88 protein-coding genes, 1 tRNA gene and 1 riboswitch are annotated in these 100,543 nt (G+C 35.1%); of the genes, 63 read left to right on the top strand and 26 right to left on the bottom strand.

The genetic code is table 11. The features are described from left to right. The first annotated feature begins 780 nt into the window (after nucleotides 1-780). The 6 genes from alaS to DRF65_RS19890 all read left to right on the top strand — a co-directional run bounded on the left by alaS (nucleotide 781) and on the right by DRF65_RS19890 (nucleotide 11,292). The gene (gene alaS / locus DRF65_RS19915; protein WP_115972498.1) at nucleotides 781-3,384 is read left to right on the top strand and encodes an alanine--tRNA ligase; all 2,604 of its coding nucleotides are present in this window, start codon (nucleotides 781-783) and stop codon (nucleotides 3,382-3,384) included. 189 nt (nucleotides 3,385-3,573) lie between these two features. Then, nucleotides 3,574-5,052, top strand: coding sequence for an alkaline phosphatase PhoX (locus DRF65_RS19910; protein ID WP_115972497.1), 1,479 nt, complete (start codon nucleotides 3,574-3,576; stop codon nucleotides 5,050-5,052). Nucleotides 5,053-5,115: 63 nt separating this feature from the next. After that, nucleotides 5,116-6,930, top strand: coding sequence for a cytochrome-c peroxidase (locus DRF65_RS19905; RefSeq protein ID WP_115972496.1), 1,815 nt, complete (start codon nucleotides 5,116-5,118; stop codon nucleotides 6,928-6,930). 224 nt (nucleotides 6,931-7,154) lie between these two features. Continuing rightward, nucleotides 7,155-9,551 carry a hypothetical protein gene (locus tag DRF65_RS19900; RefSeq protein ID WP_115972495.1) on the top strand — a complete coding sequence of 799 codons (2,397 nt, stop codon included), beginning with the start codon at nucleotides 7,155-7,157 and terminating at the stop codon, nucleotides 9,549-9,551. 28 nt (nucleotides 9,552-9,579) lie between these two features. Beyond that, complete coding sequence (locus DRF65_RS19895) at nucleotides 9,580-9,816, top strand: hypothetical protein (RefSeq protein WP_115972494.1); 237 nt, start codon at nucleotides 9,580-9,582, stop codon at nucleotides 9,814-9,816. 6 nt (nucleotides 9,817-9,822) lie between these two features. Next, nucleotides 9,823-11,292: a M20/M25/M40 family metallo-hydrolase gene (locus DRF65_RS19890; RefSeq protein ID WP_115972493.1), complete on the top strand. Its 1,470-nt coding sequence runs from the start codon at nucleotides 9,823-9,825 to the stop codon at nucleotides 11,290-11,292. Nucleotides 11,293-11,416: 124 nt separating this feature from the next. Here the strand turns inward: DRF65_RS19890 and ilvA are convergent, their stop codons facing one another. The 7 genes from ilvA to folP all read right to left on the bottom strand — a co-directional run bounded on the left by ilvA (nucleotide 11,417) and on the right by folP (nucleotide 19,778). Next, nucleotides 11,417-12,679 (bottom strand): threonine ammonia-lyase IlvA, encoded by a 1,263-nt coding sequence (ilvA, locus tag DRF65_RS19885; RefSeq protein ID WP_115972492.1) that lies wholly within the window; start codon nucleotides 12,677-12,679, stop codon nucleotides 11,417-11,419. A gap of 13 nt (nucleotides 12,680-12,692) precedes the next feature. Beyond that, nucleotides 12,693-13,739, bottom strand: a complete 1,047-nt coding sequence (ilvC, locus tag DRF65_RS19880) for a ketol-acid reductoisomerase (RefSeq protein ID WP_115972491.1) — start codon at nucleotides 13,737-13,739, stop codon at nucleotides 12,693-12,695. Nucleotides 13,740-13,782: 43 nt separating this feature from the next. Beyond that, complete coding sequence (locus tag DRF65_RS19875) at nucleotides 13,783-14,064, bottom strand: ACT domain-containing protein (protein WP_115972490.1); 282 nt, start codon at nucleotides 14,062-14,064, stop codon at nucleotides 13,783-13,785. 15 nt (nucleotides 14,065-14,079) lie between these two features. After that, nucleotides 14,080-15,804 carry a biosynthetic-type acetolactate synthase large subunit gene (gene ilvB / locus DRF65_RS19870; RefSeq protein WP_115972489.1) on the bottom strand — a complete coding sequence of 575 codons (1,725 nt, stop codon included), beginning with the start codon at nucleotides 15,802-15,804 and terminating at the stop codon, nucleotides 14,080-14,082. 11 nt (nucleotides 15,805-15,815) lie between these two features. After that, entirely contained in the window at nucleotides 15,816-17,492 is a 1,677-nt protein-coding gene (gene ilvD / locus DRF65_RS19865; RefSeq protein ID WP_185148476.1) for a dihydroxy-acid dehydratase, read from the bottom strand. A 179-nt stretch (nucleotides 17,493-17,671) separates the two neighbouring features. Next, nucleotides 17,672-18,544: a branched-chain-amino-acid transaminase gene (gene ilvE, locus DRF65_RS19860; protein ID WP_115972487.1), complete on the bottom strand. Its 873-nt coding sequence runs from the start codon at nucleotides 18,542-18,544 to the stop codon at nucleotides 17,672-17,674. Between the two features lie 367 nt (nucleotides 18,545-18,911). Next, entirely contained in the window at nucleotides 18,912-19,778 is an 867-nt protein-coding gene (gene folP / locus DRF65_RS19855; RefSeq protein ID WP_165852275.1) for a dihydropteroate synthase, read from the bottom strand. 226 nt (nucleotides 19,779-20,004) lie between these two features. Between folP and DRF65_RS19850 the strand changes: the two genes are divergently transcribed. The 8 genes from DRF65_RS19850 to DRF65_RS19815 all read left to right on the top strand — a co-directional run bounded on the left by DRF65_RS19850 (nucleotide 20,005) and on the right by DRF65_RS19815 (nucleotide 27,441). Continuing rightward, a complete protein-coding gene (locus tag DRF65_RS19850) occupies nucleotides 20,005-20,571 on the top strand; it encodes a DUF1599 domain-containing protein (RefSeq protein ID WP_115972486.1) in 567 nt (188 codons plus the stop codon). A gap of 1 nt (nucleotide 20,572) precedes the next feature. After that, entirely contained in the window at nucleotides 20,573-21,682 is a 1,110-nt protein-coding gene (locus DRF65_RS19845) for a BT_3928 family protein (RefSeq protein ID WP_115972485.1), read from the top strand. Nucleotides 21,683-21,794: 112 nt separating this feature from the next. Beyond that, entirely contained in the window at nucleotides 21,795-22,142 is a 348-nt protein-coding gene (locus DRF65_RS19840) for a TerB family tellurite resistance protein (protein ID WP_115972484.1), read from the top strand. 140 nt (nucleotides 22,143-22,282) lie between these two features. Further along, on the top strand, nucleotides 22,283-23,659 hold the full coding sequence (locus tag DRF65_RS19835; protein ID WP_115972483.1) for an AAA family ATPase: 1,377 nt from the start codon (nucleotides 22,283-22,285) through the stop codon (nucleotides 23,657-23,659). Beyond that, nucleotides 23,656-24,348 carry a DUF4276 family protein gene (locus DRF65_RS19830; protein WP_115972482.1) on the top strand — a complete coding sequence of 231 codons (693 nt, stop codon included), beginning with the start codon at nucleotides 23,656-23,658 and terminating at the stop codon, nucleotides 24,346-24,348. Before DRF65_RS19835 ends, DRF65_RS19830 begins: the two co-directional genes overlap by 4 nt. Then, a complete protein-coding gene (tpiA, locus tag DRF65_RS19825; protein ID WP_115972481.1) occupies nucleotides 24,345-25,103 on the top strand; it encodes a triose-phosphate isomerase in 759 nt (252 codons plus the stop codon). The genes DRF65_RS19830 and tpiA overlap by 4 nt, the downstream gene beginning before the upstream one ends. Before the next feature lie 245 nt (nucleotides 25,104-25,348). Further along, complete coding sequence (locus DRF65_RS19820; RefSeq protein ID WP_115972480.1) at nucleotides 25,349-26,506, top strand: helix-turn-helix domain-containing protein; 1,158 nt, start codon at nucleotides 25,349-25,351, stop codon at nucleotides 26,504-26,506. A 119-nt stretch (nucleotides 26,507-26,625) separates the two neighbouring features. Continuing rightward, entirely contained in the window at nucleotides 26,626-27,441 is an 816-nt protein-coding gene (locus DRF65_RS19815; protein WP_115972479.1) for a retropepsin-like aspartic protease, read from the top strand. 116 nt (nucleotides 27,442-27,557) lie between these two features. Here the strand turns inward: DRF65_RS19815 and DRF65_RS19810 are convergent, their stop codons facing one another. Continuing rightward, nucleotides 27,558-28,823 (bottom strand): esterase-like activity of phytase family protein, encoded by a 1,266-nt coding sequence (locus DRF65_RS19810; RefSeq protein WP_115972478.1) that lies wholly within the window; start codon nucleotides 28,821-28,823, stop codon nucleotides 27,558-27,560. Nucleotides 28,824-29,078: 255 nt separating this feature from the next. Continuing rightward, nucleotides 29,079-29,268: riboswitch (cobalamin riboswitch) on the top strand. 71 nt (nucleotides 29,269-29,339) lie between these two features. On the opposite strand from DRF65_RS19810, the gene DRF65_RS19805 reads away from it, so the two are divergent. Continuing rightward, a complete protein-coding gene (locus DRF65_RS19805; protein WP_115972477.1) occupies nucleotides 29,340-30,455 on the top strand; it encodes a T9SS type A sorting domain-containing protein in 1,116 nt (371 codons plus the stop codon). A 204-nt stretch (nucleotides 30,456-30,659) separates the two neighbouring features. On the opposite strand, the gene clpP is transcribed toward DRF65_RS19805, so the two are convergent. The 3 genes from clpP to DRF65_RS19790 all read right to left on the bottom strand — a co-directional run bounded on the left by clpP (nucleotide 30,660) and on the right by DRF65_RS19790 (nucleotide 35,447). Then, nucleotides 30,660-31,346 (bottom strand): ATP-dependent Clp endopeptidase proteolytic subunit ClpP, encoded by a 687-nt coding sequence (clpP, locus tag DRF65_RS19800; RefSeq protein ID WP_115972476.1) that lies wholly within the window; start codon nucleotides 31,344-31,346, stop codon nucleotides 30,660-30,662. A gap of 111 nt (nucleotides 31,347-31,457) precedes the next feature. Further along, nucleotides 31,458-33,446, bottom strand: a complete 1,989-nt coding sequence (dnaG, locus tag DRF65_RS19795) for a DNA primase (RefSeq protein WP_115972475.1) — start codon at nucleotides 33,444-33,446, stop codon at nucleotides 31,458-31,460. A gap of 162 nt (nucleotides 33,447-33,608) precedes the next feature. Beyond that, a complete protein-coding gene (locus tag DRF65_RS19790) occupies nucleotides 33,609-35,447 on the bottom strand; it encodes a PGAP1-like alpha/beta domain-containing protein (protein WP_115972474.1) in 1,839 nt (612 codons plus the stop codon). A 768-nt stretch (nucleotides 35,448-36,215) separates the two neighbouring features. Between DRF65_RS19790 and tsaE the strand changes: the two genes are divergently transcribed. From tsaE to DRF65_RS19730, 12 genes are all read left to right on the top strand, one after another. Beyond that, complete coding sequence (tsaE, locus tag DRF65_RS19785) at nucleotides 36,216-36,623, top strand: tRNA (adenosine(37)-N6)-threonylcarbamoyltransferase complex ATPase subunit type 1 TsaE (protein ID WP_115972473.1); 408 nt, start codon at nucleotides 36,216-36,218, stop codon at nucleotides 36,621-36,623. Between the two features lie 69 nt (nucleotides 36,624-36,692). Beyond that, nucleotides 36,693-37,883, top strand: a complete 1,191-nt coding sequence (locus DRF65_RS19780) for an alanine dehydrogenase (protein WP_115972472.1) — start codon at nucleotides 36,693-36,695, stop codon at nucleotides 37,881-37,883. Further along, a complete protein-coding gene (locus DRF65_RS19775; RefSeq protein ID WP_115972471.1) occupies nucleotides 37,884-38,255 on the top strand; it encodes a hypothetical protein in 372 nt (123 codons plus the stop codon). 16 nt (nucleotides 38,256-38,271) lie between these two features. After that, a complete protein-coding gene (locus DRF65_RS19770; protein ID WP_115972470.1) occupies nucleotides 38,272-39,045 on the top strand; it encodes a histidine kinase in 774 nt (257 codons plus the stop codon). Next, nucleotides 39,020-39,730 carry a LytR/AlgR family response regulator transcription factor gene (locus DRF65_RS19765; protein WP_115972469.1) on the top strand — a complete coding sequence of 237 codons (711 nt, stop codon included), beginning with the start codon at nucleotides 39,020-39,022 and terminating at the stop codon, nucleotides 39,728-39,730. Before DRF65_RS19770 ends, DRF65_RS19765 begins: the two co-directional genes overlap by 26 nt. Before the next feature lie 374 nt (nucleotides 39,731-40,104). After that, on the top strand, nucleotides 40,105-42,390 hold the full coding sequence (locus tag DRF65_RS19760) for a cation:proton antiporter (RefSeq protein ID WP_228438823.1): 2,286 nt from the start codon (nucleotides 40,105-40,107) through the stop codon (nucleotides 42,388-42,390). Between the two features lie 73 nt (nucleotides 42,391-42,463). Further along, the gene (locus tag DRF65_RS19755; RefSeq protein ID WP_228438821.1) at nucleotides 42,464-42,961 is read left to right on the top strand and encodes a hypothetical protein; all 498 of its coding nucleotides are present in this window, start codon (nucleotides 42,464-42,466) and stop codon (nucleotides 42,959-42,961) included. Nucleotides 42,962-43,112: 151 nt separating this feature from the next. Beyond that, complete coding sequence (locus tag DRF65_RS19750) at nucleotides 43,113-43,766, top strand: hypothetical protein (RefSeq protein WP_115972468.1); 654 nt, start codon at nucleotides 43,113-43,115, stop codon at nucleotides 43,764-43,766. A gap of 7 nt (nucleotides 43,767-43,773) precedes the next feature. Then, complete coding sequence (locus DRF65_RS19745) at nucleotides 43,774-43,995, top strand: class I lanthipeptide (RefSeq protein WP_115972467.1); 222 nt, start codon at nucleotides 43,774-43,776, stop codon at nucleotides 43,993-43,995. 43 nt (nucleotides 43,996-44,038) lie between these two features. Beyond that, nucleotides 44,039-47,074 (top strand): lantibiotic dehydratase, encoded by a 3,036-nt coding sequence (locus DRF65_RS19740; protein WP_115972466.1) that lies wholly within the window; start codon nucleotides 44,039-44,041, stop codon nucleotides 47,072-47,074. Further along, nucleotides 47,049-48,176 carry a lanthionine synthetase LanC family protein gene (locus tag DRF65_RS19735; RefSeq protein ID WP_115972465.1) on the top strand — a complete coding sequence of 376 codons (1,128 nt, stop codon included), beginning with the start codon at nucleotides 47,049-47,051 and terminating at the stop codon, nucleotides 48,174-48,176. The genes DRF65_RS19740 and DRF65_RS19735 overlap by 26 nt, the downstream gene beginning before the upstream one ends. Before the next feature lie 121 nt (nucleotides 48,177-48,297). Next, on the top strand, nucleotides 48,298-48,819 hold the full coding sequence (locus DRF65_RS19730; RefSeq protein WP_228438819.1) for a hypothetical protein: 522 nt from the start codon (nucleotides 48,298-48,300) through the stop codon (nucleotides 48,817-48,819). 146 nt (nucleotides 48,820-48,965) lie between these two features. On the opposite strand, the gene DRF65_RS19725 is transcribed toward DRF65_RS19730, so the two are convergent. Further along, the gene (locus DRF65_RS19725; RefSeq protein ID WP_123947399.1) at nucleotides 48,966-49,616 is read right to left on the bottom strand and encodes a hypothetical protein; all 651 of its coding nucleotides are present in this window, start codon (nucleotides 49,614-49,616) and stop codon (nucleotides 48,966-48,968) included. Between the two features lie 148 nt (nucleotides 49,617-49,764). Here DRF65_RS19725 and DRF65_RS19720 point away from each other — a divergent pair, with 148 nt between their 5' ends. The 19 genes from DRF65_RS19720 (at nucleotide 49,765) to DRF65_RS19630 (ending at nucleotide 66,346) form a co-directional block, all read left to right on the top strand. Further along, the gene (locus DRF65_RS19720) at nucleotides 49,765-50,838 is read left to right on the top strand and encodes a LysM peptidoglycan-binding domain-containing protein (RefSeq protein ID WP_123947398.1); all 1,074 of its coding nucleotides are present in this window, start codon (nucleotides 49,765-49,767) and stop codon (nucleotides 50,836-50,838) included. A gap of 1 nt (nucleotide 50,839) precedes the next feature. Then, entirely contained in the window at nucleotides 50,840-51,688 is an 849-nt protein-coding gene (locus DRF65_RS19715; protein WP_115972461.1) for a PAAR-like protein, read from the top strand. Between the two features lie 17 nt (nucleotides 51,689-51,705). Further along, nucleotides 51,706-54,225, top strand: a complete 2,520-nt coding sequence (locus tag DRF65_RS19710) for a peptidoglycan recognition protein family protein (protein ID WP_115972460.1) — start codon at nucleotides 51,706-51,708, stop codon at nucleotides 54,223-54,225. A 14-nt stretch (nucleotides 54,226-54,239) separates the two neighbouring features. Next, nucleotides 54,240-55,022, top strand: coding sequence for a hypothetical protein (locus DRF65_RS19705; RefSeq protein ID WP_115972459.1), 783 nt, complete (start codon nucleotides 54,240-54,242; stop codon nucleotides 55,020-55,022). A gap of 75 nt (nucleotides 55,023-55,097) precedes the next feature. After that, entirely contained in the window at nucleotides 55,098-55,574 is a 477-nt protein-coding gene (locus DRF65_RS19700) for a hypothetical protein (RefSeq protein ID WP_115972458.1), read from the top strand. Nucleotides 55,575-55,627: 53 nt separating this feature from the next. Next, a complete protein-coding gene (locus DRF65_RS19695; RefSeq protein WP_115972457.1) occupies nucleotides 55,628-56,194 on the top strand; it encodes a hypothetical protein in 567 nt (188 codons plus the stop codon). A 110-nt stretch (nucleotides 56,195-56,304) separates the two neighbouring features. After that, a complete protein-coding gene (locus tag DRF65_RS19690; protein ID WP_115972456.1) occupies nucleotides 56,305-56,961 on the top strand; it encodes a hypothetical protein in 657 nt (218 codons plus the stop codon). 6 nt (nucleotides 56,962-56,967) lie between these two features. Beyond that, on the top strand, nucleotides 56,968-57,585 hold the full coding sequence (locus DRF65_RS19685; RefSeq protein WP_115972455.1) for a hypothetical protein: 618 nt from the start codon (nucleotides 56,968-56,970) through the stop codon (nucleotides 57,583-57,585). Between the two features lie 109 nt (nucleotides 57,586-57,694). Continuing rightward, nucleotides 57,695-58,807, top strand: coding sequence for a hypothetical protein (locus DRF65_RS19680; protein WP_115972454.1), 1,113 nt, complete (start codon nucleotides 57,695-57,697; stop codon nucleotides 58,805-58,807). A gap of 15 nt (nucleotides 58,808-58,822) precedes the next feature. Further along, entirely contained in the window at nucleotides 58,823-59,341 is a 519-nt protein-coding gene (locus tag DRF65_RS19675; protein ID WP_115972453.1) for a hypothetical protein, read from the top strand. Nucleotides 59,342-59,518: 177 nt separating this feature from the next. Next, nucleotides 59,519-60,067, top strand: coding sequence for a hypothetical protein (locus DRF65_RS19670; protein WP_123947396.1), 549 nt, complete (start codon nucleotides 59,519-59,521; stop codon nucleotides 60,065-60,067). Nucleotides 60,068-60,167: 100 nt separating this feature from the next. After that, entirely contained in the window at nucleotides 60,168-60,971 is an 804-nt protein-coding gene (locus DRF65_RS19665) for an SH3 domain-containing protein (protein WP_115972451.1), read from the top strand. 23 nt (nucleotides 60,972-60,994) lie between these two features. Further along, the gene (locus DRF65_RS19660) at nucleotides 60,995-61,639 is read left to right on the top strand and encodes a hypothetical protein (RefSeq protein WP_115972450.1); all 645 of its coding nucleotides are present in this window, start codon (nucleotides 60,995-60,997) and stop codon (nucleotides 61,637-61,639) included. A gap of 69 nt (nucleotides 61,640-61,708) precedes the next feature. Then, a complete protein-coding gene (locus DRF65_RS19655; protein WP_228438817.1) occupies nucleotides 61,709-62,176 on the top strand; it encodes a hypothetical protein in 468 nt (155 codons plus the stop codon). A 15-nt stretch (nucleotides 62,177-62,191) separates the two neighbouring features. Then, nucleotides 62,192-62,635 carry a DUF5991 domain-containing protein gene (locus tag DRF65_RS19650; RefSeq protein WP_115972448.1) on the top strand — a complete coding sequence of 148 codons (444 nt, stop codon included), beginning with the start codon at nucleotides 62,192-62,194 and terminating at the stop codon, nucleotides 62,633-62,635. A gap of 167 nt (nucleotides 62,636-62,802) precedes the next feature. Further along, entirely contained in the window at nucleotides 62,803-63,645 is an 843-nt protein-coding gene (locus DRF65_RS19645) for a prephenate dehydrogenase (RefSeq protein ID WP_115972447.1), read from the top strand. A gap of 156 nt (nucleotides 63,646-63,801) precedes the next feature. Continuing rightward, the gene (locus DRF65_RS19640; protein WP_115972446.1) at nucleotides 63,802-64,074 is read left to right on the top strand and encodes a DUF2089 family protein; all 273 of its coding nucleotides are present in this window, start codon (nucleotides 63,802-63,804) and stop codon (nucleotides 64,072-64,074) included. Nucleotides 64,075-64,100: 26 nt separating this feature from the next. Beyond that, on the top strand, nucleotides 64,101-64,685 hold the full coding sequence (locus DRF65_RS19635) for a YIP1 family protein (RefSeq protein ID WP_115972445.1): 585 nt from the start codon (nucleotides 64,101-64,103) through the stop codon (nucleotides 64,683-64,685). A 5-nt stretch (nucleotides 64,686-64,690) separates the two neighbouring features. Beyond that, nucleotides 64,691-66,346, top strand: a complete 1,656-nt coding sequence (locus DRF65_RS19630; protein ID WP_115972444.1) for a serine hydrolase domain-containing protein — start codon at nucleotides 64,691-64,693, stop codon at nucleotides 66,344-66,346. A gap of 193 nt (nucleotides 66,347-66,539) precedes the next feature. Here DRF65_RS19630 and DRF65_RS19625 read toward each other — a convergent pair whose 3' ends face one another. The 7 genes from DRF65_RS19625 to DRF65_RS19595 form a co-directional block, all read right to left on the bottom strand. Next, entirely contained in the window at nucleotides 66,540-67,958 is a 1,419-nt protein-coding gene (locus DRF65_RS19625) for an L-serine ammonia-lyase (RefSeq protein ID WP_115972443.1), read from the bottom strand. A 172-nt stretch (nucleotides 67,959-68,130) separates the two neighbouring features. Beyond that, nucleotides 68,131-69,474, bottom strand: coding sequence for an ammonium transporter (locus DRF65_RS19620; protein WP_115972442.1), 1,344 nt, complete (start codon nucleotides 69,472-69,474; stop codon nucleotides 68,131-68,133). Nucleotides 69,475-69,555: 81 nt separating this feature from the next. Next, entirely contained in the window at nucleotides 69,556-70,224 is a 669-nt protein-coding gene (locus DRF65_RS19615) for an alpha/beta hydrolase (protein WP_115972441.1), read from the bottom strand. Nucleotides 70,225-70,463: 239 nt separating this feature from the next. After that, nucleotides 70,464-71,090: a YceI family protein gene (locus DRF65_RS19610; protein ID WP_115972440.1), complete on the bottom strand. Its 627-nt coding sequence runs from the start codon at nucleotides 71,088-71,090 to the stop codon at nucleotides 70,464-70,466. A gap of 78 nt (nucleotides 71,091-71,168) precedes the next feature. Beyond that, nucleotides 71,169-71,735 (bottom strand): YceI family protein, encoded by a 567-nt coding sequence (locus tag DRF65_RS19605; RefSeq protein ID WP_115972439.1) that lies wholly within the window; start codon nucleotides 71,733-71,735, stop codon nucleotides 71,169-71,171. A gap of 143 nt (nucleotides 71,736-71,878) precedes the next feature. After that, nucleotides 71,879-72,928: a glucokinase gene (locus tag DRF65_RS19600; RefSeq protein WP_115972438.1), complete on the bottom strand. Its 1,050-nt coding sequence runs from the start codon at nucleotides 72,926-72,928 to the stop codon at nucleotides 71,879-71,881. A gap of 116 nt (nucleotides 72,929-73,044) precedes the next feature. Further along, nucleotides 73,045-73,608 (bottom strand): hypothetical protein, encoded by a 564-nt coding sequence (locus DRF65_RS19595; RefSeq protein ID WP_115972437.1) that lies wholly within the window; start codon nucleotides 73,606-73,608, stop codon nucleotides 73,045-73,047. A gap of 648 nt (nucleotides 73,609-74,256) precedes the next feature. Here DRF65_RS19595 and DRF65_RS19590 point away from each other — a divergent pair. Together DRF65_RS19590 and DRF65_RS19585 are read left to right on the top strand one after the other, a co-directional pair. Then, a complete protein-coding gene (locus DRF65_RS19590) occupies nucleotides 74,257-75,636 on the top strand; it encodes a DUF1800 domain-containing protein (RefSeq protein WP_165852274.1) in 1,380 nt (459 codons plus the stop codon). Nucleotides 75,637-75,672: 36 nt separating this feature from the next. After that, nucleotides 75,673-76,857 (top strand): DUF1501 domain-containing protein, encoded by a 1,185-nt coding sequence (locus DRF65_RS19585; RefSeq protein ID WP_115972435.1) that lies wholly within the window; start codon nucleotides 75,673-75,675, stop codon nucleotides 76,855-76,857. A 289-nt stretch (nucleotides 76,858-77,146) separates the two neighbouring features. Here the strand turns inward: DRF65_RS19585 and DRF65_RS28575 are convergent, their stop codons facing one another. From DRF65_RS28575 to DRF65_RS19575, 3 genes are all read right to left on the bottom strand, one after another. Further along, nucleotides 77,147-77,284, bottom strand: a complete 138-nt coding sequence (locus DRF65_RS28575; RefSeq protein ID WP_002980888.1) for a hypothetical protein — start codon at nucleotides 77,282-77,284, stop codon at nucleotides 77,147-77,149. A 126-nt stretch (nucleotides 77,285-77,410) separates the two neighbouring features. Next, nucleotides 77,411-78,430 carry a helix-turn-helix transcriptional regulator gene (locus tag DRF65_RS19580; protein ID WP_115972434.1) on the bottom strand — a complete coding sequence of 340 codons (1,020 nt, stop codon included), beginning with the start codon at nucleotides 78,428-78,430 and terminating at the stop codon, nucleotides 77,411-77,413. A gap of 24 nt (nucleotides 78,431-78,454) precedes the next feature. Beyond that, a complete protein-coding gene (locus DRF65_RS19575) occupies nucleotides 78,455-78,790 on the bottom strand; it encodes a HopJ type III effector protein (RefSeq protein ID WP_165852273.1) in 336 nt (111 codons plus the stop codon). Between the two features lie 744 nt (nucleotides 78,791-79,534). Between DRF65_RS19575 and DRF65_RS29285 the strand changes: the two genes are divergently transcribed. The 3 genes from DRF65_RS29285 (at nucleotide 79,535) to DRF65_RS19565 (ending at nucleotide 82,552) form a co-directional block, all read left to right on the top strand. Beyond that, a complete protein-coding gene (locus DRF65_RS29285; RefSeq protein WP_394337823.1) occupies nucleotides 79,535-80,329 on the top strand; it encodes an RtcB family protein in 795 nt (264 codons plus the stop codon). A 111-nt stretch (nucleotides 80,330-80,440) separates the two neighbouring features. Then, nucleotides 80,441-80,554 (top strand) — tRNA-OTHER (locus DRF65_RS28570). A 243-nt stretch (nucleotides 80,555-80,797) separates the two neighbouring features. Further along, on the top strand, nucleotides 80,798-82,552 hold the full coding sequence (locus DRF65_RS19565) for a lipocalin/fatty acid-binding family protein (protein WP_115972432.1): 1,755 nt from the start codon (nucleotides 80,798-80,800) through the stop codon (nucleotides 82,550-82,552). A 111-nt stretch (nucleotides 82,553-82,663) separates the two neighbouring features. Here DRF65_RS19565 and cobC read toward each other — a convergent pair whose 3' ends face one another. From cobC to cobT, 3 genes are read right to left on the bottom strand one after another with little or no spacing between them, the layout of a single operon-like run. Continuing rightward, nucleotides 82,664-83,218 carry an alpha-ribazole phosphatase family protein gene (gene cobC / locus DRF65_RS19560; RefSeq protein ID WP_115972431.1) on the bottom strand — a complete coding sequence of 185 codons (555 nt, stop codon included), beginning with the start codon at nucleotides 83,216-83,218 and terminating at the stop codon, nucleotides 82,664-82,666. Then, nucleotides 83,203-83,985: an adenosylcobinamide-GDP ribazoletransferase gene (locus DRF65_RS19555; RefSeq protein ID WP_115972430.1), complete on the bottom strand. Its 783-nt coding sequence runs from the start codon at nucleotides 83,983-83,985 to the stop codon at nucleotides 83,203-83,205. The genes cobC and DRF65_RS19555 overlap by 16 nt, the downstream gene beginning before the upstream one ends. After that, entirely contained in the window at nucleotides 83,986-84,990 is a 1,005-nt protein-coding gene (cobT, locus tag DRF65_RS19550; RefSeq protein WP_115972429.1) for a nicotinate-nucleotide--dimethylbenzimidazole phosphoribosyltransferase, read from the bottom strand. A 336-nt stretch (nucleotides 84,991-85,326) separates the two neighbouring features. On the opposite strand from cobT, the gene DRF65_RS19545 reads away from it, so the two are divergent. From DRF65_RS19545 to DRF65_RS19520, 6 genes are all read left to right on the top strand, one after another. After that, entirely contained in the window at nucleotides 85,327-86,076 is a 750-nt protein-coding gene (locus tag DRF65_RS19545; protein WP_115972428.1) for a nucleotidyltransferase domain-containing protein, read from the top strand. A gap of 10 nt (nucleotides 86,077-86,086) precedes the next feature. After that, a complete protein-coding gene (locus tag DRF65_RS19540) occupies nucleotides 86,087-86,722 on the top strand; it encodes a hypothetical protein (RefSeq protein ID WP_115972427.1) in 636 nt (211 codons plus the stop codon). A 19-nt stretch (nucleotides 86,723-86,741) separates the two neighbouring features. Beyond that, the gene (locus DRF65_RS19535) at nucleotides 86,742-87,473 is read left to right on the top strand and encodes an ATP-grasp domain-containing protein (protein ID WP_115972426.1); all 732 of its coding nucleotides are present in this window, start codon (nucleotides 86,742-86,744) and stop codon (nucleotides 87,471-87,473) included. 28 nt (nucleotides 87,474-87,501) lie between these two features. Continuing rightward, the gene (locus tag DRF65_RS19530) at nucleotides 87,502-88,560 is read left to right on the top strand and encodes a nucleotidyltransferase domain-containing protein (RefSeq protein WP_115972425.1); all 1,059 of its coding nucleotides are present in this window, start codon (nucleotides 87,502-87,504) and stop codon (nucleotides 88,558-88,560) included. A 78-nt stretch (nucleotides 88,561-88,638) separates the two neighbouring features. After that, the gene (locus DRF65_RS19525) at nucleotides 88,639-90,306 is read left to right on the top strand and encodes a WG repeat-containing protein (protein WP_115972424.1); all 1,668 of its coding nucleotides are present in this window, start codon (nucleotides 88,639-88,641) and stop codon (nucleotides 90,304-90,306) included. A 3-nt stretch (nucleotides 90,307-90,309) separates the two neighbouring features. Continuing rightward, nucleotides 90,310-91,881, top strand: a complete 1,572-nt coding sequence (locus DRF65_RS19520) for a toxin-antitoxin system YwqK family antitoxin (RefSeq protein ID WP_115972423.1) — start codon at nucleotides 90,310-90,312, stop codon at nucleotides 91,879-91,881. A 47-nt stretch (nucleotides 91,882-91,928) separates the two neighbouring features. Here the strand turns inward: DRF65_RS19520 and DRF65_RS19515 are convergent, their stop codons facing one another. Further along, entirely contained in the window at nucleotides 91,929-92,273 is a 345-nt protein-coding gene (locus DRF65_RS19515) for a TfoX/Sxy family protein (RefSeq protein WP_115972422.1), read from the bottom strand. A gap of 146 nt (nucleotides 92,274-92,419) precedes the next feature. On the opposite strand from DRF65_RS19515, the gene DRF65_RS19510 reads away from it, so the two are divergent. The 6 genes from DRF65_RS19510 (at nucleotide 92,420) to DRF65_RS19480 (ending at nucleotide 100,423) form a co-directional block, all read left to right on the top strand. Beyond that, complete coding sequence (locus DRF65_RS19510; RefSeq protein ID WP_115972421.1) at nucleotides 92,420-92,935, top strand: DUF2975 domain-containing protein; 516 nt, start codon at nucleotides 92,420-92,422, stop codon at nucleotides 92,933-92,935. Nucleotide 92,936: 1 nt separating this feature from the next. Continuing rightward, the gene (locus DRF65_RS19505) at nucleotides 92,937-93,140 is read left to right on the top strand and encodes a helix-turn-helix domain-containing protein (RefSeq protein WP_045494476.1); all 204 of its coding nucleotides are present in this window, start codon (nucleotides 92,937-92,939) and stop codon (nucleotides 93,138-93,140) included. 212 nt (nucleotides 93,141-93,352) lie between these two features. Then, nucleotides 93,353-94,225, top strand: coding sequence for an ABC transporter ATP-binding protein (locus DRF65_RS19495; RefSeq protein ID WP_115972419.1), 873 nt, complete (start codon nucleotides 93,353-93,355; stop codon nucleotides 94,223-94,225). Between the two features lie 2 nt (nucleotides 94,226-94,227). Further along, a complete protein-coding gene (locus tag DRF65_RS19490; RefSeq protein WP_115972418.1) occupies nucleotides 94,228-97,392 on the top strand; it encodes an ABC transporter permease/M1 family aminopeptidase in 3,165 nt (1,054 codons plus the stop codon). Nucleotides 97,393-97,561: 169 nt separating this feature from the next. After that, a complete protein-coding gene (locus DRF65_RS19485; protein WP_115972417.1) occupies nucleotides 97,562-98,002 on the top strand; it encodes a MarR family winged helix-turn-helix transcriptional regulator in 441 nt (146 codons plus the stop codon). A 6-nt stretch (nucleotides 98,003-98,008) separates the two neighbouring features. After that, nucleotides 98,009-100,423, top strand: coding sequence for a TonB-dependent receptor (locus tag DRF65_RS19480; protein ID WP_115972416.1), 2,415 nt, complete (start codon nucleotides 98,009-98,011; stop codon nucleotides 100,421-100,423). Nucleotides 100,424-100,543 lie beyond the last annotated feature (120 nt).

Here is a 100,543-nt window from a genome sequence, read left to right as displayed (position 1 = left end):
CTGATCTATAGAATATTTGCTGTGGTAAAAAGAGAGGAACCTTTTGTAAATTTAACAAGATATAATTTGCATATGTCTTAGAATACACGAATAATTTTAATTATGTATAAATTCTATGTAAAATCTGTGTGATTTAAATAAAAATTTGATTTTTACAATATAGACACAAAAGGTTTTTAGAAATGGTTTTAAAAAGCTAAATATTTTTAAAAATTAATCAACACATTTTTACAGTATTCATCAAATAGAATCCAAAAACAAAAAGGAATGTAGATATTATGGTAAAGAATAATGCCCAGAATCCTACCATTTTTTTTTTAAGTTTTAAACTCCAGATTGACAGAACCCAATTTATGATTAACAGTGGCATTGCACTATACAAACAGAACCCTACCAATATAGAGGTTACAGACTCTTTTATATTATCAAAAAGAAAATAAGTGATAAGAATTAAAACAGGGTATGCAACTGTAATTCCAATCACCCATTCTGCCAATATTTGTGCTTTAGTTTTCAATATAATCAAATTTCTAAAAAATAGAACTTTCCAAATTTAAAGTTTTTTACGATATCCCTTGATATTTAAATTTGATTTCATTACAAAACATGAAAGAATCAAAAAATAAAGAATGTTGAAAGTAAGAAAGAGGTTCTAAAATATTTCAGGTTATTTTAAAACATATCTTTCCAAAAGTATCAAATATTAGATATTAAATCACCTAAAAATCTTAAATTTGCATCTTATCAAAATTTGATATTAAAAAAAGCAAAAGCAATACTATGACATCACAAGAGATACGTCAAAAATTTTTAGACTATTTTAAAAGTAAGGAGCACCTTATCGTTCCTTCAGCTCCTATTGTGCTGAAAGACGACCCTACCCTTATGTTTTCCAACTCAGGAATGACGCAGTTCAAGGATTTTTTCCTTGGCTACAAAACCCCTACGGCCCCAAGAATTGCCGATACACAGAAGTGTTTAAGAGTTTCAGGAAAACACAATGATTTGGATGATGTAGGTAGAGATACTTACCACCACACCATGTTTGAAATGTTGGGGAACTGGTCTTTCGGGGATTACTTCAAAAAGGAGGCTATTGCTTTTGCCTGGGAATTACTGACTGAAGTATACGGAATACCAAAAGAGAATTTATATGTAACGGTTTTTGAAGGAGATGCATCCGAAAGCCTTAACAGAGACCAGGATGCTTATGATTTCTGGAAATCTCACATTGCAGAGGATAGAATCATCAACGGAAATAAGAAAGACAACTTCTGGGAAATGGGTGCAAGCGGACCTTGTGGACCTTGTTCGGAAATCCATATCGATTTAAGAACTCCGGAAGAAAAAGCTAAAGTTTCTGGTTTGGAACTGGTGAACAACGATCACCCTCAAGTGGTGGAAGTCTGGAATCTCGTTTTCATGGAATTTAACAGAAAAGCAGATGGTTCTCTGGAAAAATTACCTGCTCAACATGTAGATACAGGAATGGGCTTTGAGCGTCTTTGTATGGCGCTTCAAGGGAAATCTTCCAACTATGACACTGATGTTTTCACTCCGCTCATTGCGAAGGTTGAAGAACTTTCAGGAAAAAAATATACAGGAATTTTAGAAGATGAAAAGGATATTGCAATTCGTGTAGTTGTTGATCACATCAGAGCTGTCTCTTTTGCGATTGCAGACGGACAATTGCCTTCAAACGGAGGAGCTGGCTATGTTATCAGAAGAATTTTGAGAAGAGGAATTTCTTATTCTTATCGATTCTTAGATATGAAAGAACCTTTCCTTTACAAATTGGTTGCTGTTCTTCAGGAACAAATGGGGGCTTTCTTCCCTGAGCTTGAAAAGCAAGGAACTTTGGTAACAGAAGTTATCAAAAGTGAAGAAGATTCATTCTTAAAAACTATTGAAAATGGTCTGATCAGAGTTGATAAACTAATTCAACAAACGCTTGCTAATAATCTAAAAGTATTACCAAGCGAAGAGGTTTTCGAATTATATGATACTTACGGTTTCCCTGATGACTTAACAAGAATTATTGCTGAAGAAAAAGGATTAACCATTGATGAAAAAGGATTCGAAGCTGAAATGGAGAAACAAAAGCTTCGTTCAAAAGCGGATTCTGCTCAGAAAGTGTATGACTGGGTTACTTTAGAAGAAAGAGATGAAAATTTTGTTGGGTACGACCAGATTGAATCTGAAACATATATAACAAGATACAGAAAGGTAGAAAATAAGGACGGAGAATTTTATCAGGTGGTATTAAGCAGCTCTCCATTCTATCCTGAAGGAGGTGGACAGGTTGGAGATAAAGGTGTTCTAGAGAACGCAACTGAAAGCTTCGAAGTACTGGAAACTAAAAAAGAAAATGGTCTGATCGTTTCTTTAATCAACGGTCTTCCAAAAGATGCAGGTGCTGTTTTCTACGCCAAAGTAAATGCAACAGATAGAAAGAACTCTCAGGGTAACCACTCTGTAACTCACCTTTTACATGAGGCATTAAGAGATGTTCTGGGAACTCATGTAGAGCAAAAAGGTTCTTACGTAGGTCCTGACTATCTTCGTTTCGACTTCTCTCACTTTAATAAAATGACTGAAGAAGAAATCGCTTTAATTGAAGAAAAAGTAAACCACAAAATCAAAGAAAGTATTGCATTACAGGAATTCAGGAGCATCCCGATTAAGGAAGCTTTGGAAAAAGGAGCAATGGCTTTGTTTGGCGAAAAATATGGTGACAGTGTGAGAATGATCCAATTCGGAAGTTCTAAGGAACTTTGCGGTGGGACTCACGTAAAAAATACCAGCGAAATCGGTCACTTCAAAATTACTTCTGAAGGTTCTGCAGCAGCAGGGATCAGAAGAATTGAAGCAATTTCAGGAGACAAATCAGAAGAATATTTCAAAAGTCTCGAAAAACAGATTATTGAGCTTTCTCAATTACTTAAGTCTAAAGATGTTGTAAGATCTATCGAAAAATTAATCGAGGAAAACACTTCATTAAAAGCTGAAGTAGAAGCTTTTAAAAAGGAAAAAGCAAAAGGAGAAATTGGTGATTGGAAAAATGCCTATGAGCAGAAAGGGAACAAGCAGTTATTAGTGAAAAAGACTTCTTTGGATGCCGGTTCTGTTAAAGATATCGTATTCCAGTTGAAAAAAGAGATTCCAAGTTCGGTAACGATCATTCTTTCTGATGCGGATGGTAAACCAATGATCACGGTAGGAGTTTCTGATGATCTGGCAGCAGATTATCAGGCAGGAGCTATTGTAAAAGATCTTGCGAAAGAAATCCAAGGTGGTGGAGGTGGAAATCCTGGCTTCGCAACAGCTGGAGGTAAAAACCTTGATGGATTGGAAAATGCTTATCAGAAAGCTTTGAATATTTAAAAAATATTTCAACATATTGAAAACTCCTGAATTGCTTAATTCAGGAGTTTTTTATTTATAACCGTTCTAATTATTGACCATTCCTTAACAAACTGTCACCTAATCTTAAACTAATTGTTTTCTCCCCGTAAAATCTAATTAACACTATGTACTTAGTTTTGTCATAATCGAAATTCAAAAAAATCAATTATGAAAATTAATAGAACTATTGGAACCCTAGTCTTTGCAGCACTTGTTTTTCAAGGCTGTAATGATGATAACAACGGGGATCAAAACAACCCTGTCAATGACAAGGTCAAGATTGAAAATTTTTCTAAAGAGTCCGCTTTTGTTTATGGGATGACGGGTTTTGAAAACTTAAATATTACTACACTTATTTCCAGTTCTGATGTTCTTTCAGGTTCTCCTGATTTTGTTTTCGGAGGACAGCCTGATGGAATGGGAATCATGAAAGATCCTAACTCAGACGGTTACCTGATGATTACCAACCATGAGATCAAGCAGTCTGTATCAAGAGTATATCTGGATAAAACTTTCAGACCTGTAAAAGGAGAATATATTTTAAATGGATCCGGAGGAATGACAAGATTATGTTCTGCGACCCTAGCGACCCCTGAAATTCATGGCTTCAGTGCATTCCTTACTGCCGGAGAATCTGGTGAAGAAAGTATGGTTCATGCTCTGAATCCATTGGCACCAGCATCTCAGGCATCGGATAAAACCAGAGTAAAACCGGCTTTAGGAAAAGCTTCTATGGAAAATGCCGTTCCACTTCCTAAGGATGTTTCCAATGGAAAATCTTATATTCTGATTGGCGAAGACCAGTCTTATTCTTCTTCTCACCAGTCTGCAGGACAGCTGATCATGTATGTTGCCAATACTCAGGGAGATCTGGATAACGGTAAACTGTATGCTCTTAAAAGAACCAACAATAATTATACTGAAACGGATATGACGAAAGGAAACAACTATGACGTAGAGTTTGTTGAGATTCCTAACGCTAAAAACCTTACCGGAGCTCAGATCAATCAGAAAAACATTGACAATAACGCGATCCGTTTTTCAAGAGTAGAAGATGTGGACTATAGAAAAGGAGCAGGAAAAGGAAGAGAGATCTACTTTACAGCTACCGGAGAATCTTCTGATGGTATAAATCCAAAACCGGGATTAACGATGTGGGGAAGAGTTTATAAGCTTGTTCTTAACTCCAGCAATATGTTGACAGGAAAACTGGAAGTAGTTGCGGAAGGAGATTCTAACCCTGGAAATAACCTGATCAATCCTGATAATTTATGTGTAACTGAAAACTATGTTTACATTCAGGAAGATGGAGATTCCTATTACAAAGCAGCGAACCATGATTCACATATCTGGCAGTTGAATATCGCTACAAAACAATATAAGCCATGGCTGAATATGAAACATGGCAGAGGTAACGAGGCATGGAATAAAGCCTACAACCAATCCGGAGACCTTCAGAAATATGGTTCATGGGAATATGGAGCAATGGTTGATATTTCCGATATCATCGGAGTTCCTAATACATTTGCTGTGAATATCCACTCTCACACATGGCAGTTGGATAAATTTAAAAACCCTGACGGTTCTGGAGTTAACACCAACAAAGAAGGTGGACAGATTGTAATTATCAGAAATGTAGAAAAATAGTTTTAATTACTCCTATTAATCAAAGTATCAACAGAAAATCACTGTTGATACTTTTTCATACTTATGAAGAAACTTTCAAAATATCCGATACTTCTTCTTTTATATTCTGCAACAGCTCTTTTTGTCCTTTCATATTGTAAAAGAGAAAAGCAGCAGCCGGTATATGAAGATCTGGGTTCTGTAAAAAACAGGATCACAACCATCAATACTGATTTTGAAAAACAGATCAATGAACTGAAAAACCTGGTTTCCAAAGACTCTGATGAAAAACTTCTCCAGAAGAAGTTTGAGAGTATCAGAAAGACCTACAAAAAAATGGAATGGGCCATAGAATACCTTCTTCCCCACTCTGCCAGATTTATTAACGGGCCGGCGCTTCCTGAAATAGAAATGGATGAACACACAGAAATAGAACCTGAAGGACTGCAGGTTCTGGAAGAAATGCTGTATCCGTATCAGAAAGAAAATAAAGATGAGATAAACAGGATGCTCAGCAAACTCATCAATAAAAGCAATACCATAAAAACCAATTTCCAGGTTATCACCGTCAGTAAAGATCAGGTTTTTGATGCTTTGAGACAGGAAGCTTTCAGAATTTCCAGTCTGGGAATTTCAGGTTTTGACACCCCCATTTCCGGAATATTTTTAAAGGAAATTCCTTCTTCCCTGGAAGGTATTAAAGAAACGTTGGAGCAGATATCAACTGACAGATCAAAAGACAAAGCTCTAAAAAGTATTATAACGGAAATCAATGCTGCCACCGAAGTCCTGAAAAAAAATACAGACAAGAATACATTCGATTACATAAGTTTTATACCGGATCATCTCAATAAAATCACCGATCTGATGCTTGATTTTAAAAATCAGGAAAAAATCCCTGATGTAGAAGTTACGACTGCCTTAAACAAAAATGCAGCTACGTTTTTCTCTAAAAATGCCTTCAACCCTAATGCTTTCACTCCAGGAAAAGAATATGCTTTTTCCGAAGAAAAAGCAACTCTCGGACATCAGCTTTTTAATGACCCTATTTTATCAAATAACAACAACCGCAGCTGTGCAACCTGTCACATTCCTGAAAAAGCATTTACTGATGGCCTTGCGAAATCCATGTCACTTGAAAATTCAGAACTTGCAAGGAATGCTCCTTCTCTCAACTATGCCGGATTTCAGCATGGTCAGTTTTGGGATATGAGAAAAGATGATCTGGAAGGGCAAAGCTCAGATGTTATCTCTAATAAAGAAGAAATGCACGGTGATTTAAATGTTATTCTTGCCAAAATTAACCAGGATAGAAATTATCAGGCTGCATTTAAAAAGATTTATCATTCACAAAAAACTGAGGTGTGGCAGCTTCAGAATGTATTGGCTAGTTATATACGTTCTTTAGCAAAATTCAATTCCAATTTTGATGAATACATGCGGGGAAATAAATCGGCCATGAGTGAAAACCAGAAACGAGGGTTTAATCTTTTTGTAGGAAAAGCTCAATGTGCAATATGCCATTTCATTCCTTTGTTCAATGGTACCGTTCCCCCTACTTTCAAAAAAACAGAACAGGAAGTGTTGGGAACAGCTACGAATGGAGAAAATAAAACATTTGACAATGACCTGGGAAGAGGAAAATTTCATGAAACGGTGGCTTCACTACAGCATTCTTTCAAAACTCCTACCCTCAGAAACATTAATAAAACAGCACCTTACATGCACAATGGAGGTTATAAAACTTTGAAAGAAGTCATGAACTTTTATAATAAAGGCGGTGGAAAAGGTTTTGGATTTAAAGTAGAAAACCAGACCCTTTCTGATGCTCCGCTGCAACTGACCGAACCTGAAATAAATAATATTATTGAATTTATGAGGGCTTTAGATGATCGGTAAACAATCCAACCTCCAAAAAACGATAAAAACTCCTGAGCAGATAGAATTCGGGAGTTTTTTTATTGGAAATTCTCGAAAAATACAGAAACACCATCTGAAGTCAGAATTTTAATCAGCTGTTTTAGGAAAACATCCATCCTTATATTAGATTAAATCAATGTTATACTGTGTTAAAAACTTTTCTACCACAATAAATATCATTATTTTTGACATAGTTTTTTTACATGAAAAGGGGTTTACAGTTATTATTTTTCCTGATATGCTTTCTGGGGTATTCACAGCTGAAAATTAAAGTTGTTGACGGCTCCACTCAAAAGCCAGTCTCCAATGCCAAGGTTTTCTGTGGTACTACCATTCTTGGCTATACCAATACTCTGGGAGTCTTGGAGTTTAAAACAGCATGCCAGAATATTGAGGTTGAAGCTGAATCTTTCCAAAAAGAAACCACAACTGTAGAAAGCAGTATGGAGGTTTCTCTAAATAAAAAATCTTCAAAGACCACCAATATTGAAATGGTAGTGATTGAAGATAAAAGTGATCCGAGAGCTTTGGAAATCCTGAAAAAGGTCAACAAACTATTCAACGAGAATTCTCCTAAAAGCTTAGGCTCCTATGCTTATAAATCGTACGAAAAGATCTCTCTGGACATTGATGAAGACAGTCTTTCTCAATTTAACCAGTATTTTAACGATTTAAATTTCTTCAAGAAAAAGAGGGAAAAAGACTCACTGAATAACATCAATGCAAGGAAAATATTTGCGAAAAGCAAACTCTTTCTCTGGGAAAGAGCACAGGAGTTTTTATACTCTAAAAAATATGGTGAAAAGATCAATATTCTAGATAACAGGATTTCAGGACTGAAACAGCCGGTCTATGAAATGATTGCCCTTCAGCAAAGCAACAGGGATATTGTCCCTGAACAGGTAAAACCTGAAAACAGGGGGCTTTACAGGTACTTCCTTTCTGATACCATCGAACTTGACGGAAGAAAAAACTTTGTGATCCGCTTCCGTGAGGTCAATTATAAAAATCCTGACAAAAAAAGAAAATATACCGGAGCCATCTACATAGATACTGAAACCTACGGGATCAAAAAAATTGAAAACTTCAGTAAAAACAAGAATGACGGAATTATTACCAGCACCTGGATTTTCTACAACAACAAATGGTTTCTTGCCCATGAAAAGACCAAACTTAAAATGGGTAAAATGGCCATGGACGATAAGGAACATGCAGACAAAAAGGACAAAAAAAGCTTTGGAACTTATGCTTTTCTTACCTCAAAATATTTTGATTTTCAATCTCCCATTGAAGAAAAAGCCAAGGACTTCAAAGGATATACTTTTGATGTAAAAAGCATTGACGGGCATTCTCTTGACCGATACAGAACCGAGCCTCTTACTGAAAGGGAGAATAATACCTATAAAACGGTTGACAGTTTAGGTAAAAAATATAAAATTGACAGCAAAGCGCAGATCATTTCCGGGCTGCTTAACGGGCAGATCAGAGTAGGTGTCGTAGATTTTGCCGTAGATGAAATTGCAAACTTTAACTCGTACGAAGGATTCAGATTGGGATTAAAAGCTAAGATCAATGAAAACTTCAACCCTTATTTCTCTCCGGATTATTATTTTGCATATGGTGTAAAAGACCGAAGATGGAAATACGGAATGGGAATAGATATTAAAACAACTTTGGAAAAGAACTCCTTTTTCAGATTTGATTTTTATGATGATGTCACCGCTTCAGGTGAGTTCTACAGAAGACTCTGGAACTTTAAGATGAGAATGATGAATTTTGGAAATAATCTTAATAATGATAAGTATTTCCACTTCAAAGGAGCATCATTATCTTATCTGAATGACGTAACCAATGGCCTCACCCTTGCCTTAGCCGTAAGAAGAAACATTGAAGAAGCTCAGTTTGATTACCAGTTCAGGGATAGCGGAGCTTCCTTTAAGAATTTCAACACGTTGTTTACCTTAAAATATTCACCTAATTCAACCAATATTATGACCCCTCAGGGAAAATCCCTGATCGATCAGAAATATCCGGAGCTGTATTTTAACTATGAACAAAGCTACAAAATGGCAGGCGGAAGCTTCAATTACTCCCGTTTTGATGCGCTTTTTGTACATAATTTCAAGACCGCCATCGGAACAACAGGTTTCAGACTGTACGGAGGAGTGGTTTTGGGAGAAGCTCCGATCTGGAAGAATTTCACAATGAACGGACTGGCATCACCTGGCAAAGATTTTAATTTTAACCTTACTTCATTCCTTGGATTTGCTACATTGGAGGGGGGGAAATACTATAATGATAAATTTGTCGCGTATTATTTCACGCACAAACTGCCTTTCTATTTCAAGAGTTTCGGACATAATGTTTCCAGTTTTGATTTTGTACTTCGCGGAACGATTGGAGATATGAAACACCCGGAATACCATCAGTTCAGGTTTAAAGAATTAGATCACCTGTATCAGGAAGTAGGATTGGAATGGAATAACTTCCTCTCCAGCTACTTCAACCTGGGATTATTCTACAGAGTAGGTTATTATGCTACTCCACAATTCAAACAGAATTTTGCCATTCAGTTTAAATTAAAATTCCTGGAATTTTAAGCAAAAATAAATTACACATATCATTAACATGCAAAGAATAGAAATAAAAGCGGAAGCCTTTTTTGAATTATTAAAATTAAAAGACACTTCCATGTGGGTTATTTTCTCACAGATGATTGACGGAAATGAAAAAGAAATTATATTTTTAGACAGCGAGGACAAGATTCTTTTCAACTATATTTTACCTACAGATGCAGAGAAACTGGAAGAGGACAGAAAAGAATTCTCAAAACAGTTTGCCGACAAACTTGACAGTTTAAATTAAAAGCTGATGAATAAGAACTATATTTTTTCATTACTGGGGCTTCTTGTCTTCAGTATCGGAAACGCCCAGAGCTACAAAAAGCCACTGGTATCAGCTATTAAAGAAACGGATCTCAGAAAGGATATGTATGAAATGGCCGCCGATCAGTTCTGGGGTCGTGAAGCAGGAACACTGGATGAGTTGAAAGTATCTATGTGGCTGGCTGACAAAGCTAAAGAAACCGGAATGAAACCTGCAGGAGACAACAGTACTTTTTTCCAGTTTTTTGAGATGTACAGACATCAGACGACTCCGCAAAGCACCCTGAAAATCGGAGATACCTCGCTACAATTGTGGAAAGATTACCTTGTTGCAGAACCTGTAAATGCTTCGTTAGATGCAGAAATTGTATACGCCGGGAATACAGAACCCGAAGATCTTTCTAAGCTAAACCTTAAAGGAAAAGTTCTTGCTATCAATGCTTCTGATAAAAACATTGATAAGGAGATGACTCTTTTTGTAAGAAGATATCCCGGATTTGTAAGAACAAAATATTACAATAAAGCGAATGAACTGGGAGCAAAAGCTATCATTTTCATTACGGATGATATTTCTGAAAAAAGCTGGGTGGAAGTACTTCCTCAAATGACCAGAGGCAGCTATGGTGTAGAAGGATTAAGAGAGAAAATCACCAATAACATCCCTGTTCTCTGGATCAAGAGAGAGAATGCCAGCTGGGTAAAAAACAATCCTAAAGTTTCTCTTAACCTGATGACTGAAACGTACAAATATCCTTCAGTAAATATCATTGGGAAAATTGAAGGGACAGACCCTGTCCTTAAAAACGAATATGTTCTGCTGAGCGGGCATCAGGATCACGACGGAATCAGACATCCTGTAAAAAACGATACTATTTATAACGGTGCTGACGATAATGCAAGTACCTGTGTTGCAATGCTGGCCATGGCAAGAGCTTATAAAAAGCAGCCGGGAAAAAGAAGTATTCTGTTTGTCTTCCATGGTGCTGAAGAAAGAGGTTTATTAGGTTCGAGATGGCATGCTGCCCATCCTGTAGTTCCGAAAGAGAAAATTGTAGCCGTACTGAACGGCGATATGATCGGAAGAAATGATAATAATGAGGCTGCTTTATTAGGAGGAAACGCTCCTCACAAAAACTCTGAAGAGCTTGTAAAAATGGCTGAAGATGCCAATAATGAAAGTACAAAGTTCAAGTATTTAAAAGATTGGGACTCTCCGAATCATGCTGAATATTTTTATTTCAGAAGTGATCATCTTCCGTATGCTAAAATTGGGATTCCGGCAGTATTTTTCACCAGTGTACTGCATGACCAATACCACACTCCGCAGGATGAATCTGAAAACATCAACTACAAAAAGCTGTATAAAATGACGGAATGGATGTACAGAACATCCTGGAAAGTAGCTAATGAGGCTGAACGTCCGAAAGTGATTTCGAATTTTACGCTTGAAAGATAAAATGACCAAATCCGGTTCACGAATGTGAACCGGATTTTTCTTGTTTTAATGCCACGAATAAAATCATTAGTGCATTCATGACTAATAAAAATATGGTGAGATTTTAGACTCATCTTTATAACAATTAAATCAGCAGATTCATCAAAGACGGATCGTTATTAAGATAGTTCACAAAAAAATCCTGCTTTTTCATCTTGTCCATGAGTGGAGTGAAATCTTCTTTTTGTTTTAATGCAATTCCTACCACAGCGATCCCCTTTTCTTTTGAATTTTTCTGAGTATATTCAAAAAAAGTAATATCATCATTAGGTCCGAGCACATCCATAACAAAGGCCTTCAAAGCTCCGGGACGCTGAGGAAACCTCACAAGAAAATAATGCTTTAAGTTGGAATACAGCAAAGCTTTTTCCTTAATTTCTTCCATTCTGGTGATATCATTATTGCTTCCACTGATAATACATACTACATTTTTACCCTGTATCTGATCTTTATATTTTTCTAATGCAGCCACAGAAAGGGCACCTGCCGGTTCCGCAACGATAGCATCTTTGTTATATAAGGAAAGGATCGTTTCACACACAAGCCCCTCTTCTACTGTCACCATATCATGCAATGTATTTTTGCACAGTTCAAAAGTGAGATTGCCTACCTGCTGTACTGCGGCACCATCTACAAAACGGCTGATTTTTTCAAGGTGTACAGGTTTTCCGGCTTCAAGGGCTTTTTTCATGCTTGCCGCAGCTGAAGGTTCTACCCCGATAATTTTGGTTTGGGGAGACAGTTCCTTAAATACGGAACAAACACCTGCTGCCAAGCCACCACCACCAATGGGAACAAAAAGATAATCAATAGGGGCTTCTGCCTGATCCAGAATTTCCAGTGCCGTTGTAGCCTGCCCTTCAATGATCGCAGGATCATCAAAGGGATGAATGAATATTCCATCCTGTTCATTACAAAACCTCATCGCAGCTTCTTTTGCTTCATCAAAGGTATCTCCATACAGGATAATTTCAATATCATCATCACCAAACATCCTGACCTGCTCCAATTTTTGTCCGGGAGTGGGTAAAGGCATAAAAATAGTTCCTTTCACTTTCATCATATGACATGCAAAAGCAACCCCCTGAGCGTGATTTCCGGCACTGGCACAAACAATTCCTCTGGAAAGCTCTTCCTGGGACATCGTTGTCATTTTATTGTAAGCACCTCGAATTTTATAAGATCTTACCCGTTGAAGATCTTCTCTTTTAAAGTATATTTTTGCATTATAAGCCCCTGACAAATTATTATTAACAGCCAAAGGGGTTTTGATACACACATTTTTAAGTCTTTCTGCTGCTTTATAAACAGTATCCAACATGGATAAATCAGTTTCTCCCGTCCTCATTTTTCTTTATGTATTAATTATTCTCTGGTCTCAGGCTGCGTACAGTTTTTCCTGCCCTCCACATTTCACTTTCTCTCAGCTCTGTTAATTCAACCTCCAGTTTTTCTCTGTAATCAGGCTTGCTGTTACTGTCGATTGATCTTTGGGCTTCATTTCCCGCGGCAACATTATCATACAATTCCTCAAATAAAGGAGAAGTGGCATCTCTGAAACGCTTCCACCAATCCAAAGCACCTCTTTGTGCGGTTGTACTGCAATTGGCATACATCCAGTCCATTCCGTTTTCTGCTACTAACGGCATAAGGGATTGGGTAAGTTCTTCCACAGTTTCATTAAATGCTTCTGAAGGACTGTGTCCCTTTTTCCTTAATACATCGTATTGTGCCGCAAATATTCCCTGTACTGCTCCCATCAATGTTCCTCTTTCTCCGGCAAGATCGCTGTATACTTCTTTTTTAAAATCTGTTTCAAATAAATATCCGCTTCCTATCGCAATTCCCAGAGCGGTTACTCTCTCTCTGGCTTTTCCTGTGGCGTCCTGATAAACGGCAAAACTACTGTTCAGACCTCTGTCCTGAAGGAACATTCTTCTTAATGAAGTTCCTGATCCCTTGGGAGCTACCAGAAAAACATCTACATCTGCCGGAGGAACAATTCCGGTACGTTCACTAAAGGTAATTCCAAAGCCATGTGAGAAGTACAATGCTTTTCCGGGTGTAAGATGTTGCTTTACTTTGGGCCAATATTCAATTTGTGCAGCATCACTCAGAAGGTAACAGATAATTGTTCCTTTCTCTAAAGCTTCTTCTATTTCAAATAATGTTTCACCCGGTACAAACCCGTCTGCCACTGCTTTATCCCAGGATTTCGAATTCTTTCTCTGCCCTACGATTACATTAACGCCATTATCTTTCTGATTAAGCGCCTGCCCTGGTCCCTGTACTCCGTAACCAATGACAGCTACTACTTCATCTTTTAATACTTCCTGAGCTTTTTTTAATGGAAATTCTTCTCTTGTTACTACATTTTCTTCTACTCCTCCGAAATTTAATTTTGCCATTTTCTATAATTTAATTTTGTTATTTATAATTTTAATTTTCTACTTAACTAGCATGTTCTATTGCTGTGAAATATGGATTCCTGTGATAATGAACCTCCAATATATCTACCTGTTTTTCCATTTGCCTGGTGATCTTCTGAACAGATTCCTCTGTTTCCCTGATGGTGATCACAAACTTTCTTATATTCTCTGTTTCAACAGGGCCCATATTGAAATTCACCATGGAAATCCTTCTTCTTGAGAAAATAGCATTGATCCTGCTGATCAGCCCCAAACAATCCTCTGTATAGGCTGTTATCGTATACTCTTTATGTTCTTTTTTCATATTTTTCTGTTTACTTTACTGTTGATTATTCAATACAATTTCTGAAACACTCTTTCCCTGTGGAATCATCGGAAATACATTATGTTTTTTTCCTGTCATAACCTCCAGCAGGAACGCCCCTTTATGAGTAAGCATTTCTCTAAGTGCTTCTTTAAGATCTTCTCTTTGTGTAATTTTTCTTCCGGAAATATGATATCCGCCTGCCACCTGTACAAACTCCGGACTCTGGATATCTACAGAAGAATAGCGCTCTTCATGGAACAGCTCCTGCCACTGCCTTACCATTCCCAGATAACTGTTATTCAGAATTAAAATTTTAACCTCCGGACGATACTGCATGATGGTTCCCAACTCCTGAATATTCATTTGGGCACCTCCATCTCCCATCACTGCGATCACCGGAAGCTCACGTTCTCCATAAGCAGCTCCTATTGCAGCAGGAAGGCAGAATCCCATCGTTCCCAATCCTCCGCTGGTCACATTAGTTCTTGGAAATTTAAATTCTGAATACCGGCAGGTTACCATCTGGTGTTGTCCCACATCTGTTACAATAACAGCCTTTCCCATCGTCATTTCATTAAGATACCGAATCACCTCTCCCATTGTAATTTCTTCTTCTGTAGGAAACAGTTCATCATTAATCAGATTAATACTTTCCGTCTCAAGACAATCTTTAAATTTTTGATGCCATTCCGGATGTTCTCTTTTTTGAATCACCGTTGTAAGAAGAGGCAAAGTTTCTTTACAGTTTCCAAGAACCGGAACATCCACTTTTACATTTTTATTGATCTCTGCTTTATCAATATCCAGATGAATGATCTTTGCCTGTTTCGCATACTGATCCAGCCTTCCGGTCACTCGATCATCAAAGCGCATTCCTATTGCAATCAGGACATCACATTGGTTGGTAAGGATATTAGGTCCGTAATTCCCATGCATTCCTACCATCCCTACAGCTTGAGGGTGATCTGTAGGAAGAACACCCATTCCTAAAACAGTCCATGCTACCGGAATTCCGGATTTTTCTGCAAATTTCAAAAATTCCTTTTCTGCCTTCCCCAGCGTAATTCCCTGTCCTGCAATAATGAACGGACGTTCTGCCTGGTTAATGAGTTCCCCTGCCTGTTCAATATTTTCCAACGATGGAATCGGGTCAGGTGTATAACTTCTTAAAGAATCGCAGGGAGTATATTCTTTGTATGATACTTTCTGTAACTGAGCATTTTTTGTCACATCAATGAGTACCGGCCCCGGGCGTCCTGATCTGGCGATATAAAATGCTTTAGCCAGAACTTCCGGAAGCTCATTGGCATCAGTCACCTGATAATTCCATTTGGTAACCGGGCTGGTGATATTCATAACATCTATTTCCTGAAAAGCATCTGTTCCTAAAAGATGTTCAAAAACCTGTCCCGTGATACATACAAGCGGAGTATTATCCAGTAAAGCATCTGCTAATCCTGTCACGAGGTTTGTGGCTCCCGGGCCGCTGGTTGCCATTACCACTCCTACTTTTCCGGATACTCTTGCCAATCCCTGTGCTGCATGTACTGCTGCCTGCTCGTGGCGGACAAGAATATGCTCCAGCTGATCTTTATAATCATAAAGCGCATCATAAATGGGAATAATAGCACCTCCGGGATACCCAAAAACAGTCTTTACACCTTCCTCAAGAAATGCCTCAAGAATAATCCGGCTTCCGCTCAGTTCTGTTTCTGTTGATCGATTTAAATTCTTCATGATGTTTGATTTTAAATTTCATCCGTTACACAGCCTTCAGCTGCAGATGATACCGTTAATGCATATTTATAGAGCAATCCTTTTTTAACTTTCAGAGCAGGCTTTTGCCAGCCTTGTTTTCTTTTTTCAATTTCTTCTTCTGAAACTTTAAGCTGTATGGTGTTATGTACAGCATCTATTTCAATAAGGTCATTATCTTCTACAAAGGCAATCAGCCCGCCTTCATGAGCTTCGGGAGTGATATGCCCCACAACAAAACCATGAGTTCCGCCACTGAATCTACCATCTGTAATTAAAGCTACGCTGCTTCCCAACCCTGCACCGATTAAAGCACTGGTAGGTTTCAGCATCTCAGGCATTCCGGGAGCTCCTTTTGGCCCTTCATTACGGATTACAATGACATCACCCTTTTGTACGGTTCCATTTTCTATTCCTTTGATGAGGTTTTTCTCCCCATCAAACACACGGGCTTTCCCTACAAAGCGCTCTCCTTCTTTACCTGTTATTTTGGCAACACTTCCTTTTTCTGCAAGATTTCCGTACAGAATTCTCAAATGTCCGGTAGGCTTTATGGGGTTTGATAATGGTCTTATAATTTTCTGAGTATTAAAATCCAGTGTTGGGACATGTTCTAAGTTTTCGGCTAATGTTTTCCCGGTAACAGTAAGGCAATCTCCATGTAACAAACCTTCTTCCAACAAATATTTCATTACGGCAGGTATTCCGCCATGCTCATGTAAATCCTGCATCAGATATTTCCCACTTGGTTTAAGATCTGCCAGCATTGGCGTGCAGTCACTCATCGTTTGAAAATCATCCTGAGTAAGAGCTACTTCTACACTTTTGGCCATTGCTATAAAATGAAGAACGGCATTGGTACTGCCTCCTAAAACAACGATTACACGAAGTGCATTTTCAAAAGCCTTTCTCGTCATAATGTCTGAAGGTTTAATATCTTTTTCCAAAAGCGTCTTCAGATATTTTCCTGCCTGCATACATTCTTCCTGTTTTTCTTTGCTTAAAGCCGGATTAGAAGATGAATACGGAAGACTCATTCCCAACGCTTCTATTGCAGAAGCCATCGTATTCGCGGTATACATTCCTCCACATGCGCCTGCACCTGGACAGGAATTTCTGACTACCCCATCAAAATCTTCTTCTGAGATTTCACCTGCTATCTTTTTCCCTAAAGCCTCAAAAGCTGAAACAATATTCAATGTTTCTCCTTTATAGCATCCAGGGGCTATGGTTCCACCATATACCATCAGTGAGGGTCTATTTAGCCTTCCCATCGCTATGATTGTTCCCGGCATATTTTTATCACAGCCAGGTAGCGCAATAAGCCCGTCGTAATATTGTGCTCCGCAGATCGCTTCAATACTGTCTGCAATGACATCTCTGCTTACAAGTGAGTAACGCATTCCATCTGTACCATTACTCATCCCGTCACTTACTCCAATTGTATTAAAAATTAATCCCGCTAATCCATGGTCCCAGGTTCCTTTTTTCACTACCCTGGCCAGATCGTTGAGGTGCATATTGCAGGTGTTTCCGTCATATCCCATACTGGCAATTCCGACTTGTGCCTTATGCATATCCTCTTCTGTAAAGCCTATCCCATACAGCATTGCTTTTGCAGCGGGCTGTTCGCTATTCTGCGTGAATGTTTTTGAATATTTATTTAACATATTATCCTGCATTTTCTACTCTTATTATCTCTTAAAATGACATTTATTTACTTAATTCTGATTCAAAACTACAGCTTGTAATATTTTCTTCATTTCTGATTTTCATGAAAACTACAATATCCAACTGTTTACAAAAAAGACTCAACCATCTAAAAATCAATTGTTTATATTTTTAAAATTTACAATGACAGAACTCTTACTAATTTCAAATAAGCCTGCTGTACTTTTTCACTTGCTGTATCTTCCCATCTCCTGGTAAAAGGAATATCATCCATTGAATCCAGGGCTACAATTTCAGCGGCAGTACCGCAGAAAAAAGCTGCATCAGCACCTCTCATTTCTTCAGGTTTAAAAAGGGTTTCTTTAACGGGAATATCCAATTCATTACATATTTCAAAAACTGTCTGACGTGTAATTCCCGGAAGAATACTGCCTTTTGCCGGAGTAAATAATGTTCCCTCTTTTTCATAAAAGACATTGGCTCCCGAGCTTTCTGCTACATTCCCGTTCTCATCCAATACCAAAGCTTCATCATAACCTTTGTCTTTCGCATCCTGACAGGCCAGAATAGAATTCACGTAATGTCCGCCGACTTTGGCTTCTACTTTAAAAGCTTTTGGATTGGGGCGCTGAAACTCTGATGTCATGATCTTCATTTTATCTGCCAGATAACCGTTATTCCACTCCCAGGCTAATAAGGACAGATAGGATTCTTTACCTTTTGAAAGGGACATATTGGGAGAACAGGTCACCAAAGGACGGATATAAGCGTCTGAGAAACCGTTTTTTTCCAGCAGTTCATAAGTAAGATCTGTAAGCTGATCTACTGAATAATTGAAGGGAATATGCATCAGTTCTGCGGATCTTTTCAATCTTTCATAATGTTCTTTTGCTTTAAAAATCTTTGTTCCGTGGGCTGTACTGTAAGATTTGATTCCTTCAAAAACAGAATATCCATAGTGAAGAGATTGCCCGTAAAGATTGGTTCCTGCGTCTTTGGCTTTCATGAAGTTTCCATCAAAATAGATGACCGTGTCGTCGTTGTAATACATGTTATAGTGGGGGTTAAAAATTTAAGAAATGGGAATAAAAAAAGCCCTCTCACAGTGTGAGAGGGCTCAATATATGTACAGTCATACATCTTCCGTCTCACACACGTAAGGGAATAATAATGACGATAATAATTACTGCGAAAAACTGATACATACCTGTACTTTAAAAATTAAAATAAAAAAAGCCGCTTCAAAATGAAACGGCTTATATATAATTTAAATAAAAATCTATTTTAAAATGCCGTTTCCTTACTGTTGTAAATGACAACAGCTGCAATAGAAATGACAATAATATTTTTCTGATTCGTAAAATTCATACTGCAAATGTATAAACTTTTTAAAAACCCACAAGTTTTTTTATCACTTTTTATTTTTTCTGTAAAAAATGACTGATTGTTTCTTTTGCTTCAGCCACATCATGAACTCTTATAATTTTGGCTCCCTGCTCCAGAACTTTCATGTGTAATTTCTGTGTTTCCTCATTGATATCAAGTGGAGATTTCCCAAGCGGTTTATAGATAAATGATTTCCTTGAAATACCGATCAGTAAAGGAAATTTCCCAAACCCAAAATATTCAACCTCGTTGATCATTTTCATCTGATCTTCTACTGTTTTTCCAAAGCCGAAACCGGGGTCTAAAATGATATCTTTTACTCCTTTTTGTAGCAATTCATTCGTTTTTTCAGAAAAATATCTGTTAACCTCCAATGTTATATCTTCAAACTTAACTTTATCATGCATAGTTTTATAAGACGGATTGATATGCATCAAAATGTACGGAAGCTTGGTTTCTGCTGCTGTATCAAACATTTTTTCATCATACTGCCCACCAGAAATATCATTAATCATATCTATACCTTCATTGAAGCCGAACCTTACTGTTTCTGCGTAAAATGTATCCAAAGAAATCAATGCTTCCGGAAATTCTTTTTTGATATTAGAAATCACATTTCCAATCCTGTTAATTTCCTGTTCACTGTTCAGAAATTCAGCGTTTGGGCGGGTGGATTGCGGGCCAATATCAAGAATTTCTGCTCCATCATTTAACAGTTTCTCTGCATGTTTTAATGCCAGTTTTTCATCATTAAACTTTCCTCCATCTGAGAATGAATCCGGAGTCAAATTCAGGATTCCCATGATCTTTGGAGTGTCTAATTGTACTAGCCTGCCATTACAGTTGACAGAGTAAGTTTGAGGGTTTGAGGGTTCGAGCGCTTTGGAGTTTGAAAACATAAGAAGTCTATAAATGATTTTATGTACTGCAAAATTAGTAATTTGCACTTGAAATAGGAGGCTAATAGCCAGAAATCAGATCATCTCAATTACTTATTTTTCACTCGATACTTTCACACTCTCTTACACTCCTACCCTAAAACCCTACAACTCTCAAACATGATTCCCCTCAGACCCGTTTCATAAACAAAACCGAATTCGTATATTTGGAAGATTAAGAAATTTTATGTCAAAAACATCAGTACAGTTCGAGAAAATTATCAGTCAGTGTCGTGATCTTTTCAGTAAAAAGTTACAGGATTACGGACCGGCGTGGAGGGTTTTAAGACCGAGTTCCATTACGGATCAGATTTATATTAAAGTCAACAGAATCCGTACGCTGCAAATGACTGATGTAAAAATGGTGGATGAAAGTGAGGAAGATGAATTTATCGCGATTGTCAATTACTCTATCATTGGGCTTATTCAGCTTGAAAAAGGACTTTCCAATGATTTTAATGAAAATAAGGAAGAAATTTTAAGTCTGTATGACAAATATTCCCAGGAAGCTCAGGCTTTAATGGAAAGAAAAAACCACGATTACGGGGAAGCATGGAGAGATATGAGAATCTCTTCTATTACAGATTTGATTTATCAGAAAGTATTAAGAACTAAACAGATTGAAGACAATCAGGGAAAAACCATCGTATCTGAGGGCCTTGATGCCAACTATTTCGATATGCTGAATTATGCTGTTTTCTGCCTGATTAAATTCTCAGAACAAAAAAACCAATTCGAACCCAAAACTATTTAACATGATCAAAGGTTTATTACGCTTTATTATCGCTGTCATTTTTATCCTTTCCGGCTTTGTAAAAGCTGTGGATCTGGTAGGATTCTCTTTCAAAATGGAGGAATATTTTTCACCTGCAGTCTTCAATATGCCGTTTTTTGAAAAATTTGCCCTGCTGTTTTCAATTATCGTTGTTGTACTGGAGCTTTTCCTCGGATTTATGCTGCTGCTGAAAATGAAGCTTAAATTTACCTTATCAGCTTTAATTGCTCTTTGTGTGTTCTTTGGCTTCCTTACCTTCTATTCCGCTTATTTCAATGTGGTTACAGATTGTGGATGTTTCGGAGATGCTATTAAATTTACGCCTTGGCAGAGTTTCTTTAAAGATGTGGCTCTTCTTATAGGGCTTATCATTCTGTTTGCCCTTTACAAAAAAGATTTCCGTAAAACGGATGAGTACGGAAGCAACAAAAAAGAATCTACAGGAAAGTTCAAATATTATATTTTCGCGGCATTTTCTCTGGTAATGATCTACATTATGGCTCAGGGAATTATGCATGAACCGATGATCGATTTCCGTGATTATAAAATCGGGACAGATATCAAAGGGGAAAAAGAAAAGATCAATAAAAATCCATCCGAATACAAAACTTTTTATTCTCTTAAAAATCAGAAAACAAATGAAGTTTTAAAGGTGAATCAGGATGAGTACATCAAGGAAACAAAATACTGGGCAGAAGGTTCTCCATGGAAAATTGAAGAAGGAAAAAATGAATCTGTACTTGTAAAAGAAGGTTATAAATCTGAGATTGTAAAATTCAAGATTGAAGATCCTACAGGAATGGAACTTACTGACGAGATCATTAAAGCTCCAAAAGCTATTCTTGTATTTTCTTACCATCCGAAAGAGGTTTCTGCAGATCTTCTTCAAAAGGTAGAAGCTAAAGTAAATGCTCAGAAAGGGACACTTATCTATGGTGTTTCAACGGATCAGAATACTTTTAAAACGATTAAAAATGCCATGATGGACGGCACTGCTATTAAAACCATTGCAAGGAGCAACCCGTTTGTACTGGTTCTTCAAAATGGAAAAATTATTGATAAACAGCCTGCAAAGGACTATGTAAAATAAATGGGAATAGTCAGTTTTGCTTCACAAGTGAATGGTCAATTTCAAAAGATAAAGACTAAAACTTATAAAGACCAGACTATACCTTTAAACACTAAACTTAATTTTAAAACTTATGCAAAAATCAAATAAATCTATCGCCGGTTACCACTTATTAATGATCCTTTCTTCTGTAGACGGAGAGTTTGCTCCTGAAGAAGGAATGTTGGTACAGCAATATCTGGCTGATGAATTCCCATTCAGAATGAACCTTGACAATGAGCTTGAAACATTGGCTCTTTTACAGCCTGAAGAATGGAAAGATCACTTTGAATTTCATGGAAGATGTTTCCTGGATGATTCTACAAAAGATGAACGTGTAAAATTTGCTCAGTTTGCCAAGTCTCTGATTAAAGCAGACAACAAGGTCACTGAAGAAGAACACACCTTCTACGTTTTGCTGAAAAACTTATGGGGATTGTAATTCTTCCTCAAAATAAAAAATTTCATCAAAGATCTTTCGTTGGTGTATACTTACAACTTTAAATTAGATAAAATTAATAAGTGACACCTAAAAAAGTTTAAATTTGTTTCTAAACTTTTTAAACAAATAATTATAAATAAATGATTACTAATATTAAAATTAATGGGTTTAAATCTTTTCATAATTTTGAAATGTCATTTACACCTTTTACAGTAATAGCAGGAACAAATGCTTCTGGTAAAAGTAATCTATTTGATGCTTTATCTTTATTATCTAAGCTTGCAGATAGTGACAATATAAAAAGGTCATTAAGTGAACAAAGAGGAGAGTTCATAGAATTATTTACAAAGTACGATCAATTACATCATTCAAATTTAATTGAATTTGAAGTAGAAATGCTAGTAAATAAAACAGTAAGAGATGCATGGGGAAATGAAGCAGATTTAAAGTACACAAGATTACAATATCAATTAAAAATAAGAAGATATACCAATAATTCTGGATTAGAAGATATTGAACTAGTATACGAAAGATTAGTTAATCTGAAACATCAAGATGATAAATGGATTGATAATATTCCTAAAAATTTAAGAGAAGTCTGGAGGCCTAAAGTACCAACTGGAAAAAGAGGTGTCCCTTATATTGATACAGAATTAAAAGATGGGATAAATACGGTAATTGTTCCACAAGATTTGAAAGGTGGCAATAAAAGAAGATTTCCTTTAAATAGTGCAAATAGAACAGTATTAAGTAGCTTTGATAGTATTGATTTCCCTCATGTTTTAGCAGCAAAAGAGGAAATGAAATCTTGGAAATTTTTACAACTAAATCCTGATGACCTAAGAGAACCAACTAATAAAAATAATGGAGAGGATGAAATATCCCAAACAGGGAAAAATTTAGCAGCTTCACTATATAGAATTTCACAAAATAATCCATTTGCTCTAGGTGAAATTTCTAGAAAACTTAATCAGTTTTTACCAAATTTCATAGAGGTAAAAGCCTTTGATGACAAAGAAAATCGACAGTATATAATAAAACTAATAGATACAGACAAAAAAGAATACACATCTAGAGTATTATCAGAAGGAACACTTAGAATTCTTACACTATGCATACTAGAATTTGATGAAAAATTCTCTGGTCTTCTATGCTTTGAAGAGCCTGAAAATGGAGTAAACCCTTCTCGAGTGTCAACAATGTTAGACTTGTTAGTTAACTTATCATCTAATTTTTCAGATAAAAATGCTCCTTTAAGACAAGTTATAGTTAATACACATTCTCCTGTTTTAGTAGGTAATTTAATGACAAATTTTAAAAATGATAATTTAAAAATCCTGTGGTTCAGTGAAATGAGAATGATGATAATTAATGTTGATAATAAAAAGTATAAAATAGAAGCTACAAAAATTCTTTTAGCCGAAAAGTCTCAACAATTAAAGTTATTTAGGGATAGAATTACACTAGCAGATGTACAAGAGTATTTAAATAAAGGAAAATTTGATATTACAGAATGAGTTATCAATTATTTTTAGCTTACACCACTGAGGGATCAACCGATATTAGATTTCTATCTAAAATATTTGAAAGAACAATTTCTGACATCTTGTTTCTATATGGAAATAAAGATACTGAAATTGTATTAAAATCTTATCAAAAAGAAGGTCACAATTTTGTAGATCAGATGATTCATGTTTTCAAAAATTGTTTTATAGAAAACTCTTCTGAAATCCTATTTATTCATGCAGATGCAGATGATATCTCGCCAAACAATACTCTTGAATTTAAATTCATGCCATTAAGAAACAAACTAGATACAGATGAAAAACTTAAGGCATTTAATTTTGTTGAAGTTATACCTGTTCACATGACTGAAGCATGGATGCTTGCTGACTTCGTTCTCTTCAAAGATGAAATAAAAACGGATAAATCTAAATCACAATTAAACCTTTCTGGGAACCCTGAAACATTTAAAGATCCTAAGAAAAAGATTGTAGATGCTTTAAATATTATAAACTCAGAATTACCAAAAAAAAGAAGAAATGATTTAAAAATTGGAGACTTATATCAAATTATTGGTCAGAAATTAGATATACAACAATTATTAAAATTAGAATCTTATAAAGTCTTTTATAAAAAGACTTTTGAGATTCTAAAAAAAATAAATTTAATAAATTATAATGAAGTTTTAAATATTAACTTATGAGAAGAAAAATAGTTGCAGGCAACTGGAAAATGAACAAAAATGTAATTGATGCACAACAATTAATGATTCAATTGCTAAGCTATAAAAACAATAATGCTACGAACTGTGAGGTTTGGATCGCTCCTCCATCTTTATACTTAATGATGGCTAAAGATATCTTTGAAAAGGATGAAATTGGAGTATTCTCTCAGGACATGAGCGAGCACGAAAGTGGTGCTTATACAGGAGAAATCTCTGCTGATATGCTGGAATCTATCGATGCTACAGGTTCATTGATCGGACACTCTGAAAGAAGACAATACCACGGAGAAACAGATTCTCACTGCAACAGAAAAGTAAAATTAGCTTTAGATAAAGGTCTTACCCCAATCTATTGTAACGGGGAAACACTTGAGCAAAGAAAAGCGGGTCAACACCTTGAAGTGGTTAAAAATCAAACTGAAGTAGCTCTTTTTACCCTTTCAGCAGAAGAGATCAAAAAGGTAGTTATCGCTTACGAACCGGTTTGGGCGATCGGAACAGGGGAAACAGCAAGCCCGGAACAGGCTCAGGAAATCCACGCACACATCAGAAATACGATTGCTGCTAAATACGGACAGGAAGTAGCAGATGAGGTTTCTATCCTTTACGGAGGTTCTGTGAAACCGGATAATGCTAAAGAAATCTTCTCTCAGCCTGATATTGATGGAGGTCTGATTGGAGGTGCTGCTTTGAAATTAGAGGATTTCTCTAAAATTATTGAGGGTTTCAATTAAAAGATGTAACATAAAAAAAGGCGGTCTCTAAAAGATAACATAGTACTCCAGGAATCTACTAAATGGCAAAAGCTATCAGCCGGATGACTACGAGAAACATTATTTTTTTGAGACCGCTTTTTTATTATAAAAACCTATATTTACATTTGTTTTGATTTTTAGAAAAAATTAGTTGGGGCCAAGGATAGGAAGTGAAGAAATTCTGAAGATTTTTATTTTTTTATACATCACTTAAAACTACTTAAATGGATTTTTTAAAAACGATCGCTATCATATCTGTTTTTATATTATTCCTTCTTATTTTCTTTTTATTGACCATAAAATCTACTAAAAAGCTTTCCAATCAACTTTTTGCAGGATATCTTTTTCTGACCGCTATTGATGTTGCCGGAGTTTTCATTGTTGAACCTATCATTAGCATTTATCCAAATTTAGAGATTTTCAGGTGGACTGTCATATTATTGAACATTCCCCTATTCTACTTGTATGTTTTATCACTTTGCTATAATGATTTTCAATTAAAAAGTAAATTTCTGTTACATACAATTCCTTTTATTGTTATCAACCTTTTGTTGGCTTCAGGAATTTATGGAGCTGATGATATTGAAAAAAAGTATTTCTTCAAACATCATCATCAAACCTTTGAAATGATTATTTTCCAATATTTGATAGAAATCCAGTATTTAGTTTATACTATTTTCATTTTCATGATTTTGAGAAGAACCCGAAATCTCTATCTCCAAAATCAATCTTATTCTGCCAATTTAGTATTTAAATGGTTGTTTCAAATAACCTTACTTTTTACAGCTGTTCATTATTTTGCAACCTTTAAAAATATATTGAGATATACCGATGATCATCAACTTCTGATTTTCATTAATGGATTTCTGGATATCATTGCATTAATTGTCACCAGCTGGTTTGTTTTAAAAGCATTAAAATATCCTGAATTTTTTAGAGGAGTTGATACTCAGTTACAGATCATAAACGACTTAAAAGGTGAAATACCTCCGAAGATCAAATCAGAAGACCAACAAAAGATCAACGATAACAGGATCAACTTCCAAATCGAATTACTGAACAGATATATGGTAGAAGAAAAGCCATATTTAGATCCAGCTCTTACAGTTCAAAACCTTGCAGCGCAAATGAATATGCCCACCCGGGAATTGTCCGTTTTAATTAACTCAAATATGAACCAGCATTTTTTTGATTTTGTGAATACATACCGCATCGAAAATGCAATGGAATTATTAAAAAATCACTCTAAAAAAGATTGCACTGTTTTAGAAATCTTATACCAGGTTGGCTTTAATTCAAAATCATCATTTAATACTGCATTTAAAAAATATACTACTTTAACCCCTACAGAGTACAGAAATACCTTTTATAAAGCAAATTGATCAACCCCTTTTTATTTGGTTCGACTTTTTAAAATCGGTCGCTTTTCGGAAGATAATAATTCAAATTTGTCTGCTATAAAACAGAGACTATTCTGTCTCACATAACAAACAAAAGAATTATGAAAACAAAGAAAGCTTTTTTCAACTTATTATTTTTAGGAATAAGCATTTGGGGATTTGGACAAGACACTATAAGGCTAAAACCTTATATTGAAAACATGAAAACTGTAGAGGTAATTATTGAAGGGGAAAAGTATAATTTCCTTTTTGATACCGGGGGAGGTGGGACTCTTATTTCTCCAGAGATCGCAAAGCATTTTAATAAAAAAATATATGGAAGTGCTACAGGTTTTAGAATGAGCGGAGAAATTATTAAAGTTCAAAAGTCAGATCATATCTCAATGACTATTGGTTCTCAAAAAATCGACCATCCAACAGTAGGTGTTCTAGATATTATGACTATTCTGCCAAAAGAATTTCCCAAAATAGATGGTGTTATTTCTTTAAAATCATTTACTGATCATATTCTTACGCTCAATCTTGCTAAAAATACTATTATTATCGAGAGTCATTCTTCATCAAAAAAGGCAATACATAGGAAACATCTAGTTTCCAGCAGATTTGCCAATGGTCTGGAAGCTACTGAACTTAATATTTTTTTAAATATTCCAAAAGCCAATCAGTCATACTGGTTTCTTCTTGATTCCGGAAACAGCGGGCCTTTACTTTTATCTACAGAAACTGCTGCAACTTGGAAACTATCAAAAGACAAGGATCAAATGAATTCTGAGACTCCATTTATTATTGGAAAAAAATCATTTACCTCAAAGTCATTTACAAGAGATATTATTTATGATGGCGTGCTCAATTTTGAGGCCATGTGCAGCTATATTTTTACAATTGATTTTAAAAATAACAGAGTTTGGATTGAATAGGCTGAACAAACACCACCTTTCTTCCAAATATCTTTCATTTTCTAAACTAATTATCAAGGTCAATAATAATAAAAAGCGGCGGAATAAATCCGCCGCTTTCCGTTAAAAAAATCTAATTATTGAATATCGACTATAAACATAGTTCCTTTGTCTACCTTCCCTGTTTTAGGAAGTATTTTTGCTTTAGGATTTCCGTTTCCATCATCTACTACCCCAAAGTCATCATCATTGAAAACAGCCAGTTTATTGTTTCCTAAATAAACAATTCCCTCAAATTTATCGTGCTCATATCCTAGTTTAGCAACCAGGTCTACCGCTAGTTTTTTAGAAACAGGTTTAATTCCTGCGTTGGCAAGTTCATCCCAGGTACACTGTTCCAGCGCTTTTCCGTTTACTTTCATTCCGTCTACAGCTGCAAGGTCAGTTCCGGTAACATCCGTTGCATCACTTAAGTTGATTCTGTATACCTTTTTAATTCCGCCCTGTGTCCCGAAATTACCATCTCTTTCAATCACTAGGAATTCATTATTCCCTAATGCCGTAATGTCACAAACAGAATCCGAAGCTCCACCATCCTGCTTATACAGATATTGTTTCGTTTTTCCAGTACTGATATCGAAAGTTACGATTCTCGTTAAGGTTGTGTTCGTTGCCAAAGCTTTTGAAGGCACCAACATCATGGACTGTATTGTCCCCACCAATGTTTTCCCGTCCGGAGTTATACAAAGACCTTCCATGCCTCTGTTGGCTCTTCTTTTAGCTAAAACGGCAGGTAATTTTCTACTTCCTGTATTTACCCCAATCGGGCTTATTCTTTCCAGCTCTACTCCATCAGCACTATAATGAACAATGTGCGGTCCGTATTCATCAGAAACCCAGAATGTACCATCTGATGCAGCTACAATACTTTCACTGTCTAAGCCATATTTATCCGTTCCCAGAACATTTCCTGATGCATCATAAGCTACTTCACCTGTACTTCCCATTCCTACTGGGTTTGGAAGTCCTGTAATAGGCTGTCCGGATGGATTTTTAAGTTTAATATATTTGATTACTTCTACATTCCCTTCAGCATTAATTTTAAAATGCATAATGGTGGGAGTAAAATTGGGAGTTAAAAATTTTTTACCATTCTGATAATCTGTATTCGGACCACGGTCTGTAATCACATAAAACTCCCCTTTTCTTGTAGGGTGAGCAGCAGCTCCAGAGCCAAATCCACCATTAATCACAGCTACTCCGTTTATTGTTGCCAAAGTAGAAAATGGAAATTCCTGCGGAAGTTTAGAATAATTAATATCCTGGTTATTTACATTATTGTCATCATCTTTACATGACCATAATACAGTCATCATCAAAGCAGATAATAGTAATTTTTTCATATTAACTTTTATGGCGCGAAAGTATAACTTGATTATAAACTGATCTTGAATGCAATGATAATTGTATTTTAACAATAGAACCTAAAGATGAATTCAGTATAAACAACAAAAATTCATATTTAACTTAAAAATCCGAACACATAAACCCAATCCATTACCAATCAACAAATTCAAATTCAGAAAATACAATTAACCTTTAATAAAAGGTTAAAACAGGTATGTAATTCACAAAATAGGCATCAAAAATTTATATGATATATTTGCGGTCTTTAAGGTTGAACACTGTTCATAATAGGGAATTAAGTGAGAATATTATTCAAATCTTGAGCTGTACCCGCAACTGTAAGCTGTTTTACCTGTAGCTGTATGATACCACTGGACCAAAATCCGGGAAGGTTAGCTATAGGATGCGAGCCAGGAGACCTGCCTTGAATAAACTTTTAATTTTAGAATCAGACTATACCAGTCTCTTCCTATTAATAAGTTTCGGGAATAAAACTTTAATTTAATTATATTATGAGAAAAATCTATTTTTTTTTCTTACTGCTTTGTACGCAGTTTTTCTTCGCTCAATTCACAGAAAATGACATTAAGTTTTGGGTGGGAACCGGTTCTAAAAAGGCCTATTTCATTGCTGATTTTAATGACAACAACACGCCTAATTCTTATGTTTGGGGTTATCGTTTTGATGATGATAATTTAATGGCGGAAGATATGGTTAATGCTATTGTAGAAGCAGAGCCTAAAATAGAGGCTGACATTCCTTCAGGGTTCCTGTACAGCTTCACATACAATCATCATACTCCAAGTACAGATGATTACTGGATTACCTGGTCGGGACCTAATGCAGGGAATATGTCCAATCAAAATAATGGTGTAGGATATACTGCTTTAACAGACGGACTATGGTTTGGAATAACCTATGGAATGGATGAAATCGATACCCCACCATCAACTCCAGTTCCCGCTTACAGTTCCCAATGGTATACTTCATCACAAATTACCCATTGGATTGGAACAGGAGCCAATAAAAGTCTTGTTGTGGTAGATTTTGGAACTAATAATTCTAATGATCAAGCCAATTCATTTGTTTTTGGAATTCAATATAATGGCAGTATAACAGCGGAACAGGCTTTGCAGCTTATCCAGTCACAAGCTTCCTATTTCAATTTCACTTCCAGCAATAACCAAATTTCCAATCTATCACTCAATACCTTCACAGGAAATAACTCCGGAACAGAAAACTGGAAATTATACACCGGAGAAGACCTTTCTAGCTGGCAGAAAAAAACTGATCTCAGCCAGATACAATTGAGCAACAATACATGGTTAGGATTAAGTTTCGGACAAAGAAGACCTTTCACACCAACTGAGGCACATAACGCTACATTATCGGTGGCTTCAGCAAACAAGAAAGCATTATTCAATATTTATCCAAATCCAACAAGTGATTTTATTCAGATTGAAACTCCTGAAAATATCAAAGAAGTCAATATTTATTCTTCTTTAGGGCAGAAAGTGATGACTACTCAGACATCTAAGATTAATGTTACATCTTTAAATACCGGTGTATACTGGGTTGAGGTTAAGACTAAGAGTGATTCTACTGTACATAAGATAGTGAAGAAGTAGAGAGGGAGATGGGTAAACCACCCCGTCAAAAATTCTTTGAATTTTCGACACCCCTCCATCGGAGGGGAATATCGCGTCTTCAATTTTGATATTTCTTCGTTATAGTAATCTGCTATGAAACGTACAATAAAAATTCGTGTATTCGTCGCAAACAAAAAAACGCATCCAACTTGGATGCGTTTTTCATTATGATTATACAATCAATTATTTTTTCTCTGTAGATCTTTGAAGAACCTCATCTACCATACCGTAGCTTTTAGCTTCTTCAGAAGTCATCCAGTAATCTCTGTCGGAAGATTTCTCTACCCACTCGTAAGTCTGTCCTGAATGATGAGCAATAATGTCATAAAGCTCCTGCTTCAATTTCAACATCTCTCTTAAGTTGATCTCCATATCGGAAGCTACTCCCTGAGCACCTCCTGAAGGCTGGTGAATCATTACTCTTGAATGTTTAAGCGCAGAACGCTTTCCTTTTTCTCCTGCAACCAATAATACTGCTCCCATAGAAGCAGCCATTCCTGTACAGATTGTCGCTACATCCGGCTTAATAATCTGCATGGTGTCATAAATACCTAAACCGGCATATACACTTCCACCAGGAGAGTTGATATAGATCTGAATATCTTTAGACGGATCTGCACTTTCCAGGAATAAAAGCTGAGCAGTAACGATATTCGCTACCTGATCGTCAATTCCAGTTCCCAGGAAGATAATTCTATCCATCATCAGACGGGAAAAAACGTCCATCTGAGCAACGTTTAATCTTCTTTCTTCCATGATGTACGGAGTTAAATTCGTTGGGCCATACATTCCCATATACTGATCGGTAGCCAGACCGTTGTTTCCTAAATGTTTTACAGAGAAATCTCTGAATTCCTTTTTAATGTCCATATTGATATTATGTATTATTTTAAAATATTTCCGAAGTTTAAATTACAATATTTATTCCTAAAATTTTATAGGACTTTTTGTCATAGAATCTGTAATTATTCTGTCTTTAAACTATCTTTTCCTATCCACATATATCCCTTTAATCGGGGAATATTCAATGATATTGCTAAGTCTGATGGAAGCTTGTTTTAACAAAGTAATTTTTTTTATCAGCTCATAATATTTTACTTCATCCGTACTGCTGTGTTGATCCAGTTCTTTCGCGGTTTCAGTAATCAGATAATCAATATATCTGTATTTATGCAGCAAAACATCACCCTGGATCTGATCTGCAACTTTATCTCCGTAATTCGGCGGATAAATATTTCTGGACGCCCAGTTTTCCAGCTCATCCAAAGGAATCAGCGCATCTACAACCTTTGTCGTAATTTCTTCATCCATAAAAGATACAAAAAAGTTTCCACTTCTCAACTCGTCTTTCTGAATTCCTTCTTTGACCTGATTGATAATAATCTCATTTCCTTTAACTAAAAATGTATACTGTTCCTCTTCAAAGTGATGAATAATTTCTTCAATAACTGTTATCTGATATTCTTCATTATTTTCATTTTTCCTTTTAAGAACAATATCTCCAAATGCTAACATATGCTCAACAAGTTTGTTCTCCATAAACAATACTTCAAACAAAAAAGGGTCTTCTTTTTCTTTATCCGGAGGAACAATCTCCAGCTTTGGAGCCGCTTTTTCCTTGTGTTGCTGCTGCTGGACATGATGGGTCTGATTCTGCGTAATCTGCTTCTGAACATCCAGCTCATTGAAAAGACTCTGTTCAGAAAGTCCAAATTTATTGGAAACCTCCTTCAGATATACTTCCCTTTTCAGTGCGTTCTGTACAAAGGAAACTGATTTTACGATATCACGAATTGCTTCCGCCTTTTTGATAGGATCATTTCCAACATCCCGCAACAGAATTTCCGCCTTAAAATCGATGAAATCCATCGCTTCATTTTCAATGTATTTTTCTACATATTCCTGCGGATGTTTTCTGGCAAAGGAATCCGGGTCATCACCATCAGGGAACAGCAAAACACGGATGTTCATCCCTTCTGTCAGCAACATGTCAATGCTTCTGAAGCTGGCTTTAATCCCTGCATTATCTCCATCAAAAAGAATCGTTACGTTTTCCGTAAGTCTCTTAATCAACTTAATCTGCTCAGTGGTAAGGGAAGTTCCGGAACTTGCTACAACGTTTTCAATTCCGGACATATGAAGTGAAATCACATCCATATATCCTTCCACCAAAAGACAGCCATTCTTTCTTGAAATGGCCTGCTTACTTTGGTTTAACCCGTAAAGAACATTGGATTTATGATAGATCTCCGTTTCCGGCGAGTTGAGATACTTTGCTGTTTTTACATTATTCTTAAGGATTCTCGCTCCAAAGCCCAAAACCCTTCCTGAGAAACTATGGATCGGGAAAATTACCCTTTCACGGAATCTATCAACACCTGCCGGAGTATTTTCAGGAAAAATAGAAAGCCCTGATTTTTCAAGAATCTCTTTAGTATAGCCTTTCTCTAAAGCATAAGCGGTAAATGCATTCTTTTGTTCTGGAGAATATCCAAGTTGGAACTTATTAATAATATCATCTTTAAGTTCTCTTTCTTTAAAGTAGGATAATCCTATACTTCTCCCCTCTTTGTTATCCCAAAGGATTTCCTGAAAATAAGTATTAGCTACTTCATGAATTTTAAACAACAGATCTTTTTCTGTCTGTGCATGTTTTGCTTCTTCAGAAATTTCACGCAGATCTTCTTCGATTTCAATTCCGTATTTTTTTGCGGCATGACGGAGAGCTTCGGGATAAGTGAAGTTTTCAATTTCCATTAAAAAGGATATCGCGGTTCCTCCTTTTCCAGTAGAGAAATCCTTCCAGATCTGCTTACTTGGCGAAACAACAAAACTGGGAGACTTTTCTTCATGAAAAGGACTGAGGCCTTTAAAGTTAGACCCCGCTCTTTTCAACTGCACATATTCACCTACAATCTCTTCCACCCTGATTGTGGAGAATATTTTATCTATGGTCTGCTTAGAAATCATGATGTAAAAATATGACATTTCTCTTCCTCTAACAAAAAAAGAAAGCCTTACAAAAGTTTTCTATAGAGTAATTTATTACCCTAAAATCCTCTAACCCCTTGATACACATACTTCAATAAAAAAGCCGGGAAACTCCCGGCTTAAAAGTATTTATAAACAAAATTATTTTTTTATGAATTTCAGACTCTCTTTTGTAGTACCATATTCTATATTAACAATATAGATACCCTTTTCCAAACCATTAGTATATTTACCAAAGTCTAAGCTATTTTCACCATTTACTTTTACAGTATATTGATTCAACAATTTAGAGGAGTAGTTATAAATTTTAACATTTACCTCTCCTGTAAGCACACCACTACTTATTAGTTTTGTATTATCACCAATAGGATTATCACCAATGGTAAATTGAGTTCTATTTTGAATATTTGCGGCTTTAGATTGAGTAACATTTCCGTTATTTGAAACAACAAAACCATTTATAATATTTCTTTTGATTCCATTCCCAAGATTAGCGGTTAGCTTTATAGAATAGACCCCATTCTGTTCACGATTTACATCTGCTACAAATTTATTGTTACGAAGCTCAAATTTCAAGTTCACTGGCTTTTCTTCAGATGTCATATTCATTCCTTTTAAATCCGATATCCAATAGGCTTCATTTTTAATTGAAACTTTTTGAAGTTCTTCAGAACTAAGGTTAGGAAAAGATATTTCCAGATAAGTTTTCTCATTATCTTTTTTAATTTTATACTCCATCGGACTGTCAATTCCATCATCAACCACAGCTATAAATTTAGAATTACTGTTTAGTTTAAGCTCTTTATTTCTTAAATTGAAGCCGTATGACAATAAATGGCTTTCAAAACCTCCACTCTTATCTAGAGTCCTATTACTTTTTACTTGGCTCAACATTTTTCCAGTAGCAGAATCTATAATATCTACAGAAGCATTTGCATCTTTGGTAATAATTTCAAAACGAACATTATTGACATTTTTTCCAAACTGTAAATTTTCCAGATCGTTATTTGAAATCAATTGATAGTTACTTACCACTTTAAATTCAGCCCTTTCCGGTTGTGATATTCTATTTGCCACACCATTATTGATAACTTGTCCATCCAAAACAGGTTTTATAGCATTATTCCAAACATAGACTCCTTCCATTATATCTATATGATTAATATATCCTCTAGGGTCAGTGTCAGTCATTAATTGCTTAGAACCCGGTCTTGTTGAGCTATAAAATGGTGTAACCCCGTCATTTTTCCCTCCTCCTAAAGCAAGAATTGCATTTCCTGCCGGAATAATTACGGGAGAAAGCAATCCTGTTACTCTGGTATATCCCCAAGCCCCCAGACTATAATATTTCTTAGGTTGGTTAAGTGAATGGTTATCCATGTAAGGTCTGAAATAAGTATCACAGTAAGAGGTAGTGGACAGTTGTGAACCTTGTCCCAATTGCAAAGCCTGCGTTATCCAGGTAAGTACCGGATAGTTAACAAAATCTGCAAGTTGAGTTCCTCTGTGGGGAGTACCTAAAGTAATCACTTTATCTACTTTATTTATTTTTTTATATTCCAATAGGGCAACATCTGAAGCCTTTCCCCCATTACTATGAGCTATAATAGTAATTGTATTGGCTCCAAAATAAGTCTCTACCTGATCAATTGCTCTGGACAATATTTTTCCGTTCTCCCAGTCTCCCAAAAACCTGCTGGTTGCTACAAAAGCCGTTTTATATCCGCCATTAAAAGCTTCTTTATACATTGAGTTTCCAATAAGTAAAGATTCAGTAGACCCTATAAAACCGTGGGTAAAAAGGATTGTTTTCCCGTTATAATTAGGCGGCGTAGTCCCATACAAAATATTTTTTTCCAGAAGACTATTAAGATAGTTTAAAGATAAAGCATTAGGCTTTGGTAAAATAGCAGAAGAAAGCTGCTGAGTAAAAAATTTACTAGAGAAAATAACCAGAAATAGTAACAAAATTTTTTTCATAGGATGTAATTTTTAATTATGTTTTTACTAAAATAACAAATCACTAAAACAATTAGATGAATCTATATAATCCTAATTCTTTAGAACGCAAAAGGTATTAAGCAAGACCAACACATCACTATAAAGTGATTTATAAATATCCGACCAAATTTAAAATAGCAATAATAAAATAACAAATAAAATTGACGAAAAATAAATTAAACACAATAAATCATACAAATAATTAAATTACCAATAAAAATATTCAACAAAAAGAATCTTATTCAGAATTATATAAAAAAAAAGCTATTCACTAACACCAATTTTGTTTATCATTTAGTATAAAACTCATCTTTTTTGAAACCTTCTGTTATTATCATAACCTGAGTTCGGGATAAGAAAGCAATAATAGCAACCTTGTAAGTTGTTAATAATGAATAATATATTATTCAATCATTAGTGTTTTATATCTTTATTCTATGAAATTTTATAAAAAATGAATTTAATATTTCTATTCTCGTCCATTTTCTATCCTGAAAACTAAGTGAATGGGCTAAAAAACAAGATAATTAAATATAAATATTTGATTTACTGTTATTTATACAAACTCCTTACCCCGAACTCAGGTTATCATATTAAAATCAGCTTATTTTTGACAGCTGTTTTACTTGGGATGAGTGTAATTAATTCTTAATTATCAATCTATCAAAGGGTTTTTAGGATTCAAAGATTTCTTCAAATGCAAAATTATTACGTGTAAATTTTACTATTTTTGTAACAAATCAGCCTATGCAATTCACTATACATACAATCGAAGACTGGCAGGAAGTTGTTGACACCATTCTTCCTCATTTAAAACATAATATTCTTTTGCTTAAAGGAAATTTAGGAGCAGGAAAAACTACTTTCACTCAGTTCTTACTAAAAAATCTGGGAAGTGAGGATGAAGTAAACTCTCCTACCTATTCTATCGTTAATGAATACAATACTTCAAAAGGGAAAGTTTTCCATTTCGATCTTTACCGCTTAAAAAACATTGAGGAAGTATATGATATTGGGATTGAAGAATATCTTGATAACTCTTTCCTATGCATTATTGAGTGGCCGGAAGTGTATGAAGAAGAGCTTTACGGGCTCAACTATCACACAATGAGTATTGTGAACACGGGTGAAAACAGAGAAGTTTCATTCGAGTAAATATTATGTATCTTTGCTTATTAATTCAGTATTAAAATAACAATCTGTAAGACATAATTTAATTTAAGGATGAGCACAAATATTTTTACTCCTTTCACAGAAGAAGAATTGATGCCGAAAGAGGAAAAATTGGAGGTTATAAAGAAGGGAAAACAGTTCAGCATTGGGATTCCCAAAGAAACCTGTCTCAACGAAAGGAGAACCTGCATTACTCCTGACGCCGTACAGGTGTTGGTAGAACATGGCCATGAGATCATTGTAGAATCAGGAGCCGGACAAGGTTCATTTTTTACAGATTTACAATATTCCGAATCCGGGGCAAAGATTACCAATGATCCGAAAGAAGCATTCGGTCAGGATCTGATCCTGAAAATCAATCCTCCTACTCTGGATGAAATTGACTTTATGAAACCTAATACGTATATGGTTTCAGCACTTCAGATCAACCTTAGAGATAAGGAGTATTTCCTTAAGCTTGCAGAGAAAAAAATAAATGCGATTGCCTTTGAATTTATCGTAGATGAATACAAACAGCTGGCGTTGGTAAGATTAATCGGTGAAATTGCAGGAACCGTTTCTATTTTATATGCTTCAGAATTATTAGCCCTATCCAATGGTTTAATGCTTGGAGGAATTACGGGAGTAAGACCTGCTGAAGTAGTTATTCTTGGAGCTGGGATTGTAGGTGAATTTGCTACAAAGGCAGCCATCGGCTTAGGAGCAAGTGTAAAAGTCTTCGACAACTCTTTATCAAAATTAAGAAGGCTTCACACCATGGTAGACAGCCGTGTTCCGACTTCCGTTATCGATCCTAAAGAGCTCAGCAAAAGCTTAAGACGTGCTGATGTAGTGATCGGAGCCCTTCCAAGATTAAATATGACGCCCATTGTGACTGAAGATATGGTCATGAAAATGAAAAAAGGCAGTGTCATCATCGATATTACCATAGACAACGGTAAGGTTATTGAAACGTCAGAGCTTACTACCATGGAAGATCCTTATGTGATCAAACATGGGGTAATCCATTGCGGGCTTCCGAACCTTACATCAAGAATGCCGAGAACCACTACCAAGGCTATCTCCAATTTCTTCCTTTCCTATATTTTAAATTATGACGAAGAGGGCGGCTTTGAAAACATGCTGATCCGAAAAAATGAAATGAAGCAGAGCTTATATATGTACAAAGGAAGACATACCAAAAAGATCATCTGTGACCGTTTCGGACTTACGTACCACGATATCAATCTTTTAATTTTCTAAATGAAAAAACTTAAATTTTATGCAATAGGCTTCCTTCCGGGGCTAGTTATCGTATTTTTTATATTAAACAAAAAAGGCGCAAGCTGCAGCGGTTATTTACCTAACAGCCGCGTAATTGCCGAAACACTTTCTAAAGAATTTCAATATTCAGAAGAATTTCATAATGAAATGATTTTAAATAATATTGATGAAAAGTTTTTAAAAGACAGCATCATTACTAACGGAAAAGTAGATTTTGATCGCAGCCATGCACAAAAGAAACCTTGCCCGGATTATCTTATCACCTATCCTGAAAAAAATCCGAGGTTCGAAATTCATTTCGATAAATGTGAAGATCACGCAGGTTTTATTAGTTTAAAAAAACTTAAATAGTTTTCAAAAACAAGCTATGGAAGGCAATTACTACATGATTCATGATTATCTGATATTCATCGGAGTTTTTGCCATTTTTCTTTTTCTGGCAGCCAGTATCTATCTCTTCAGCCAAAATCAAAAGCTGAAACAGCGAAATACCAAGCTTTCAGAATCCAATAAAATTATTGAGCAAAGGCTGAATGAGGTTCGTTTGGAGCATATCGGAACAAAGCTGAATCCACATCTGTTTAAAAACATTCTGAATTCTGTTCAGTCTCACGCTTACCAGACCTATATGTCTCTGGATAAGCTGGCTAATGTACTGGATTATATTTTATACGAAAGCAACAATAAATATGTAAGTCCAAAAGAAGAGTTAAACTTCGCTTTAAGCCTTATTGAGATCAATAAAATTAAAGTGAATCCTCTCTTCGACTTTAGAATAAAATTCAAGATCAATAAATCGGATTCTCTATATGAGGAGAAGGTTTTTGCCCCTCTTATCTCCGTTGATCTTATCGAAAACGCTTTTAAACATACAGATTTTCTGGCTCAGGATTCTTTTATTTCTATTTTCATGGAACTTGAAAACCGGACATTCACCATGAAAGTGAGCAATAAAGCTTCCTTAAAGAATAATCTGGAAAAGGAAAAAAGTGGTTTTGGAAGCCAGTCTTTAGATCAGCGATTAAAAATGATCTATAATACCCACTATCAGGTTGAAAAAAGTTCAAAAAACGGTATCTTCACTGCAGAATTAAAAATCAATTTAGGAGAATTCTATGATAAAATGCGTTATTCTGGATGATGAATTATTAGCCATCAGCTATTTAAAACTTTTATGTGAACAGATTGATGACGTAGAAGTTGTAAAGGCTTTCAATGATCCTAAAACCTTCCTGAACGAGATTAATTCCCTTGACTGCAACCTTTGTATTCTGGATATTGAGATGCCTGGAATGACAGGACTTCAAGTGGCAGAAATCATCTCCGGTTCCAAAAAAATCATCTTCACCACAGCCTATAAAGAATACGCAGCTGAAGCTTTTGACCTCAACGTAGTAGATTATGTAAGAAAGCCGATCAAAAAAGAACGATTGGTGCAGGCTTTTGAAAAAGCAAAAGAACAAATCAGCACAATTCAGAAGAAAACCTTTATCGAATGGAATAGCAATATTGGTAAAACCGTTATTTTAACGGAACAAATCGCTTACATTAAAACATCTGAAATAGACAGCCGCGATAAGGATATTATGCTCAATGACGGAACTACCATTGTTTTAAAGAATCTTAATTTTAAAAGCCTTCTGGAAATGTTGCCCACTAAGGATTTTGCACAGGTTAATAAAAAAGAGATCATTGCATTATCTTTCATTAAAGTATTAGGAACCAACGAAATTATCACCACTATTTCTACCGAAGATGATCATTTTCTTAAGCTTCAGATTGGTGATGCTTACAAAAATTCACTAATGGAGCTGTTTACAAAATAATACAGATAATTTCCCCTGTTTCCTACAATCAGTAATATCTGCTACCCAATTATTTATATATGTTCTTCTGTCTTGAAACAAAAGAACAAAAATTCAAGACCTGGAACCTTCCGCTAAAAATTAAATCTGTTCTCTAAAAACTCTGAACCCGTACGCTAGCAATCTATTTTATTATCAATAAGTAATCCTAGACAGTTTTCTTAACGTTCACAGACTTCATTTTCTTAACGCTCAAGTTTCCTAAGCCAAATTCAGGAAGACATTTCAATATCAGGATTTTTATTACATTTTTTACTGTATTCATTACATTTAAAAAACAAACTATTTTAATCTCAGTTTATTCTTATCAACTTTGCATCAAAATAATAGGAATCATGAATTTGGGGAAATATAAAAATATTATATTTTACATCAGTACAATTGCATTTTTTTCATGCCTAATGTATTGGTTTTTTGTAGAGGGTAAAACTCTGGAAGTTGGGGAGAATATTACTCCCAGCAAAGCTACAGGTTCTACGATGTGGGAAAATTTTGTTGATTCATTTCTGATAAACCTTCATCATCCGCTAGCTCTTCTTCTTGCACAGATCGTCACCATTATTTTAGTTGCCAAACTTTTCGGATGGATCTGCATAAAGCTGAAACAGCCCTCTGTAATTGGTGAAATGATTGCTGGTATTGTTTTGGGACCATCACTTTTCGGATTATATTTCCCTGAGCTTTCGGCATTTATTTTCCCTAAAGAATCGTTGCCTAACTTACAGTTTTTAAGCCAGATCGGACTTATCCTGTTTATGTATATTGTTGGAATGGAACTGGATCTGAGTGTTTTACGAAAAAAAGCACATGATGCCGTTGTTATAAGCCATGCCAGCATTATCATTCCATTTGCATTAGGTGTAGGGCTTTCTTATTTCATTTATAAAGAATTTGCACCGGAAGGAATTCAGTTCAGTTCATTCGCCTTATTTATAGCCATTGCCATGAGTATTACAGCATTTCCTGTATTGGCAAGGATTGTTCAGGAACGAAATCTTCACAAAACGAAAATAGGCACCGTCGTGATTACCTGTGCTGCAGCTGATGATATTACAGCCTGGTGTATTTTAGCTGCTGTGATTGCGATTGTAAAGGCTGGATCTTTTTCAGGATCGGTATTTGTTATTCTGATGGCTATCCTGTATGTTTATATCATGATCAAAGCTGTAAGACCTTTCTTAAACAGAATCGCTGAGTCTCAAAAGGGAAAAGGCTTTATCAATAAAGGATTGGTTGCTATATTCTTTCTTGTATTGATTATTTCATCATATGCAACCGAAGTTATTGGGATTCATGCGCTTTTCGGGGCGTTTATGGCAGGAGCTATTATGCCTGAGAATGTAAAATTCCGAAACCTTTTTATAGAGAAAGTAGAAGATGTTGCATTAGTTCTGTTACTTCCTCTTTTCTTTGTATTTACAGGATTGAGAACCCAAATTGGGCTCCTCAACGATCCTCACCTTTGGAAAATCGGGGGCCTTATCATACTTACCGCGGTCACCGGAAAATTTGTAGGAAGTGCACTCACCGCAAAATTCCTGAATATAAGCTGGAAAGACAGTCTCACGATAGGAGCACTTATGAATACGAGAGGGCTTACAGAACTTATTGTACTTAATATCGGATACGATCTTGGAGTATTAGGCCCGGAATTATTTGCATTGCTTGTAATTATGGCTTTATTTACCACTTTTATGACAGGTCCATGTCTGGATTTTATTAATTATCTTTTCAAAGGGAAAGAGTCCATGATTGAAGAAGAGCCTGAAGATGATGATACCAAATACAGGGTTCTTCTATCTTTTGAAACGGCAAAATCAGGAAGTAAACTTCTTAGACTGGCCGATAATTTCACTCATAAAATGAATGGAAACAAAAGTGTAACCGCTATGAATATTGCTCCTGTTGATGAACTACATGCTTTTGATATCGAAAATTTTGAGAAAGAACAGTTTAAAAATGTAATAGAAACTTCCCAGGAACTTAAACTGGAAGTCACTACCCTCTTTAAAGCTTCTACAGATGTAGAAAGTGATCTGACGAATATTACCAATAAAGGAAATTATGACCTTCTTCTGATTATGCTTGGAAAATCTATGTATGAAGGCAGTTTATTAGGCCGATTATTAGGGTTTACTACCAAAATCATCAATCCTGAAAAATTATTAAACACGGTAAAAGGCAAAGGAAATATTTTTAACAACTCTCCTTTTGATGACCTTACGCTGCAGGTTTTGGACAAGGCTACCATTCCGGTGGGTGTTCTTGTAGAAAAAGACTTTACTACTGCTGACAGGGTATTTGTTCCGATTTTCAACCTGAGCGATTTTTACCTTCTGGAATACGCAAAAAGGCTGATTAACAATAATAATTCTCAAATCATTATTCTGGATGCTGCAGGACAGATCCGTAACAATATTGAGGTAAAAGAACTGATCCGAAGCATTGAACAGGTAGCTCCTAATCATATCACCTTATATAACGAGAAAAGAATTGAAAAAGAGTTCCTGAATTCCCAGGATCTGATGCTCATCAGCAGCAAAAGCTGGAAAAACCTGATCGATACGAAGAGTCTTTGGCTCTCCGATATTCCTTCAACATTAATCATATCAAATCCGTAACACCGATATTTTCTATTTCTATAAGAAGCTGTAAATATTATTCGTTGTCTGTAAAGAAAAAACGGGTATATTTATGGCTTCATTTTTTTTGAATATGCTGGTTAACAATGAAAACGGAACGTTGGAACTGAAGGATTTCGGTACACAACTGTACAAGGGGATGCTGCTGGATCAGCTGAAACAAACTGATTTTTATAAGGAGAAATATCACAATAGGTGGGATGTGAAAACCGGATATTTTTGGTATTATTTTAAAGAGGTGGAAATAGAAGGTCATGAGCTTTCTCTCAGCCTCTGCTTTTGGGGAGATCGGCTGCACAGCATTCACATGAATACATGGAAAAGCACTGATGCGAAAGACTGGAATGAATGGACCGAGGAAAGGGAGATGCAGGTATTTTACCGAAATAATAAATTTTTGACTTTAATTTTGGGAATGCCTCCAACCCGGAAAAAGAAAACACCCTATCCAAGCTGTACTTTCACTTTTTCATGGGGAAAGGTATGGTCAGTTTATGATCCTCGAAGTGCCAGCAGTTTTATGGGAATCAGTTATGACGAGAAGACATAATGAATAACTAAAAAACAACATTAGCCACTGGTAAACAACTGATTAAAATTAATCAGAATAAAAAAACATATAAAAACCCACACTTTTTATTGCATTTATTATATAAGTTTAAAAATTTTATTATATATTTAAAAAAAACTTAATAACCTTAATGATTACTATATCCAAAAAGACTTTTGAGGGTAAACATTGGGACTATTTTATTCTGATATGCAGAGTTTTGCTTGCATGGCAATTCTTGTCTTTTGGATATGCTAAATTTTTCGATGACGGACAATTTGGTATTTCTCCTGAGGAATTAAATAAGCCCATCAAAGATCTCAGCCTTTTCAAGGTGATGTGGTATCTTTTTGACCACAATCCGTTTAAAACAATCATTGGAATTTGTCAGGTACTATGTGGAGCGCTTCTTCTTTATAAGAAAACCGTTATCATAGGAGCTCTTTTTTTCCTGCCCATTGCCTTTAATATTTTAATCATGGATATTACTTTTATGGATTCATCTATGGTTAATGGTTTTGCATCAAGACTTAGCTATTATATTATTCTTGATTTTCTCATCCTTTTATATTACAGAGACAGAATGCTTATTGTTTTTAAAGCAATTACAAGCAATATGACTAATAAATTCAGTCATCCTTTCGGAATGTATCTGATTTCTCCGGTATTAGCTGTTCTTTTAAGCTTAGTACCTGTCATTCCTGTCGTTCTGTTTTATCTTGTAGCCGAACCGGATGAAATGATACACTCTCTCGGCCATGCCTGGAAAGGGCTCACTAAAGCAACTCAACATTTTTTAAAATAAAATTACTATGAAAAATTCAAACAAAAAATTGACAATCTCAAAAAAGAATGTACAAAACTTAAGCAAAAACAACCTTTTTGAAATAAAAGGAGGTAAAGCCATCGACATGGATGGGAATGTAGGATTGTTTACTGCTGGATGTTCAGACGGTTGTATGTCTAAATTTATGCATACTCACCTGCTAAACTGTTCAAAAGCAAACTGTACTGCAGATTGTGGTAACTGCTAATTAAACAATTGATCTCTTTTGTCATCTCCAATTTAAAAATATTATGTCCTCAAAGCAATATACTCCATTTCATTACACAATATTGAGAACTCCCGTTCTTTCACCTGATGATTTAAACAGCTTTTATGCAACATCAGATGTCATTGAAAATATTTCCTGTAATGAGACAGTAATGGATGCTATTAAGCTGTCGTCATTAAATTTTTATCATGAGATGACAAAAGAGTTTTCAAAAAAAAATGCTGAGCAAAAAGAAAAACTTGAAATTTCATTATATAAATATCTTTCACGATATACTACAAGACCCACTCCTTTCGGTCTGTTTTCCGGTTTAGGTTCCCTTAAAAATTCATCGGAATCTTCTGCAACAAAAATAACATGGAACCATTCCTATCCGGTATTGAGATTTGACTCGGAATACCTTTACAAAATAGTAAATTCACTGGAAAAACATGATACCTATCTCACCAATAATACATGGTATGAAATTTTTGATGAGTACAAATTCCTTCAGTGTTACACAGGAATTATCGGAAGAGATTATCGCTTAATAACGATAGAAAAAGATGAATCTATAGGTTCTATTACAAGATTTTGTAAACATGAAAGAACTCCCGAAGAAATCATCAGTTTTATTCAAACTGAAAATGACGTTACACAGGAAGAAGCAGAAGAATTTTTCCATGAACTTACGGACGAACAAATACTCAATCCGTCTCAGTCTTATTCCGGAAGTGAAACACAACATATCATCAATTTCCTCGATAAAAATATTGAGAATTCAGAATTTCATGAACTAAAAAAGTATATCGACCGATGTAATACACAAAAAAAAGTAGCTGAAATTCTTTCAATTCCTGAACATAAAAAAGTTCCTTTACATATTGACCTTTTTTTTGAGACCTCAGATACCATGCCTAAAAGGTTTTTGGAGGACATTCAAAAAAGTGATTCTATTTTTGAAAGATTCAGTACTCTGGAAAATCAGACTCCTTACAGAATCGTCAGTTTTAAGAAGAGTTTTATTAAAAAATATGACCAGCAGGAAGTAAGTTTATTACACGCTTTGGACATTGAATTTGGTGTAGGATACGGAAAATTTGCTAACTCCGAAAATGTAGATGCTGGCAATCTGATTCTGGCATGGCCAAAAGAAAATATGCAGGAGGAAAATATCACCCTCAATCAAAAAGAGGTTCAATATTCTTACCCTATTCTGAACTGTCTTAAAAATAAAAAAACAAGCATTGACCTTAATGAGCTGGGACAAAATTACGAAATTTTTCTCCCGGAAAAGGTCAGTGAATTCTTCCCTTTCAAATCTTATAAAGCATCTATATTTCTAGATCAAAATACAGGTAACCCTGTTTATTTTATTGACTATATTTCATTTCATTCACCAAGAAAAATTCTGGGGCGTTTTTCCAACCAGAAAGACATTGCCCACACAATGGATGAAATTGATGAGCAGGAAAAAAAATATTATGATGAAGATACCATCATTGCTGAAATTGTACATCTTCCGTCTGAAAAAATCGGAAATGTAATAGAAAGAAAAATCAATACAGAATATTATATCGGATATATTGACGAAATCAGCGGCAAAAAGAAAATAGAACTAAGCGATCTGTATGTTTCTGTTGTGAACGATCAGGTGGTTCTGCGGTCAAAATCCCTGGGTAAAAAAGTACTTCCTGTATTTTCCAATGCCTATAATATTATGCATCCTACGAACAGTCCTGTTTTTGAATTCCTTCTCGATTTTCAGGCTCAGTATAACAGCAGTCTATTAATTAATGAGGATTCATTATTAAATCTTTTTAAATTTTTCCCGAGATTACAAAAAGGAAATTTCATTGTCAAGAAAGCAACCTGGCAGATCGAATATCATGACTTCTTTGAAAATAAAAAGACAAGTATTTCAGAGGCTCTTACCCATTTTGATAAAAACCTTGATACGCTTAATATACAGGGCAACTTTTTCATTTCAGAAGGAGACAATGAATTATATATCCTTTTAAATCAGGAAATATCAAGAAAAACTTTCTTAACACAGCTCAAGAAGAAGCAAAAATTAAAAATAACGGAATCTCTTTCGGATCAATTTACTCCTGTAACCTTTAATACAGAAGGAAAAATGATCAATAACGAATTTTTATTGTTTTTTAAAAACGAAAAATTTGAACAGAAATATGAAATCAAACGTGCGCAGGTAGAACATTCTGCGGTTTCAAGATCTTTGTTTCCCGAGGTTGATGACTGTATTTATTTAAAAATTTACACCGGGAAAGTATTTTCCGATCTTTTGATCTGTGAAATGGTAGGAATTCTTGGTTTTCTGCAATCCAATAAACTCATAGAGCACTTTTTCTATATAAAGTACTATGATCCCGATTTCCACTTGAGATTCAGGATTTTTGCTCCTTTAAGCAACCATATGGAAATCAAATCTCACCTCAATGCTTTGCTTAAAAAGTATCTGGGTGAAAAAATACACAAAATTTCATATGATACTTATGAAAGAGAAATTGAGCGATATGATGGTGATAAAACTCCGGTTTTTGAAAAAATATTCTTTTATGACTCATTGATTTCTGCTTCCATTATCGAAAAAAATATTGAAGAGGCCAATACAGATATTTTATGGATGTATCCTATACAGCATATCTTTTTTTACTTCAGTCTGTTCAATCTCAGTACGGAAAATCAGCTACAATTTGTAAGCGGAGTAAAAAACAGTCTTGCACGCGAATTTAATATGTCGCCATTAAAAACTTCATTTATAAATGCGAAATATAAAGCTTTTTCTGATGAAATAGAACGGATCATCAATGAGACAGATGGAATACTTTCTCCTGTTCATATAAAATTCCGTAATGATATTCAGAAAGACCTTCCGGCAATAACGGATGAGAATACACTCGGAAATCTTGCCAATATCATCCATATGCATATCATACGGGTTGTGAGAAGCGACAACAGACTGCACGAGTATTTAATCTACTGCCTCATTGAAAAAATATTAAAAAAACAATTTTTCAGCTTAAAAAACAATGTCAATACTTCATCACATATATAAAAACATATTAAACTACGAACACCAGCATATAGGGCTTATGAACGGAGCCTGTTCAGAGTTGATATTTCTTCATCATTATTTTAGCGCTTATCCTGAGTTATACGATCAGGCTGCCGAACAAAAAATAGCTGGATATCGAGATCTTATTTTCAATGATATTGAAAATGAAAGAATTGATCTTTCCTATGCTTCAGGATTGGCAGGAGTACTCTCCTGTTCATACTATCTGGAAAACTCTCAATGGTGTGCTCTTGATTTTCTGGATTTTGAAGATATCGGTAATGTAATGCTGGAACAGGCTATAGAAGAATTTGAAAACGACAACTTTGATTTTTTTTATGGAGGAAATGGTCTCCTGATGCCCTTTCTAAATAATCGATTGGATATCCGAGAACTTGATAAAGATCTTTTGCATATCCTTAAGGAAACCATCGTTCGTAAAAAGACAGATCTATTCTGGCAAAGTCCTAAAAATAAGGAAGACAACATTTCAAATTTTGGTATTTCCCATGGCTTTCTGCCCAACCTTTTTCTTTTGGCCTGCATAGCAGATTCCGACAAGGATATTTCTTTTATCAAAAAAACGGCATCAGAGTTCTTAGCTTATGCATCAGAGGAAAATACTGAATCTGTGTTTCCTTCTGTCATTGAAGGCAGTAAAGAAAATTCAAAGTACGCATCACGCCTTGCCTGGTGCTATGGAGACCTTGGCATAGCCTGTATTCTTTATAAAATAGGTGAATTGATTAAGGATAAAAGTCTACAGGATAAAGCACTGGAAATACTTTTAAAAACTACCCTGAGAAAGCATGACGATTCCAGTAAGGTAACCGATGCTTCGGTTTGCCACGGGAGTGCCGGCATTTCTTCGATATACCATTCATTTTATGACCAAACCGGAAATATTCTGTTTAAAGAAGCCGGTGATTACTGGCAAGAAATTACAAAATCTTATTATTCTCCCAAAGATCAACAATGCTGTTTTCTATATAAATCAGCGGATGAATATGTCTATAATATAGGGCTTTTAGAAGGCCTTTCCGGCATAGGATTATCTCTTTTGCCTAATAAAGACTGGTCTTCTTTATTTTTAATCCGATAAAAAAAATAAATCTTCCTTAATTAATAATTAGTTCATTAAAAACTCATGAAAATTTATATTTTTACAACAATATAAACAATATCCTAACGATTAAATAAAAAATACAATGTGCCGATATGCCATGATGGTTTATAAAGGTCATTATGCCTGTTTCAACTGTCAGAAAACCTTCAAACGTCGTGTTTTAAAAGATGTAGACAGAGATGCTCAGATCTCCGTGGAAGCCAAGTGCCCCGAATGTGGGAACCTTATGGCTAATATGGGACTGGACTTTGAATCACCGGCGAAAAATGACCATAAACAGTGGGCACATATTCGTAATCTATATACGGTAGGAATTACTTTTCATTCCTGTGGATGTTCCGGGCCGGGATATATTCCCCAAGATCGCAAAGCCATTATCACTTATTTTGAAAAAATACGTGCAGAATATATGCGCTCTCTTGTTTATTGGAGATACCGCATAGAACCGGAAACCAAAAGAGAACGTGAAATTGAGTATCAGCAAAATGGTTCTAAACTATGGCCTGTAAGTCGCGATGCTTTTAAGAAAACGGTTACTAATCAGGAAGGAATCAATTACTGGATCAATAAAATTAAAGAGGTAGAAGAACGTCTTAATCTCATTAAAGAAACCAAATAACTTATTTTTTCAAATACAAAAAGATGGAAGTTGGAAGAAGGAAACTGGAAGTTACTTTTAGTTGTTGTATCAATTAAAGTCATAATCTATCAATTCATTTCTATAATATAAATATCATCTATGTGCCTGTATGGAAAAATAAAATATTACTTTGCTTTCTCCAGCTTCAGAAGTCTTTTAAAATCATCTTTTATGCTTTTATCCTCTTCTCTCATATAATCTCCACTGAAAGGAGCTCCACAGTCCTGGCTGTTTACAATATGCATCAGAGATCCGCCTTCAAAATAATTCCGGGTTTCAACAATCTCTGATTTCTCAAAATCAAAGGCCTCGGTATCATTATTTTCCTTCATGGCTTTTGCATCGTAGAAAAGCGGACGATTGTACTTATAGTCCTTTTCAAACACAAAAGACAACTTACTGTTCAGCAAATAATACTCAATCAAAACCTGCCCCATTTCCCCATAATGCCTGGCCATAATTTTTTCCAAACGGTTATTTTTATAATAATAGGTAGCTTCCCCACCTTCTGCAGACTCGCCTTCAATATTTTTCTTTTTGATGCTGGTCCATTGAGTGATTGAATTGATTCGCTTAAAATTGGACTGAATGGGCTTTAACCGGTCTTTAAGGTATTCATTGGCTTCAATATCTTCTTCATAAAGGCTTTCCTTAATTCTTATGGTATCTTCTTTTTTTAAAGAAGAATCCAGCGATGTATGAAGAAAACCTTCCGCATATCCCAAATGGAAAGTTAGCAGAAGCATCAGAAAGCTTTGTAAATATTTATTTTTCATATTATTATGTTGAGAGGTTATGGTTTCTGTCCGGCATCATTGGATCTATCTTTCACAAAATTACTAAATCTCTCTATAGATTGGGACCCAAATGTGAGGTAATCTTTTGTCGTAGTTTTACTACAATTTTTAAAATTTAACCTTAAAAATGAATTTCAAATTTAGTTTTTTAATAGTTTTATGGTATAATTCACTTACGATGGAAATTGGTTTTTTAGAATATAAGGTTCGTAACGGAGATTCCCTGAGCTCCATTGCTTCCCGGTTGGGTATTACCGGAGAAGAGCTTAAGCTTTTTCATAATTCCCATTGTCAAAGAATGGATAGAATCTGGTTTGAGAATCTTAATGAGGTGAAAAGTGTTTTCGTCCCTGTACAATTGCGAACAGGAAAAGAAAAAGAGCAAAAAAGAAAAAATGCACTTCCCTCTTCGCAGGCGTCAGATTCATTTTTTGCCAAAACTTATAAGGTCTCTGAGACGTTTGAAAACCCATTTGAACCTTCATTAACTATAGATTATAGTATAGATCTTGATGTTCATAAATACAAAAATAAGAACCTTCATATCGTTTCTTACCGTCAGGGGAATTTTAAAACCAATAGCAAAACTCCTGAGGATAAGATGAGTGAACTTTCCATTGCCTGTATGAAAAGTATTATGCCTATTGATTTTACCCTAAGTGAATCAGGCAAAATTACAGGATTTTCAGATCATAAAAAGATTGTCAATACTTACTCAGCCCAACGGAAAGATCTTGACTTTTTCGCCGGAGAGATTTCTGAGCGTTATATGAATACATTTGAAAAGAATATTTCGGATGAGAAGTTTTTTCTTCAACAGTTTCAAAGTACGCTGCTCTTTCAGACTTTATTCCCGAAAATGGATTGGTTTCACAAGAAAACAGATTGGACAGAAGCTTTTTATTTTTTACAAAATTCCTTTCCTGTGGAATGCATTATGGGCAGTGAGCAGGAGAATGAAGATCAGGAGCATATTACAACCCTTCTGACAGGCAACAGTGCAGAATTCTACAGTTTACAGGAATTAAAAACGGGAACAAAATATAATGAACCTGCTGATGATCCCGTTTCAGGAGAATTTATCATTCAATACACCACCCATAGGAAAAATAAAACCCTTCTTCAGGCCTCGGCTACTGTAAGCCTATGGCGTGGAGAAGAATCAATTCAAAAACACACCATTACGATAACACAAGGATAATATGAAAAATCATGTCATACAGCAGGGTGACACCTTCAGCTCTCTGGCTCAGCAATTTAAGCTGAAAAATGAAGGTATCTTAAAGACCTATCACAACCTCCATTGTTCAGAAGAGGATATTATGCAGGAACCTATTCCCGGGAAGAAAATTCTTATTCCGGAAGATCCACAGCTTATGGCTGAGGAATCCGGTTCTCAATATCCTTCTAATCCATCTTCTGAGGAAGAAGCTACAGATGAAGCAACCAACGAGGGAGCTTCTTCGGAGCAGTCATCCAGTGAAGCCCAATCAACTGACAAATCAGATAAAAACCAAGAGAAAAAAGAAGAAAAGAAAGATAAAGGTGGAGATAGTGGTTCCAATCCCCATGATGGAAAATATTTTGTGATCCAGAAAGGAACGGTACAGTGTAATCAGGGCTTCAAGTTTCCTAAATTTAAAGTAACGAGTCACCAGAAGCATTATTGGAATGATAAAGAAGGACAGGCAGATTATCTTGCCGCAACAGAAGATGATCTGCAATTCGATCCTCCTGCACAACCTTTTGGGCAATGTAAGCTTAAACCCACTTCGGGAGGATATCTTCCCTGCGCTTATGCCGCTGCCGGAAAATGGCAAAAATCCTATGAAAAAGTAAAGGTTATGGGAAAGAGCTGCCTGACAGAAATATCTGAACTGATGTGTACCACAGGTGGTAAAATAACGATCTTAAAACATGGCCAGCAAAGCGAAGCAGGCAAAAACCAGGTCAATAAAGCAGATACAAAGGAGCAACAGGTTTATAATCCTGTTGTCAATTTTGACCAATTCAAAGCAGAAACAGATGAACAGGAGGCAGAAGCGTGGTAACTAAAAAACTAAAGATCATGGCAAAAAAAGGCGTTTTAAGAATTACAGGAAATACATCTCCCAAAACCGGAGTCAAAACATTTTATAAAGTAACGGAATGGTATCCCGATACTCCACTTAGTGAACGTAAAGAATCACTTGTTACCTGGGAGTTATTCAGAAAAAGAGAGAATGGTAAGTTTACCACAACTACAATAAAAAAGGAAGGAATAAACCACTTTACTTTTGGTAAAGATGCCTGGAAATATACCTTTAGGGTTGAAGGATATATTCATAGCCCGGAAGGAAAAGAACCCATGTCTATTATTGTAAAACCTCAAAAGAATGAACAGCAGACGACCCCTAAAGAAAAAGAGATTCTCGGAGTAAAACTTACCTATCAGGATGGAACTCCGGTTAATAAAAAATTAAGCTATAAGGATCGGTTATGGGCTACTGCCAAATGCCAGGGAATGGAGGGAGAATATATTACATTCTCTCTTTGGGAAGATGATGAAATAGGGGAAGGTCATCATAAAAAAAATCAATTTATATTGAAATCTTCTCCTGTACAGGTAGATAGCAAAGGGTATTCCCGTTGGAATTTTGCATTACTTAATACTTATATCGCTATTGCTAATAAACGAGAGGATGATAAAAAGAAACATGAATATTATGTTATAGCAGAATACAAAGGAAAGCTGAAAGCATCAGATAATGCTAATGTTAATAATCCTGAATATAAAGCACCTATTCCCCCACCTAAAAAACCTACCGGAAGTAATAATAGCGAAAAACCACAGTCGAAACCAAAACCTGCTCCTCCAAAGCCAAACCAAGATTCTCCAAAAGGATCTACCAGACCTAATTCTCCTAATAATCAACCGGATAAAAAAGGAGTCATCAAGCAGATAAAACTAACGGATCAAAATGGAAAAGAATTCACTAAAAATCCTAAATTTGGGGAAACCATAAGGGTATCTATAGATTCTTATAACCTTGTAGGTAAAAAGTATACGCTTAAAATCTGGGAACATGACCTTATAGGAGATGATCTGCTCTACAGTAAAGAGCATACATTTCTAACCAACCATGTAGACGTTCTTATTCCTCTCACAAAGGAAATGCAGAAAACAGGAGAAATAGGAAGTAATCCTAAAAACCCTGATAAGGGAGAATATTGGCAAGGAGGTCAACAGGAAATCTTTGCGGAAGTTATTATTTTGGACATCTCATCTAAATCAAAAATAATTGATGTGGATATTATGGAAGAGCCCAAACCTCTAAATAATGGGACAACACCTACTAAAAAAGAAAAAACGAATATATCAGTACCTAATACAACGTGTTTATGTAAACAATATGACTTAATTTTAGGAAATAAAGTTAATTGTGCCTTTAGAAAAAAAGTTGTTGAAATATCAAAATCGCTTTGGGGGGAAGCAAAAAAAATAGAAATGGCAAATAATCTTATGGTTATTATGTATTTTGAAACAGCCAAAACATTTAGCCCCTCAAAGCAGAATAGCAGAGGTTTTACAGGATTAATTCAATTTGGAACAGATTCATCTTCTGACCTTGGTACAACTACAGATAAATTAAAAAAAATGTCTGCTATTGAACAATTAGATTATGTAAAGAAATATTTTGAACAAACAGTTTTCAAAGGGAAAATAAACAATTTGCTTGACATGTATTTGGCAATTAATTATCCAGCAATGATAAAAAACAACAAAACTGGTGGAAACAACATTTTATACTCTGCACCTTCTATTCAATATCACACTAATTATTCTTTTATGAAAGAAAGTGGAGAACATGATAATATTGTTGGAGAAGAAATAATTAATGGCAAAAAAATCATAAAAAGAGGGTTCAAAGATGGACATACCTATGTATGGGAAGTAGATAAAGTTATGAAAGAATGGTATGAAAAATACGAATCTGAAAAATGGAATGAAAAATGTGAAGACATACCAGCTATAGAAGAAAAAATATCTACGGGTGGTTGTTTTCAAAATGTAGTTAAAGATGGTTATCTGATTGATTCTAAAATTGAAATCTACAAAAAGGGAACAACACCAGCAATTGATAAGGACATAAAAATAATTGTTTTACACAGGACTCATTATAATTTAAAAAATAATGTAAAAAACTTAATTACAAATAATAAATATCCTGTCCATTTCTGGGTTAATGGAGATGGTAAAATTTATCAACAAACAAGTTTAAATAATAGATCTCATCATATAGGAGTTGCACAGAAAGCTCATACTAAAGCTAATAAATGGGGAAACAACAATTCCATATCTATAGAAGTTAATGGGGAATATCTTGATAAAAATGGTAAGAGAGCTGACAGAGAAATAGCTGGAGGCTATTGGGAAGATGTAACCAAAGAGCAAGCACAATCAGTTGCTTGTCTAGTATCATTTTTACTGGAACATTATTCACTTTCAGTTAAAGATGTTCAAGTACATGAAGAGCTATGTGCTAAAACAACTGGGGAAGGAAAAACTGTGTATAATGCTATGCTTCCTTTACTAAACAAGAAATAATTTAATATAAAAATATGCAACTAATCTCTCATTTATTAATTATAACTGTCCTGTTTAATTATTCTTGTACAAAGGCTAAAATTGAACAACAAAACATAGAAAGAAATAATATTCTACCAAAAACATCTTTGGAAAGAAATAATGAATATACTTTCAGACTACCCGATTTAGAGAAATTAACAGATAAATCTCCTATACTAACAACAGAAGGATTTGGAAATGAAAATGAAGAATCTAGATTTATTGTTGGAGATATTATTATTCTATCTGCAAACGAAAAGCTTTCTTATCTAAATTTACTCCCTAAAACAACAGAGGATGACAGTTACACCATCCACTTAATAATTCAAGACTTAAAGGATAACTCATTTAAAATTGCAAAACAATGGGTCATTGATTTAGATAATTCCGATAGTAATATCCTAACAGATTTTTATAAAAAAAATAAAGTAGAAATAGCTAAAATTTTCAAAAATGAAAACCTCTCTTTTTTAAGTGACAAGATTTCATTTAATTCTTATGATGCAATTAAAAACATCCAATTGAAATATAATTATGAAAATACTGAACAAAAAGAAATAACAGAAATAACTATTCTTAATAAAAAACAAAAAATATCAAATATTCAAATCTCAAAAAAAACATTATGTCCAGAATGTGATTCTTTAGTGATATATAAAGGAGATTATTTAGGAAGTATTTCCTTAGCAAACAATAACAAGTTGCTAATTTTAGGCTTGTTAGAACAAGTATCACTTTCTCCGAGTGCTCTACATATAAGATTTGTTAGGTTATAAACTAAAATGGTTTATCAGAAAATGTAGCAAGTATCAATTTAATTGAAAACTTAACACCTCAAACGATATAAAATAATGATTAAATGTACTATACCAGTCTTAATAAGTTTAGCAATTATTGTTTTTCTTTCTTGCAAAGAAAATACTAAAACTTTTTCTATACCCAGCGAAGATGTATCAAGTTTCGTGACAGATACTTTAAATCAAAACAAATGGATTGGAAACTATGATATTAATTTACAAGGCAAAGGAGAACGTGAAGGAAATGAATATAAAATAAATCTAAAAATTTCAAAAGATTCTGTTATTTATTATGCAGAAGGCTATCAACTCTATCAAAGATTTTTATTAAGTGCTGTTGAAGAAAATAGTATTCTTACTTTAAAATATAAAGAATCCTTAGATGGAACAAATTCTTGGGCTTTAAAAAATACTCAGGACTTTGGAAAAATATATTTAAGAAATGGAAAATATTTTTGGGAAAGCCCTTTTTTAAATATTAGCTTTACTAATAATCAAAAAATGATATACAATTTAAAGGATAACAAATAATATAAAATAATACCTCAATGAGGTTTATAAAAGTTGAATAAACAATTAATTAAATGATGAAAAATATTTCTTTAATTTTCATTTTAACTTTATTTTCTTGCAATAAACAAGAAAGTAAAATGGAGAGTAGAAAAGAAAACTCTATAAATCATAATTCTTTAAAAATCCAAGATACTTTGATAGCCCGTAAAGCTGTTAATAATATTACAGAAAGACCCAATACACCTCATAAAATATCTAAAAATGAGTTTTTTTCAATTAATTCCGATAATGATGGTGTAATTGAAGTAACACTTAATAGAATAAATAAAAGATTTACTAATACAAAAGTGTTAGAAGGCAATTCAAATTGTCCAGACATTAGTCTTGATAGCATTGCATTAAAAAATAACTATTTTACTATCGAAAAGTACAATTGTACGGATAAATTTTACCTGAAAGAATACATCACATTCAAATTTGATAAAGACCTTCTTCTGCATAAATATAGTATAGAATTTACTGACAGGCATGATCCGGATAAAAGTATAACCAATAAAAATTATACTTCTAAAGATTTCGGAAATGTTAAGTTTGAAAATGTTGATCGTGAATTTTTAATAAACTTATTAAACAAATAGTGTTAAACATTAACAAATCTAAGTCAGAAAAAAGAATCAAAAATTGAAAAATATATTTTTTGTTGAGAATTAAGATTTTTACAGCCCCACATCAAGAGTTAATCAACAGAATGAAAAATAACCTAATTTTCTTATCATTATCTCTATTTATTGTAGGCTGCAAAAAAAATGGTAACTCACAAGATAATAATACCCAATTAGCACAAAACAAACCTGATACAGCTTTTCAATTTAAACCGATAGGTTTAGAGACTATAAAAGATTATTCCTTTCCAAAAGAATGGAAAGTTAATACATATGGTGAAGAAAATGTATCACTTAACAATGATGACATTAACTATCAGAGTAAACTTGAAAAAATAGATTATTTTAATAGAATCAAGGGAGGAATAAATGAATATTCGAATCCAGATTATTCTAATTTTGTTAAGCAAGATAGCCTACTAAAGCTTTCAAAAATAGATTCTTTATTTATTACTGATTCTATGAAATTAAATGATGGCAGAAAGATTTTAGCATTTAAAACTGTAGCAACATTAGATAGTAATGAATATGAATTCCCTGTAAAGATTTATAAAGTAGACATCGCTATTTTTGAAGGTAATAATACCATCCAAAGTGAAAATATTTTTTCTGAAATTGATTATCCATATACAACTAAACAAAATATATGTTATTTAGATAAAAATGGAAACTTAGATTGCAAAAAATTTACAATTGATGAAGACAAAGTTTATTTTGACGGAACTTATAAAAAAAATATTTAATATCAAATGACAACTATAAAAAAAATATACAGCTATTTCGCTTTGTTATTCACAATTTTGATCAGTATTTGCTGTAAACAAGCTGTGGAGTCTTCATCAAAAAATGTGACTTACAATAAAGATTATTTTGTTGGAGATACTATTCTTGCCAGCCCAAATTACTTCAATTCTCTGAAGAACAAAAAAGGAGATTTGGTCTTACAACAACAAAATGAAGAATATCTAAAAAAATACACACTATCAGAAAACAATGAATCCTATTTTCCTTTAAAAGATAATGTTTCCATTAAACTTGTAAAAGAAAAACAAACTGATAGAAGTATCATAAAAGTAAACCTCTTTACTTATGTCAACAATAAAAAAACAGATTCAATACAATTTTACAGAAATATTTCAGGAGAAGGTTTTGGAAACTACAACTGTCTGTCTTATTTTAATGCAAAGACAAATAAAATCTGGCAAATAAAGTATTTTCCCTTAAATCCTTTAAGAGGAAATTCAGCAGGCATCGTTTCTTACACAGAAAGCAGCATAAGTCCTGATGGTACAATCAAATCTGATTCTCTACATTATCTGGATGAGTCTTTAGATGTTGAAATGGAGAAAAATAATCTTTATTATTAAGTGTAATAAGAAGCATATATCAAGTATACTTTCATCGAGAGTCAATTAAAAGATATGTCCGGAGTAACAAAAGAGTTAAAGACAGAATGAAGTAAAAACCAAAATACAAATGAGAAACTTTTTAATCCTACTAATATTTATTCTAATTTCATGTTCTGGCAAAAACAAAAAAGAACAAGAAGAGGTTATCAAACCTACGAATACAGTTATACAACAAGATATTAGTACTAACCAAGTCAAGGATATTCTTGATAAGCAAGCCTATTTGGAAAATGATGAAACAGAAGATAAATATACATTATCAAAAATAGATTTAGATATAGTTTCAGATTTAATTAGTAAAGGCTTAAAAAACAAAGGTTATAAAGAACCATCTAGCGAGAATTTTTCAAAAAAAACAAACTCTATTTTTCGTTTGGATATCAAATGTATTCAACATGGAAAAATTGATACAAGGTATCTTGTATATCATGGTAATCTTCTGGATGCATCACAAAGTACGTTAGAAGATAATTTATTTGAGTCATATGCTGAAACAGGAAATATTTTTTTTGATCAGAAAAATAAATTACTGACTCCCTTTGTCTTATTAAAAAATATAGTCACAATTAAAGGACAAAACTACTCTACTCATATTCCTGAAAACATTATTGCAAGAAATAAATATTTATTTAATGATAGCAAAGCTGATCTTGCATGGTTAAAATTTAATGACAAAGCATTTCTTGAAATACTGGTTAGAGATTTTGGCTATGTAAGAGATAAAGATCTTTTAGAATGGTATATAAAAGGAAATGGGATTGAAAAATATCGTAATGATAAAGAGACATATTTGAAAGTATTTTATGCTAAAAATTGTGATAAAAGTTTTGTTGTTCACTCCGAAACTTTTTCATTCATGGATTCTGATTCTGAAAAATATTCAAAAGAAATCTTATCTGTTTTAGAAGATATTAGGACTGATAGAATCAAATTAGAAAATTTGGATTTTCATGAGAAATCTAAACTTATAGCTTACCTATTATATTTTGGAGAAAAACACAAGGAGAAAACAGGTTTGACATTTTCATTTATGGGAACATTTTATGAGCATTCACAAGAGGATTTACAAAAGAAATATGATGATGAATTTAAAAAACAAAAATATTATGGGTTACCTTCTTTTGAGAAATATTGGAATGATGCAAAGATTGAAGGAGATGGAATTGGATTAGATATGTAATAATATTTATAAAAAATGATGAAAACCCTTTCCTTATTTTTCGCCTTCATTTTACTTTCTTGCAATGGAAAAGAAGGTAAAGATCAGCTACGGAATGACAAAGAAATGAACTCTTTAAAAAACGCTCCATACAATATAACAGATGAAGGAGATGGAACAAAATCAAACTATGACGATCTATCTCCTGAATTTACAAAAACTACAATAAAGATAAATGCTAATTGGAATGGGGTATATTATTATAAACCACAAAGTAGCTCAGATTCCATAGGGAGTTATTATATTGATATAGATCAAGCTAATTCAGATTTTGGATTCAGCGGGAAAAATTCCTTTAAGTTTAAAGTAGAACCTAAACAGGAAAAAGATTCATTATTACTTTATAATATAAAAAATAAAGAGTTGATAGGAAAAATTTATAAAAAAAACAATCAATTTTGGATAAAAAGTGACTTAATAAAAACCAAGGAAAAAAATAAAACAAATAATGTTTTTCTCTTACAATACGCCAAATCAGCTGATGATTTAGATTAATTTCAATAATATGGAATGAGTAAAACGAGAGATTTATTTATAGACTCTGGTACTTATAAAAATATAGCACTAAAAAAGTGATTTTTTAATTAATAAGACTACAAAATGATGAAAACCCTTCCCTTACTTTTCGCCTTCATTTTACTTTCTTGCAATGGACAAGAAAGTAAAATGAAGATGAGAAAAAAAAACAAAAGTTCTGAATTAAAAAAAAATGAAGAAATAAAATCATCTATAATTGAAAAAGATAATAATTATTCTATTGTTACTCAAAAAGAAGCTGATATTAACCAGGATGGAAAACCTGACAAAGTAACAGTTTATAGTACTGAATGGAATAAAGAAATTAAACCCAATGATTTTAAGCTTTTCAAAGTAATTGTTAAATTAAGTAATAACGAAAATAAGTTTACAATATTAACCAATGATAACATTATTGAGCCTTACTATCCTGACAATGTAGCATCCGGATTCTCTGATGTCAAAATTAAAGATAATTTCTTTACCATAGAACAGGCTAATGGAGGTGGTGGCGTCATTGACAGGAGCTTTATAACTTTTAAATATGATAAGTTTAAAAAAGGAATTTATTTACATAGATACTCTGTATTAACTACTGAAATGTCTTCCGGAGATGAAAAAGAGTATAAAACAGAACTGACTACAAAAGATTTCGGATCTATCCCATTCGGGAATTTCAATATTAAAGCGATTAACTCTAAATAACAGATTTTTAGAATCATTAAAGGGAGATCAGTATATTATATTTTTAATTTTTGCAATGGGAAAACACCCGTAATAAAATAGCTTAAAATAGAAGTTACAGATGAAAAATATATTATCTATATTTATTTTCGTAATCAGCATTACCTGCGCTTCTCAGCATAAAGAAAGTTCTGAGAAAAACAAGATCAGCCTCAGACAGCTTTCAAATGAAACCAAAAGAAGTTCATTTAAAACTTATGTTAATAATGAAGATTACTTCATAAAGACCATTGATGTTAACAAAGATGGCATCACTGATAAAATTGTAAGCCACAAGCCTTATCAAGGGGAGGATTTGTTTATATTTTTAGGAAATCAGCAGGGAAAATATACACTAGCACTGGAAACAAGGAACTTTTCTGAGGATGGCGGCAATATTATTGGTAATATCATTCCTATTTTTAATGAAAAAGGATTTACTGTAAAAACATATTTCCCTGACCGCGGATACTATGAAAAAGAATATAATGTCATTATGCAAAATAATACATGGCTTCTTCGGAATATTATCTATAAAACAATGTCAGATATTTCTCAGGATGCCGTAATGTACATTTGTGATATTCCTCAAAATATTAATATACAAAAATCCGGATGGACTGACAGAATAACTCCTATTCCGGAAGAAAAAGTAAGGGCTAAAAAGTGCAGAACGGAAAAAATTCAGAATACAGCTTATTTTATTCAGGATCCTGATGGCTATACCAATCTGAGAAAAGACAAAAGCATTACCTCTCAAGTGCTGCAGAAGATTAAATCAGGAGAACAGATTGAAGTGACTGACCAGAATGGCGACTGGTGGTTCGTTACATCACAGGAAGGAAAGAAAGGATATGTCCATAAAAGCAGGATACAATCCAAATAGAAGATTTATATATTTAAGACCTCATGAAAAAAATACTTCCTACCCTTACTTTAATAAGTCTGTGTATATTTTCCTGTCAGGATAAAAAGACAACAAAGCCTTTCAAGCCTGATTCCAATAAAGAAAAATCCGTGACTTCTCCTGCAGAAAAGAAAGACGAAAAAGAAGATAAAGGTTTTATCGTCTTAAAAAACACTTACCAGCAAAAGGATTGGATCAAACTTTATAATAAAGATCATTCAGAATGGAAATCGTTTCAAATGAACGATACTTTCAATGATGATGATGTTACCCCTTACATGATAAAGCCTGAATACACCCTTTTGGTTTTCAAATTCTTAGGCAATGAAAATGGATTTTATAAAGTATTGGTGAATGAAAATACCATAAAATATATAAAAGAATCAGATCCACTGTTTTTATATCAGACCACTCAGGAGCATATTTTATCTGTCTTCTCTGTGGGGTTCAATGAAAAAGAAAACCCTTTAAGAACAATGCCTGATAGTAAAGCCCCATCACAACCACTGGATGATGACAGCTTTTATTATCCTATTAAAATTACCGGAAGTTGGTTAATGGTAAAAGATGATCATGAACAAAGCTTATGGATAAAATGGTGTGACGAAAAAGGACACTTGATACTGGAACTTTACTATGATGCCTAAATGGTAAAAATCCCCATAAACAGTGAAAACTTTAAGTACAAAAAGAGTTATCTTCATCCCATGAAAAAGATGATTCCATTTTGTTTTTTATTGCTGCTAGCGGGATGTAAAAACGATTCAAAACAGACTGTAAATGAAACTGAGCCTATAAAGAAAGACAGTCCTGTTGTACAAGCTCCTGTGGCGGAAAAACCTGTTGAAGAAAGCAAAATAATCCCTACTTTAAAAGAATGTACAGAAAAAACAGCTGACTACGAAACTGAGCTGGAGTGCATTTTCCCTAACAGTACAATGGAAGTTGTATATCAAAAAACCATCAAAGAGAAAGAAGTGGAAAAAGCAGAACTTCTTCTTACGACATTACCCAAACAAAGTAGTGAAAAGGAAATTCATCAGGATGGTCTGGAAACTATTAGCTACAAAGTATCCTCCAATAAAGTTGAAATCGAATTCTTATTTGCCGGCGGAGTTACCACTCTTGAATTGGAACAGAAAGGTGAAAACGTAAAAAGAACCATTATTCACAGTGCTGATTAAGACATCTTTAGCATTATGAAAAAAATATTTTTAATACTTTCACTCCTCAGCATAATTTCCTGTAAAAGCCTGCCGGAAGGATCTTCAAAAGATTCCGAAACGTCCATTCATACCCAGTGGAAAGGAGACTATTCTATCTCTCATGATTTTGGAAAACTGGATGAAAACTCAGAAATGACATTGGATTATGGTCTCACCATTACCAAAGACAGCTGTACTTTTTGGGGGCTTGGCTACAAAACCTTTTTTACAGATGTCTGCAGTATCACCGGAAATGAAAAACAGATCATAGTAAAATACATCAAACAGATTGAAGGCAGTCCAATGAGTAACCATCCTCCCACCGATACTCTGGCTGTTGTATTCAGGAAAGATAGAAAATATTATCTTCAAAGCAATATAGTTCCCAATAAGGACTGGCAGTACAATACTCCGATCCGGCTCAAAAAGAAATCATAAAAAGTTCTCAACTTTAAAAAATATTTTATAATTTCGCTTTGTGAATTTTAACAACGGAACATATTATTATAGAATTTTTAACTCAGATCTGGGATAGGGATTCTTATGAACATAACTTAAAACCTCGTCCTTGACGAGGTTTTTTTATTTAAAAAAAAATTAAAAAGATGAAAATAAGTATTATTGGAGTAGGATTAATCGGAGGTTCAATGGCCTTGAAATTAAGAGAAAAAAACGTTGCCAGCTTCATCTACGGAATCGATAACAGCAAGCAGCACATCACCGAAGCATTAGATTTGAAAATAATTGACGCAGAAGCAGATCTGGAAAAGGGAATTAAAGATTCAGATCTTATCATCCTTGCCATTCCGGTGGATGCGGCCAGAAAATTACTACCTGCCGTTCTTGATCTTGTATCAGATCGTCAGACAGTTATGGATGCAGGTTCTACCAAGGCTGGAATCGTAGGTGCAGTAAAAAACCATCCGAAACGTTCGAGATTCGTTGCCTTTCACCCGATGTGGGGTACAGAAAACAATGGACCTAAATCTGCTATTGCAGAGAGTTTCTCAGGTAAAGCCGGTGTGATCTGCAATAAAGAAGAATCCGCAGATGATGCTCTGAATATCGTTGAAGGGATTGTAAATGCCCTTGAAATGCACACCATCTATATGAATGCTGAAGATCACGACATTCATACTGCTTATATTTCCCATATCTCCCACATCACTTCATACGCTCTGGCCAATACCGTTCTGGAAAAAGAACGCGAAGAAGAAACCATCTTCCAGCTTGCCAGTTCCGGTTTTTCAAGTACCGTGCGTCTGGCCAAATCCCATCCGGAAATGTGGGTTCCGATCTTTAAACAAAACAAAGAAAATGTTCTGGACGTTCTCAATGAACACATTACTCAGCTCAGAAAATTCAAATCTGCTTTAGAAAAAGAAAACTATGAATACCTTGAAGAACTGATTACAAATGCCAACAGAATCAGAGAAATCCTAAGATAAACCACTGAAAATCAATACAAAAAAAATATTTAATTAACCACAAAATAACTTTTTTTGTGGTTATTTTTTTGTTCCTATTTAAAATTAATTTTAATAAAATTAAAAAATATTTTAACTTTATTAAAAAAAATATTACTTTCGTAAAAAATAAATTCAATGAAGTTACCGATAGTCTGTCCAAGTTGTGACAATACTCTTAATGTAAGTCAAATGAAATGCCCTGCCTGTAAAACTGAGGTAAGTGGTGACTATGAACTTCCGGTTCTTCTTAAACTGAATCGTGAGGAACAGGATTTTGTCCTTAATTTTTTCCTGTCCAGCGGGAGCATTAAAGAAATGGCCAAACAGGCCGGCCTATCCTATCCCACCATGAGAAATAAAATGGATGACCTGATCACAAAGGTTGAACAACTGAAAAATAATCTGTAAACGCATACTAACCTGTAAACTCATTCATGATGAACTGGAAAACTATTTTCAATCCGTTTGAAAGATTTGATGAAAAACTTCTTCTTCTTGCCGGAACCCTTGCTGTCATTCTGTCAATTATTGCAGGATATTGGACAGATACTGCCTTTACCAGTATATACAGAATCAGTTCTATAGAAAATGCTTCACTTGGAACGATAACGGTTTGTACTCTGTTAAGCTTTTCTGCTGCAATTGTCATTCTTTTTATTTTAGGCAAAATCCTGAACGGAAAAACAAGGATCATTGATATCGTCAATACTGTTCTAATCTCCCAACTCTTTCTGATCCTGTTACAATTCACAGGAAAAATATCATCCCTTAAACTCGCAGGAAAAAGTGTTGCCAACTACGAAGCTAACCCCTCAGGAACATTTCCTTTTGTGGATTTCCTGATTATGATTTCTATGACCATTATATCCATTACCACTCTTATTTATAGCGTTACCCTTTTTTATAATGGATTTAAAACAGCGACCAACATTAAAAAATGGCAGCATATTGTACTTTTTTGTGCCGTAACAATGATCAGTTCTCTGATCTGCCAGATTATCATCAATAAAATTATTTAAATACTATGAAAATCAAATTATTATTTGTGCTGGCATGTCTGGCACAGTTTTGTCACGCCCAGATTGAAGGAACCTGGAATGGTGAAGTGGACATCCAAACCATGAAACTGCCCGTCATTTTTAAAATATCAAAGAAATCACAAGGCTATACCACCACTCTTATAAGTCCCAAGCAGAGCGCTAAAGAAATTCCTACAGATAAAACAGATTTCAGTAATAACGAACTCAGTCTTGAAATAGGAAGTATAAATGCCGGCTATAAAGGAATCTACAAAACAGATCATTTTGAAGGAAACCTGATCCAGAATGGTAAAACAATGACTTTAAACCTTTACAGGGATATTATTAAACCGGAAAGTTCCGAAGTTTCCTACCTTAATGGAAAAGCAATAAACACACAGAAGATTGATGAATTCTTAGATTATATGGTGAAGAATAATCAGGAAATCGGAAGTATAGCCATCTTCAGAGATGGAAAACCTGTTTATAAGAGAAACTTTGGTCAGAATCTTCTTCCTGGAAATACAGCTTATGACCAAAATACCGGATACCGGATAGGATCTATCAGTAAACTTATGACAGCGGTAATGCTTCTTCAGCTTATAGAAAAAGGAAAACTGAACCTTACCGATCCACTTTCAAAATTCTATCCTGAAATTCCCAACGCTGAAAAGATCACCATCCAAACGATGCTGAATCATACCAGTGGATTAGGAGATTATGTAGGAGAATCTATTGAAAACAATTGGCTATTTGGAAAAGCAGTAGGAGATAAAGCCATTATTGAAGCCATCAAAAAAAATGAGGTAAGTGCTAAACCCGGAGAAAAGTTTAAATACTCCAACTCCGCTTATTTCCTCCTGAGCAGAATATTGGAAAAGATCTATAAGAAGCCTTATAACGAGATTTTAAAGGAAAACATTCTGAACAAAGCACCAATGCCCCATACTTTTTCTGTACTTGACAATCCAAAAAATATTTTTAAATCCTATGAATTAAAAAATGGCAGCTGGAAAGAAGTAAAGGATTTTGATTTTCACAATTGCATCGGATTAGGAGACATCACCTCCACTCCGGAAGACCTGAATATCTTTATCAATGCCCTATTCAATGGTACATTTATCAAAAAAGAAACCCTTGACATGATGATTTCCAATAAAAAAGAGAAAGTATTTGGATCAGGAATTATGAAAATACCATTTTACAACATCATATCCTATGGACACGGAGGTACTACAGCAGGAAGCCACTCTATAGTATCCTTTGAACCTACAGATCAGTTATCCTATGCTGTAACCATCAACGGTAAGAATTTCCCTCAAAACAGCTTCTATATCGGCATCATGAATCTGGTATATGGCAGAGATTATCAATATCCAGCATTTAATAACACTAAAACACCTGCTGCTGACCTTGAAAAATATGTAGGAGATTATACCTCAAAAGATATTGCTTTGGGTTTAAAGATATTGATTAAAGATGACACATTATATGCCCAGGGCACCAATCAGCCGGAATTTCCACTCACTGCTCTAGAAAAAGATCAGTTTACCTTTGAAAAAGCTGGTCTAAAACTCTCTTTCACCCCTGAAAATAAACAGCTCCACCTCACACAAGGTGGGAAAACTTATCTATTCAATAAAAAAAGTCCCGGCAAATAGCTTCATACTAATATTGCAGTTGAAGACATAATCATTCCCTCCCTTGGAGGGTGTCAAAATTTCTTTGAATTTCTGATGGGTGGTTCTACTACGCAACAAAATAACATTCACAAAAAAAATCCTTAGATGTTTTTCTAAGGATTTTATATTTAAATAATGGAGTTTATATAACCCTCCGGAATAATATTCTAAACTAGCATTCCGGAACATTCACTGCAATGGCCAATCCTCCTTCAGAAGTTTCCTTAAAGCGGTCGCTCATAGAAAGAGCTGTTTCCCACATCGTCTGGATCACCTCATCCAAAGTTACTTTTGCTTTGGCAGGATCACTTTCCAGTGCGATATTAGCTGCTGTAATTGCTTTCATTGCCCCCATTGTATTTCTTTCAATACATGGAATCTGTACCAGTCCTCTGATAGGGTCACAGGTTAATCCAAGGTGATGTTCCATCGCAATTTCTGCGGCCATCAATACCTGTCCTACACTTCCGCCTAAGATTTCTGTAAGTCCGGCTGCTGCCATTGCTGATGAAACTCCGATTTCTGCCTGACATCCTCCCATCGCTGCAGAGATGGTTGCATTTTTCTTAAATAAAGTCCCTATTTCTCCTGCTACCAATAAGAAACGGACAATATCATCATCGCTGATAGAATCTGTAAACGCTTGAGAGTACATCAAAACAGCAGGAATAACGCCACTTGCCCCATTTGTAGGTGCTGTAATAATTCTTCCGAAGCTGGCATTTTCTTCATTTACTGCCAGTGCAAAACAGGCAATCCATTTATTGATATTGGTGAAGTTTTCTTCGGCATCCACAACCTGCTGAAACCATTCATCCTTATTTTTATAGATTTTATCACCCAATAATTTTCTGTTGATTCCTGCTGCTCTTCTCGAAACATTCAATCCACCGGGAAGAATTCCTTCCTTATTTACGCCCTTGTAAATACACTCTTTGATCTGCTGCCAGATGTAAAGCGCCTCTTCTCTTGTCTCTTCCTGAGTTCTCCAGCTTTCTTCATTAATGAAAATCAGATCGGAAATCTTTTTAAGTCCCAGTTTCTCACAATATTTTGCAATGTCTGAAGCCTTATGACAAGGATATATTGTACGTACACACTGCTTTTCTATTGAGTTTTTTTCCTGACTGGCAATAAAGCCACCTCCTACAGAATAAAAATCCTGAACAAGTTCGGTTCCATCTTCAAAAACAGCTCTGAAAATCATTCCATTCGGGTGAAAATCAAGTGATTTCTTCATATTTAAAATCAAGTGATGGCCATAAATAAACGGAATAACCTTCTCACCACCAAGATTAATGGTTTGGGTACTCTTTATATAGTCTATTTTTTCGTCAATTTTTGTAGTATTGATCGTCTTGTAATCTTCACCATTCAGACCAAGCATTCCGGCAATATCCGTTCCGTGGCCTATCCCCGTTTTGGCAAGTGAGCCGAAGAATTCAAGAAAAACTTCTTTAACGTCTTCTATTGATCTTTCTCTTTTTATAATCCTAATAAATGCAGATGCTGCATTCCACGGTCCCATTGTATGTGAACTGGAAGGACCTATCCCTACTTTAATAATCTCAAAAACCGATATTGATTCCATAAATGATTCTTCATTTTCCTCAAAAGCAAAGATACATGATAAATCTTATAATATGCATAGTAAAACTTCACAATTAGCAGCCTTATATCATGTATTTTTTACCTGTTTCAAATCTATTCTCCAATTTTCTTTAAATGAGCTTGAAAGGAAATCGTAAGTAAGAATATTACACTTAATTAAAGTGCTCCTGATGCTGGGAAAGATCAAGTCCCATAGTCTCAGATTCCTCCGAAACCCTTAAGGTAATAATCGCATTGGTTACTTTATACAGCAGTAAAGATCCTAAAAAAGTAAATGCAGACACCAGAAACAAGGCAGTCAGATGATGAAGGAATACTTCAACTCCACCATGAAGAAGACTGGCTTTTTCACCATGAGCAAAAATAGCTGTTAAAATCATTCCCATAATACCTCCTACTCCATGACAGGCAAAAACATCCAGGGTATCATCTATCTTCTTTAAAGCTTTCCAGTTGACCATCAGGTTAGAAACAATTGCTGAAATAAATCCTATGAAAAGACTTTCCTGAATACTGACAAATCCACAACCGGGTGTAATCGCTACAAGACCTACCACAGCACCAATACAGGCACCCAAAGCAGAAACACTTCTCCCGTTAATCCTGTCAAAAAATATCCAGGTCATCATAGCGGAAGCAGAAGCAATAGTAGTCGTTCCAAAAGCTGTTGCTGCAGATGCGGAAGCACTCAGGGCAGATCCTGCATTAAAACCAAACCATCCAAACCATAACATCCCTGTCCCCAGGAGTACATAAGGAATATTGGAAGGTTCATGATGTGGATTCTTCCGTTTTCCCAATACCAAAGCTCCGGCAAGTGCTGCAAAGCCTGCACTCATGTGTACAACTGTGCCACCTGCAAAATCTTTCACTCCAAAATATTTGTTGAGAAGACCATCAGGATGCCATACCATATGACAAAGCGGAGTATAAATACAGATGCTGAAAAGCACAATGAATAAAAGATAAGAAATGAAACGGACCCTCTCTGCAAAAGATCCGGTAATGATCGCAGGAGTAATAACGGCAAATTTCATCTGAAACAATGCAAAAAGAATAAAAGGTATAGTGGGAGCCATCATACTATGGGGAAGCCCCCCTACTCCATTAAAAAAAGGATAACTTAATGGATTTCCAATAATTCCATAATGCTTACCCGCAATGGTAACTCCCAAAGATTCACCAAAGGATAATGAAAAACCAACGACCACCCAAACGATAGAGACTACTCCTAAAGCAATAAAACTCTGCAGCATTGTAGAAATTATATTTTTCCGACCTACCATTCCTCCATAAAAAAATGATAATCCGGGTGTCATTAGCAGTACAAGCCCTGCTGCTGCCAAAATCCAGGCTACGTCAGCCCCTACAATTTTATCTTCAGTTAAAAATACTCCTTTATCAGAAATATCTGTACCCGGAGTCCAGAATAACCCTCCAATAGCAACCAATGCAATAAGAGAGAATGAAACGATCCACTTTAACCCTATTTTCATAAAATTTATATTTAACCCTATCAAAATTACATATAAATACCATGAAAAAGTTATTTATTTGACAAACACCCCTAAAAAAAACTATTCACTTAATAACATCACCGTTTTTTCACTGAATATTTCATTTAAGATTTTAGAAACTTCCTTAGCTTTGGTGGCCGGAAACAAATGGGTTCCTCCTTTAATCACATAATCCGGTTTTGAATTCTTGATGGGAAATACAATATCCTTATCTCCCAAAATCTGGATGACCTCTGGGTTTTCTTCAAATTTCCATTCGGATACTTTTTCTACAGACCATTTCAGATAATAAGGGTCCCTTACTCTGAAATACTGAAGAAGTCTCGGATTTTTAGGATCAAAAAGCTTTCTGAGTACAGCATATACGTTGGCTGCTTTCACATTGAATAGTCCTACAGGCAGGATACGGGGAATCTTGGTTACCTCTCCTGTTTTTATGAATCTGGATTTTTCTTTATCAGATTTAATACTTCCCAGAATCACTACTTTTTCAGCAGGCTTCAGCCGATTGATCTCCTGGATCATAATTCCACCAAAAGAATATCCCAACAGGCAGAAAGGTTCAGAAGGATCTACTTTTTCGGCCATCCGCTCAACATAAGTATGAAAAGGTTCATTTTCTTCCGGGATGAGCCAGTCTATAAAAATCAGTTCACAATGCTTGGGAAACTCTAATCTTTCAAGTACCTTAAAGTCTGCCCCAAGACCGCTTACAATATAAATTTTCATACTACTAATTTATGAAAAATGCGGAAAAGCTACGATTCAGATTAAAAAAACTTGAACAGCAGAGCTTTAATCGTCTTAAAAGCTCTTTTTGAAAATAAAATCTATATAAAAACCAATGTTTACCATATCGGGATCCATTCTGAATGACAAAATAATTTTACCTATACCTTCTACAGAGATCCCTACACAAAAAAAACAGCTCCTAAGAGCTGCTCTTTTTATCAACATTACATTTAATTTTATTTCTTCTTTGCAGGAACTCTGTTGTCATTATCCAGCTTTTCAGTAGACACCTTAAACTGAATATCCATTTCGTTCTTAATGAAGTAATCTTTCAGTGAAGACTGGTAGAATACCTTGAAATCTCTTCTGTTCAGAGAGAACTTCGCAGATTCAATAGAAGTTGTAAACTGAGTAACATACACATTTGCGGGGAAAGAAATTGTTTTTCTCACTCCTTTAAGTGTAAGATCTCCGTATACGGTAGAATTATACTCACTGTTTGCTAAAGGAATAACTTTAGTCAAATGGAATTTCGCAACCGGAAATTTCTTCACTTCAAAGAAGTTGGTACTTTTCAGGTCATTGGTAAGTTTGATCTGATCTTCATCAGAAACATCACCAGCCATCATACTTCTCATATCTATGATGAATTCACCATCTACCAGTACAGTATGGTCAAAGTTGAATTTTCCACTTTTTAATTTTATCGTTCCTGAATGGGAGGAAGCCTCAGTTTTCACAACCTTATATCCCCACCATCTGATCTCTGATGAAGTCACTTTCGAAACCTTATCAAATTTCCTTTGGGCAGAAACAAATGATATGCTTGCGCACACCATAGCAAACAATAGTAATCTTTTCATTCTTTTTTATTTACAATTCAACAAAAATAAAAAAAAGTGTAGAACTTCTACACTTTTAATAATCTTTTTTTGATTAATTTATTGAGCAGTTACCTTTACTACCATATCAATATCATCTTTCACAAAAACGTCCTGCATTGTAGATTTGTAAGCAACATCAAATTTCTGTCTGTCGAAAGAGAACTTATTTGAAACCAGGCTTACTACTCCTTTGCTGTAAGAAATTTTAGCAGGGAAAGTAATTGGGCTTGTTTTTCCTTTCAGAGTAAGAGTTCCTGTTACTAAAGAATTGTAGATTTTATCACTGTTTTTCTTTACTCCTGTAATTTTAAAAGTAGCAGTAGGGAATTTTTCAACTTCAAAGAAGTCACCATTCTTAAGGTGTCCGTTTAATTTCTGTTGGTATTCTCCCGTAAGGTCAGTCGCGTTGATAGAAGTCATATCCAACACGAAGTTCCCTCCTACAAGTTGATTTCCTTTCATTACCATATCTCCTGATTTCACTTTCACAGTTCCGTCGTGAGAACTAGCTTCAGATTTAGCTACTTTATATCCCCACCAGTGAACATCAGATGCTACTACTTTTTTAGACTGTCCGAAAGCTAAACCACCAGCTAATACTGCTAATAAAAATATTTTTTTCATTGTTTAGAATTATTTTAATTAAGTTTAGCACAAAGGTAGCCATCTTATTCAATAGATTTCGTTGATGTATATCAAGAAAGTTAATTATTTTTATGAATAATATCATCCCATAAAAAAACTCCGAATTTCTTCGGAGCTTTCTTTTATTCTTGATAGTAGGCTGTATATAATGCCATCCCTTTTAATGCAGTATGATTTTGCTTGACCAGATAGATCGGAATGTTTCTAAGCATTCCTTCCATTTTATCACTGATCTTGAATTTTTCGTAAAACTTGGCTTTATCGATATATTCTCTTACCATCTGAGGAATATCTCCGGCAATCAGCAATCCGCCAGTAGCTTTTACCTTTAAGGTTAAGTTATTGGCTTCTCTTGCCAAAAACTCAAGGAAAGTATCCAGAGCAATTTTACATATCAGTACGTTATCTTCTACTGCTGCTTTATAAAGCTCTTCAACAAAATTACCATTGGCAAGACGATCTCCTAACCATTCAGGTTCCGGATGTCTTTTTACATCTCTCAGAAAACGATAGATATTGAATAATCCTGATTTGGATAATACATTTTCCCAGCTTACAATCCCATAGATATTATTAAGGAACTGGTAAAACTCAACCTCTACATTGGTTCTTGGTGAAAATTCAGAATGCCCTCCTTCTGTTGCAAAAGGTCTTAAATTTTTCCCGTCAAAGAAATATCCAGCTTCACCCAATCCGTTTCCCGGAGCAAGGATCGCCACATTTCCTTTTTCAAGATGACCGCTGGTATAAATGGCTTCAAGATCATCATCTTCAAGAAGAGCCATTCCGTAAGCAGAAGCTTCCAGGTCGTTCAGCATATCTACCTTTTCAAAACCGAAATCTCTTTTATATTCTTCAACATCTAAGTTCCAGCCTAATCTTACGGGGTTGCTTTTTCCGTCAATGACAGGTCCCGGTACAGCCATTCCCAAGCGTTTTACGTTAGCTAACTCATTATCATGGATAAACTTTTTTAAGATGTCATTAAAAGAAGCATATTCCTTAGTAGAATATGTATTTTGTGCTTTAATCTCAAGACCTCCGTTACCGGAAACAAAATAGCCTAAGATGGTCATATCTTCACGGAGACTTGCTCCGATGATAGAAACATTATCATTATTACTGTTCTCTACTCCTGGTAAATAAAGTGGAAATTTTGGATTCAGAATCATAACCTCAAATTTTACCAAATATAATAATTGTTTTCGTAAATCCTGCACAGAACAAAAAAACCTTTCCACTTTCGTGAAAAGGTTTTGGTTAATAATTGTTTATATATTAAATCTAACTACTTTCCTAATGGAATATTATAACCGAATCCTACTCCGATATTCCCCACATTATAATCCTGACCAGCTAAATCTCCTTTAGTTCCTACAAAAACCTTTTGGTATTGTACGAAGAAGTTCCAGTCTCTGTTGTGGTATCCGATTTCAGGTTTGATATAGAAACCTCCGCTTGCTCTTTCTACATTCGTGTTAGAAGCTACTGTTTTGTCTCCAACTAAGAATCCATATCCTAAGTCAGTTCCGAAATAGAAACCGGTTTGTTTTGGATAAATTCTTACTAAAGCAGCTACAGGAACTACTCCTACATCATTATTTTTATACCCGTTGTTATCTTTACCAAAATAGTGAGTATATCCTGATGCAATACCTAATCCAAATCCTGGAGTAATAAGGTTCTGATAAGCTACATCTACACCAACTGCTGCGGAAAGGTTATCTGCGGGAACTGCTAAACCAACATTTGCGCCTACTTTGATCATATTATTCATTTGTGAACTCTGTGCGCTTGCTATACCTGCTGTTAAAATTCCGGCAATTAAAATTGCTTGTTTAAACATTTTCATAACTCTAATTTTTAAATTTTACTAAACAAGAGGATGTAAAAATCGTGCCAAGCAAAGCTTTCTGCTGTTTTTTAACACGCATTAAAACCGTAACAAAATGAATATCAATCATTTATTTTATGTTAAATTTTAAATGATTGTTTAACAATTTTTATAAAAAACAGGACCTGAAATGTGAAATATATTTAAAAAGTTAAAAAATAGAAACAGGATAAGTCAACTTATTGATATAAAAGGAATTCAAACATTGGAAAACGCTAAGGCGCAAAATTTTTATTAGTATTACGTATATTTTAAGGCACAAGAAGATCAAAGATCTTCAGCAAGGATGCTATTTATTTTTTGCCACGGCACCAATAACATTATTCTATGCACTATGGGGCTATATCTTTTTAAACCTCATAAATTTCACGAATAAATAAAATAATTGCATTAGTTGAGATGAAAAAGCAGCGAGAGAATCTAACCATAAACAATTTTATCGAAGATAAAATCCTCGCGCCTTCCAATATACAGCGTACAAAATCTTAGTACCTGAGCGTTTTCCAACAGTCCTATTGTGCACACATTATAATATTAACAAACCTTAACCCGTTATTATTTTAACCTTTTTTCTTCAGAAACATCAAAAAAATAAATGCTCTCATCATGGCTGACACCTTATTAAAAAATAAACATCTTCTCTGGCGTGCAGGCTTTGGTCCCGGAATTAATCAAATCGATGATTTGAAAAATAAAAACATCAAGACGCTGATTAATGAATTATTTAAAGAAGAAAGCTTTACAGAGATTATTTATGATACGCCTGATATCGAACCTGCTGCAGATTATATGAACAGTACAGCTCCTGCTGAAAAGAAGAAGGAAATGCAACGGATTTATAGAACACAGAACGAAGAACTGAATCTTAACTTTCTGGATAAAATGGTGAACAGTAAGGAACAAATGCGAGAAAAGATGGCTTTTTTCTGGCATGGACATTTTGCTTCAAGAGTCCTTAATCCAAAGTTCAATAAGCAACTTTTAAATACAATCCGGAAGAATGCATTGGGAAGCTTCAAAGATTTACTTTTTGAAGTCAGTCAAGCTCCGGCTATGCTTAACTTCCTGAATAACCAGCAAAATAAGAAAGACCACCCCAATGAGAATTTTGCCCGTGAGGTCATGGAGCTTTTCACTATGGGCAGAGGAAATTATACGGAAAAAGATGTGAGAGAAGGAGCCAGAGCATTTACAGGATGGAGTTACGATAAAGAAGGAAATTTTAAAGAAAGGAAAAATCAGCATGATGAAGAAACCAAAACTTTTCTGGGGAAAACAGGTAATTTTAACGGATCAGATGCTCTAAATATTATTCTGGAGCAAAAAGCAACCGCAAAATTTATCACAGCCAAAGTCTATAAGTTTTTCGTTAATGAAAATATAGATCAGAATATTGTAAATACACTCAGTACCAGCTTCTACAATTCCGGTTACGATATTAAGAAACTGATGACGGAGATCTTTTCAAGCTCATGGTTTTACGAACAGAAAAATATCGGAAACAGGATAAAATCGCCCATAGAACTTATGGCCGGAATGATGCGGATCCTTCCGATGAATATTCAGAATCCTGAAAACCTCATCGTGTATCAAAAGCTATTAGGACAAATGTTGCTTTATCCACCGAATGTTGCAGGGTGGCCCAATGGAAGATCCTGGATTGACAGCTCTACTCTGATGCTGAGACTTCAGGTACCGCAGATATGGTCCGGCCTTCGCCCGCTGGAATACAGTCCACGACAAGATGACGATATTGATATGGGAATGAAATCTAAGGAAACAGCTTTGAATAAAAGCTTTAAAAATCCCAATATAACAATAGACTGGAACCGGGTAGATCAGATTTTTGACCATAAAAACTGTGAGGATTATCTGATTCAGAAACCACAAAGCCTAGATATGAATACAGTCAATAACTTCTCTGATAAAAGCACGAAAATGACCATTATCAACCTTATGTCAACCCCTGAATATCAATTAATGTAAAGGGGGCACTTATATCTATCACCAAAATCCAACATTATGTTAATCAAAAGAAGAGAATTCCTCAAAATAAGTTCACTGGCCACAGCATCACTTCTACTTCCTAACTTTCTAAAAGCTATAACGTTGGAAGAGGCACTGAATCCCAATCAGAATATTCTCGTAGTTCTTCAGTTTACTGGTGGAAATGATGGCTTGAACACGGTTATTCCTACAAAAAATGACATCTATTTCAGAGAAAGGAAAACGCTTGCTGTTCAGGATTCTTTATCCCTTACAGATGAAGCCGGAATCAATCCTTCCCTCTCCTATTTTAAAGAGCTTTTTGATAATGGAGAGCTTTCTGTGATGAACAATGTGGGTTATCCCAATCCGGATAAATCTCATTTCCGCAGCATGGATATCTGGCAATCGGCAAGCAGAAGTGATGAATTTCTGGAAACAGGCTGGTTAGGCCGCTTTCTGGATGAAGAATGTTACCGTTGTGAGCATCCCACACAGGCACTGGAAGTTGATGATATGCTAAGCCTGGCTTTGAAAGGAGAAAATAATAAAGCATTTGCTTTTAAAGATCCTAAAAGGTTATATCAGACCAGTCAGGAGAAATATTTCAAATCTCTTTATGATCACCATCATGATGACGAAACGGTGTCTTACCTTTATCAGACTTTAGGTTCTACGATTAACAATGCAGGCTATATTTTTGATAAGAGCAAAGCAAAAAAAACGGAACAGACTTATCCTAATTCGCAACTGGGAAAGGACTTTAAGACAGTGGCCTCTTTAATCAAATCAGATATCAATACCCAGGTTTACTATCTTTCCATTGGAAGCTTTGATACCCATGTGAACCAAAATGACAGACAGAAAAAACTGTTCAGTGATATTAATGAAGCTGTGAAGTCCTTTGTGGCTGATATGAAAAGCAATGGCTTATTCAATAATATTCTTTTGATGACCTTTTCTGAGTTTGGGCGTCGAGTGGCCCAAAATGCAAGCAATGGGACAGATCACGGAACGGCTAACCAGATGTTCTTTATCAGTGGAAACCTTAAAAAGAAAGGCCTTCTGAACAGTCTTCCGGATTTACAGAATCTGAATGAAGGTGACCTGATCTACACAGAAGATTTCAGAAAAGTATATGCTACAGTTCTGAAAAACTGGCTAAAAGCGGATTCCTCCAAAGTTTTGGGCTGGAAAAATGGAGTTTATGACTTTATATAAATCGACTGAGCTCTATTTAGCCATAAAAGTTTTATAACACTTAAGTTATTTTTAAGTGATAAATTTTATGTATGAAAAGTACACTTAAGTTTTGAAATCTCCGATTTCCAGGAATATTATAATGAATACTTCAGTTGAAAGAGTGAACATTCCCCTCCACCGGAAGGCCCTCAAAAATTCTTTGAATTTTTGACGGGGTCATCATCACCTCCCCTTCTCCTATCACCACAAAAAAAGAGACCATCCATAATGACAGTCTCTTTTCGATAATTTTAAATTTTAACTACTTTTAAGCAGTAATCTGCTTCGGTTCTTTCTCTTTCTGATCTTCTTTCTTATCAAGTTTCTCAGATATTTTTTTAACGATATACTCTATCGCTATAGGTGCTATAATGGCAATAAGTGCTTTAAATATTCTTGATTTCATATGGTGATTTTGTACTTGAGTACTACAATTTCCAAGCCAAGATAAAAATCAGAGGTCAATTTCAATTAAAATATTCCTGAGTCTCAATTACTATCCTGTTCTTTTTTACTTAATAATTCTGAAATACTAGTTTTCTTCCGGAATGATCAGGTCCTGATAATTCTTACTTCCGGCTTTAAATTTCTCTTCCATTCTCAATCTTAGCTTTTTCGGTCGATGAACAATCAGCGAATCTCCAAAGCCCAGCAACAGTCTTTCTAATTCAAAATTGATCTGCACACAAATTTTAAAAAGAGTACCTCCTTCAACCTCATTAATGATCTCCTGACTTTTATGTAATGGTTTTGTTTTGATATAAGGAGCATTGGCCGTATCAACAAAAAAAATGACATTTTTAGGAGCCATGGATTCTGAAACGGTAACTCCTACAATGTTCTTAAAGTATTCATCTCCGTCCAGATCCTTATCAATGTAAGGAAGGGCTTCATCTGTTTCAATACTTTCCATTCTGTCCAGCGCCAGATTATACATTTTCTGTTTGTAAAGACAGATGAGGAACCAGCGGTTGTTAAATTCTTTCAACAGTTGCGGATGAACGGTGAAAATATTGGATTCTCTTGCAGTAAAGCTCTTGTATAAGATTTTCAGTACCTTTTTATTGAGAATACCTTCATACAGAATATCAATATGCTCCAACCCCTTTAACTGTTCATTTTTATCCAAATGAATGATTGACTTCTGGTTAGTAGAATGAATAGAATCCTCCAGTTTCTGGATGACACCGTTCATTTCTTTGAACATAGAGAAATCTTTGAATTGCTTCAGGATCTGAACTGCATTATTCATCGCTTTCAGATCACTTTCATTTACAGAAATATTATGGATACTGTAGTCCGGATCGCTGTAACGGTAATATTTTCTTTCATATACTTCAATAGGAGCTTCATACCCGAATTTCTCACTCCGCATATTCTGAAGATCCAGCTGAATAGTCCTTCTGCTTACATAAGATTCTTTTCCCTCAAATTCAAATAATACTTCGGAACATTCATCAATAAGATCTTCCAAAGTATATTTACGGTATTTGTTTTTGAGGCACTTGTCTAATGTTTTATAGCGGATCAGTGCGTTTTTATTGGATGACATGATTATTCTTTTTTATCTGAAAACCTATTTCTCTCTCAGCGGATTGCCTTCAAAGATCAATCCTTCCCATCCGAATTCCATAAAGTTTCTGATGTTCTGGTGATCTGTTCCATCAGGGTTTTTAAGTACATCTTCCCTATAAAAATCTCCGAAAAGCGGAAGTGTCTCCTCTTTTGTCAATCCGTGATAAGATGCAAAACCGAATATTTTACATGATCCGTTATTCTGGTCTTCTTCATTTCTTGTATTTCCGTTTTTGAATGCGGTAGGGGTAAAATGGTAATTTGCATCTATATAAGCAATCACATCGCTGAATTGAACGGTTTCAGGAAAATGTTTTAATTGTTCTAATAATATCATAGTTGTAAGTTTAATTTTTTTTACATAATGCTAATAAGCGAATTTGCATACCAGCGAATTTGTCTTTTTTATAATTTTTGTAAAAATAATCAAAAATTTATTATCTACGCAAAACTATTGCGCAATAAAGAAGTTACTTTGCATTATCAAAATAACAAAACAATGGAATTTAATGGAAATCACTTAATCGAATTGGGATATAGACCCGCTAAATGGTTTAAAGATGCCATTACCTATATCAACGAAAATCATCTGGATGAAATTCAGATTAAAGAATATCTGGAACAGTTCAAACAACCTGAACATATTCCGCTTCATGAAACTGCTCCTGAGTTTATCATCAACATCAGAGCGGAACATGAAAATGAGAGTGATAATGTAGAAAAAGTAATCAAAACGATGAAAGTTCTGATGAAAACACCTACGCTCACTGCCGGAGCTTTAATGCCGGATGCCTGTCCTACAGGTCCCGAAGGTCATATTCCTGTGGGAGGTGTGGTGGTTGCAAAAAATGCCATCCACCCGGGATTTCATAGCGCAGATATCTGTTGTTCTGTGATGCTGACAGATTTTGGAAAGGTTAACCCTAAAGATATTCTGGATGCCGCTCATTCTGTAACACATTTCGGATATGGAGGAAGACCAAGAGGCGAACAGATGCCGATGTCCCAGGAACTGATGGATGCGTTCAGAGAAAATGAATTCTTAAATGATGAAAAATTAATCAGCATTGCCCGTTCTCATATGGGAACTCAGGGAGACGGAAATCATTTCCTATTCGTTGGAATTTCCAAAAACACAGGAAATACAATGATGGTAACCCATCACGGATCCAGAGCTCCGGGTGCTGCATTATATGATAAAGGAATGAAAGTTGCCAACCGTTTCAGACAGGATATTTCTCCTGAAACATTAAAAGAAAATGCATGGATTCCTTATGATACTGAAGAAGGAAAATCTTATTGGGAAGCGCTGCAATTGATAAGAACATGGACGAAGGAAAACCATACCAATATTCACGATGCTGTTTTAAATAAACTGAAAATAGAGAAAGAAAACAGATATTGGAATGAACATAATTTTGTTTTCAAGGATGGTAACCTCTTCTATCATGCAAAGGGAGCGACTCCATTGAATGATAAGTTCATGCCTGATATCACGGGACCAAGATTGATTCCATTGAATATGGCAGAACCGGTATTGATTGTTCAGGGAAAGACCAATGAAAGAAACCTTGGTTTTGCTCCACATGGAGCGGGAAGAAATTTCAGCAGAAGTCAGCATAAAAGATCTTTAGCCCATAAAACGACTGAGGAGATCTTCAATGAAGAAACAGCAGGATTGGATATCAGATTCTATTCCAATGAAATTGATATTTCCGAACTACCCACTGCTTATAAAAGTGCAGCGAATGTAAGAGCACAGATTGAAGAATATGGACTTTGTGAAGTACTGGATGAAGTGATGCCTTACGGATGTATTATGGCGGGTGATGTTCAGAAAAATGCACCGTGGAAGAAAAAATATAGAAAGGCATAATTCTTTATTTAATATCACTCAATATAAACCTGATAGGTTTCCAAAAAAACTAATAACCAACCTTATAGGTGTCAAAGCCTGTAGGGTTCATGAAAACTTATCATAATGGCAGGGGCAGTAGCTCAGATGGTTAGAGCAACAAAAAATTACTTTTCGCTACGGGCAAATAAAGTTCCTATAAACTACCAGGTTTGTGGGTCACAGGTTCGAGTCCTGTCTGCTCCTCAATACAGTGAAAATGCTTATATTCATATATCTGTCATTTCATACGTAAAAAAAATGTAAGGCAAAGAAAGTTCCTATATTTTAGAATTACTTTCCGCCTTTTTACAAATTATAAGGCAAAGGGAGTTCCTATATTTTTCGGATAAATTACTCCCCGCTTTTTATAAACTATAGGTAAAAGGAGTTCCTATACACTTCACTTTTAATGAACTTACTCCTCACTTATTTTTTAAACTTAAAACAATGAAAACATTACAATTATTCAATGCTGTATTGGCTAAAAAATCAGATAAAATGCCATTTATTTCCAATGAAGGTTTTATTATTGAAACTGATGCACTTTGGGCTAAAAAAGAGATCATCTCTTATTATGCAAAGGAAAAATTAAATGGAAATGACCTGAATAAATCCTTTCATAAATCCTGGGAGAAAATAAAAAACACATCCAGAATTGAATTATTTTTTGAACAGATTCAACATTATATTTCAACCTATGGAAGTAATTTCCAGAGTGAAATCTATATTCCTAAGGAAATCCTGAATGTTCCTGATGTGAAGATGATTTTTAAAGTAATCAAAGCTTATACTGTAGAAGAAATGCAGGAAAAATGTCTTTCTCTGCTGAGATCCGGGATTGCTTTAAAAGAAGAAACAATCAATGATCTTTTATATATCCTTACAGAAGAGCTTGATTACGATTTTACAGGAAAAGAAAATATCAGAAATAAAGAAGCGATTATAAAAATAGCCGATTTATATGAGATCTATCCAGAAAACCCTGTTGAATTTTTCCGTTATGTGATTTATAAAACCACTCAAACAACGCTTTTAATTAAAAACGATGAATTGATTGGCTTAATTAAACAAAGCAAATTTAATCCAACCTATCTGTTTGAAAGCTTTGGAATGGAAAAAATGGCTGAAATTTTCAATAGATTTAAACCGTTATTTCTTGCTTATAAAAACAGAGCTCCGAAAGCGATTAACAAAATTTCGAAGCTGTCTAAAGTACACCATAAGCCATTAATTTCGAATCCGTTAAATGATGCAACTCATATATTATTGGAAACCAGCGATTGGCATTGGTTAGAAAATGCAACACCGTTTGCCCTATTCAAAGCATTATCAGCATGCCATTCCAGAATGTATGGTCAGGACACTTTTGTCTATAGAGTCAGAAATGGAAAATCGTGGGTTAAAAAAGGTAAGGAAACTTATGTGAATCTGTTAAACTATGATTTTATTTTAGATTTTCTGAAGCTGAAATACGAAAGTTTTTCCGGAAAGAAATTCTATTTCCCGGAGAATGTAGAATTTGCGCTGCCAACTTCTGAAAAAATGTTTGTTGGAAATATTCCTACCGGAACCCGTTTTTATGGAGATAGACTGGCTGTTGGTATTTATTGGGAAGATAGATGGGGAGCCCGGGACCTTGACCTTTCAGGATTGAATATTGAAGGAAAAATAGGTTGGAATGCAGCTTATAATTATGGTGAAGGACAATTGATGTATTCCGGAGATATGACTTCTGCTCCCAACGGTGCTGTAGAATACCTTTACGCCAATAAAGGATTAAGTACCTCTACTCTTGTTATGAATAATGTGTTCAGCGGAGATGCAAATTGTGGATATAAAATCGTTATCGGAAAAGGAGATCAAATTTCCTACGACTATATGATGAATCCGAATAACCTCTTTGCTGAAGCAAGATGTAACTCGGTTCAGAAACAAACGATTCTGGGAATCCTGTTACCAAAAGTGGGAAAACAATGTTTTGTACTGTTGAATTTCGGAGCTGGACATTCTCACGTTTCCGGAAATAATGAGGTATCCATGATGGCTACCAGTGCATTATATCAGCAGTGGTCTGAAGCTATGTCATTCAATGAGCTTATAAAAGAGCTTGGAGCAGAGACTACCACAAAAAAATCCGAAGCTGATTTTGATTTTTCAATGGAAACTTTGGAAAAGGATAGTTTTATCAGAATTTTTAAATAAAATATGCTGTTCAATAGATTTGAACGGCATTTTTCTTTTAACTAGCAATTTTATTTAATCTCTCGCTGATTTTGCAGATAAAGCAGATTTATTTTTAGATATTTATGTTTATTATCCATTTACTTTTTTGATGGAAAAATAATCATCTTTAGCTTCAATAATCACTTTCTTCCCATAATCAATCTGAATGTTGAACATATTTTCTAGGGGAAACTGCAGCACTGATTGTAGAATTAAACGGATTACTCCGGCATGAGTAATAATCAGAACTTTTTCAACTTCTTTTTTAGTAACCAATTCGTTCCAAAAACAGAGTACACGGCTTTGCATTTCAAGGAGATTTTCTCCACCTGATGCTTTTACATGGATAAAATCTTTATACCAGGGATTGATCTCTTCTTCCGGAATATCAGTCCATTTTTTCAGCTCCCAGTCTCCAAAATTCATTTCCCGAAGTCTTTCATCGGTTGAATAATTAAACTTAAAATGTTCTGCCATAAGACGGCATCGCTTTGCCGGGCTTGAAATCACTAACTCAAAATCATTATCCAGATGCAAACTTTCAAAATCTTCTGAATAATCTTTACGTAAGGGCATTTCGGCAAATCCATAACACAGATTTTCCGGATTATCTACAGCAGTATGACGAATCAGATGAATTTCCATACAATCATCGTTCCTAAGTAAAATAAAACTTCAGTTACCTGCTGCACAGCTCCCAGACAATCTCCGGTATACCCTCCGATATGTTTTTTAAAATACCATCCCATACAGATCTTCCCTAAATAAGCCAGTGCAAAAGCCAGTATCAGGCGCCAGTCTGGTATTAGGGCAAAGGAAAGTAAGACTCCCATAAAACTTACCAAAAGAGCCATACCATCCAAGGGCTTATTCGCCAGAGGCTTTGATTTGCTTACATCAATATCTGTCACATACTGATGGGTATAAATCATCGTTCCTGAAATAAAACGGCTTGAAGTATGTGCCAGAATAACAATTCCCAGGGTCTTTATCAGATCAACTGTTCCCAAAGCCTGAATACTGAAGAATTTCAAAGCAAACAATAAAATAATCCCAATCGTTCCATAGGCTCCTACCCTGCTGTCTTTCATAATGGTAAGAATTTTTTCTTTTCCATATCCGCCTCCGAAACTGTCACACATATCCGTAAAACCATCCTCATGGAAAGCTCCGGTTAGAAGGACGCTGCCAATCATCATCAGAACAATTCCTATTTCAAGATTAAAAAGCTGAGAAGAAAGGTATAAAATCCCTGCATTAATCACCCCTACCAACAATCCGATCCATGCGAAATATTTCTGGGATTTATTCATGATCTCACCGGAATACGGAATAGTGAACGGAACGGGAATTCTGGTGAAGAACATCAGTGCCGTTGCAAAATAGATCAGTTCATTCTTTAAAGTCTTCATTTATTCTTTATTTGAAACGTGAGCATCTTCAAAACTGGACATTTCATTCAGGAAATTGACTGCACTTTTAATAAGCGGATACGCCAATGCACAGCCTGTACCTTCACCCAAACGTAAATTAAGGTTCAATAAAGCTTTCTGGCCTAGTAAATCAAGAAGCTGAAGGTGGGCATTCTCATCACTTACATGACAGAATATACAGTTTTTCAGAATCTCAGGATTCTTTTTCCATGCCGTGGCCACTGCAATGGTAGCAATAAATCCGTCTACCATGATCAGCATATTCTGACGGAAGGCCTCTTCCATCGCACCCATCATCTGCACAATTTCCAGCCCGCCAAAAGTCCGGGCAATTTCGTCCGGGGTTTTAACACCAGGATATTGCTCTATGGCAGCTGATAAAATACTGATCTTATTCTGCAGCTGATCATCATTCAATCCTGTTCCACGGCCAATACAGCTAGCAATGGGAATATCAAATAGTTTACTCATCATCAGAGAAGAAGCGGAAGTATTCCCAATTCCCATTTCACCAAAACCGATGATATTACAGCCTGTTTCAGCAATCTCTGCCACTACCGAGTTTCCATTCTGCAAAGCCTTTTGATATTCTTCTGAAGTCATCGCTGGTTCCTCCAAAATATTACGGCTGGATTTTCTGATTTTTTTATCGATTAGCTCCAACCCTTCCGGAAAATCAAAGTTGACTCCGGCATCTACAATCTTAATTTCAATATTATGCTGTCTGCAAAATACATTAATAGCCGCTCCACCACCCAGAAAATTCATCACCATCTGATAGGTTACCTCCTGCGGATAGGCGCTTACTCCTGCTGTTGCAATCCCATGATCGGCGGCAAAGACCACCAGATGAGGATTCGATAATTGGGGTGAAGTAGTATTTTGAACCATCCCAATTCTGTGGGCAAGATGTTCCAGATGTCCTAATGCGCCTAAAGGTTTTGTCTTGAAATCAATTTTATGCTGTAGTTCGGTTGTCAACATGGGTATAAAGTAGTTATGTTAAATAGAGAAAGTGCAATATTAGTGAAATAAGGGGTATTCCGGGTAATGGATGAAGGATGTATTAAGGAGAAAATAGATAATAGACGAAGAGATGAGAGACAAGAACCGCGAAAAGGAAGCTGAGAACTATATTTTAGATTTGAGACTGTTGAAAAACCTTGACAACATTTAAACCTTTAGGCTTGGAGTGTTTGAGCGTAAGATTCTTTTATATTGTAATAAAAATATTATACCCCCTCCATTCTCAAACTCAAAACAACTACGTAAGAACATTGCGCACAATCATCATTACTTTGCAATATAAAATTGAAAACAATGACACCAAAAATAAAAGAAAAAATAAAAGAAGTGGAGGTAACACGAGGCGTAGAAGTCCTTCTTGCCGTTGAATCCGGAAGCAGAGCGTGGGGTTTTGCCTCTCCTGACAGTGATTATGACATACGTTTTATATACCGCCATGAAAAAGACTGGTATCTTTCGCCTTGGGATAAGGATGAAACGATAGAATTTATGACCGAAGATGACCTGGATGGTTCCGGATGGGATCTCAGAAAGACTTTTCACCTTTTGCTTAAATCGAATGCCGCTTTACTGAGTTGGTTCTACTCGCCTATCATTTATACAGAAAACGCAAAGTTTGTGGAGCTTTTCAAACCATTGGCTGATGCTTGCTTTTCTCCGGTAGCGGTTTCCTATCATTATTTAAGCATGAGCAAAAAATACCTGGAAGCCTGCAGAAGTGATGAAGTAAAATTAAAAAGTTATTTTTATTGTCTGCGAACTGCCTTAACCGGAAAGTGGATCATAGAAAAAGGAACAGTTCCACCTGTATTGTTCAGTGAACTGCTTGTTTTAGTAGACAATGAAACCAGAACAAAAATAGAAAATCTCGTAGCCCTAAAAGCAACGAAGGGAGAAGCTTATTATCACCCGAATGATTGGGAATTGTTTGAGTTTTTGGAGAAAACGATCACTTATAATGAGGAAAAGTCAAAGGGTTTGAGAGGTGGAAATGCTGACAAGAAGGAGATGGAGAGGGTTTTTAGGGAGATATTAAAACTTTAAAGAAAGACAAATGAAAATATTTAATTTTTTTAGAAAGAAGGACATCCAAATTTCCCTCAAAAAAACTGAAAAAGCAGCTCCTCAAGAGAAAGAAAAAATACATGAATTTATTGAAAGAGCTCAGCTCTTAAAAGAAGAAATAGGACTTGAAGTCCCTCTATCAGTGATTGAAACTTTCAAAAAATATAACCTTCCTAAAAACAATTATTTTTATAGTATTTTTTGGTATGTAGATGATGATAGCTTTATCATTTTCTATACAGAAGCCTTTATTGAACTGGTTGTTACCAGATACAAAGAAATTCATGGACAGGATGTGGATTTGACTGAATTATCAGAGCAGCTTGATGATGCAGTCTATGAATTCCGTATCAAAGAAAATTGTTTTGACAGAACAAATCCTTCTTTTAATTTTATCAACAGTTGTTATGAAGAGTTCACAAAATCCGGAGATGAATTGATCATCACCATGGACCTTGGAGATTATGATCACCTGATTATCAACAAAGAAGAAAAAGGAAATATAGCAATTAGCATCTCATCTCCCATAACAACAGCAGGAATAAAACACAAAATTCTTACTCAGTTTAGACCTTTAGCAGAGGTTATTAGAGAATCTTTGGACAGGCAGTCAAAACACTATTAATCTTATTAAATAACATCAAATGAAAAATATAATCGCACTCTCTCCTATGTATACGGAAGACAGCAATAATCTTAAAAAAGCATCGCTCAATTCATCATATGAACTGAGCCGTTTCAACGCAAAATGGAACGTCCCTGAAGAGTTTCGTTCAGATGTAATTGCTGTTTATGGTGAAGATATCTACTCCGAAATTGTTGCTGAACAATGTAATCTGACCTTAACAAAACCAAAGGATAACTGGCTTGCTGAAATTTCAGAAGAATTTACCCATCGTAAAATTACCTATGGGCAATTAGGAGACTTTCTGCAAGAACGAGATATATTCATTAAATGTTCTGACTTTAAAAGTTTTAAAGCAGGAGTTTATCATAACTTGACAGACATCAAAGGTTTTGATACTGTAGATTTGAACTCGAACGTTTTCACCTCAGAAATAGTAGAATGGGAACTTGAAGTAAGATGCTTTGTATTTAATAATGAAATAAAAACATATTCTTCTTATTGGAGAAACAATAGCTTTGATACAAATCCATTATCTGAAACTGAAGAGCATGATATGTTTGAGTTTTTCAACCGCTTTATCCAGAAATATTCTTCAACATTACCCAATGCTATTGTATTAGATTTTGGAATCATCAAAGGAAAAGGCTGGGCATTAATTGAAGCTAATCCGGCATGGTGCTCAGGATTATATGCCTGTGATGCAGAAAAAGCACTGGAAGTTGTTGTCAATAGCTGTATTAAAAACTAATTTAAAAAATATTATTTGAATAATTAAAATGACCATCCAAGACCTCAAAAATAAAAACCTCCTCCTCTTCGAAGCCATCTCCGGAAGCCGGGCTTTCGGCCTGGCAACGGAAACTTCGGATACGGATATCCGTGGCGTGTATTATCTGCCGAAGGAAGATTTCTTTGGGCTGAACTATATTCCACAGATTTCCAATGAAACGAATGATATTACCTATTATGAAATTGGAAGGTTTGTGGAGCTATTGCAAAAGAACAATCCTAATATTCTGGAAGTGCTGGCAACTCCTGAAGAGTGTATTTTACATAAACATCCGTTGATGGATCTGCTGAAAACTGAAGACTTTCTTTCTAAGTTATGCAAAGACACTTTTGCAGGATATGCCATTTCCCAAATTAAAAAGGCGAAAGGTCTTAACAAAAAGATCCTGAATCCTATAGACAAAGAAAGAAAATCTGTTCTTGACTTCTGTTTTATTCTGGATGGACAAGGTTCTGTTCCTTTGAAAAAATGGTTTTTGGAAAACGGAAAATTTCAGGAAAAATGTGGCTTAACAAGCATTGACCATACCAAAGGGACGTTTGCATTATTTTATGATGAATCTCAAACATTGGGGTATAAAGGAATTATTCAGCATGAAGAAGCGAATCAGGTTTCGGTATCTTCTGTTCCAAAGGATGAAAAGCCCGATGCTTACCTGTTCTGTAACTTCGATGCCTACTCCACTTACTGTAAAGACTACAGGGAATATTGGAAATGGGTTGAGGAACGCAATGAGAACCGATACAACGTCAACCATAATCATGGACAGAACTACGACAGCAAGAATATGATGCACACCATCCGGTTATTGCAGTCGTGTGAACAGATATTCAAAAAACAAACTCTTCAAATCCATGTAGAAAACCGGGAGGAATTACTGGATATCAAAGCTGGAAACTGGCCGTATGAAGCAGTGATGCAAAAAGCTGAAACCCTTATTCAATCCATTGAGGAACAATATACTATTTCTGGCCTTCAGGATTATCCTGATACACAAAAATCCTTAAAGATTCTGATTGATATCCGTGAAGCTCTTTATTTGTAGGAAAAAAAGCATTTAAGAACCTTCACAATAGGCTTCTACAACGAATAAATTAAACTATTTTTGCAAAAAACTAAAAAAATGAAATTCATATTTTCAAGAAAATTTACTTTTTTTTCACTTTCTCTTTTAAGTATATCTGTCTATGCACAGGAATTGTATATTCCTTACAGGGATGGAAATCTGTGGGGAGTTTCCAATTATGCCGGCAGTGAAATCATTGCTCCAAAATTTGATTCCCTTCAGTTCAATGAGCAGGATCATTATGACTTCAACTTTCTTCATACCTTCAAAGATGGAAAAAAAGGAATGTTATTGAGTGGAAAAGAAGTCCTCCTTCCTGAATTCAAGAATATCTTTCCTACTTATAAAGGTTTCATCATTGCGGAATATGACAATGATAAAAAAAGTAGAGTCATTTTGGATAAAGAGGGTACAAAGATTACCGAAAACCCTGTCATTTCCATGTGGATGGGAGAAAAATTTGGTACCAGCTTTATTTTCCATGTTCTGAATGAAAACATGAAGGAAGATTTTTTCGTCTGGGACCCAAAAGAACATAAGATTGCCCAATATGTCTTTAAGGATTACTATTCTATTTCCGTTGTGGAAAACAGAGATGCCTATGAACTTGATATCAGATACCGAAAAAACGAAACCGATCCATTGTCTGAAGTAAGGATGACGATCCGTGATAATAAGCTGGAACCAGTTACCTCTAAGAACTTCAATGAAAGAATTGTAAAGAATACTAATCGTAATAGAGATTATTTTGGAAGTTCAAATCAGGAAACCATAAAGCAACCAACTGCCGTTTATGAAGTATACAGGGATTATGATGAAGGGGTAAGGGCCCCATCTTATGCTCCGCCACCGCCGCCTTCAACAGGGAAAAAAGATTCCAATGATTCAGGATATCAGGAAGTAAAGAAACAACCTATACAGGTAGGGGTTTCGTATTCGATAGAGAATGATTTTCCGTATGTCACTTATCATTATAACCAGGTAAAAAATGAGAAGGTAACCAGAAGAGTGAAACTTCCAAGAGGCTCAAAAGGCATTAAGATTGAAAGTCTGAGCGGTTTGCCACAGAAAAAAGTGGGTGATACCATCTATACATATTATAGCTATATGACCTTTACCCATAAAGATAGGAACCAAATTCTTATCAGTGAGAAGAAGCCTACAGAATTTGAAACGATTAAAGTAATAAGCCCCGGATCCGATTCCCGATACTATGGACAGATCTTCTTGTTAGGAAACAAAAAGAATGGGAAAATGAAGTATAGGCTGATTAATAATCTACAAGAGATGATTTTTCCTGATGAATTTGATGATGTCATCCTCAATGATACTTTCTATAGCGACAATTATAACAACTGGACCGTTATTAAGGATGGAAAATATGGAGTTGTAAACCCTCTTGGTAAATACATCCTTCAGCCTATGTATGATGAAATTGTCAATAAAAAGGTAACCTATGGCTCGGGAAGTTTTCTTCAAATCAAAAAAGATGGAAAATATGGATTACTGAAACCCGTTATCCCCAACGGCAGTACCGAAAACAATTTAGTTGAACCTGTCTTTTCCTACCCTATCCGTAATGTCCTGATGAGCTACCCTTACCGAAGCAGCCAATATACGTCGGCTGGAATTCCACAAGGAACAATGTTGATCATGCTGGAAGATGAGAAAGGAAAATCATTGGGCTTCGCCAACAAACAAGGTCAACTTTATTTTAAAAACTAAACCATGAAATTCAAAAAATACAGTCTACTTTTCATTTTTACGACAAGCCTTGCAACTGCCCAGAGTTACTATGATTATGATTCTGAAGTGATTTCCTATTCGGTTCTCAGTAAGGAAATAACCAAAGCCTATGAAGATGCATTCTTCAAAGATAAGATGTTCACTCCGGAAGACTTTCTGACGGACCTTAACCATATTGAAAAAGATTATCCCGGGTTAAAGGAAAATATTGAAAAATCTGATAAAATTGAAGTAAATACTGTCTTGTCCAGGAACTTCTATTCCACTACTCCTTTCAAGAACAAAATGATTGATGGCATAAAGAAGATTTATTATCCAGGCGGAATACTTTTTCAGGAGATCTCTTATAAAAATGGGAAGCTGGATGGGTTATACAAGCTATACAGCGAATCCGGAAAACTCTATTCCGAAGTTCCCTACAAGAACAACCTGAAGCATGGAATCAAAAAGGTATATTTCACCGATCCAGAGGAACGTTATGAGCCAAAGGAATATATTATTCAAGGGAACTATAGTAATGGTAAAATTATTGGTCCTGTTTCCATCTCCAATGATAACCTTACCATCACCTATCCTTCTGACTTCAAGAAAGGGCAGGTTGAGCTTTCCTACAATGGAACCTCTCTTGTAGGATATAGCATCATTGAAAGAGATATCAAAAACGGACCTTATACTTTATACAGCGTTGATACTCCTACAGATGTAAAGATTCAGACGGATAAAAAAACAGAGAAGAAAAAGCCACAACGTGTCAAAAGATTCTTCGCTACTTATTTCAACAATCAATTCAATGGCTATGTAGAAAAATACAATAAGAGCGGGGAACTTCTTTCCAGAAATCTATTCAGCTTCGGCAAACCAATAGGAACTCATAAAAATTATTACGATGTTGGAAAAATAAAATCAGAAGAGTACTATGACAGCACCGGAAAGAAAACAGGAACCTGGAAGAACTACTATCCCAGTGGAGAACTCGCTAATGTTACAAACTATAAAGATGACCAACTGCATGGAGCCAAGGAACTTTATCAGAAGGACTACCTAAAGAGCCAGGAAAACTTCGACCATGGCAAAAAGATTTCCAACAAATATTATGATGATAAGGGAAACCTTCAAAGCGAAGCCTATTATGAGAATGATAAATTCATCAAGGAAATCATTTATTTCTCTGATGGCAAAACGCAATCCGTAAAAAATGCAAATTTTGATACTACCTATTATAACAAAGAGGGAAAGGTCATTCATGTTGACCACTTTAAAGACGGTCATCGGATAGGGGTTCATAAGTATTTCAATTATGAACAGGATGGTACTCCTTTTATCTATTCTGAAACAGAATATGATGATAATGGAAAGAAAATAAGGTCCGTTTGGTATGAGAAAAAAAGCACCAATGAGATAAGCTGGAAGGACGAAAAGATGCATGGAAAATCTACCTACACGACCAGTGACGGCATCCGGAAGATCAAGTATTACTTTGAAGGAAAGGAAGCCACTGAAAAAGAATTCAAAAACCTTTCTGAAGCAAACAAAGAAAACAGGAAGACAAAATAACAACAAAATCACCGCTAAGCCGGTGATTTTTTATGTTTAAAGGGAACTTATCTCTTCTTCGAAGCTTTTGCTATTTTGTTATAATCAAGACAAATCTTCATCCAATATTCAAAATCTTCGGGTTTCTGAAAACCAATGGGCTCTACATAACAGTATTCTTTGAGCTGCTTTCCTCTCATTATCATGGGAAGAAAACCCATTTTCTCCACTACTTCTTCTTCCTTTTCAGGATTGTAACGGCACATCAGGTTATCATGACTGATATTGATACACATTTTATCATTCACCAGAAATGCAAGGCCGCCAAACATTCTCTTTTCTTCAATTTTAATATCATTCACCTGAGCCAGCCATTCTCTGACCCTGTCAGCCAATTCAGTATTATAAGCCATGATGATTATGTTTTAATAGTAAAGATAGCGATTATTATGATGGTTTTCTGATTCTTAATTAATGATGAAAATAAAATTTTATTTAAATTAATTATTGTTTTACGATAATTAATTATACATTTGCAATACTAATTAATGATCGTGTCATGAACCAGACCAAAGTTATTTCCCGAATTTTATTTTATATCTGCTCGGTAGTATCGGCCGGATATTTAATCATCGTCTTGTATTCCATGCTCTGCCTGGCTACAGGTTTTTCTGTAACACCTTATGGAAACGGGCAATATCTCCATATCAATTATCCATTCACTGAGCAGCCGTTTTTGAATATAGAAGATAATTATCCCTATATCATTTTTTCATTTCTGTTGGTTTTATTTTCCTATGGAATCTTTTTCTGGCTTTCAGCAAAAGTTTTCAGGGTATTCTTCCAGCCGAAGCTTTTTACCCAAGAACATGTATTGCATCTTAAGAGATTTTACCTGTACAATGTTTTCATTCCGCTTCCTCTGGTTATTATCGCGAGTTTCTTCGTGGAAGTAGAAAGTATTGTATGGGGACTGGTGTTTATTCACTTTATGCTTGGAATTTTCTGTCTGTTTCTTGCCAATATCTTTAAGCAAGGACTACATTTGCAAAACGAACAAGATCTATTTATTTAAAATGCCAATTATAGTCAACTTAGATGTCATGTTAGCCAAACGAAAAATGCAGAGTAAAGAATTGGCAGAAAAACTGGGAATCACTCCCGTTAACCTTTCCATCCTGAAAACCGGAAAAGCCAAAGGAGTACGCTTCGACACCCTGGAAGCCATCTGCAAAATCCTGGAGTGCCAGCCCGGAGATATCCTGGAGTATAAAGAGTAGAATTCAAAGTTCAAGGTTTAAAGTGCATCGTTTAAGGTTCTCATCCTTTCAATAGTCTGTTATTTGAAAGCTGAAAGTCTTTTCCTTTGTTCTTTATTTTTGAATCTCTAAGTCTCTCATCTCTTCGTCTATTATCTATCCGTCTCTTTAATTCAACACAACTGTAGTCCTCAAAAGGATTGCCTGTTCTTCTATTACCCAAACTCAATATTATGAATACCTTATCAATCAACAACCTAAACCTCACCTACAAAAATGGTTTTCAAGCGATTAACAACATATCTTTAGAAATAAGCAACGGAATGTTCGGATTGCTGGGACCTAATGGAGCCGGAAAATCATCCCTGATGAAAACTATTGTAGGATTACAGAAGCCAACCTCGGGAAGTATTATTTTTAATGACATTGATAGTATTAAAAACCCTGAGTACATCAAACAAAATTTAGGATTCCTGCCCCAAGATTTTGGAGTATATCCTAAAATTTCCGCGTATGACCTTTTAGACCATATTGCTGTTCTGAAAGGAATTACAGATAAAGCCCAACGTAAAAACCAGATTGTAAAGCTGCTTGAAAAAGTGAATCTTCAGGATTTTCAAAACAAAGAAGTTCATACTTTTTCCGGTGGAATGAAGCAGCGTTTTGGAGTTGCCCAGGCATTATTGGGAAATCCTAAAATTATTATTGTAGATGAACCCACAGCCGGTTTAGATCCCGAAGAACGAAACCGTTTCAATATTCTCCTGAATGATATAAGCCGCGATGTTATCGTTATTCTTTCTACTCATTTGGTGGAAGATGTGAGAAACCTCTGCTCAGAAATTGCAGTAATGAACCTCGGGCAGATTCTCAGAAAAGGAGAACCCAAACAATTGATGGCTGAATTAGAGAATAAAATCTGGTCAAAATCCCTGGAAAAAAACGAGTCGGAAAGCCATTATTCACACTATGAAGTCATCAGCAGGCAATTGATAGAAAGAAAGTTCCATCTTACTGTATTTTCTGAAGACTCACCTCTCGATTTTAGCCCTGTAAGTCCTTTACTGGAGCATTTTTACTTCTATACTTTAACGCAAAAACCTTAATCATGAATGCCATATTTTCTTTTGAAGCCAAACGCAGTACAAAGCATTGGCTTAGTTATCTTGTTGCCTTAATCCTTGTATTTCTGGGTATTTTCTGTGGAAACCAATTCAACCTTTCCGTTGGAGAAGGAATCTATTTAAATTCTCCTTATACCATTGGATTCATGACCGGAATGCTAAGCCTTTCCATTATATTTTTTGCAACAGTTTATGCTTTACAATTATTATTTAAAGACTACGATTCAAAATTTGACACAGTACTCTTTTCATTTCCTATTACCAAAAAAGCTTATCTCAAAGGAAAATTCTATCTCTATTTTCTGCAGACCTTTTTAAGCTTTTCCTTTTTGATGCTGGGATTTGTTATAGGCCAGAGCCTTCGGACCGGAAGTGAAATGCAAAACGGATTCAGTATAGGGGCCTACTTCTATCCTTTAGTTATTTTTGGGTTCCTCAATAGTCTTTTGGTCTGCAGTTTTCTTTTTTTACTTTCATTAGTCATCCGGAAAAAGCTGTTGGTAGTAGCGGGTGGTTTGTTACTTTATATTTTCTACATGATTATTCTACTGTTTTCCAACTCCCCTTTTATGGCGGGAAGCATGCCACAATCATTGGAAACCCAGCAATTATCCGCTATTGTTGATCCGTTCGGGTTATCCTCTTATTTTTTTGAAGCAAGACTATTAACCGTTTCACAAAAAAACACACAGATTGTCCCTTTCACTGGCTATTTACTGCTTAACAGGATTTTCTGCCTGCTTCTGTCTGCCATACTTTTATTCCTTAGTTTAAAACAATTTTCATTTTCAACTACATCCGGACAGAAAGTAAAAAAAAGAGCTCACCAAGCCGGTTATCAGTCAAAATTAATATCCACAGATTACTCCAGGGTACAACCTCATTTTGGAAGATTGTCTTTTCTGCAATCCATACTATCCTTTGCCAAAATTGATTTAATTTACCTGTTCAAAAGTATTACAATTCCTGCAGTTTCTATGCTCCTTATATTTTCTGTAGGAATGGAAATGTACGCCGAAATTGAAAAAGGAATCCGCCTTCCTCAGAAATATGCCAGCTCAGGGCTTATGACCACAACCATATCAGAGAATTTTCACTTACTCGGATTACTGATTACAGCCTATTTTCTTAATGATCTGTATTGGAGATCAAAATCATCGGGTTTTTTCCTGATCGAAAACAGCACTTTTTTCTCAAAGAATAAATTAACAGGACATTTTATCTCCATAAGTATTTTGTTGTGTTTTTTTACAGGAATTTTAATTGGAGAAGGAATTATTTTTCAGGCTGCTTATCAGTATTTCCATATCGATTGGAATGCTTATCTGGCAGTTTTTCTTTTCAATACTTTTCCTTTGATTTTATTCGCTGGTTTTACCCTTTTGATTAATGACAGAATCCCTCACAAATTCATTGCACTTGGGTTATCTGTTCTTGCTGTTTTTATTCTTACAGGTCCTGTTTCCGGTAAAATTATTCCTTATCCTCTTTTTAGAATTTTTTCAGACTTTAAAGGTAGTTACAGTGATTTTAACGGTTATGGAATATATGAAAAAGCTTTTACCCAAAGACTTTTATTTGGAACCGGACTCATTGCTTCATTATGGGCATTGAATACTATAATTAAATTTAAAAAACTCCCTGTTGCCCAATCTGTTTTCACTATTATTCTGCTCATCTCAGGGATGATATCCGGAAGATATTTCATGGAAGGGTATATTCCCAAAGATGGTGAAAAAGAGGTCTTGAATTCCGTTCAGTATGAAAAGAGTTTTCGAAAGTATGAAAACCTGCCACAACCTGATATTACTGACATTACCACTGATATTCAACTAAATCCGTCAAACAATTCGTATGTGATTTCCGGAAAATATATCCTTAAGAATCAAAAAGAGAAAACCATTCATAGCATTCTTATCAATTTCCACCCTGATCTGAAATTGAAAACCGCTGTTTTTAAAACTGGAAATGAAATGATACAACTTAATGAAAACACTTATGAGATTTTATTAAAAGCAGGTTTACATCCTAATGATACTGCCACTTTGGATTTCGAGATCTCTTATCAATGGTATGCTGTAAACGGGCATCAGTCTTTCAATTCGATTATAGAAAATGGATCATTTATGAGAATCAGCAGGTATTACCCAACCATTGGCTATCAAAAGGATGATGAAGTTCAGGATCAAAATCTACGGAATCAATATGGACTTGGAAAACTGGCAGAATTGAAAAAGCCTGAGGCTGCCGAAGTAGTAAAAAAGGATTTCATCAATCTTGATATGACAATCTCTACGGAAAAAACTCAAACAGCTATAGGAACCGGGGATCTCATTAAAAAATGGACACAATCAGGCCGGAATTATTTCCGGTATAAAGCAGAAAATATCCCTTTCCGTTTTGCTGTTTCTTCTGCAAAATATCAGACAAAAAGTATCCATTACAAAGGAATTGAAGTCAATGTATTTTACCATCAAAAACATTTTGAAAATGTAGATCATTTGCTGAAAAACGCCCAACTTACCCTGGATTACTGCCAGCAGAATTTTGGAAAATACCCTTTCAAAACAATCAATTTCGCTGAGATTTCTTCTTTTACCAAGGGCTTTGCTGCTACGGCTTATCCTTCTTCGATTTTCATGCCTGAAGACATGGTTTTTCATGCTAATATTCATGCGGATAAAAAGCAGGACGTGATTAATGAGCTTGCCGGACATGAACTTTCCCATTTGTGGTGGGGAAACAGCCAGATCAATCCCGATAACAGAGAAGGTGCTGTAATGCTTACGGAAACCCTTGCCATGTATACTGAAATGATGCTCTATAAAAAGATGCACGGAAAAGCAGAAATGATGGAAAGAATACAGGTACATCAACAAATCTATGATAATGAAAAAGGGCTCTCTGAAGCACTTCCCCTCTACAGGGCTACCGGAGATGTTCCTCATATTTCCTATTCCAAGGGAGCGGTGGCTATGGTGAAATTGAGTGACCTGATGGGTGAAGACAAGGTGAATATGGCATTGAAAAATTTCCTGAACGATAATCAATATCCGAAGAAGCCGGCTTCAACTGATCTTCTTCGTGAATTTTACAGGGTTTCGCCTGGTTTGAAAAAACAAATTGATCAATTATTTAAAAATCCCTAAATAGTTATAATGAGTGTAAAAAACTTCCACGACAGTAAAAAACTGTAAATGCTATTCTATTTTTTTAATTTTTAATAAAAATATTTTCAGAAAGTTGTAACAAAGAAAAACTGTGATCAACTAATTAATTGATATATCAATAATTGATAAGTCATTTTAATTAGAAAATATGGAAAAATTAAATTCAATTATATTCTACAACATAGACAAAGCCATCAGAGCCTATAGAAACTATGCACAACGCCAACTGAAAGCAAGCGGTTTTACGATCACTATCGATCAGTGGCTTATCATCAAAGCAATTCTGGAAAACCCGGGAATTACCCAGAATGAAATTGGTGATCTGGTTTTTAAGGACAATGCATCTGTGACGAGAATTATTGATTTAATGGTAAAATCTGAATATATCACAAGACATGTTCATCCTGATGACCGCAGAAAAACGAACCTGCAAGTAACAGATTCCGGAAAAAAAGTCATCAAAGAGGTTCAGAATATCGTCGAAAATAACCGGGAGGTTGCTTTGGAAGGGGTTTCGAAGGAGGAAATTGAAATGATGTATTCAGCTTTACTTAAGATTTCAGAAAACTGTCTCAACCCTAAAAATTAAAACACTATGACCAGAATATTTACACTCATCTTTCTCTGGATGCTGCTGCTGTTCACCAGCTTATTGTCAGCCCAGACTATGCAGAATTTTTCCCTTTCGGGAAGTATTAAAACGGACAAGGCGGAACAAATGGAGATCAACCTTTTGGATGCTGAAAATAAATTAGTAAAAACGGAAATTGCAGATTCCAACGGGAAGTTTGATTTCATTGATGTTAAAAGCGGAACCTATCATTTAAAAATCAGCAGAAACGGATCTGAGGTTTATCATTCAGACCATATTTCATTGACTGATAATACTACTCTTCCTTCAATTGATCTTAGTATAAAATCTATTGAAGGGGTAACGATCACCAAAGCCAAACCAATGATTGAAAGGCAGGATGGTAAAATGATTTTAAACGTAGAAAACAGTATTGCAAGCACAGGGAACTCTGCTTTTGAGGTATTAGAAAAAGCTCCGGGAATCAATATTGATAACAATGACAACATCAGTCTTCGCGGGAAAGGAAATCTCCTTATTCAGATTGATGGGAAAAATACACCAATGACCGGAAATGACCTTGCTAACTATCTTAGGGGAATTCCTTCCTCAACGATTGATAAAATAGAATTTATTACCAATCCTTCCTCAAAATATGATGCTGCCGGATCTTCTATCATCAACATCAAGCTTAAAAAAGAACAGAGAAAAGGCACAAACGGAAGTATTTCCACATCTTTAGGAATGGGTAAATATGTGAAGAACAATAATAGTATCAGCATCAATCACAGAAACAAAAAGATCAATATATTCGCCAACTACAGTTTTGCGTACAGAGAAGCTTATAACGGACTGGTTCTGGACCGAAATTTCTATGAAAACAATAACTTTCAGAAAGCCTATATACAGGACAACTATCTGAAATTTAAGTTTAATAATCACATCGCCAAAGCGGGAATGGATTACTATGTGAATGATAAAAATGTATTGGGATTTTCAATAGGACTGGTTTCCAATAAATTCAATCTTAACGGTGACAATTTCAATACAACACTGGGCAGTAATCATGCTCCTGAGAGTACTTTTAATACCCAAAATACATCTAATGATAGCTGGACCAACGTTTCTTTTAACCTCAACCACAAATACACTATTGATTCTTTAGGTTCAGAAGTTTCTACCGATTTTGACTACATCAACTATTCCAATTCCTCTTTACAGAATTTTGAAACGAGAACCCATCAGATCATCAGTGGAACGGATCAACTTGATATCATGAAGGGAGATATGAACGGAAAATTAAATATTTATTCCTTAAAATCTGACCTTACCAAGAATTTCAAAAATGACTGGAAGCTTGAAAGTGGAATTAAAACGAGTTTCGTAAAAACAGATAATGACATGAAGTTTTTTGATTTCAATAACGGAAACCTGGTTCCTGATCTTGGTAAGACCAATCACTTTATTTATGAGGAAAACATCAATGCCCTCTATGGAAATGTATCTAAAAAATGGGATAAATTGAAAGCTACGGCAGGATTAAGGCTTGAAAACACCAATGTAAAAGGAACACAGCTTGCCACCAATCAGGTGAACAAACGAAACTACACTCAATTGTTTCCAAGTGCCGTATTATCCTATGACCTGACAGAAAAAAGCAATCTGGAAATAAACCTTAGCAGAAGAATTACAAGACCAAGTTATAATCAGCTGAACCCATTTAAACTTTATCTTGATCCTACGACCATGAGATCGGGAAATCAGGACCTGAATCCGCAAACTACAATGAATTATGAACTGACCTATAGCCTCAGCAATAAATATTTTGCGACATTAAGCTATAGCATAACCTCAGATAACATTACAGACATCCTGAAACCCATCGTTGAAAATGGCCAGAATGTAACGGTACAAACCTTTGAAAACCTTAACTCGGTTTCGTATTACGGATTATACCTGATTGCTCCTGTAAAAGTTACCCAATGGTGGGATATGAATAACAGCGCCAATTTCTATTATGGCACCTATACCGGAAATGTTTCCGGAACACAGATTAATAATAAAGGAAACTTTACTTTCAATATCAATAGCATCAATTCATTCAAATTAGGAAACGGATTTACAGCAGAATTAACTGGAAATTACAAGGCTAAAGAAGTGTATGCTTATCTGAACGTAAGCCCCAATTGGTACTTGAATATTGGTGCACAGAAGAAGTTTAAAAACAACAGTACCTTGAAATTTTCATTCACTGATGTATTCTTTACAAGTAATATAAAAGGGCAAACCATTTATAATGATTATCTCGAAAATTTTGCAGTGAAAAGAGATACACGCGTGGTGACACTTTCCTATACTTACAATTTCGGGTCTTCTAAGAATGGGCAGCCGAGAAAAACCGGCGGTGCTGAGGATCTTAAACAGAGAATTGGAAGCTAAATTTTGTAGAGCTGTTGAATAGCCACGAATGCCTTTAGATTTGTAAAAGGATTTAGTAATAAATTAGATAATAATTAAATACTGAAGAACCAGAGAAAATAAAGTGAACTAAACGAATGC

The sequence above is a fragment of the Chryseobacterium pennae genome (assembly GCF_003385515.1).
In the GTDB taxonomy this organism is placed as follows: domain Bacteria; phylum Bacteroidota; class Bacteroidia; order Flavobacteriales; family Weeksellaceae; genus Chryseobacterium; species Chryseobacterium pennae.
Note: the sequence above shows the minus strand (reverse complement) of the source record. Positions and strands in the feature narration are given on the sequence as shown.

Excerpts from the sequence above, each read along its gene's own strand:
- DRF65_RS19835 (WP_115972483.1), top strand. The coding sequence starts at position 22,283 with ATGATTACTAATATTAAAATTAATGGGTTTAAATCTTTTCATAATTTT.
- DRF65_RS19755 (WP_228438821.1), top strand. The coding sequence starts at position 42,464 with ATGGCTTCATTTTTTTTGAATATGCTGGTTAACAATGAAAACGGAACG.
- ilvB (WP_115972489.1), bottom strand. The coding sequence starts at position 15,804 with ATGAAGAATTTAAATCGATCAACAGAAACAGAACTGAGCGGAAGCCGG.
- DRF65_RS19680 (WP_115972454.1), top strand. The coding sequence starts at position 57,695 with ATGAGAAACTTTTTAATCCTACTAATATTTATTCTAATTTCATGTTCT.
- DRF65_RS28575 (WP_002980888.1), bottom strand. The coding sequence starts at position 77,284 with ATGAAATCAAGAATATTTAAAGCACTTATTGCCATTATAGCACCTATA.
- DRF65_RS19540 (WP_115972427.1), top strand. The coding sequence starts at position 86,087 with ATGAAAATATTTAATTTTTTTAGAAAGAAGGACATCCAAATTTCCCTC.
- DRF65_RS19505 (WP_045494476.1), top strand. The coding sequence starts at position 92,937 with ATGCCAATTATAGTCAACTTAGATGTCATGTTAGCCAAACGAAAAATG.
- DRF65_RS19675 (WP_115972453.1), top strand. The coding sequence starts at position 58,823 with ATGATGAAAACCCTTTCCTTATTTTTCGCCTTCATTTTACTTTCTTGC.
- DRF65_RS19830 (WP_115972482.1), top strand. The coding sequence starts at position 23,656 with ATGAGTTATCAATTATTTTTAGCTTACACCACTGAGGGATCAACCGAT.
- dnaG (WP_115972475.1), bottom strand. The coding sequence starts at position 33,446 with ATGATTTCTAAGCAGACCATAGATAAAATATTCTCCACAATCAGGGTG.
- DRF65_RS19745 (WP_115972467.1), top strand. The coding sequence starts at position 43,774 with ATGAAAAATTCAAACAAAAAATTGACAATCTCAAAAAAGAATGTACAA.
- DRF65_RS19595 (WP_115972437.1), bottom strand. The coding sequence starts at position 73,608 with ATGAAAATGTTTAAACAAGCAATTTTAATTGCCGGAATTTTAACAGCA.
- DRF65_RS19625 (WP_115972443.1), bottom strand. The coding sequence starts at position 67,958 with ATGGAATCAATATCGGTTTTTGAGATTATTAAAGTAGGGATAGGTCCT.
- DRF65_RS19660 (WP_115972450.1), top strand. The coding sequence starts at position 60,995 with ATGAAAAAAATACTTCCTACCCTTACTTTAATAAGTCTGTGTATATTT.
- DRF65_RS29285 (WP_394337823.1), top strand. The coding sequence starts at position 79,535 with ATGGGAACTCAGGGAGACGGAAATCATTTCCTATTCGTTGGAATTTCC.
- ilvA (WP_115972492.1), bottom strand. The coding sequence starts at position 12,679 with ATGAGGACGGGAGAAACTGATTTATCCATGTTGGATACTGTTTATAAA.
- DRF65_RS19775 (WP_115972471.1), top strand. The coding sequence starts at position 37,884 with ATGAAAAAACTTAAATTTTATGCAATAGGCTTCCTTCCGGGGCTAGTT.
- ilvD (WP_185148476.1), bottom strand. The coding sequence starts at position 17,492 with ATGTTAAATAAATATTCAAAAACATTCACGCAGAATAGCGAACAGCCC.
- DRF65_RS19520 (WP_115972423.1), top strand. The coding sequence starts at position 90,310 with ATGAAATTCAAAAAATACAGTCTACTTTTCATTTTTACGACAAGCCTT.
- DRF65_RS19515 (WP_115972422.1), bottom strand. The coding sequence starts at position 92,273 with ATGGCTTATAATACTGAATTGGCTGACAGGGTCAGAGAATGGCTGGCT.
- DRF65_RS19565 (WP_115972432.1), top strand. The coding sequence starts at position 80,798 with ATGAAAACATTACAATTATTCAATGCTGTATTGGCTAAAAAATCAGAT.
- DRF65_RS19740 (WP_115972466.1), top strand. The coding sequence starts at position 44,039 with ATGTCCTCAAAGCAATATACTCCATTTCATTACACAATATTGAGAACT.
- DRF65_RS19645 (WP_115972447.1), top strand. The coding sequence starts at position 62,803 with ATGAAAATAAGTATTATTGGAGTAGGATTAATCGGAGGTTCAATGGCC.
- DRF65_RS19670 (WP_123947396.1), top strand. The coding sequence starts at position 59,519 with ATGAGAAAAAAAAACAAAAGTTCTGAATTAAAAAAAAATGAAGAAATA.
- DRF65_RS19690 (WP_115972456.1), top strand. The coding sequence starts at position 56,305 with ATGAAAAATAACCTAATTTTCTTATCATTATCTCTATTTATTGTAGGC.
- DRF65_RS19725 (WP_123947399.1), bottom strand. The coding sequence starts at position 49,616 with ATGAAAAATAAATATTTACAAAGCTTTCTGATGCTTCTGCTAACTTTC.
- cobT (WP_115972429.1), bottom strand. The coding sequence starts at position 84,990 with ATGTTGACAACCGAACTACAGCATAAAATTGATTTCAAGACAAAACCT.
- DRF65_RS19875 (WP_115972490.1), bottom strand. The coding sequence starts at position 14,064 with ATGAAAAAAGAACATAAAGAGTATACGATAACAGCCTATACAGAGGAT.
- DRF65_RS19770 (WP_115972470.1), top strand. The coding sequence starts at position 38,272 with ATGGAAGGCAATTACTACATGATTCATGATTATCTGATATTCATCGGA.
- DRF65_RS19765 (WP_115972469.1), top strand. The coding sequence starts at position 39,020 with ATGATAAAATGCGTTATTCTGGATGATGAATTATTAGCCATCAGCTAT.
- DRF65_RS19890 (WP_115972493.1), top strand. The coding sequence starts at position 9,823 with ATGAATAAGAACTATATTTTTTCATTACTGGGGCTTCTTGTCTTCAGT.
- DRF65_RS19820 (WP_115972480.1), top strand. The coding sequence starts at position 25,349 with ATGGATTTTTTAAAAACGATCGCTATCATATCTGTTTTTATATTATTC.
- DRF65_RS19535 (WP_115972426.1), top strand. The coding sequence starts at position 86,742 with ATGAAAAATATAATCGCACTCTCTCCTATGTATACGGAAGACAGCAAT.
- DRF65_RS19710 (WP_115972460.1), top strand. The coding sequence starts at position 51,706 with ATGGCAAAAAAAGGCGTTTTAAGAATTACAGGAAATACATCTCCCAAA.
- DRF65_RS19715 (WP_115972461.1), top strand. The coding sequence starts at position 50,840 with ATGAAAAATCATGTCATACAGCAGGGTGACACCTTCAGCTCTCTGGCT.
- DRF65_RS19850 (WP_115972486.1), top strand. The coding sequence starts at position 20,005 with ATGTCAAAAACATCAGTACAGTTCGAGAAAATTATCAGTCAGTGTCGT.
- DRF65_RS19585 (WP_115972435.1), top strand. The coding sequence starts at position 75,673 with ATGTTAATCAAAAGAAGAGAATTCCTCAAAATAAGTTCACTGGCCACA.
- DRF65_RS19485 (WP_115972417.1), top strand. The coding sequence starts at position 97,562 with ATGGAAAAATTAAATTCAATTATATTCTACAACATAGACAAAGCCATC.
- DRF65_RS19905 (WP_115972496.1), top strand. The coding sequence starts at position 5,116 with ATGAAGAAACTTTCAAAATATCCGATACTTCTTCTTTTATATTCTGCA.
- DRF65_RS19695 (WP_115972457.1), top strand. The coding sequence starts at position 55,628 with ATGATGAAAAATATTTCTTTAATTTTCATTTTAACTTTATTTTCTTGC.
- cobC (WP_115972431.1), bottom strand. The coding sequence starts at position 83,218 with ATGGAAATTCATCTGATTCGTCATACTGCTGTAGATAATCCGGAAAAT.
- folP (WP_165852275.1), bottom strand. The coding sequence starts at position 19,778 with ATGTTTTCAAACTCCAAAGCGCTCGAACCCTCAAACCCTCAAACTTAC.
- DRF65_RS19615 (WP_115972441.1), bottom strand. The coding sequence starts at position 70,224 with ATGAAAATTTATATTGTAAGCGGTCTTGGGGCAGACTTTAAGGTACTT.
- DRF65_RS19700 (WP_115972458.1), top strand. The coding sequence starts at position 55,098 with ATGATTAAATGTACTATACCAGTCTTAATAAGTTTAGCAATTATTGTT.
- DRF65_RS19530 (WP_115972425.1), top strand. The coding sequence starts at position 87,502 with ATGACCATCCAAGACCTCAAAAATAAAAACCTCCTCCTCTTCGAAGCC.
- DRF65_RS19600 (WP_115972438.1), bottom strand. The coding sequence starts at position 72,928 with ATGATTCTGAATCCAAAATTTCCACTTTATTTACCAGGAGTAGAGAAC.
- ilvE (WP_115972487.1), bottom strand. The coding sequence starts at position 18,544 with ATGTATTACAACGACGACACGGTCATCTATTTTGATGGAAACTTCATG.
- DRF65_RS19655 (WP_228438817.1), top strand. The coding sequence starts at position 61,709 with ATGATTCCATTTTGTTTTTTATTGCTGCTAGCGGGATGTAAAAACGAT.
- DRF65_RS19510 (WP_115972421.1), top strand. The coding sequence starts at position 92,420 with ATGAACCAGACCAAAGTTATTTCCCGAATTTTATTTTATATCTGCTCG.
- DRF65_RS19545 (WP_115972428.1), top strand. The coding sequence starts at position 85,327 with ATGACACCAAAAATAAAAGAAAAAATAAAAGAAGTGGAGGTAACACGA.
- DRF65_RS19810 (WP_115972478.1), bottom strand. The coding sequence starts at position 28,823 with ATGAAAAAATTACTATTATCTGCTTTGATGATGACTGTATTATGGTCA.
- DRF65_RS19760 (WP_228438823.1), top strand. The coding sequence starts at position 40,105 with ATGAATTTGGGGAAATATAAAAATATTATATTTTACATCAGTACAATT.
- DRF65_RS19610 (WP_115972440.1), bottom strand. The coding sequence starts at position 71,090 with ATGAAAAGATTACTATTGTTTGCTATGGTGTGCGCAAGCATATCATTT.
- DRF65_RS19640 (WP_115972446.1), top strand. The coding sequence starts at position 63,802 with ATGAAGTTACCGATAGTCTGTCCAAGTTGTGACAATACTCTTAATGTA.
- DRF65_RS19580 (WP_115972434.1), bottom strand. The coding sequence starts at position 78,430 with ATGTCATCCAATAAAAACGCACTGATCCGCTATAAAACATTAGACAAG.
- DRF65_RS19665 (WP_115972451.1), top strand. The coding sequence starts at position 60,168 with ATGAAAAATATATTATCTATATTTATTTTCGTAATCAGCATTACCTGC.
- DRF65_RS19525 (WP_115972424.1), top strand. The coding sequence starts at position 88,639 with ATGAAATTCATATTTTCAAGAAAATTTACTTTTTTTTCACTTTCTCTT.
- DRF65_RS19900 (WP_115972495.1), top strand. The coding sequence starts at position 7,155 with ATGAAAAGGGGTTTACAGTTATTATTTTTCCTGATATGCTTTCTGGGG.
- tsaE (WP_115972473.1), top strand. The coding sequence starts at position 36,216 with ATGCAATTCACTATACATACAATCGAAGACTGGCAGGAAGTTGTTGAC.
- clpP (WP_115972476.1), bottom strand. The coding sequence starts at position 31,346 with ATGGACATTAAAAAGGAATTCAGAGATTTCTCTGTAAAACATTTAGGA.
- DRF65_RS19685 (WP_115972455.1), top strand. The coding sequence starts at position 56,968 with ATGACAACTATAAAAAAAATATACAGCTATTTCGCTTTGTTATTCACA.
- DRF65_RS19735 (WP_115972465.1), top strand. The coding sequence starts at position 47,049 with ATGTCAATACTTCATCACATATATAAAAACATATTAAACTACGAACAC.
- DRF65_RS19590 (WP_165852274.1), top strand. The coding sequence starts at position 74,257 with ATGGCTGACACCTTATTAAAAAATAAACATCTTCTCTGGCGTGCAGGC.
- DRF65_RS19480 (WP_115972416.1), top strand. The coding sequence starts at position 98,009 with ATGACCAGAATATTTACACTCATCTTTCTCTGGATGCTGCTGCTGTTC.
- DRF65_RS19730 (WP_228438819.1), top strand. The coding sequence starts at position 48,298 with ATGATGGTTTATAAAGGTCATTATGCCTGTTTCAACTGTCAGAAAACC.
- ilvC (WP_115972491.1), bottom strand. The coding sequence starts at position 13,739 with ATGGCAAAATTAAATTTCGGAGGAGTAGAAGAAAATGTAGTAACAAGA.
- DRF65_RS19840 (WP_115972484.1), top strand. The coding sequence starts at position 21,795 with ATGCAAAAATCAAATAAATCTATCGCCGGTTACCACTTATTAATGATC.
- DRF65_RS19815 (WP_115972479.1), top strand. The coding sequence starts at position 26,626 with ATGAAAACAAAGAAAGCTTTTTTCAACTTATTATTTTTAGGAATAAGC.
- DRF65_RS19750 (WP_115972468.1), top strand. The coding sequence starts at position 43,113 with ATGATTACTATATCCAAAAAGACTTTTGAGGGTAAACATTGGGACTAT.
- DRF65_RS19910 (WP_115972497.1), top strand. The coding sequence starts at position 3,574 with ATGAAAATTAATAGAACTATTGGAACCCTAGTCTTTGCAGCACTTGTT.
- DRF65_RS19895 (WP_115972494.1), top strand. The coding sequence starts at position 9,580 with ATGCAAAGAATAGAAATAAAAGCGGAAGCCTTTTTTGAATTATTAAAA.
- DRF65_RS19630 (WP_115972444.1), top strand. The coding sequence starts at position 64,691 with ATGAAAATCAAATTATTATTTGTGCTGGCATGTCTGGCACAGTTTTGT.
- DRF65_RS19805 (WP_115972477.1), top strand. The coding sequence starts at position 29,340 with ATGAGAAAAATCTATTTTTTTTTCTTACTGCTTTGTACGCAGTTTTTC.
- alaS (WP_115972498.1), top strand. The coding sequence starts at position 781 with ATGACATCACAAGAGATACGTCAAAAATTTTTAGACTATTTTAAAAGT.
- DRF65_RS19490 (WP_115972418.1), top strand. The coding sequence starts at position 94,228 with ATGAATGCCATATTTTCTTTTGAAGCCAAACGCAGTACAAAGCATTGG.
- DRF65_RS19790 (WP_115972474.1), bottom strand. The coding sequence starts at position 35,447 with ATGAAAAAAATTTTGTTACTATTTCTGGTTATTTTCTCTAGTAAATTT.
- DRF65_RS19780 (WP_115972472.1), top strand. The coding sequence starts at position 36,693 with ATGAGCACAAATATTTTTACTCCTTTCACAGAAGAAGAATTGATGCCG.
- DRF65_RS19575 (WP_165852273.1), bottom strand. The coding sequence starts at position 78,790 with ATGATATTATTAGAACAATTAAAACATTTTCCTGAAACCGTTCAATTC.
- DRF65_RS19495 (WP_115972419.1), top strand. The coding sequence starts at position 93,353 with ATGAATACCTTATCAATCAACAACCTAAACCTCACCTACAAAAATGGT.
- DRF65_RS19650 (WP_115972448.1), top strand. The coding sequence starts at position 62,192 with ATGAAAAAAATATTTTTAATACTTTCACTCCTCAGCATAATTTCCTGT.
- DRF65_RS19720 (WP_123947398.1), top strand. The coding sequence starts at position 49,765 with ATGAATTTCAAATTTAGTTTTTTAATAGTTTTATGGTATAATTCACTT.
- DRF65_RS19705 (WP_115972459.1), top strand. The coding sequence starts at position 54,240 with ATGCAACTAATCTCTCATTTATTAATTATAACTGTCCTGTTTAATTAT.
- tpiA (WP_115972481.1), top strand. The coding sequence starts at position 24,345 with ATGAGAAGAAAAATAGTTGCAGGCAACTGGAAAATGAACAAAAATGTA.
- DRF65_RS19845 (WP_115972485.1), top strand. The coding sequence starts at position 20,573 with ATGATCAAAGGTTTATTACGCTTTATTATCGCTGTCATTTTTATCCTT.
- DRF65_RS19635 (WP_115972445.1), top strand. The coding sequence starts at position 64,101 with ATGATGAACTGGAAAACTATTTTCAATCCGTTTGAAAGATTTGATGAA.
- DRF65_RS19605 (WP_115972439.1), bottom strand. The coding sequence starts at position 71,735 with ATGAAAAAAATATTTTTATTAGCAGTATTAGCTGGTGGTTTAGCTTTC.
- DRF65_RS19620 (WP_115972442.1), bottom strand. The coding sequence starts at position 69,474 with ATGAAAATAGGGTTAAAGTGGATCGTTTCATTCTCTCTTATTGCATTG.
- DRF65_RS19555 (WP_115972430.1), bottom strand. The coding sequence starts at position 83,985 with ATGAAGACTTTAAAGAATGAACTGATCTATTTTGCAACGGCACTGATG.